Genomic DNA, 111807 nt, shown 5'->3' with positions numbered 1-111807 from the left:
CTTGAAGCGTTCGATGAACTTGATTTCCTTGGCCAGCATCGCCTGCTGGCGCTCGAACTGGGCTTGCTGCTGCTTTTCGTTCAGCGCGCGCTGCTGCTCGTAGAATTCGTAATTGCCGGAATAGGTCGAAAGCGTGCCGCCATCGATCTCGACCACCTTGTTGATGATGCGGTTGATGAACTCGCGGTCATGCGAGGTCATCAATAGTGCGCCTTCGTATCCCTTCAAAAACTGTTCCAGCCAGATCAGGCTCTCGAGATCGAGATGGTTGCTGGGCTCGTCCAGCAGCATCACGTCAGGCCGCATCAGCAGAATGCGCGCCAGCGCCACCCGCATCTTCCAGCCGCCCGAAAGCGCGCCGACGTCGCCCTCCATCATCTCCTGGCTGAAGCCCAAGCCCGACAACGCCTCGCGGGCCCGGCCGTCAAGCGCATAGCCGTCGAGCTCTTCGAAGCGGTGCTGCACCTCGCCGTAGCGCGCGATGATATCTTCCATCTCGTCGGCGCGATCCGGATCGGCCATCGCGGCCTCGAGCTCCCTGAGCTCGTTTGCCACGACGCTGACAGGCCCGGCGCCGTCCATCACCTCGGCCACGGCGCTGCGGCCCGACATCTCGCCGACGTCCTGGCTGAAATAGCCGATGGTAATCCCCCGATCGAGCGAGACCTGGCCCTCGTCGGGCAGCTCCTGGCCCGAGATCATCCGGAAAAGCGTGGTCTTGCCCGCGCCGTTCGGGCCGACCAGGCCGATCTTCTCGCCCTTCTGAAGGGCCGCGGAGGCTTCGATGAAGAGGATCTGGTGGCCGACTTGCTTGCTGACGTTATCGAGACGGATCATTGGGCCCTGAGGGAGGAAATCGTTTCGGCCGCTGCTTAGGACATCTGGAGGGCTGGTGGAAGCGGTTGCGAACCACCCTCCGGAAAGTAATCACGCAACCCTTAGGCGTTGATCAAGATGCCGGCAACCGCCTTCCCCCTGCACGCACGGCCGCAATCCTATCTGCACCTGTTGATCGAAGTCACACGGCCGCGGCAAAACCTGCAAGCGTTGCGAACCGATCCGTGCAAGCCTCGTTATTCCGTCATGTCCAATTGAACGACGGATCAGTTCCATGAGTGCAACAGGTCTCGAAGTGTTCGACAGAACCCTGCAAATCACCAACACCTGGTTGGACGAAATGATGGCAACGTTACCGCGCGATCGGAAGCTGGCATGGCATGTACTGGGCGCAGTGCTGCGAACCATTCGCGACCGGGTTCCGGTTAATCTCGCCGCACATCTTGGCGCGCAGCTCCCGCTGTTGGTGCGCGGCACCTACTATGACCAATGGCGCCCCAGTGAAACGCCGAAAGCATGGCGATCGGCAGACGAATTTCTCTCCATCGTTTCGGCTGAACTGAGTTCCGTGAAACCCGTCGGCGCCGATGATGCAGTGCGCGCGGTGTTTCGGGTGCTGAATCATCATGTCGATCCTCATCAGGTCGAAAAGGTCCGACACGCACTTCCTGAAGAGGTCCAGAGGTTGTGGCCCGCCGATAATCAGGTTTCCTCGGCTGCCTGATGCGGCATGTGATCGCGGTTCCGCAAATCGAGAAGAACCCTGGCGTTCACCGCGCGTTGTTTCTCAAAAGCAACAACGGAGACAGCCATGACCAAGCCTCCGCCTGTGCCGCCGGACAATCAAAGCCACAAGGGTACTGGTGATCCTAAAACCGGCAATGCGCATCAGGTCAAGAAAAGCCGCGGCCACATCGAAAATCCCCGAGAGCAGGGACAGCCCGGTAATACCGCGCAGAACACCACGCATCAGGGCTATCAGCAGGATCGCTAGTCAGGGAGCGGGGCCATGTCGACTTCAACAAAGACGCCGGCGAGCATTCGCCAGGGCGGCCCGGGCGCTTCCCACGAGAACGCCAGGGAGCCACTTCACATCAACAAACCGCCGGCCGATGATCCACAGCGCCGGCACAGCAAAGTGTCCGGCGGCGGCGGTGAACACGACACTCATCATACCCATCATCCGGACCGAAAAGGCGGCCAACGCCGGCACGGCGGTGGCAGCCATCCAGCTTCGAAGAGCGCGTCATGAGCACCAAGCATGTGAAACTGAACAGGCCGACCAACGTAGACCTCGCTCGCAACCCGCTGATCGGCGGGTCGAAGGGCGTGACGATGGCGGGAGTCTCGCCGGACGAGTTGGAGGAGTTCGAAGGCGCCAACACCTTCGAGGGCGATATCGAGAACGACACCAATCCGCAGGGCGGCATCAATAAGGCAGAAGTTCGCGACCGACGCCGCGGACCGCCGCAAAACGATCGGGACAGCGGCCCGCGGAAAATGGCGCTGCAGGGAAGGAAGACGCATGAGCAACAACTGCGCATCCTTGAAAGCAAGCCTGATGTTCCCGATGCGAGACAGATCGAGGAGGAGACTATACGCACGCAGCACGACGGTCCCGCAAAAATCGCCAAACGCGGTGGACGCCAATCGGAATTTCCGGTGAGCCGCGCCGGCCTCAATCAGGAAAGCCAGCACAACAAACACAATCATCCGGGGCAGCCGGGCCACAAGCCCCAAAAACCACAGGGATAAAAAACATGACACGTGGAGCACACGGAGACGGCAAGCATCTCGGGCCTGGAGCGAAGGGTAAAGGCGCAGGTACCGGCGCCATGACCGAAGCACAGGATAAGCTGATCGGCGAAAACATGGTGCTCTCAAACCGCGACAAGACCGAGCATTCGCGTGATCGAGGCCAGGACAGCAAGTGGATCCAAACCGAACAGTTGAAGGATCACGCTGCCAACAAGGGCCGCGGATAAGGCGAGATGCGGCTGGCGGGCGCGGCGTTACAAGTTGATCACGCCGCGTCGCGCGGCGTGCGCCACAGCGTCGGTGCGGCCGGTGGCGTCGAGCTTGTCGAGCAGTGATCCGACGTGGAATTTGGCCGTGTGAACGGATATTCCAAGTTGTCTCGCAATAGCCTTGTTCGAAGCGCCTTCGGCCATCAGCACCAGCACGTCGCGTTCGCGCGGCGTAAGTTCGATGTCAGCCGGCTCACGCGCGGTGTGCGCCTCACGTGACACGAGCGCGACCGCGGCTGCCTCCCCCGCTGTCGCCAGGCGGATGCCGCTAACGCCGCCGAGCAGCGACGCCAGCCGGTCCGCCAGCGCGGGATCGGAAATCTCGATGGCGACCACGACAACTTGTGAAGCCTCCTCGCTCACGCGTCCGCCCTTTCGCCGATCGTGAGCTTGACCCGCACCGGTTCGCCGCCGCGCCGAATCTCGACGTCAACGACCGAGCCGACGCTGTCCGGCCCGAGCGCTCTTAACAACGAACGCACACCGGAGATCTTCTCGCCGTTCCAGCCGACGATAATATCGCCTTGCCGGATGCCGGCGGCGGCCGACGGACCTGATTGATCGACACTCATCACCATCGCGCCGATACCATCATCGAGCTTGACGGGCTGCAGCCCAACTCCGAGATAGCCCCGCGCGATCCGGCCATGGGTTTCAAGCCTGCCCGCGACGCGGCCGATCGTCGCGCTCGGAATGACAAGAACACGCCGCACCCCCTGAACAGCCATGCCAATCGCGTCGCCGGAGGCAGTGAGCGCGAGGCCCCCCTCGTGGTTGTGTCGCAGCCGCACGCCGAGTTCGATCCGGGCGTCAATCTCGCCGCCGCGAAGGCTTCGCCAGCTTCCGCCAACCAGCGATACCGTGCCCAGCGCCGCGGTGGGAACGCCGTGCTCAGCGGCGACCACGACCGACAGCGAGCCGAGCTCCGGAACGACGGGTGAAAGCGCGACCGGGGCAGCATTCCCGGTATCGAACCGCAGCAGCGCGATGTCGGTGGTGTGATCGCGCCCCGCGATGCTGGCCGGCCCCACCGTTCCATCGGCAAGCTTGACCGAGACTTCGCCTTCGTCGGCCAATGCCTCGTCGGCCGTCACGATCAAACCGGGTTTCCAGATGAAGCCGGAGGCTCGCGAGCGGTGCGAGTGCACCGAGACGATCGCGGATTTTGTCCGGGCAACGATATCGGCAAGGGCGGCGGATAATGCGGGAAGGATGGCTGCGGTCGGGTCGGGCATGGCATGAACTCCTGGATCGGTTGAATCCAATCTGGGAGTTCTGATCGCGTTCGGGAACTAGCCTGATGGGGAGGCGGGAACCGATTATTGCCTATTGCTGTGTGGCCTCTGGGCCGTGCGTCAAACGGCATTGGCCAAATAAAGACCCCGCCGGTCAATCGCAATAACCGACGGGGCATTTTGAGCTGACGCCTTTGGTTGGTGTTTTCCTTCCTCAGCTATCAACTCAAATTATCAATGCCCGAGCAGAACGCTCGTTCCGAAATCCCGCAGCATTTTTTAAAACGAATTTTGCCCGCCATGGAGGAACCGACATTTCCGCATCAAAGGGACCAAGTTCACAAGCACCGCGCGTCGATACCGTAGAGAACAATCCATCGTACGCATTCCTGGAAACTTTCTAAGAGTGACTCTAAGAACCTTTCCATTAGAGGAATCAACGTCCCTCGCGTTATGCGTCCCACTGGGGTTGCGCTGCCAAGTTTTCCTGAAAGCGCGACAAGTGCTCGCAGGTTTGGGGTGACGCTTTGAAGTCTCGTGATTTTTTGGGGGTCGCCGCGTCGGCGACCGCGTCCGTATTGGTGTTGTGGCCGCAGGCGACATTCGCGCAGTCGAGTTCGGGCACCGCGTCGCAATCTCTCCCGTCAGTCGTTGTCACCTCGCCAGAGAAGCGCACCGCGGCCACGACGACGCAGCGCAGCCGGCGCCCGGCGCAAAGTGCGGCCGCTTCGCGAAGGCCCCAACCGAAACGCGAGGCACCGGCGGCCACCGTCGTCGAGAACCCGCGCGGCGCGGTCCAGGGTTACGTCGCCGGCCGCTCGATGGCGGGCACCAAAACCAACACGCCGATCATGGAGACGCCGCAGTCGCTCTCGGTCATCGGCAGCGAGCAAATTCGCGACCAGAAACCCGGCAAGTTTGACGAGATCCTGCGCTACACGCCGGGCGTTGTCGCCGGAACATTCGGCGCGGACAACCGCAACGATTGGTTCCTAATCCGCGGATTCAAGTCGGACGATGTCGGCCTGTTTCTCGATGGCCTGCAGCTCTTCTATACGTCCTATGCAAGCTGGAAGCTGCAGCCGTTCAACCTCGCCCGCGTCGAAGTGCTGCGCGGTCCCTCCGCCGTACTGTATGGCGGCTCCAGCCCCAGCGGCATCGTCAACGCGGTCAGCAAGACGCCCCCGGCGGAGCCGATCCGCTACCTTGAGACCGGCGTCAATAATTTCGGCAATGCCTATCTGGGATTTGATTTCGGCGGCCCCGTCGCAACCGCGCCTGAAAACGGCAAGCTGTTCTACCGTGTGGTCGGCCAGATCCAAAACGGCGGCACCCAGGTCGATTTCACGCCCAACAATAACTACTTCATCGCGCCGTCGCTGACCTGGAAGCCCGATGCCGATACGACATTCACCGTGCTGGCGTCGGCTTCGAAGTTAGAGACTCGCAGCGAGAACTTCCTGCCGTATATCGGCACCGTGGTTAACGCGCCTTTCGGCCGGATACCTACCAAGCTATTCGCCAGCGATCCCGGCGTCGATCGGTTCACGCGCGAGCAGGAAATGCTGGGCTACCAGTTCGAGCGCCACGTATCCGACGACGTGACCTTCCGGCAAAACGCCCGCTTCGCTCATGTCGACGTCACCCTCTCGACGCTGTTTGGTCTGGGTTACGACGGTGGGATGCCCGCTACAGCGTCTCTGTCGCGCGGCTACTTCCTCACCCATGGCATCGCCAATCAGGCCAATCTCGACAGTCAGCTCGAATACCGCTTCAACACCGGCATTCTGCGCCACACCGCGCTATTCGGCCTCGACCTCAAGCATTACAAGATCGACGACTGGCAGGGGTTTGGCGGTGCTCCCTCACTTAATCTGTTGAATCCGGTTTACGGCTTCAATGCGCCCTTCAGCGGCTCCACACTTACGGACGCGACGGTGACCCAGAAACAACTGGGTTTCTATTTGCAGGATCAGATCAAACTTGATCGCTTTACCCTGGTGCTGAGCGGCCGCAACGACTGGGTTGCAACCAACAACGACAACCACATTGGGACCGGCCAGAGCCGCGAAGACAGCCAGTTCAGTGGGCGTGCCGGACTGATCTACAATTTCGATTCTGGCCTTGCGCCCTACGTCTCCTACGCCACCAGCTACAATCCGGTCATCGGCCTCAATTCCGGTCAGCTACTGCTGCCGGAGACCGGCCAACAAACTGAAGTAGGCCTCAAATTCCAGCCAAACGGCTTCAATGGTCACTTTGGCTTTGCGTGGTTTGATTTGAAACGACAGAATGCACTGACGACCGATCCGAACAACGTGTTGCTACCGACCCAGAACGGCGAAGTCACGTCGCGCGGCTTCGAGCTCGAGGCCGTCGCCAATCCGATGCCTGGACTCAAGCTGGTGGGCGCGTTCACGACCTACGATATGTTCGTCAGCAAGGATCTGAATCCGGCGCTGATCGGCAAAGTCCCGACCGCCACGCCCCGGACACTCACCTCGGGCTGGGTTGACTACACCTTCCAGAGCGGTCCATTGACCGGGTTCGGCCTCGGTGGCGGCGTGCGCTATATCGGCGGTTCCTTTGCCGACAACATCAACACGATGCCGGTTCCCTCCGTCGTGCTCGGCGACATCACCGTCCACTACGAATGGCAGAAAAACTGGCGCGCGGCGCTCAATGTCATCAACGTCGCCGATACGATCTATGTGGCGAACTGTTCTTCGGCGAACGCCTGCTTCTATGGCGACCGGCGCCGGGCGACGGCGAGCCTGTCGTACAAATGGTAGCGCGGGCATAGTCGGCAGGAGGCAACACTGAAAGCCAGAACCGTTCGCATCTGGTCGGTGGTCCATACCTGGAGCAGCCTGATATCGACGCTGTTCCTGCTGCTGTTGTGCGTCACCGGCCTGCCGCTGATCTTCCATCATGAGATCGATGAACTGCTCGGCTACGATCCAAAGCCCGAGATCGCCCAGCCGGGCGCAGTGAAGCGGAGCATCGACGAGATCGCCCGCACGGCGCTGGCGAACGATCCCGGCCGCGTGCTGCAGTACATTTTGTGGGACAAGGACGAACCGAATACGGTGATCGCCTTCACCAACAACAAGGTCGATGGCGATCCGGATGCGGCGACGCTGCGGGCGTACGACGCCCACACCGCCAAGCCGCTCGGCTCGGTCGGCGGCGGCCCGATGCTGATCTTCTTAAAACTCCACGTCGATATGTTTGCGGGCCAGCCCGGCAAGCTGTTCCTCGGCGCGATGGGATTCCTGTTCCTGGTCGCGATCATCTCCGGCGTCGTACTGTACTGGCCGTTCACGCGCCGCCTGAGCTTTGGCACGCTGAGGGACAAGTCGCGCCGCATTGCCTGGTTCGACTGGCACAATCTCTTGGGCGCCATAACCATCGCCTGGGCGCTGGTGGTCGGCGCCACCGGCGTCATCAATACACTGGCCGAGGTAATGCTCGGCCAGTGGAAAGCCAATGAACTCGCAGACATGGTCAAGCCCTATGCCGGCAAGCCGCCGCCGGTACATCTCGCTTCGCTTGATGCAACGCTCGAGAAAGCACGCAAAGCCGCGCCCGACATGAATGTCTCGTTCGTCGCCTTTCCAGGCACGCCCTTTACGAGTTCGCATCACTTCGCTGTCTTCATGCGCGGCGACACGCCGCTGACGTCGCGGCTGCTCAAGCCGGTGCTGCTGGATGGCGAAACCGGAGAAGTATCCGATGCGCGCGACCTTCCCGTCTATCTCAAGGCGCTATTGGTTTCGCAGCCGCTGCATTTCGGCGACTATGGCGGCATGCCGCTGAAGATCATCTGGGCGCTGCTCGATATCATGACGATCGTCGTGATCGGCAGCGGGCTCTATCTGTGGATCGTCAAGCGCCGCAAGCATCGCAGCCACGCCATCGCGGGGCAGCCTTTGTTGCAGCCGTCCAAATGACTGCTGCACGCAAATCCCGATCGAGCGGCAATTGGTGGACCGTGTATGGTGGCCCGCTCCTGCTCGGCGTGCTCTCGATTGCGGGGCTATTGACGGCGCTGCTCTCCGAAGGCGCCGGCCGCTATTTTTCCTGGATCGCCGTTGGCGCACCCGTCGCCATTGCCGCGTGGTTTTTCGCGCGGCGAAAGCGCGCCTGAAATCTGCGCGCACGGCGTCAGCTTCCATCCCTTTTTCATCGGGACCATCTCTGGGCGTGCAACCGTTAGCCGCAACAAGCTCTGAGGGAGTTCCCAATGAACTGGAAAGGCAAGTGGCGCAATCAATACGGTTCAACCGTCGATATTACCGACGATGCCAACCACCGGATTGCCGGCACGTTCAAGACGGCGCTCAGGGACAGCGGCTTCTACGGGCAGGAAATCCCGGTCGTCGGTATTCACCAGGGCGATTGCATCAGCTTCGTCGCGGGCGGCAAGACGCCTGCGGGCGATGCCGCGGTCTCCTATACCGGACTCGTGCGAGACGGAAAAATGGAGACAATGTGGTTCGTGGTCGCGGATGCCGCGATCAAGGCGGCGGAGGAAGGCGCGCCCGGCAGAATCGAAAAGCTGAACTGGTGGCGCTCGATCATCACCAGTGCCGACACGTTCGAGCGTGTGGTACGATGACTTTTTTCGTGTCGTGATCCGCGCCGCTTCTCTCGCAGCCATCCTGGGCCTGGAAGATGCGCTACGCCGGCCGCATCAGTTTCAGCGTGGCGGCCAGCCGCAGGCTGCGCTTGCCTGCGAGTGCAATGGCTTCGAGTTCAGCACCCGCCTCGTTGCAGGTGCCGGTAAAGCCGATGCCGACCTCATGGCCGCCGAACACGGGGTTTTCGCCTTTCGCCGGCGTGTGCTCCTGGTTGAGGATCTCGCCCTTCCAGCGGCCGTCGGCCGAGGAATAGGCGCCGAGGTAATAGAAAAAAGCGTCGCCGCCGAGGATGCGGCCGTTCAGCAGCAGCATGACGCCCGACAAGCCGGCTTTGACTCCGTCGAGCGCGCGAAACTGGATGGAATAGAGCCCGTTGATAATGCCGCCCTGCCCGACCGCGCCGACCGGCGGCAGCGCCTCGTCGTCGAGCCGCGTCAGTTCGGCCCAGAACAAGGCGCCGGGCCGCGGCGCGGCGCTGCCTTCAAAACGAATCTTGTTGCCTTGCAGCCTGCCCCGCACGCTGATGGCGGCGACGTCGGTGTCCATCAGCGGCTTGTAGTAGGGATCGTCATTGTGGCGCTGGGTGATGACTTCGCCGACAATCTCCCCGCCGCTCTCCTGATAGGTGCCGAGATGGGCAAAGGCCGAATTGCCGCCCAGCAGCTTGCCATTGTGCATGCACATGATGCTGCGGCCGAACGCGTCGTTCACGCCATACTCGACCTTGTAGAGCCCGTTCAGCAACGAAGATGTCCCGCACTATGGAATTGTCTCGCGGGGCGGCATAGCACCGCCGGAAGCCCGGAACCAGCCGCGTTTTAACGCAGGTTCAATGCCGCTTGAAATACTGCACGGCGCGTTCGTGCTTTTCCGCCGCCGCGCGGGATTTGAAGGTTCCAAGGTTACGGCGCCTGCCCGTTTTCGGGTTTATTTTGCGGGAATAGAGCCGGTATTCGCCCGATTGCAGTTTTCGGATCATCGGATTCGTCCACTTGTTGACGAGCCCCTCCTGCCATAATTGGGCAGCACGCCCACTTGTTCCGGTCCGACTATTCGCGTTGTCTCTGACCTTGCGATGCCGGATCGCTCTGCCGGCGCAGAATGGATGGGGGCCCCGGTGCAACATTTCTTCCTCTATCTCCTCGCGCTCGGCGCGGGTGTCAGCGTCGTCACCCAACAGGCGCTCAACGGCAGCCTGCGCACGGCGCTGGGTTCGCCAGCCTGGGCGGGATTGGTCAGCTATGCTGGCGGCCTCATCACCATGATCGTTGCCGTGATCGCGCTCGGTGAACGCGTGCCCTCCTGGAAAACAATGGCCGATGCGCCCTGGTACGCTTGGTCCGGCGGCGTGTTCGGCGGCGCCTTCATCCTGCTGGCAATCCTGCTGCTACCCTCGCTCGGCGCGGCGACGCTGTTTGCGCTTGTCATCGCCGGCCAGGTGCTCGCCGCGGTTACGCTGGATCATTTCGGCGCGTTCGGCTTGACGCCGCATCCGATCGGCGCCGCGCGGCTGGCAGGCGCCGTGCTGCTGATTGCCGGCGTCGTCCTGATCAGGGATTGATCGTCGGGCGTCTCAGAAGCACAAATTCGTCACCACGTTGCCGCGCTTGTCCTTGATCGTGTAGGGACAGCGAAGCCGCTCGAGCGCTTTCTTCGCATCCTCATCGCCAAGGGCGGCGGCGCGCTGATAGTAGGCTTTGGCGGCGTCGGAATCCTTTGGTCCACCGCGGCCTTCCTGCGCGAACGCGCCCATCCGCTCCAGCGCGCCGGGATGATTTTGCCCCGCCGCTTTCTCGAACAGCGCGCGGGCCGCCGTGTCGTCCCTGGCCCCGCCATTGCCTTCGGCCAGCATCATGCCGAGTTGATACTGCGCCTCGGCATTGGTCTCGGCGGCCTTCGACAGCAGTTCGCGCCCACGCGCCGGATCGGAGGCTGCTCCGCCGCCGAGGGCAGCGAGGTTACTGACGCCGCGCGGATTGCCGGCCCGGGCCGCGCGTTCGAACAGTTTGCGCGCCTGCGCCTCGTCGCGCGTGACGCCCGCGCCGGTCCCATAGAGCACGCCGAGTTCGACCATGGCCGAGGTCGAGCCCTTGTCGGCCGCCTTGCGCCAGGCCGCCAGCGCTTCCGGCATCTGGCGATTGGCAGCATAGGCCCGCCCGAGTTGGTACATCGCCCGGCGCGACGAACTCGCCGCGCTCTTGCAGAACTTGATGGCGGTGGCGATGTCGGAGGCCGCGACATCGGCCACGCCCTTCGCGTCGGCCGGTTTGTCGGGGTCGGCGGGATCGGCCGCAACACGGTCGCACAGCACGAGATCGGCCGACTGCGCATGGGCCGGGCCCTGCGCCAGGGCCGCAGCGACGACGACGATCAGCAGGCCTTGGAGCGCCCTCTTCATAAAGCGCAGGTTGCGTCGAGACGCCCTGAAATTCAAGGTTCCAGCCCGCTCTCGCGCAACGCCGGCGCGGCCTCGGGCGAGGCGAGAAACCGCAGCAACCGGTCTGTCTCGGCCGGCCTGTGCGTCGCCGCCATTCGCCCCGCGGAGAATACCGCAGGCGTTTGCAGTTCGTATGGAATAGGCCCAACCACCTCGATCCCCCCAACCTGCTTCAACTCGCTGATCTGCTGGACCGCGAGATCGGCCTCGCCGCTGGCGAGCCGCTCGGCGGTAAATCCCTGTTGGATGATCTGCGCCTTTGCATTGATGTCGGCGGCAATGCCGAGGCGCTCGATCAGCTTTGCGAACAGAATGCCGCTGGCGCCGAGCCGCGAATAGGCCACGGAGCGGGCACCAAGCAGTGCCGCACACAACGCCGCCTCGGTTGAGATATCCGGATGGGTCGCGCCGACTCTCACGGCGATGCCAACCCAGGAGCGGGCCAGATCCACGCAACTTTCAGCGACCACCCGCCCGTCGCGGACGACCTCGTCCAACCCCTCGCGGGTCAGGATCACGACGTCGGCCGCCTCTCCGGTGCGCAACCGCTCCAACAGCGCCAATGTCGGAGCGAAATCGGCATCGATACGCGCGCCGCCGGCCGTTTGATACCGGCCAGCCAGGCCGTGCACGGCGCCCTTCAAAGCCAGCGTCGAGAGCACGCGCACGGTATCGCTCATCGTCGCTACACTTGGTGCATCAGCTTCAGCACCGCGGTCATGCGAAGGCTGCGCTTGCCGGCGAGCGCGGTCGCCTCAAGCATCGCGCCCTCCTTGTCGCAGGTGCCGGAAAAGCCGATGCCAACTTCGTGGCCGCCGAAGATGGGGTTATCTCCCATGGCCGGCGTGTGCTCCTGATTGAGGATCTGGCCCTTCCAGCGGCCATTCTCCGAGGTGTAGGTGCCGAGATAATAGAACGAGGCATCGCCGCCCAGGATGCGGCCTGCATTAAGCAACATGACGCCGGTCAGGCCGCCCTCGACACCGTCAAGCATGCGGGTGTGAATGGAATAGAGGCCGTTGACGATGCCATCCTTGCCGACGCCGCCGGCGATCGGTACGGCGTCCTGCTCGATCGGCGTCATCACCGAGTGAAACGCCACGCCGGGCAATTCCTTCAGGCCCCCTTCGAAACGATAGAGGTCTCCGTCAGCCCTGCCCTTCGCCAGCAGGGTGGCATCGTCGGTGCCGGCCATCGCGCGGTAATTCGGGTCCGGGTTGTGGCGGACGGTCTGGATCACGATGTCGACGCCATCGTCCCGCTTTTCGTACGTGCCAATATGAGCGAAGGCCGAATTGCCGCCCAGCATCCTGCCGTCGCGCGCATACATGACGCTGCGGCCGACCGCAGCGCCAAGCTGAAACCTGACTTTGTAAAATCCCTCAAACAATGCCGCATCCCCGGCAGGCCACGCCGCTGTCTAGCGCGCTTCACAACGCAGGGAAACGGTCTTGAATCGGCGTATTTGAATCAATCTCATCAAGACCCCGTGTCATCAAAACGCAATGATCCGCCAAGGCGGTTTCGCCTTGGCGGATCAGCTTTGCAGCCCGGGCACCCCGGGGGTCATATCGTGGATCGCTTAGGCCGCGGCTGCCTTGGCGTCGGTCGGGACTTCCGCGATGGTCTTCAGGATCTGGGACGCGATCTGGTAGGGGTCGCCCTGCGAATTCGGACGGCGGTCTTCCAGATAGCCCTTGTATCCGTTGTTGGCGAAGGAGTGCGGAACGCGGATCGAGGCGCCGCGGTCGGCAATGCCGTAGCTGAACTTGTTCCAGGGGGCGGTCTCGTGCTTGCCGGTCAGGCGCTTGTCGTTGTCCGGCCCGTAGACGGCAATGTGGTCCATGAGATTCTTGTCAAAGGCCGCCATCAGCTTCTCGAAGTACTCCTTGCCGCCGACTTCGCGCATATACTTGGTCGAGAAGTTGGCGTGCATGCCGGAGCCGTTCCAGTCGGTGTCGCCGAGCGGCTTGCAGTGGAATTCGATGTCGATGCCGTAAGCTTCGGTGAGGCGCAGCATCAGGTAGCGCGCCATCCACATTTCGTCAGCGGCCTTCTTGGAGCCCTTGCCGAAAATCTGGAATTCCCACTGGCCCTTCGCCACTTCGGCGTTGATGCCCTCGTGGTTGATGCCGGCGGCGAGACAGAGGTTGAGGTGCTCTTCCACGATCTTGCGCGCGACGCTGCCGACGTTCGAGTAACCGACGCCGGTGTAGTACGGGCCTTGCGGCGCAGGATAGCCATCCGACGGAAAACCGAGCGGACGGCCGTCCTTGTAGAAGAAATACTCCTGCTCGAAGCCGAACCAGGCGCCTTCGTCGTCGAGGATGGTCGCGCGCTTGTTCGAGGGGTGCGGGGTCTTGCCATCGGGCATCATGACTTCGCACATCACCAGCGCGCCGTTTTCCCGCGCAGCGTCCGGATAGACAGCGACCGGCTTCAGCACGCAATCGGAGCTGTGGCCTTCGGCCTGCATGGTCGACGAGCCGTCAAAGCCCCACAGCGGAAGCTGTTCCAGCGTCGGGAACTTGTCGAATTCCTTGATCTGCGTTTTGCCGCGCAGATTCGGCGTCGGCGTATAGCCGTCGAGCCAAATATACTCGAGCTTGTACTTGGTCATTGAGCCTCTCTTGAGTTGCTAGTGGAATGCGGAAGACCGAAGCCTTGAAATCTGGATTTTGACGCCCAGCCCCCTGGAGGTCTCCGCATACGTGTACCCGGCCACGTCAGGCCACGCCTTACTAAGCATTTAACGTGCCAGTCGCTGCACTGCGGCAAGACCTGTCCACAGGAGGCCGGGCACGCCAGCTCAAATAAAAGGTGCGACATAGAAGCGCGGCAGGCCTGCAAAACGAGCGGCTGAGCGACAGGTTTGAAGTTCGAAATCAGCTCATTTCTCCGGCATTTCCGCTTCCGGACCGTTCCGCGATTAAAGCTGCGGCACCCTTCCGAGGCACCCGCCCGGCACACAAGCCTCCCCGGGCAACCGTCCCGTCGGCTCATGCGTTGATCGTCCACGCGCTGCCTTGCAGGAAGCAGCGCCGGGAATGCCTACGAATTAGACACGATGTGACGCTCTCTTGGTCAGCTTGCATCCATCGAGGGCACGACCGATATCGCCCTTTGTAACCACTAGAGAACGAGTCGGGCGCACCATGGAGGCTAGCGCTTCGACAGAAGGAGAGACTGACATGATGAATACGGGTTTGAGTCAGGGGTCTGCCAAGATCTACCAATTCCCAGCCGGGGGCCGCGCGGCTCTCGGGGGACGTCGCTATGGCGAGACCAAGACGGCCGAGATGACCGCCCAGCCGGTCAACCTCGCGGACTGCAGCGGTAGCTGGTACCACGCCGCCGCCATCGCGGACGCCACCAACGAGCGTGATCACTGATGCCTGGAAGGTGTTTGGCAGAAGCGCGCCCAAGTGAGGCGCGGACGGTGAACTAAAAAAGGGTCGGAACAACGCCGTTTCGGCCCTTTTTCATGTCTGCTGCTCGCATGTGGTGGTCGGCCGCCTGGCATGCTTGAGCGTCGTGACCCCGGCCTTGGTGATCCTCAGGGTCACGCCCTTCGCCTGATAACGCGACCCCGACAGCGTCACGCGCTTGGGTAGAGTCAGCGCCTTGCCGTCGAGCTGCAGATGGGCGCGGGAATCGTACTGAAAGAACCCGACAATGAATTGCGCCCCGTCGGCGCAGCGATAGTTCCGGAAACTCGACTGCGCGAACGCGGCTGACGGTGCGCTTGCCACCGCCGCGGCGCATAGCGCAGCCCCAAAAATCGTATTCCTGCGACAATTCATATTTCGCCCCTTGCAGAGTTCAGTATAGACGAGACGGGAGCGGACGACATGCCCTTCCGTCGTTTGTCCAGGTGACGGACCCTACCGGCTCCAGAATGCGGGCGTCGCTTTGAACCGCCGCCATCTCTTGCGCAGCGTTCTTGCCGCAGCAATCTGATCGTGGGCTTGCCAACCGGCCACTGCGCCGATGGCGAGATGAAGCGCAGGCTGGTCTTCCTGCCTGATGGTGTCGAGCAGAACGCGGGTGCTTGCGATGTCGCGCACGCGTCCGAGACTGGTCTGGAGCCTGGCGAGCCGCCTCGCGTAACGCCTGGCGGGCGCCTGCGTGGCATAAAGCGGCAGAAAGAACTCCGCCGCATAACGCAGCTTCTTGAGGTCGATCCTGAGATCGTGCTGCGCATCGACGTTGAGCTGCCGGAAATGCGCGCCACGCCTGAGCGCCTTGCGATGCAGGCGCGCCAAAATCTTGTTCGCGAGCGTCGGCATCGGTAACGACAGCGCCGCCAGCGCTTCGCTGTCGATCTCGTTGCGCCAGCCGCGGCGTTCGACCAGCTGCCCCAGCGAGAGCAGGAAACGGCTGCAGCGGGGATCGGCGAGAACGGTCTGCAAGGCGGCGTAGCTCGATTTGCGTTGCCGTTCGACCGCCTCACGCAGGCCGCCGAAATCGACATCCGGAGCCGCCGCGACCAGGCGAGTAACGGTCGTCTCGGCGAAGACATCCCACTCCCGCGCCGGGCCGAGCTGCTGCATCAGCCACCGCGCTTCGCTGTTGACCGTCTGGAATGCAGGCGACGGAATATCGCGCCGGAACAGCGCACATATCGTGCGCAAGCGGCGCAAGGCGACGCGCATCTGATGCACGCCTTCAGGGTCCGATCCCGCCTCCGCCACGGCCTGATTTTTCAGAAGATGATGCCAGCAGGTCCCCAACAGGAGCGCGATGACGTCGTCGACCACCTGCTCTGCAGTGATGCTGAATGGCTCGGCTTTCGCCGCCGGCTGCACGACGTCGAACGCGAGCGCATAGCCGCGCTCCGCCTTGCTGCGCGTGCCGACCTGTAGCGGCGCAGCGTCGAGCAACTGCGTTCCGAGATCGAACAGGATGCCGGCATTGCCGCTCTTCAATTCAAGTTCGATTTCGGACAGGACTTCCTGGCGCCCGCCGGCCTCGATCATCCCCTCGTCGAATGCGATTTCAACGAAAGCATCGGGCAGATCGAGCTGCCGCGCGTGCCGGCGAATTCTCGTCGCGAAAACCGGCACCAGTCCGTCGTTGGTGAGCGTCGTCACGGGATCGCCGACCTCGTCGGCGGGAAGCCGCGCCAGATCGGGAGCGACGTTGTCAACCGGTGCTTCCCACTGCCGTCGGGTCAGAGGTTGTCCGGCATTGGGTAGAAGCTTGAGTGCCTGAATGAAGTGCTTGCCGCTGCGTCGCACGCGCAGCGACATGCCATGCCGGAACAGCAGGCGCTCCGGCGTATCGTAATACACCGTTTCCAGCCGGCGAAACGCGCCGCGGTTGCGTGCATGCTGCACGATGACAGGTATCTCGCGCAGTTGCTCGAGGGCGCCTTGCGGCGCGAGCAGCTTAAGTTCGATTTCCGCCTGTTCGGGCCGTCGCACAGCAATCGCCGCGCCGGAATCGCTCACGACTGGCTGCGGCGCGTTCAACGATGTCTCCATTGGGGCGGTGTATGAATGTTTTATGACAATGAAAAGGCGTATCCAAGTTATCCAGGGGAATGAGCCTACGAATTGAAGCGAGGATTACATAATAGGGTTTGCGCGACGCAGGCTTGCGCGTAGCGCGCAGCGCCGCAAGGCGGGGAACGCCTCTCTCAAACCAAGAGCAGGTTCAGCCTGATTCGCCGTGCCGGGTGAGGCTAGGGGTGGTTGACCCCGGGCACAGCAGTGCGGAACCGGGCTTGTTATTGGGCTTCAAACCAAGGCCGCCCTCGGGGTGGCGGCCCCGGCCTTTCGCAAGTTGTATGGTCACCGCCCTGCAAGGGTGATAATCTCTACTTCAAATCAACTAGCCGGAGGAGGTCCCGCCATGCTTGCGGAGAAATTCTTCCTGGTGCTGGAAACACTCAGGAGTTTTGCTTCGGACGGAAGCGCCAAGGTGGTTAGCACCACGCCACATATCCCGGTCAAGGTGCCGCCGCCACAGAAATAGCCCAGAGGCCGCCTCAGTAGGCGGCTTCTTCGCTTTCGGGTTTTCGCTTCCTTATCCCCTTCACGAACGCCAAGCGCCAAAAATCATAATCGTCCGACAATTGATGTTTCGCCCCATGACGGCTTCAGTGTAGACGAGACGGGGGCGAGCAGCGTGCCCTCCGTCGTTTGTCCGTAAGCCACGAGATCGTTCAAACCGCCGATGTCAGAATCCCCTGCCTCCCCCGCCCGCCATCTCAATCTCTCCGGCGCCAGCAATTTCCGCGATCTCGGCGGCTATCCCACCAGCGACGGCCGGACCGTGCGCTGGCGGCAGATCTTCCGTTCCAACCATCTCGGCCATCTCACCGACGACGATGCCTCCGTGCTGCGGGAGCTCGGCGTCCGCAGCGCGTTCGACTTTCGCGGCACCGAGGAACGCGCTGCCGCCCTGTGCGGCATGCCTGAAATCACCGTCCATTCGCTGCCGGTCGAACCCACCGTCGTCGCGGCGCTGCGCGCCATCGCGGCCGCCGGCACGCCGCTGTCGACGGACCACGCCGTTGAGGTGATGCGCGACTCCTACCGCAGCTATGTGCAGAAAAACACGCAGCACTTCCGCACGCTGTTTGCACATCTGCTGGAAGATCGCGCGCCGCTGGTGATCCACTGCACCGCCGGCAAGGACCGCACCGGTTTTGCGTGCGCGCTGATCCTGCATACGCTCGGCGTTGCCGACGACATCATCTCGGAAGACTATCTCCTGACCAATCGCTTCTACCGCAGGGATCCCAACTCAAGCATCGACCTGCCCGAGGAGGTCAAGCAGGTGCTCGGCTCGGTGCAGCAATCGTTTCTTGCCGCCGCGTTCGATGCCATCGACGCCGACTACGGCGATCTCGAAACCTATCTTCGCGATGGCCTCGGGCTCGGTATCGCCGAGCGCGCCAGCCTCGAAGCGCGCTACCTGCAAGGCTGATCCACAAGACTGACCTAATCCGACTTCACCCGCCGCACCGACACGACCAGCGCGGACGGCTTGTCGCCTGTCGTCCTGATATTGACCTGCACTTTATAGTCGTTGCTGGTTTCGCCCTTGGGCACATAGAGCATCGCGGTAAAGCGCAGGCGGCCGCGCGCATCGAGCGTCACCGGCAGATCCTCTCGCACACGAAAGGAATTTCCCTGTCGATTTCGCGGCGGCAGCCTGGCCGTCATGACAGGCTCGACCAGCGCGCGCAGATCGAGCCTGGTCGCCGTTGCACCGTCAATCCGATAATAGGCAAAGGAATCGCTGTCCCAGCGGCTGTTCGCGACCTCGATGACCGCCCGGCTATCCGGCGACCAGACCGCGAGCAAATCGTAGCGGTTCGCCCGCATTTCGCTGGTCGCCCAATACTCACCACCGAGCTTGGCGAGCACGGCGCCGTCAGCGATGCGGATCAGGAGATTTTCGACGCCGGCTGGCGGCCGATCGCGGCCGGATGGCAGGCCCTGCTTGCTGCGCCAGGCGAACGCGTAATTCTTCGATGGAGAAGTGGTGTCGGCGACGACACGCATGGCGGCCTTCCCTTCGCCGCACACGAGGCCGCCTTTTTGATCGGCAACACAGGCCTGCGCATGCGCAATAGCCGCTTGCTGCACGTAGAGCGCGGTAAGAACGAGTGGAAGAGCCAGAGCTCGGCGCATGCCGCGATCCTATCCGGCGCACGCAAACCGTAAAGTAGGCCGCAAACCAAACCTTGGACGGTTCGGAGGGCAGCGCGATATCGGCTCAGGCCGCCGCTTCCATTTCCATTTCGGCATCGAGATCGGCGATGACGTCCTCGAACGCTGAGATCGCCTGCTGGATCGCAGCGATCTGCATCAATTCCCAGCTCGAGACCGGACCGCTGCGATTCTGCAGCGCTACGACCAGGTCGCGCCGCTGCTCCTTAAGCTGAACAAGCGGTAAACCGTGATCCGGCAAACCCATGACAAATCCCCCTGCCTTTTTGTTGGTATCCGGTTGTACCGAACGGATTCTGAAAACGGCTTACAGAACTCCGGCAAATTTTATCGATTCCGCCCCATCCCGTAGTCCCACGTAATTCGCTTCCTCCGGATGGGCGCGGCTCGCGGCAATTTGGGCGCGTGAGATAGATCGTTCCAATGCAGAATTCGCCGCATCCCAGTGAAAAACTCCTGATATGGTGCGCTCCCGTTTCCCGGCAGCCGGAGGCCCTTCATGGACGGAAAAGTCATTGTCGTGACCGGCGCGCTGGGTGGGCTCGGCCGGGTGGTGGTGGACGAAGCGCTGGCGCGGGGCGCCCGGATTGCAAGCGTCGATCATGCGCCGACGCAAGTGCCGGCCACGGCTGATCTGTTCGAGCTCGGCGGTGTCGACCTCACCGATGCAGCCCAGGCCGGCAAGGCGATCGCGGCCGCTGCGGCGCATTTCGGCAAGCTCGACGCGCTGATCAATATCGCCGGCGGCTTCGCATTCGAGACAGTCACCGACGGCGATCCCAAAACGTGGCAGCGGATGTACGCGCTCAACGTCATGACCGCGCTGAACGCATCGCGCGCGGCAATCCCGCATCTCATCGCGTCGGGCGCCGGGCGCATCGTCAATATCGGCGCGATGGGCGCGCTGCAGGCCGGCAGTGGCATGGGCGCCTACGCCGCCTCCAAGGCCGGCGTGCACCGCCTCACCGAGGCGCTTGCCGCCGAACTCAAGGGCAAGATCACGGTCAACGCCGTGCTGCCGTCGATCATCGACACCGCGGCCAACCGCGCCAGCATGCCCAAAGCCGATTTCGCCAAATGGGTGACGCCGCAGGAATTGGCCGACGTGATCCTGTTCCTCGCCAGCGACGCCGCCAGCGCCGTCACCGGCGCGCTGCTGCCGGTGAACGGGAGAGTTTAGCCTTCAATCTCCACCAGCTTTCGCAGCACCGCCTTGAAGCGGATGCTGCGCTTGCCGGCGAGCGCGGTGGCTTCGCCTTCGGCGCCATCGGCGTCGTAGGTGCCGGAAAAACCGATGCCGACCTCATGGCCGCCAAACACCGGCCGCTCGCCCTTTGCCGCCGTATGCTCGCGGTTGACGAGTTCGCCCTTCCATCTCCCGCTCGCCGCCGTGTAGGCCCCGGTATAGTCGAAGAACGCATCGCCGCCCCTGATGCGTCCGTCATGCAGCATCATGACACCGGTGTTGCCGGCGTCGATGCCGTCGAGCATCCGGATGTGGATGGAGTAGAGCCCGTTGCCGATCCCGTCGGGGCCGACCGCACCGGGCGGCGGCGCGTCGGAATCGTTGATCGGGGTCAGCACGGTCGTGAACCGGACTCCCGGCAAGGCCGCGCTGCCGCCCTCGAAATGAACTTCCTCCCCGCGGCGCACGCCGGTGAAATGCATCGCGATAATCGGGACATATCCGGGATCGTGGTAGTGGCGCGACATCACGCATTCGGCGGAGACGACGCCGTCGGCCTCGACAAAATGGCCGACGAAGGAAGAGCCGGAATCGCCGCCATAGAGCCGGCCGCCCGCGGTGGCGAACATCACGCCGGAACCTTCGCCGCGCTCCGTCGTGAAACGGAATTTGTACAACCCCTTCAGCACGCCCTGCTCACTCCGAAAATCGGCAAAGGTCTATGCCCCGCGAACGATCGATCGCGGGGTTCCCTCAATTGCCGTTGGCCTTGTCCCCGGCCCCAGATTAGCCGCTGAGATGCTGCCCGATCAAACGCTTTGCCGGAATTCGGCTAGAGTCCGGACGTTGAGTCGCGGCCCACGCGCCGCCGGAGCAAATCTTGGAAACCGCGCTTTATCTTCCCGTCAAACGCTTCCTGGAAAAGCTCGGCTTCACCGTCAAGGGCGAGGTCGGGGGCTGCGATCTGGTGGCGTTGAGCGGCGACGATCCGCCGGTCGTGGTGATCGGCGAACTGAAGCTTTCCTTCAACCTGGAACTGATCCTGCAGGCGGTGGATCGCGCGGGCGCTGCCGACGAGGTCTGGCTCGCGGCCAAATTATCGGCCCGCGGCAAGGGCCGCGAGAGCGACGCCCGCTATCGCAATCTCTGCCGCCGCTTGGGCTTCGGCATGCTGGCGGTCACCAACACGGGCGATGTCGAGGTGATCGTCCAGCCTGCGACGGCAGCCCCTCGCCGCAACCCAAAAAAGCGGTCACGGCTGGTCGCCGAGCATCAGAAGCGCAAGGGCGATCCTGCCATGGGCGGTTCGACGCGCGCGCCGATCATGACGGCCTATCGCCAGCAGGCGCTGGCCTGCGCCTCGGCGCTGTCAGGCGGGCCGCGGCGTGTGAAGGATTTGCGAATCGAAATTCCCGACGCCGGAAAAATCCTGTTGCATAACGTCTATGGCTGGTTCGATCGCGCCGAGCGCGGCATCTATGTGTTGACCGATGCCGGACATGCCGCGCTGAAGCGCTGGCCGCAGCAGCCGCTGGACCTGAGCGCCGCCGGCGATTCCGCGCCGTGAGAGCTGCGACAAAAACGGGAGGACAACATGATCGTGGTGACCGGCAGCGTGACCGCGCGCGCGGACAGCTTTGACGAGGTGCGCAAATTGAGTCTCAAACACGTCCGTCGCTCGCGCACCGAGCCCGGCTGCATCTCCCACGCCGTCCATGTCGACTGCGAGAATCCGCTGCGGCTGGTGTTTTTCGAGCAATGGGCCGATCGCGCCGTTCTATTGGCCCATTTTGCGGTCCCCGCCTCGCGCGATTTCGTCCGCGCACTGCAATCGCTCGCGGATCAGGCCACCAGCATCGAACTGTATGAGGCTACCAGACTTGAGAGATTGTAGACGCATGGCTGTATTGCCATGCGAAATTGATATTGCAATGCAACATGCGGGCACCTAGGTATCTCCGCAATCAGATTGCGAGGCCCCGATGAGCGAAGACTGGAACACGAAATACGGCACACGGCGCGTGCGGCGGGATCCGCCGACGCTGGAGGAGGCAATCTTCGCCGCGGTAGGGATCACCGACGATCAGCAGCAGCAGGCGGAAATCGCCGCCGCGCTGATGGGCCTGCCCTACGAGGAAGTGCTGGCTGAAGTGAAAAAGACCGGCCGCGCGGTAGCGCGATCGGCCACCCGCATCATCGCGGGCGAGCAAGGCGCCCAGCGCGCCGTCGTGGTCGAGCGCCGTGTCATCAGGCGATTCGGCAACGACAAGCGGACCGGTACCTGAAGCCCATAGCGTTTTTGAAAAGACCAGAGCCCGGTTCTGATTCAATCAGAACCGGGCTCTAAAAGTTCTGGGCAATTCGCTGGATCCAACATCAGCGAATTGCCCTGATTGAACGCGCCGCTCAGGCGGCGCGGCCCCAGCCATACATCCGCAGCAGCATCCGCCAATAGGCGCGGTTGAAATTCGCGACCGTGCGCACGGCGTTCAGCGTGCTGTCCGCCCAGGTGGTCGCAAGCTCTGTGTGATCCTGTTTCGTCAGGTCGATGGTGCCGGTGGATTCGCCGTGGCGGAACACCAGTTGCGCGCCGAACTTGTTGGCGAGCGCCCGCATCGGCTCGTTCTGCGCGCCGGTGGTGATCCGCAGGCTCTTGTAGCCCTTGGCGCGCGCCACCGTGATCAGCTTGCGGAACAGGATGCTGCCGACGCCCCGCCGACGCACCGACGCTTCGACGCTGAACGCGATCTCGGGCAGCGAATCCGGTGATTGGTCCGGCGGATGCAGCTCCGCTGCGCCCCGAACCACGCCGTTTTCAAAGAAGGCGATGATGGTCGTGCCGTCATTGGCGCATTTCTCGGCGTAGCGCTCGATGAAGCTGTCGTCCATGAAGCCATGGAAACGGTCGCGGCGGCTGGTGCGGTCGAGCCGCAGCAGGTGATCGCGCAACAGCGGCAATTCTTCCTGCTGGCTCAGCGTGCGCACGCTGCTATTGGCAAGCGCGGCCGCGATGTGGGTGAGGTACATATCTTAAACTCCTCTGAGAGAAGCCCTCGAGGAGGCGTCGAATCCCTAGACCAACTATATTGTGCATCGCAGCATGAAATTCAAGCCCGGATTGTCCGTATACTGCCTTAAATAATGGCAATCATTCCAGCGGCTTAGGGACATCACTATTAACCAATTGTGAAGGCTGGGCACCCGGCGCAGACTGGGCACGGGGATTGCTTATTTCTGAACGCTGCAGGCTTTAAACAACACCCGGATGGTTCGTGGGGGTCCGTCGTGGCTGTCGTGCTCGACACGAGTTCGTGCCTTCCGGAGCGCCGGCTCGCGGTGTGGCAGGACATCGTCTGCGACACCTTCGTCGGCCTCGACTGCAAATCGGACATGCGCGGCGCGTTCTGGGGCGCGGTGTCGCAATGCAGAATCGGACCGGTCGCGCTTACGCAGGTCGATTCCACCGCCCAGCGGGTATTCCGTACGCCGTCGCGAATAGCCCGCGCCAGCGAAGATTACGTGCTGATGGCGCTGGGCAACAATGGCGTGAACGGCGTCTTCCAGGACGGCCGCGAGGCGATCGTTTCCGCGGGACAATTCGCCATTTACGACACCACCCGCCCCTACGAGCTGCGCTTCGACGACAGTTTTTCGCAGACCATCTTCCAGATGCCGCGCAAGCTGCTGCAACAGCGCGTCGGCTCGTTCGATGGTTTGACCGCGACCACGTTCGCCGGCGATCGTCCGCTCGAACGGCTGACCTATGATTTCGCGCGCAATGTGAGCCGGACGATCGAGCAGGTCGATGCCGCGGCCGCAAGCCGCCTGCTCGACCAGACGCTCGACCTGCTCGCGATGACGCTTGCCGACAGGCTGCACGCGCGCCTGCCGGACCAGTCGGTCCACCGGTCAGCGCTGCTCTATCGCCTCAAGAATCATATCCTGACGCATCTCGCCGATCCCGAACTATCGCTGCCGCGCGCCGCGGCGACGACAGGAATCTCGCCGCGTTACGCCAGCGATCTGATGGCCGCCGAACAGACCTCGTTCCGCGGCTACGTGCAGACGCAGCGGCTGGAGCGCTGCAAGCGCGACCTCGCCGATCCTGCGTATCAGGCCCGGCACATCGGCGAGATCGCCTTCGCATGGGGCTTTAACGACCTCGCCCATTTCAGCCGCACCTTCAAGCAGCGGTTCGGCGTCTCGCCGCGCGAATGGCGCGAGCAGCTGCGCCATTGACCGCGCCGCATCCTCCTTCCTGCCACGCCACAGCCATCCGGCGTCCATCTGCCGGTTAAGACAAGTTTTCGTGCCGCTGCGGACAAGCGGCGTGCGTCGCCATGGCTGTAGGCTTGCGACCCAGCGAATATCGGTCGCGAATGCGAAAGGATGGTGCGATGGGTCTGGTTCATCAGAAATACAAGGTGGCGGTGGTTCAGGCGGCGCCGGTTTTTCTCGATCTCGATGCCACCGTCGACAAGACCATTACGCTGATCGAGGAAGCTGCCGCGCAAGGCGCCAAGCTGATCGCGTTTCCCGAGACCTTCATTCCCGGATATCCGTGGCAGATCTGGCTCGGCGCGCCCGCCTGGGCGATCGGCCGCGGCTTTGTGCAGCGCTACTTCGACAATTCTCTCGCCTTCAACAGCCCGCAGGCGGAAAAAATCCGCAACGCCGTGAAGCGCGCCAAGCTGACCGCGGTGCTCGGACTATCCGAGCGCGACGGCGGCAGTCTCTATATCGCGCAATGGCTGATCGGCCCCGACGGCGAGACCATCGCCAAGCGCCGAAAGCTGCGTCCTACCCATGCCGAACGCACCGTGTTCGGCGAAGGCGACGGCAGCGACCTCGCGGTCCACGATCGCGCCGACGTCGGACGGCTCGGCGCGCTGTGCTGCTGGGAGCATCTGCAGCCATTGTCGAAATACGCGATGTACGCCCAGAACGAACAGGTGCATGTCGGCGCCTGGCCGAGTTTTTCGCTGTACGATCCGTTCGCGCATGCGCTCGGCCATGAGGTCAACAACGCCGCCAGCAAGGTCTATGCGGTCGAAGGGTCGTGCTTCTTCCTCGGCCCCTGCGCTGTGGTCTCGCAGGCGATGATCGACGAGCTCTGCGACAGCCCCGAGAAACACGCCTTCCTGCATACCGGCGGCGGCCACGCCGTGATCTACGGACCGGACGGCAGTTCGCTGGCCGAGAAACTGCCGCCCGACCAGGAAGGCATTTTGTATGCCGATATCGATCTCGGCATGATTGGGGTAGCGAAGAACGCCGCCGATCCGGCCGGGCATTATTCGCGGCCCGACGTCACGCGGCTGTTGCTCAACACCACGCGTGCCAACCGCGTCGAGCATTTCTCGCTACCTGTCGATGCCGAGGTCATGAGCGAAATCAGGCTGCAGGCCTGAGACGCTTCAATTCCGACAAGGAGCAGGCCGATGGAATCCGCGATCCCCGAGCATCTGCAAACTGCACGTACGCGCCACCGCCGGGTCGGCGACGATTATGCGCCGCCCTACCCGTCCTTCGTGGCACGGCACAAGCCAAGTGTGACGCGGGTGGTGATGGCCTATTTCGGCCTCCAGTCCCGCGGCGCGCCGCCGGCCGCCGCCGAGCAGGCGTTGGCCCGGCTCGCGTCGGATTTCGCAACGGCCGATGGCCCATCGCATTGGGACCGCGCGAGCTATGTCGACGAGGCCGGCTTCACCAACGTCGTCACAGTGGCGTACTGGGACGACCGGCAAATATTCGATCGCTGGTTTCCGGCCGCGCGCGAGCGCTGGACCGGCGAGCAGCGGACCAACAACGGGTTCGGTACCTTCATCGAAGCGCTTTATCCCTCCGTGGAGGGCTATGAGACGCTGTTGTCCTCCCTTGGAAGGCCCGAAGGCGTCGCCGTTCTCGCCGACGGCATGAGCGGCGAGGTTTTGGAGCACGCTTATTGGGGCGGTATGCGCGACCGCATCCCGTTGTCGCAAACCAGCGAGATGGCGCCGTCAGGCGCGCCCCGCGCGATCCGCGACGGCGCGCGCATCCGGATCGTCCCGCATGACAACCTCTGCCTGATCCGATCGGGTCAGGATTGGGGCGACACCGAAGCCGCCGAACGCAAGATGTATCTCGGCGATGTCGAGCCGGTGCTGCGGGAAGGCATGGATTTCTTGCGCGACCAGGGACGTTCGATCGGCTGCTACGCCAACCGTTACATGGCCGTCGTCGGCCGCGACGGCACAACGACCGAAAAATCCTACGGCATGAGCTGGTGGAAAAGCCTGTCGGCGCTGGAACGCTGGGCTGAATCGCACCCGACCCATGTCAGGATTTTCGGCGCCGCCATGAAATATCTGTCGACGCTGGGACCGGCCGCAAAACTGCGGCTCTACCACGAAGTCACCGTCGCCCGCGCCGACGAACAGCTTTTCGAATATGTGGATTGTCATCCGCAAACCGGAATGCTCAACGCCGTGCAGACGGTGGAGGCGGCCTGAAGCTACAGCACCATCTGCGTTTGCGTGACGACCGCTACCAGCTTGCCGTCCTCGGTCTCCAGCCGGGTCTGCCAGACCTGCGTGCGGCGCCCCCGATGCACCGGGGTTGCAGTGGCGATCACCGTCTGCCCCTCCTTGGCGCCGCCGATGAAGTTGGTCTTGCTCTCGATCGTCGTGGTGCCCTTGGCGTCCTCAGGCAGGTTGATGACGGTCGCCGCAGCGCCAACCGAATCCGCGAACGCCATCACCGCGCCGCCGTGAATCGTGTTGCGCAGCGTACAGAGATCGGGCCGCACCAGCATACGCGCGACCACGCGATCCTTTTCGACTTCAGTGAATTTCACGCCCTTCAGCTCCGCGAACGGCATCTTCATCGCATTGACTTTGTCGAGCAGCGACATGTTCCGGCAGTCCTCCCGTTTCTTGCAAGGTACTTCTGATACGCGGGATCGAGTGCCCGATCCATCGATCCCGATCGAAGCATGGACGGCGCACGTAAGCCAGGCAATGACTTCCCAGGTAATGGCTGCCGTGACAATGCCCTGTTAATTCGGCATATCGTCCGTATGCGCCAGTTCCCACCCCGCCGGATCGTTTGCCTCACCGAAGAGACCGTCGAGACGCTGTACCTGCTCGGCGAGCAGGACCGCATCGTCGGCGTCTCCGGCTATGCGGTGAGGCCGCCGGGAGTGCGCCGCGAAAAGCCGCGGGTTTCCGCCTTCATCTCCGCGGACATTCCGAAGATTCTGGCGCTGGAGCCGGATCTCGTGCTGGCCTTCTCCGACCTGCAGGCGAATATCGTTGCCGACCTGGTGCGCGCGGGCGTCGCCATCCACGTCTTCAACCAGCGCGACATCGCGGGCATTTTCGCGATGATCCGCACGCTTGGCGCCATTGTCGGGGCAGCGGAACGTGCCGATCAACTTGCTAGTGATCTTGAACAGCGTCTTGCGCGGATCGCCGCGACGCCCCGGCCATCGCCCAAGCCAAAAGTCTATTTCGAGGAGTGGGACGATCCGCTGATCTCCGGCATCGGCTGGGTATCCGAACTGATTGAGATCGCCGGCGGCGAGGACGCGTTGCCAAAACTGCGGTTTCAGCAGGCGGCCAAGGACCGGATCATTGCGCCTGATGTGGTGCGCGAGGCCGCACCCGATGTGATCCTCGCCTCCTGGTGCGGCAAGAAGGTCGTGCCGGATCGCATCCGGCAGCGTCCGGGCTGGGGAGATATCCCGGCGGTGAAGAACAACCGCATCGTCGAGATAAAGTCGACGATCATCCTGCAGCCGGGGCCAGCGGCGCTGACGGACGGGCTGGATGCGATCGTGAAGGCGTTGTGGCCGGAAGCTTCGTAGGGTGGGCAAAGGCGCGTAGCGACGTGCCCACCATTCTTTAATCCGGCGTAAGCGATGGTGGGCACGCTTTGCTTTGCCCACCCTACGGCAGCGCGGCTGCTACACCCTTTCCACCCCGCACCATTCCGCGATGAACAGCGCGGTCGCCTTCGTCGATTTCCGCAGCGACTCCAGTTCGACATATTCGTTGAAGCCGTGCATCGCCGCACCCGTCGCGCCGAAGCACAGGCTCGGGATGTTGTAGTTCAACCCGTAGAACCGGGTATCGGTCAGCGCGGTGAAGGCACGGTCCGGCACCGTGCCGCCGTAGACGGTGCCAAACGCTTTTGCGAATGCGGCTTCCGGCGCGGCGGAATTCGTCAGTTCATAGCCCTCCGACAGGAAGCCCGACCATTCCACCTGCGGCGGATTGTTGGACAAGAAGCGATGGTCCCTCGCCGCCGCCGACACGCAGGCCAAAATCTCCTTCTGGCATTCCGCAATCGACCAACCCGGCAGCACCGCGATCCGGCAATCGACGTCGCACCAGGCGGGCACGCTGGAGGCCCAGTCGCCCCCCTTGATGATGCCGGGGTTGAAGTTGAGCGGATGGGCGACCGCCTTGAAGTGATGATCCTTCTTGGCGCGCTCGTTCCACTCTTCTTCGAGCTTCTGCAGCGAATGAATCAGATGATACGCCGCCATGATGGCGTTGGCGCCCGCGCCGGCCTCGAACACATGCACGGGAAAACCGCGCACTTTCAGGCGAAACCAGATCACGCCGACCTGCGAGCGCACCATGGTCTCGCCGGTCGGCTCCGGGATGAAGCAGGCGTCCGCGCGGTAGCCGCGCTGCAAGGTCGAGAGCGCGCCGACGCCGGTGGACTCTTCTTCGATCACGGACTGGAAGTGAACGCGCCCGGTCGGCTTCAGCCCTGCGGCCTTGATCGCATCCAGCGCATAGAGCGCGCCGATGGTGCCGGATTTCATGTCGCAGGCGCCGCGGCCGTACATCCGGCCGTCCTTGATGACCGGCGAGAACGGTGGCGTCTCCCACATGTCGAGGGGGCCTGTCGGAACGACGTCGCAGTGGCCCTGCAGGATCAGCGATTTGCCGACATTGTTCGCCGGCCGGTAGGTGCCGACAACCGAGCGCGCCCTGGAGAAATCATGCTCGATCGGACCGAAGCCGCGCAGATCCTTCAAATCCCCGACGTCGATATGCCAGTCGTCGACCTCATAGCCGCGCTGGCGCAGGAGATCGCCGATCATGTCCTGGCACGGCCCTTCGGCGCCGCGGGTCGAGGGGATAGCAACGAAATCCCTTGTCGTCGCCAGTTGCGCATCAAAGCCGGCGTCAACGGCGTCGAGGATTTTTTGTTGCGTATCGGTCGTCATGCGGCGGCTCCAGTCGAGAATTCAAGGAGATCGGGAGCGCGCACCCTACCCCGATCTCAGCCGCCGGCGTAATGCGCAAAATGCGCATCCCGCAATGCATCTTCGAGCAGGCGGCCCTCCGAATAGCCGCGCAGCGACGCCGGGCGCTCGACGCCGTCGAGCAGCCGCGGGCACGGTTCGGGCGCGCCCAGCACGGTACGCACCGGAATGCGCTCGGCATAGATCGGCAGCTCGTAGTCCTCGTCGTCGTCGGCGACGCCCTTCGACCTGATCTTGGCCGACGCCTGCTCGATTTCCATCGCTATCACCGACGTCGCCTTGATCTCCTGCACCGTGCTTTGTCTTAAGGTCGCGGTCCGATCGGGGAAGAAGCGGTCGACCATCGCGACCAGCGCACGCTCCTTCTCGGCCGCATCGGTGACGAGGTAGGCAGTGCCGAACGCCATCACCGCACGGTAATCCGCCGAATGATTGAAGCCGCATCTGGCCAGCACCAGGCTGTCGAGATGGGCGACGGTGAGACACGCCCTCTGGCCGTCGGACTGGTTCCGCAACATGCGGCTGGCGCTGCTGCCGTGCCAGTACAGATTGTTTTCCTCCCGCCAGAAGAATGTTGGCGTGCAGTAGGGTTGGCCGTCGACCACGTAGGAAACGTGGCAGAGCATCGAGGCATCGAGCAGGCCGTGAATTGTCGCTTTGTCGTAAGAGCCGCGCTCGTGCAGGCGCTTGACCCGGTTGCGTGGTGACAACGGGTAGGAAGTGGTGGTCTCGCCTTCGGTTATCACGTCAGCTCCTCTCGGGATTGGCCCAGTCGAAGAAGTTGTACCGGCCAATTTGGTCTGCGATAGTGCCAATTCCATGCGAAAAATTCCGACCAATTCTCCGGCGACCCGGCGCAAGGCCGAGCTTCCGCTCGACCTTGACGGGCCCCATGTAACGCAAGACGCCTCCTCGCAGCACCGGCTCTACCAGGCGCTCTGCCACGCCATCACAGGCGGGATCGCCAAACCGGGAGAGCCGCTGCCGCCGCAGCGAACGCTGGCAAAGCAGACCGGCTTTCGCCGCAACGCCGTCACGTCGACCTATGAGCGGCTGATCGCGGACGGCTTTGCGGTAGCCACCACAGGCTCCGGCACGTTCGTCGCCGCCCGCATTCCCGCCCGCGTCAACGACGCACGCAAGACCAGGATCGCGGTCGAGGCGCCGCAGCAAGGCGCGCTCGCGCTCGGCTGCACGCATATCGATGAAAGGGCGCTGCAGCGCTTCAGGTCGTTTGCCGGTCGGCGCATGCGCGCCTTCGGCAACGAGCACCTGCAGTACGGCGACCCCAGGGGCAGCCGCGAACTGCGCGCCGCGATTGCCGATCATTTGTTGGCGGCGCGAGGGCTGCGCTGCGATCCGGACCAGATCATGTTGGCGTCGGGAACGCAGCACGCCTTGCGGATCGTGCTGGGCGCAATCCTCAAGCCCGGCGATCAAATCTGGTGCGAGGATCCCGGCTATCCCGCCGCGCGAAGAGCGATCGGGCATTGCGGCCTGCGCCCCGTCGCTGTCCCAGTCGATGCATCAGGCATGATCGTGGCCAAAGGCCGGGCGCTGGCGCCATCGGCGGGCGCGGCCTATGTGACGCCGTCGCACCAGTTTCCGCTCGGCGTGCAGATGTCGATGCCGCGGCGGCTGGAACTGCTCGACTGGGCAAGGGAGACGAGCGCCTTCGTGATCGAGGACGATTACGACAGCGAGTTTCGATACGACGGTGCGCCATTGCTGTCGCTCGCCGGCATCGATCATCTCTCGCGCGTCATCTATATGGGCACGTTTGCAAAGACGCTGTTTCCCGGATTGCGCATCGGCTACTGCGCGCTGCCGGAGCGGCTGGTTGGGCCGGTGACGACGGCCCGCGCCGCGCTCGACCGCTTTCCGGGCACGCTGCTGGAGGGCGCGGTGGCGGATATGCTCAATTCCGGCGCGTTCGCGGCAAATCTGCGCAAGGTGCGCGGGATCTATCGCGAAGCGCGTGACGTCCTGGCTTCAACCTTGTCGGCGGCATCGGACGGGCTTCTCACGGTGCCGGTGCCCTCGCAGGGCCTGCATCTGGTCGCGCGGTTCGATCCATCGACCGATCCGCTGGTGGCCGCCAAGGCCAAGGCGGAGGCCGGCGTCGCGGGCTGGCTGCTGGCGGAAACCTATTTTCGTGCGCGTCCCCTTCCAGGTTTCGTCCTCGGCTTTGCCGGCCATCCCCTGCCGCAATTGATCGCGTCGGCCGAACGGCTGGCGAAGTCATCGCTCGCTGCCTTTCAAATAAGTCGCAAGCCGAACAAGGGTGGAACCGGCAAGGTCAACCGGAAGGCCGCGATCTGACGCGCAGGCGTCGGCCGTCGCCCTATCAGAATCGCCGCCGCGTCACTAAGCTCGACGCCTGATTCAATATCACGGCGGAAACACCGGATGCCCGGCAATCGCAACGTTCTGTATCTCGTCATCGGCGTGTTGATCGTCGCGGTCGGCGTGCTCAGCTACAATCTCTACAAAGCCAAGCAGGAACCCGAAGGCCTGCAGATCAATGTCGGGCCCGATGGGCTGAAGATCAAGACCAAGTGAGCGAGGCCGGAATGATGACGACAAAAGCTGCCCGATCGCTTGCTCTCCCCGCGGGCGTCGCGCTGTGGCTCCTTGCGAGTCCCGCCGTCGCGCAGGTAGCCTCGCGCGAGCAGGACATTATCGACCTGCGGCTCGGTCAGCGCGTCCTCGTCGACGACGGATCGTGCCCGGCAGGACAAATCAAGGAAGTCCAGGGCTCGCAGATGACGACTTCAGGCGTGCTACGCACCCGCAAATGCATTCAGCGGCTGGGAACGAAGAAGCGATAGCGGCAATCTTGTAGCGCTAGAACATGCCGTTGCTATTGGCGGCCTTCTCCGGGATCTCCTGCACGACGTCCCAGTGCTCGACGATCTTGCCGTTCTCGAGCCTGAAAATGTCAACGATGGCGCGGCCGCGCGTGCCCTTCTCGCGCACGCTGTGAACGTGCAGGATCACGTAGTCGCCGTCGGCGAAGGCGCGCTTGATCTCGCTCCGGGAGTCCGGAAATTTTTCGCGCAGGAAGCCGAGGAAGGCCTTGAAGCCTTCGATGCCATCCGGGGCCGTCGGGTTGTGCTGGATGTAGTGTGGTCCGAAGAACTTCGCGGCGGCGTCGAAATCCTTGCGGTTGAGTGCCGCATCGTAGAATTCGAGCACGGCTTTCTTGTTGGCTTCCTGTGTCGCTGCGTCAGCGGCGAAGGCCGGAGATACCGAGAACGACAACGCGCCGACGAGGGCGATAACAAGCGATCGCATGGCAGCTCCTTTATGCGGCCTGTCCCGAGGCCGAACCTATCCTACCAGCTTCCGTATCGGCCGACGACTCGCGCCACAGCGCGTCGCGCAGATCGTCAGCCGGTCCATTGCTTACAATGGCCGTGACCGGTGTGTCAGGCCTGTGGGGACGTGGAGCCAAGCCGCGCCAGCCTTACTGGTTCGTTGCCGGCTCGAACATGCATTGCAATGTCGGCTTGGCGATCTTGGTGAAGGTCGGGCCGATTTCGGACTGCTTCGACACCGGCACCCACGCGGTCTCGATCGTCGGCACCCCGGTCTCGCTGATGCCGCGCAGCAGCGCTTCGCGCAGGTCGGCATCTTCCACGGTCGCGGCGGCATAGTCGTGCAGGCAGCCGCAAACGCTTTCGGGATGCGCCCAGCGTCCGACCATATGCGGCGCGCAAAGCCGCACGAACTCGCCGCGCGGATCGGGCACCTTGAACAGGGAGCGGAACGAAGTCTGTGGCGGCTGAAACTGGAGCTGGACTTGAGCTTGCGCCGAGCCGCTGAGAAGGAGGAACGACAGAGTTACAGCGGAGCAGATGCGTACGAACATGTAGGGCCTTTACCGGCGATCTTTTTTGCTATCGGCGACCTTTTGCAAAAGGACTGCTTTTGCAAAAGTTCCGCCACGCTCAGTTGGCGGCCACGACCATCGGTTGGGACGCAGGCGTCGCAACCGGCGAGCCATGATAGGCGAAGGTACCGACACCCGGCAGTTGCTGGTCGGAAGAACCAGCCATCGAGGGACCAGCCAGAATGAAGGCGAAGGCGAGGATGAAGCTGGTGGTCCGCATCTGACTGTCTCCGGTAGTCGGTGGCCGGCAGTGCCCGCCGTCTCGTTGGCCACGTGATAATCATCGGCTGTTTCCGGACATCTGCGCCAAAAACGGAAAATGGTTTCGTCGCACAGGAGAATTGTTTCGTCGGCTCGATCGGACGAAACAATAGCCGGAAAAATTCAATGAATTCAGCCGCGACGCTCGCACTTGAGAGGATCAGGCTGAACACTGGAAGCCCGCCATCGAAGCCGCTTTGGCCCTCCTCGCATGGATGAGGACGGCCTCGTTCACCGGCCGATCGGATGAACCCAAGCCCCAGTCCGGCCGACTCAACGCCGTGCAACTTTCCGTGTGCTTGTGCGTTGTGACCCCTTCCTCAACAAAGGATAGCCGTCGTGGGTAATGGCAACATCGATGTTGGCAGTGCAACCCCGACCCGCAAACCCGGCCAGCCGGTGGAGCGCCAGGGAAAGAACTCGGAAGGAAAAACCTCAGAGCATCCTGTGAGCCTTTGTGGCGCGATGTCGCAGCAAGGCGGCGAATTTCGCGGCAATGTTTCGGCGCCGCAAAAACTCGTGCAGCTGGTCGGTTGTCGCGACCGCAAGGCCGGGCCCGGCCCGGGGGCCCGCCAATATTCCAATCCGGTCAAACGGTAAGCCCGAAGCCCTCATGCCGGATCCGTTCTCGGACCCGGGATCTTGGCTGGCATCAGACTTACTGGATGAATTCACCGCATTTCTGAACCGCGGCGTCGGCGGCCCCCCAGGGCATGATCGGCACCGAGGACGTCGAGTTTTTGGGGGAACCCTCGATCAGTCTGTCCGAATAGACCATATAGACCAGCACGTTGCGCTTGGCGTCGCAGCCGCGAACGATCTGCATCTTCTTGAAGAACAGCGAGCGGCGCTGCCGGAACATGTCGTCGCCCTGCTCAAGCTTGTGCTTGAAGTGGATCGGGGCGATCTGGCGGCACGCCAGCGAAATGTCCGAGACCTCCTCGGCAAGGCCGAGCCAGCCCTTGAAGCCGCCCTTTTCCGGCACCGTGAAGTGACAGGCTACGCCATCGACCTCGGGGTCGTCGACCGCGTAGGTCGCGAGCTTGTCGTTCGGGCTCAGCCACTTGAACACGGTCGAGCGGCGAAAAATCAGGTCGGGCTCGTCGGCGGCCGACGCTGGGCCAGCCTGCCAAAGCAACAGCGCCAACACCCCCAAGGCCAGACTTCTCCACTTCTTGTTCCACTTAACGATGGCCTTGGATGTCATTGATATCTCCGCTGAAGGGCTCGCCGCCTATGTAGTGGCCGGAAAGCCGCACAGGAAGGCCGCCGCCCGGAGGTGCCCAACCGACCGCCGTTTAACGGATTGTGAGGCTTTTTTGCTACGATCGGGGCGAAAATCGCTGAAATTAGAAGGCCTACGCTGGTGAACGCGTTTTGCCTCTGCAACAACAAATAATTATCGGAAGAGTGGATTCGAGTAACCGGATTTGAGGATCAAGCGCGTGAGCGGGCATCGAGTTTTCAGTGCGGGTATTGCGGGCGCAGCTAATTCAAAACGGCGATTTTGCAGACGGCGATTTTGGCAACTGGCGATGTTGACGGCGGCCGGCACCTTGGTTGCCGTTCACCAGGCAGATGCTGCTGCCCTGTTCTACTGGCAGGACTCCGATCCCAACTACTACCGACCGGCGCCGGTGGCGCAGCCGCGCAAGCCGAAGGCCCGCCGCCCCTCCGCCAAGACCGAGGCGGCGATCAAGGAAACCAACGCCAAGCCGCAGGGGCCGCTGATCATTGCGGTGTCGATCGAGCAGCAGAAGGTCCGCGTCTACGACGCCAACGGCCTGTTCGCCGAAAGCCCGGTCTCGACGGGCATGAAGGGTCATTCGACCCCGATGGGCGTGTTCAGCGTCATCCAGAAGCACAGGATGCACCGCTCCAACATCTACAGCGGCGCGCCGATGCCTTACATGCAGCGCATCACCTGGTCGGGCGTTGCGATGCATGCCGGCGTATTGCCCGGCTATCCGGCGTCGCACGGCTGCATCCGCATGCCGACGGCCTTTGCCGTGAAGATGTGGAACTGGACCAGGATGGGCGCGCGCGTCATCATCACGCCGGGCCAGATCACGCCTGCCAGTTTCTCGCATCCATTGCTGGTGGCGCAGAAGGTCGTGCCGCAGCCCCTCATCGCCAACGATCCGGCGAACGACGCGCCCGCGGTGAAGAGCGACAAGGGCGCGGATGCTGGCCATGCGAACAAGCTGGCGAATTCGGAGGCGGGCCTGGATCTCCGATCGACCGTCGGTCACGCGGCACCGTTGCGCGAACAGACCCACACGGCGGATGCCCGCGGCGCGATGCCGGCAATCAATGTCATCGTATCAGATGCAACCTCGTCTGCAGCCGGAGTCCAGCCTGCCAGCGATACGTCGAACGCGGAGGCCAAAGCGGACCCACAGAAATCCGAGCCGGCAGCCAACGCGGCCGATACCAGCGCGCTCACAAAGACCGAAGTCTCCGCAAGCGAGAGCGTGAAGCCCGAGGACGAGCCCAGCGAGGCGAAAGCCGAAGTCAGTTCGGAAACAAAAATCGAGGCTCCCACGGCAGCGGTTGCGAATACGGAGCCCACCAGGACTGAAACGCCGAAGGTCGAGGCAGCCGAAAGGCCCGCCGAGCCCGTCAAGTCGGTCGCCGATACGCCGGCGGTTGCACCCGACGTGAAGAAGGATACGGCGCGGCCGCCCGGCGCGGCTGCCAAGGCCGAGCCGCCCAGGCGTCCCGGCCAGATCGCGGTATTCGTGAGCCGCAAGGATTCCAAGCTGTACGTCCGCGAGAACTTCAAGCCGCAGTTCGACGTTCCGATCACCATCGCGCCGAGCGACCGGCCGCTGGGTACGCATGTCTTCACCGCCGAGGCCGACAAAAAGGATCCCAACCTGTTGCGCTGGTCGGTGGTCTCGCTGCCGGTCACGGCCCGCAATGCGGCCCGGACCGACGAGGACGACCGCGCGGCACGGCGCCGCAAGGTGGTCGGCGGATCGCTTGCCGAGGCCAGGCCGCTGCCGATGCCGAACAGCCCCGCCGAGGCGCTGGACCGCATCACCGTTGCTCCCGAAGCCATGGCGCGGATCGCCGAGGTGCTGACCACCGGCAGCTCGATCGTGGTGTCCGATCACGGCATCAACCAGGGCGGCGAAACCGGCGAAGGCACCGACTTCATCGTCCCGCTGCGCTAATCTCTTCTTCTGACGCGTTTTCTTTACGCGAACCGGTACCCACTTCGCTCGAAAACGCTATGGTTTCCCATAACGGCTTGTTGAGCGGCAGCGTCCCGCGCGTTGCGCTATCCTTCGTCAGTTGAACCGCTGTCGAGGCTTTCCATGATGGACCGCAGGAGCGTGATATCAGCGGCGCTGGCCGCGATCGCAGCCGTCAGTTCGAACAGGCAATCCCTGGCGCAGGCCGGCATGAGCCGGATCACGGCTTACGCGTTTTCATTTCCGGGATTGGCCGGCGGCGATATCAGGCTTTCCGAATTTGCCGGCCGGCCGATCCTGATCGTCAACACCGCTTCGCTCTGTGGCTTCACCCCGCAATATGGCGGGCTGCAGGAATTGTGGACCGAGTTTGGCGACCGCGGCCTGATGATTGTCGGCGTCCCCTCCAACGATTTCGGCGGCCAGGAACCGGGCGGCGCGGCCGAAATCACCGCGACCGCGCAGAGCCACCACGTCGCTTTTCCGATCGCCGCGAAGGCCGTCGTCAGGGGACCGAGCGCGCATCCGTTCTATAAATGGGCGGCGGAGGCGCGACCGAAGGATGTTCCACGTTGGAACTTCCACAAATACCTGATCGGCCGCGACGGCTACATCGCCGACGTTTTTCCGGAGTCTGTCAACCCCGTGGATACACGGGTGAAGACCGCCATCGCTCGGGCCCTGGCCGCTTCCTGAATTAACCTGTCCGCTGACAAATCGGCTGGGCGTAACCGCAGCGGTTGCGTTGGCGCGGCTGCCCCAACTAGGCTACTATGTGCTTCGGGGAATGGAGGCAGACCGGACGACGGCAGCGCGGCGACCGGGTGCGGGATTCAAATTTAGGGAAAACAAGATGCGTATTGCGGCAGGGACGATCTTTGCAGGCGCGGTTTCGCTATTGGCATCAAGCGCGGCGTGGGCACAGACGCCGTCCGCTAAGGGCGCTCCCACTGCCCCGCAGGCAGCCGCCGCCCCTGCTCCGGCGGCAGCGCCTGTCTCGACCCGTCCGCCCTGCAACAATCCCAACGCGCTCGGCATCGGCCGCACCGTCGAGATCGACACCACGGGCGGGCCCGGTTTCGGCTTCGAGCATTTCAAGGAGCTCGACTTCCTGCGCGACAAGGAAGTTGTTCTGACGTTTGACGATGGTCCGTGGCCGGTGAACACGCCTGCGGTCCTGAAGGCGCTGGCGGAGGAATGCACCACCGGCATCTTCTTCCCGATCGGCAAGCACGCCACCTATTATCCCGAAATCCTCAAGCAGGTGATGGCGGCCGGCCATTCCATCGGGTCGCACACCTGGTCGCATGCCGCCCTCGTCAACAAGAAGCTGAACGAACAGCAGCGCAAGGATGAAATCGAAAAAGGCTTCAGCGCCGTGAAATGGGCGCTCGGCGGCAAGGCGCCGGCGCCGTTTTTCCGTTTCCCTGCACTGCAACACCCGCCGGAGATGGTGACCTATCTCGGCGCCCGCAACATCGGCATCTTCTCCTGCGACCTCGATTCCTTCGACTTCAAGGCGAGCAAGGCGCAAACCATCATCGACAACGTGATGCGCAAGGTCGAAAAGAACGGCAAGGGCATCATCCTGATGCATGACTTCCAGAAGCATACCGCGGAAGCCCTGCCCGAGCTCCTGAAGAAGCTGAAGGCCGGCGGCTACAAGGTGGTTGCGATGCGCGCCAAGACGCCGGTGCAGACCATCGCCCAATATGACGAAGACATCGTCAAGGACCTGAAGCTGCCGACCGTGAGCTCGCGTCCGGTGTCCAGCGTCGTGCAGACGATCTCGGAATAACGCTAAGCGACACGCCCCTGTGCCGGCGCTGCGTATCGAAGGCTATGTCATCGTCTCGGCGGACGGCATGCTCGCCGACGCGCGCAATGTCATGCCCGACGAATTGAAGTTCGAGGGCGACAAGGCGTTTTTCACCGCCGCCCTCGACCGCGCCGACCTGATCCTGCACGGCCGTAACTCCTACGAGGACCAGCCGAACTCGCCGCGGCGCAGGCGCGTCATCCTGACGCGGACGGTCGAGGCGATTGCGCCCGATCCGTCCAATCCGAACGCCACGCTGTGGAATCCCGCGGGTGCGACCTTCGAAGCTGCCTGCGCGCAGGCAGGCGTGCGTGACGGCACTGTTGCGATCATCGGCGGTCCCGGCGTGTTCGGCATGTTCATGGACCGCTACGACGTGTTCTGGCTCTCGGTCGCGCCGCATGTTCGCCTGCCCGGCGGCGAGCCTTGCTTTCCCGGCGTCCCTGCCCGTACGCCGCAGCAAATCCTCGCCGCGCATGGGCTACGTGCCGGTGACGTGCGGACGCTTGATGCAGTGCATGATGTCACCGTCACGCCGTGGCGGCGCAGCGCTTAGAGCGTCATCCTTTCGTACAATCAGCCTCGCCGAAGCCAGCCGCGGTCAGAGATCGCTTGACAGTACGCAGGCGCGGTTCCACCCTGAAAAGAAAAAACATACATATCATCATCGGGAGGGACCACAACATGTTGAGGTACGCTTCAACTATGCTTGCAGCGGTGACTCTTGGAATCGTCACCATCTTTGCTCAGCCGGTTCACGCTCAAACCACTGAAAAGCCGTTAGTGCTGAAGGGTCAGTCGACCCACCCCGCATCCTCGAACTTCCATCTCATCTTCAAGCTGTGGGCGGAGACCGTCGAAAAGATGACGGCCGGACGCCTCAAGATCGAGACGCTTCCGGCGGGAGCGATCGTGCCGCCGTTCGAGGTGTTCGACGCCACCTCCAAGAACGTTCTCGATGTCGGCATGGGACCGTTCGGCTACATCCTCGGCCGCAACACCGCGACGATACCGATGTCGCATGGCCCGCTGTACGGCATGGACGGCTCGGACTACTGGGCCTGGTACTATGACGGCGGCGGCATGAAGCTGCTGGATGAGTTCTACCGCGACGTCCTCAAGCTGAACGTCGTCGGCTTCCCGATCCCAACGGACTACCCGCAGGGCATGGGCTGGTTCAAGAAAGAGATCAACAGCCTCGCCGATCTCAAGGGCATGAAGTACCGGATCTACGGCATCGGTGCGGAAACCTACGGCCGGCTCGGCGTGTCGGTCGTCACCATTCCCGGTGGCGAGATCGTGCCGGCGATGGAGCGCGGCGTGATCGAGGGCGCCGAGTGGATCAACTGCGAGGAAGACAAGAAACTCGGTCTGCACCAGGTTGCCAAGCACTACTACACGCCGGGCATGCACGAGCCGGTCACCGGTGGCCAGTTGATGATCAATGGTGACGTCTGGAAGAAGCTCACGCCGGACCTGCAGGAGATCATCAAGGTGGCGAGCGTTTACGCCACGACGCAGCGCAACTTCGCCTTCAACCGCGAGACGGCGCACGCTTGCCAGGAACTGATCAAGATGGGCGTGCAGATGCATCGTACGCCCGACGAGATCCTGAAAAACTTCCTCGACGAGTGGGAGAAGATCCAGACCGAGCACGCGGCCAAGAACCCCTTCTACAGGAAAGTCATCGACAGCCAGAAGGCCTACGCCGAACAGATCGTGCCGTTCAAGCTCTCCTGGTTCCCGCCGTACAACTTTGCCGGCGAGTACTACTGGAAGAACAAGATCTATCTGACCAAGAAGTGATCTCTCTGTAACGGAGCTGCTGGCGTCCGAACCGCCGGACGCCAGCACTGCCTGAAGAGGAGCGATCATGTCCGCGGACCCCAGCAGTGCTTCGGTCGCCAGCAATCCGGGCGGCGAATTCCCGCGCGCTTTTTACTCGATCATACGGGCGATCGACCGCTTCACTGATGTGACCGGCAAACTCATCGCCCTGTCGATGTTGTTTCTGGTGGTGACGATCTCCTACGAGGTCGTCATGCGTTACGGGTTCGGCGCGCCAACCGTTTGGGTCTACGAATCCAGCTTCATGGTCAACGGCGCGGCCTTCATGCTTGGATCGGGATACGCGCTGTTGAAGGGCGCGCATGTTCGCACCGACATCTATTGGGAGAATTACTCGGAGCGGAAGAAGGGTATCGTCGACCTGATTTCCTATCTGTTGTTCTTCTATCCGGCCATGATCACGTTCATGCTGATCAGCTATGACGATGCGTTGCACTCCTATGACACCGGTGAACGGTCGCAGGAAAGCGTGTGGCGCGCGATCATGTGGCCCTTCCGGGCAACGGTCCCGCTGGCTGCCCTTCTTCTCATGATCCAGGGCGTGTCCGAGGTCCTGAAGTGCTGGTACCAGGTCCAGTTCGGGCGCGAGTTCGAGCACAAGGAAAAGATCGAGATATGATGGGCCTCGAACTCCTCGGACTTGTCATGCTCCTCGTGATGCTGGGGGCGATCTTCATCGGCCTGCCGATTAGCTTCACGCTGCTGTTCCTGGCGCTGTCGTTCGGCTACGTCGGCATGGGCGAGCGCGTCTTCAACCTCGCCTACCTGCAGACCATCGGCCTGATGAAGCAGGACGAACTCGTCGCGGTGCCGATGTTCATCCTGATGGGGTTCATCTGCGACCAGGCCGGACTCATGGAGCGGCTGTTCAGGGCGTTCCGCGACCTGTTTGCGCCAATCAATGGCGCGCTCTACGTGGTCGTCATTCTCACCGCGACCTTGTTCGGCATAGCTGCTGGAACCGTCGGCGCAACCGTCGCGCTGCTCGGCATCATGGCCGGTCCGATGATGATACGCTCGGGCTATGATGTGCGGATGTCTGCCGGCTCCATCGCCGCGGGAGGCACGCTCGGCATCCTGATCCCGCCGTCCGTGATGCTGGTGGTGATGGCGCCGGTGCTCGATATCTCGATCATCGATCTCTATGCGGCAGCCTTCGGCCCGGGCTTCCTGCTGTCCGCGATGTTCATCGCCTACACCCTGATCCGCTGCCACTTCAATCCCAAGCTCGGCCCGCCGGTGCCGATCGAGGAGCGGCCCGATTCGATGCGGATCGTGCTGTGGGAATGCCTGGTCGGCCTCGTGCCGGTGACCGTGCTGACGATCGTGACACTCGGCGCCATCCTCGCCGGAATCACGACGGCCGCGGAGGCGGCGGCGTTCGGCGCCTTGGGGGCGATCCTCCTTGTCATTGCCTACGGCCGGTTCTCATGGAAAGGCCTGCTGGACGCCTGCTACTCCACGCTGGCAACGACCAGCATGGTGCTGCTCCTCGCGGTGGCCTCCAACGTGTTCGGCGCCGTGTTCGCATGGCTCGGCACGGCGACCTGGATGACCAACGCCCTGCTCGCTTCGCCGCTGCCGCCCTGGGGCACGATGTCCTTGCTCCTGACCCTGATCTTCCTGCTCGGCTGGCCATTCGAATGGCCGGCCATCGTCTTCATCTTCCTGCCGATGCTGGCGCCCGTGGCCAAGGGCCTCGGCTATGACATGGTCTGGTTCGGCTGCATCGTCGCGGTCGTGCTGCAAACCGCCTTCCTGTCTCCGCCAGTCGCCATGTCGGCCTACTATCTCAAGCAGGTCGTCAAGGAATGGAACCTGAGGCTGATCTATCGCGGCATGGCCGACTTCATGGTGTTGCAGGTCGCTTGCGTGGCGCTGGTGCTGATCTTCCCGGCCATCGCTATGTGGTTCCCGCAATGGCTGCAGGCGCGCAGGGTGGCGGCGCGCACCGCGCAGATCGAACAGATCGTGCCGACGCAGAACGTCGTCGTGACCCCCGATGGTCCACGCGTGGCAATCCGGAATTTCTGACTTGGTCTGGAGCCGCCACTACCGGCTTCAGACGTCCCCGTAGGCCGGTTCATTCGGCCGCGGCCCGCGGCCGTAGCCCGCGATCATGAACAACGCGCCGATGATCGACAGGTTCTTCAGGGCCTCGATCAGCGTCTTGGCATTTTCAGGCGCCGGCTGGTTCCAGAAATCGTGGAAGTAGAAGGTCGTCGCGATGACGAAGATGATCAGCAGGAACGCGAAGAAGCGCGCACCGAAATTCACCGCGATCATCAGGCCGGCCAGGATCTCGAAGCCGCCGACGCCGACCGCCAGCAATTGAGGCATCGGCATGCCCGCCATGGTTTCGAGCTGCGAGGTATAGGGCGCAAGCATCGCGGGAATGGTCACCTTGGTCGCGATGAAGTCTGCCGTCGGCTGAATCGCGAAGAGCTTGGTCGCCCCCGTGTACATGAAGAGGACGGCGAACAGGACTCGCCCGAAGGTAACTAACGCTGGCATGGGATCGGCCTCACTAATGGCATGCAAAGGGTGCAGGCGGCGCGAAACGATTATGGGCGTTTCGTCACCGCTTTTCAAACGCTCAAATCGAAACCATCCGCGCAGGAGCCTGCGCGGGCTATAAACAAACCTTTTGATAGAAGCAGAACCAAGGCCCTTTTTTGGCCATGGCGTTTTCGAGACACATTCCGCGCAGAGAAAACGCGTCAAAACAAAATACTAGAGCGGGATGACGTTTCTTCGAATCGCCATCCCACTCCATCTCTTTGGCTTGAGCATGATCTCCGCGCAAACGCGTTCCGCGTTTGTCGCGAGGGAAAACCGGTGTCCACTTTTCCGGATCATGCTCTAAGCGGGGGTTCTGTTTCCATCAGAACCCTCTATCCAAACAACGTCGGCTGCTGGCGGCCGGCACGCTCCTGGGCTTCGACGGCGGCAACCGCGGTCATGTTGAGCACGCCGCGCGCCGTCACCCCCGGAGTGAGGATATGCGCCGGACGCGCCGGCCCGATCAGGATCGGCCCGACCGGCAGCGCATCCGCCAGCGTCTTGATCATCTGGTAGGCGACGTTGGCGGTGTCGAGGTTCGGCATGATCAGGATGTTGGCATCGCCTTCCAGGTTGGAATGCGGCAGCACCAGCTTGCGCGCCGCGGCCGAGAGCGCGGTATCGCCCTGCATTTCGCCATCGGCCTCGATCTCCGGATGCTTTTCCTTCAGCAGCGCGGTGGCGCGGCGCATCTTGCGCGAGGAGTCGGTGTCATAGCTGCCGAAGTCGGAATGTGACACGAAGGCGACGCGCGGCTTCATGTTGAACCGCTGCACATGGCTTGCCGCCAGCGACGCCACCTCCGCGAGTTCCTCGGCGCTCGGGTTCGGCCGCACCTGGGTGTCGGCGATGAAATAGGAACCCTTGCTGGTGATCATCATCGACAGCGCCGCGAAATCGCTGACACCGGGCAGGAACCCGACGATCTCCCGGACATGGCGCAGATGGCTCATGTAGCGGCCTTCGACGCCGCAGATCATGGCATCGGCCTCGCCGCGGACCACGGCAAGTGCTGCGATCACGGTGTTGTTGGTGCGGACCACGGTACGTGCGGCTTCGGGCGTGACACCGCGCCGGCCGGCGACGTCGATATAGGTCTGCACATAGGAGCGATAGCGCGGATCGTCCTCGGGATTGACGAGATCGAAATCCTGCCCGGCCTTGATCGAGAGGCCGAACCGCTTGAGCCTTGCCTCGACGACGGAGGGGCGGCCGACCAGGATCGGCCGCGCCAGTTTTTCCTCAAGCACGACCTGCGTGGCGCGCAGCACGCGCTCGTCCTCGCCCTCGGCATAGATCACGCGGACCGGCTGCGTCTTGGCCTTGGCAAACACCGGCTTCATGACGAGGCCGGAGCGGAAGGCAAACCGCTCCAGCAGCGCGGTATATTCGTCGAAATTCTTGATCGGGCGCGTCGCAACGCCGGATTCCATCGCGGCCTTCGCCACCGCCGGTGCGATGCGCAGGATCAGCCGCGGATCGAACGGGCTCGGAATCAGCGAGCCCGGACCGAAGCCTTGCGTCTCGCCGCTGTCGAAGCCGCGGGCCACCGCGTCCGACGGCGGATCGCGCGCGAGCTGCGCGATCGCCTCAACGGCGGCATGCTTCATTTCCTCGTTGATCCCGGTGGCGCCGACGTCGAGCGCGCCGCGGAAGATGAACGGGAAACATAGGACGTTGTTGACCTGGTTCGGGAAGTCGGAACGCCCGGTGCAGATCATCGCGTCGGGGCGGGCCTTGCGCGCCTCGTCCGGCATGATTTCCGGGTTCGGATTGGCCAGCGCCATCACCAGCGGCTGGTCCGCCATCGACTGGACCATCTCGGCCTTCAGCACGTTGGGCGCGGACACCCCTAAGAAAATATCCGCGCCGCCGATCACATCCGCCAGCACGCGCGCGTTGGTCTTCTGCGCATAGACCGCCTTCCAGCGGTCCATCAGCGTGTTGCGGCCCTCATGCACGACGCCATCGATGTCGCAGACCCAGATGTTCTTGCGCTGCGCACCGAGCGAGACCAGAAGATTCAGGCACGCGATTGCGGCCGCGCCTGCACCTGAGCACACGATCTTGACGTCGGCCAGCTTCTTGCCGTTCAGCAGCAGCGCGTTGGTGATCGCGGCCCCGACGATGATGGCGGTGCCATGTTGGTCGTCGTGGAACACCGGGATCTTCATGCGCTCCTTGAGCTGCGCCTCGATCTCAAAACACTCCGGTCCCTTGATGTCCTCGAGATTGATGCCGCCGAAGGTCGGTTCCAGCGCCGCCACTGTCTCGACCACGCGCTCGATGGTGTCGGCCGCGATTTCGATGTCGAAGACGTCGATCCCGGCGAATTTCTTGAACAGGACCGCCTTGCCTTCCATGACGGGCTTGGAGGCCAGGGGGCCGATATTGCCGAGCCCCAACACCGCGGTACCGTTGGAGACCACGGCGACCAGGTTGGCCCGGGAGGTCAGCGACGCCGCTTCGGCCGGATTGTTGGCGATTTCGGTGCAGGCTGCGGCGACACCCGGCGAATAGGCCAGCGCGAGGTCGCGCTGGTTGGCGAGCGGCTTGGTCGCCTGGATCTCAAGTTTACCCGGGCGCGGCAGCCGGTGATACGCAAGCGCCGCGGAGCGGAGATCTTCAGAATAGGACGACATACACTCCCCCACGGGCTTTCTCGACCCCGAATTACGTGCCGAGGCCGGTCTTCATTCGAACCGTTAGCTTTGCGGCAGATTTAGCCGGATGTGAAGCACGGGCCGCCACCTGGATGCAACATTCGAAAGCGCCGCCGTCAACAGGGGCTGATCGACGGGAAACGACAAATCCGGTAGCATATTCGCCTCCCTACCCCATCCCCTTGACCGACAATATGGCAAATTTGCCTCCCGCAATGTCGGCGTCCGGAGCACAACTAATGGTAAAGATACTGATGGGCCTGGCCGCTGCGGTCGTGATCGCGGTGGGTGGCTTCCTTGGCTTCGAGTTTTATACGCAGCACCGGATCGCCAGCGAAGTAGAGACAGCGTTCGAGCAGATTCGCGCGGGCGGCGGCAAGGTAAGCCACGGCAAGGTGTCGTTCGACCTGCGCAGCCGCACGGTCAGGATCGCCGATATTGCCGGCGAATCGGCGACGCAGCCCCCTGTGAACATCAAGATTGCCGGCCTGACGGCTTCCGGCGTCGGCCAACCCGACGCGGCGAAATTCTCGGCTGACAATATCGAAGGGACTGACCTGGAAGTCAGCGTTGGTATCGCAGGCCCGACAGGCGGGCGCGTCACCTACAAGGCGCCGCAAATCTTCATGAAAGACTATTCGGGCCCCGCCAGCCTGCCGGTACGGCCCGCTTCAGCCTCCATCGCCGAGGCGTATCGGTCCGCGCTGGAGCAGTTTGCTGCCGTCTCCGCATCTTCAATTACGGTGCCCACCATGGTGGGCACCATCAATAACTTCGGCACGGTTACGTCGGCTGATTTCACCTATACGGGCATAGGGCTGCGGGAGATCAGGAACGGCAAGATCGGGTCCATGCAGATCGAGCGCAACGCTTTCACCGCCAGTACCCAACAACCGGCGGGCAAGACCGACAAATTGAGCGGCGAAATCGTCAATTTCGCTTCGCGTGATTTCGATGCCGCCGCCATTGCCGCCATCCTCGATCCACAAAAGGCGAACGACGACAAATACTACCGCGTCTACGGTCAAACGACGGCTGGGCCCTACACCATTACGTCGGGGCAAGGCTTGCGCATGCGCATCGACGGGATGACCGTCGACGATATCAGCGTGCGGCCATCGCGCCTGCAACTCCCGGCGCTGCTCGCGCTGATACCGGCGGCCGGCGCAACTCCGACGCCGGCACAGGCGCGCGAGATGATGGACAAGATGGCGAATATCTATGAGGGCATGCGGGTCGGAACAGCCGAGATGCGCGGCCTCTCGGCGGACACGCCAGAGGGCCCGTTCAAGCTCGCCGCGGTCAGGTTCAATCTGGAAAACGGCAAGGTCGGTGAATTCGCGGTCGAAGGACTCGATGGACGCTCTCCGAAGGGGCCCGTCAAGGTCGGACGCTTCGCGCTCAAATCCCTCGATATTGCGGGTCTGCTGCGAATCGCGGCGCAATTCTCGAACCCGGGACAACAGCCGTCACCCGACCAGTTTCTCGCAATGTTTCCGCTGCTAGCAGGCATTGATGTGAAAGGCGTCGCGGTGCCGTTCAAGAACACCGGCAAGCCGCTCAATGTCGATCTCGTCAACCTGGACTGGGGCCAGTTCGTCGGACCAATCCCGAGCAAGGTGCGGCTGGTTGCGAAGTTCTCCGGTCCCCTCGACGGGACCCATCCCGGACAGCAAATGCTTTTCGCCGCCGGCATGGACAAGATGGCGATCGACTTCGATCTTGGTACGGCCTGGGACGAGGCGTCGCGCTCGCTCATGCTGGAGCCAGGCGCGTTCGAAGTCGGCGGCCTCGTAAAACTGTCCGCGCGCGTTTCGCTTGCCAACGTGCCGCGGCAGATATTTTCCTTCAACCCGCAGCAGGCAGCCACCATGGCGGCGCAAGTCGAGGCCGGCGCAATCGAACTCACGCTACGCGATCTCGGCGTCATCGATGTCGCGGTCGCCGAATATGCCCGCACCCAGAATGTCAGTCGCGACGCTGCCCGGCAGGCCGTCATCCAGGACATCAGGAACAACGCGACAACGGCGGCCAACAGTCCCGACGCGCTGGCGGCCGTGGAGGCGCTGGTCCGCTTTGTCGAAACTCCGCGGACCACGCTAACGCTGAAACTTACGCCACTCGGGAAGGTGCCGGCGGTGCAGCTCTTCCGGTTGCTTCAGAGCGACCCTCTGGCCGTCTTGGCGCAATTCCGAATCGAGGCTTCGACGGGGCTGTGAGCTATCCCGAGCCTAGGTCTTGTCCGGCAGGTTAAGCCGGATGTGAAGCTCGCGGAGCTGCTTGGTCGTGACTTCCGATGGCGCACCCATCAGCAGGTCCACGGCCTGCTGGTTCATCGGGAACAGCGAGATTTCACGCAGGTTCGTGGTGCCGCATAGCAGCATCACGATGCGGTCGACGCCGGCCGCCATGCCGCCATGCGGCGGCGCGCCATACTGGAACGCGCGGTACATGCCGCCAAAACGCTCGACGACATCCTTCTCGCCATAGCCCGCGATCTCGAACGCCTTCACCATCGCCTCGGGGCGGTGGTTGCGGATGCCGCCGGAGGCGATCTCGTAGCCGTTGCAGGTGATGTCGTACTGGAACGCCTTGATGGTCAGCGGGTCCTGCGTCTGCAACGCATCGAGGCCGCCCTGCGGCATCGAGAACGGGTTGTGCGAGAAATCGACCTTCTTGTCTTCCTCGTTGTACTCGTACATCGGGAAGTCGACGATCCAGGCGAGTTCGAACCGGTCCTTGTCGATCAGGTTCAGTTCCTCAGCCACCTTGGTGCGGGCGAGGCCTGAAAACTTCCAGAATTTCTCCGGGTCGCCGGCGACGAAGAAGGCAGCATCGCCCTCCTTCAAACCGAGTTGCGCACGGATCGCGGCCGTCCGTTCCGCGCCGATGTTGTTGGCGAGCGGACCCGCGCCCTCGCCGCCCTCGCGCCACATGATGTAGCCGAGGCCGGGCTGGCCTTCGCCCTGCGCCCACGAGTTCATGCGGTCGCAGAACGCGCGAGAGCCGCCGCCCGTGCCGGGGATCGCCCAGACCTGGTTCTTGGGGTCTTCCAGCATCCGCGCAAACACTTTGAAGCCGGAGCCACGGAAGTGCTCGGAGACGTCCTGCATCTCGATCGGGTTGCGCAGGTCCGGTTTGTCGGTGCCGTATTTGCGCAAGGACTCCGCAAAAGGAATCCGCCGCCAGCCCTTGGTCACGGGCTTGCCCTTGGCGAAATCCTCGAACACGCCTGTGATGACTGGCTCCATCGCCGCAAAAACATCTTCTTGCGTGACAAAGCTCATCTCGACGTCGAGCTGATAAAACTCGCCCGGCAGGCGGTCGGCGCGGGGATCCTCGTCGCGGAAGCATGGCGCGATCTGGAAGTAGCGATCGAAACCAGACATCATCAAGAGCTGCTTGTACTGCTGCGGCGCCTGCGGCAGCGCGTAGAATTTTCCGGGGTGAATGCGTGACGGCACCAGAAAATCCCGCGCGCCTTCCGGCGAGGACGCCGTCAGGATCGGGGTCTGGAACTCGAAGAAGCCCTGCTCCTTCATCCGCTTGCGCATCGAATCCACGATGGCGCCGCGGGTCATGATGTTCTGGTGCAGCTTCTCGCGACGAAGGTCGAGGAAGCGGTACTTAAGCCTGATGTCTTCAGGATATTCCTGCTCGCCGAACACTGGCAGCGGCAGCTCGGCCGCAGGCCCGAGCACCTCGATCTCGCTGACATAGACTTCGACCATGCCGGTCGGCAGTTCCGGATTGTCGGTGCCGTCGGGACGGCGGCGAAGCTTGCCGTCGATCCGCACCACCCATTCCGAGCGGAACTTTTCCACTTCCTTGAACGCCGGCGAGTCCGGGTCGGCCACGCATTGGGTCAGCCCGTAATGATCGCGCAGATCGATGAACAGCACGCCGCCATGGTCGCGGATACGATGGCACCAGCCGGAAAGGCGGACGGTTTGGCCGATGTCGCTCTCGCGGAGCGCGCCGCATGTGTGTGACCGGTAGCGATGCATGGAATTCCCAAAATCAGATGTCGGAGGTCAGAATCGGGGGCCAAAGGCCGCGCGAATTGCGGGAGGGTTTACCCGACACCGCGCAGGGCGGCAACCAAAGGCGGGGCTTGTTTTGGGCCCGAAACGCGAGATTTCCGCCTGCACCAGCCCGAAGCGTTTGCCTATTCCGTGCCCGCGCCTATCTTTAGGTCATGACCGTCCATTTCCCGTTCCAAAACACCTATTCGGCGCTGCCGGCGAACTTTTTCGCCCGCGTGGCCCCGACGCCAGTCGCCGCCCCCCGGCTGATCAAGCTGAACCGGACCCTGGCCGTCCATCTCGGCCTCGATCCTGACGTGCTGGACAGCCCGGAAGGGGCCGAAATCCTCGCCGGAAAGCGCCTGCCCGACGGCGCCGACCCGATCGCGATGGCCTATGCCGGCCACCAGTTCGGCCAGTTCGTGCCCCAGCTCGGCGACGGCCGGGCCATCCTGCTCGGCGAAGTCATCGACAAGGACGGCGTCCGCCGCGACATCCAGCTCAAGGGAAGCGGTCCTACGCCATTCTCGCGCCGGGGCGACGGCCGCGCCGCGCTCGGCCCGGTCCTGCGCGAATACATCGTCAGCGAGGCGATGTTCGCCTTGGGCATCCCCACCACCCGCTCGCTCGCCGCCGTGACCTCGGGCGAGAGCGTGATGCGCGAGACCATGCTGCCCGGCGCGGTGCTGACCCGCGTGGCCGCAAGCCACATCCGCGTCGGCACCTTCCAGTTCTTCGCCGCGCGCGGCGACACCGATGGCGTGCGCCAGCTCGCCGACCATGTCATCGCGAGGCACTACCCCGACGTGGCAAAAGCCGAGCGGCCCTATCACGCGCTGCTCGAAGGCGTCGTAGCCCGCCAGGCCGATCTGCTCGCGCGGTGGCTTTTGGTCGGCTTCATCCACGGCGTCATGAACACCGACAACACGTCGATCTCGGGCGAGACCATCGACTACGGCCCCTGCGCGTTCATGGACGAATACAACCCGGCGCAGGTGTTCTCCTCGATCGACGAGATGGGCCGCTACGCCTACGCCAACCAGCCGCGCATCGCGCTGTGGAATTTGACGCGGCTCGCCGAGTGCCTGCTGACGCTGTTCTCCGACGAACAGGACAAGGCGATCGAACAAGCGCAGTTCATCCTCGGCGAATTCGCCGACAAGTTCACCGCCGCCTATCAGGCCGGACTGCGCAGAAAGATTGGCCTGTTCACGTCACGCGACGGCGACGAAGCGCTGGTGCAGGATCTGCTCGACGCGATGGCCAAGAACCAGGCCGACTTCACCCTCACCTTCCGCCGCCTGAGCGATGCCGCTGGAGACGCTGACAACGACAGCGTCAGGGCCCAGTTCACCGATCCCACAGCCTTCGACGAATGGGCGGCGCGATGGCGCGAGCGCCTCGCGGACGAGCCGCAATCCGCCGCCGAGCGGCAAGCCGCAATGCGCGCGGTCAATCCGGCCTTCATCCCCCGCAACCACCGCGTCGAAGCCGTGATCGCGGCGGCCGTGAACAACGACTACGCGCCGTTCGAGGAATTGCTGACGGTGCTGTCAAAGCCGTTCGAGGATCAGCCGACGTTCGCGGCCTATACAGAGCCGCCGCTGCCCGAGCAGCGCGTGCTGCAGACGTTCTGCGGGACGTGAGGCGGAGTCTTTCACCACGCCCATCCTGTACCCTTTTGAGCGTTCGGCACTAGTCTGGAGATGTAGACTGGTCGCACGGGCCGATCCGCCGGGAGCCGCCTGACCCATCTGTGCCATGAGCACCTGCGTAGGACCCGCGCCCCGGTGGAGCGGCTGCGATCGAGATCCACTAGGAGGTTTGCGCCAAGAGCGCCAGTACAGGGATCGATCGGGATCGCAGTGGCCCGCTTCGCAAGCGAGGAGGTCGAGCAATGGTCGAGGATGTGCATTGGTTTGTCGGGATCGACTGGGCAACGCAGAACCATCGCGTTTGCCTGTTGGATGCCGAAGGAAGACGCGTGGGCGAGCGGGAGTTCGTCCATGGCGGAGCCGGCTTGACGGAGCTGCGAGACTGGCTGCTTGAGAAGACCAAGGCCGCGCCGGGGCGGATCGCCGTCGCGATCGAGATGCCGCACGGTCCCGTGGTGGAGATGCTGCTCGAGCACGGGTTTACGGTCTTTGCCATCAATCCCAAGCAACTCGATCGCTTCCGTGATCGCTTCACGGTCGCAGGCGCCAAGGATGACAGCCGTGACGCTCTTGTCCTCGGCGACTCGTTGCGCACCGATCGGAAAGCCTTCCGGCAGCTTGCCACCGACGATCCGACGGTGATCGAACTGCGCGAGTGGTCGCGCCTTATGGATGAACTGCTGCAGGAACGGACGCGTCTGGCCAATCGCCTGCGCCAGCAGCTATGGCGTTATTATCCGCAAGCGGCCGAACTGACCGACGATGTCGCAGATGATTGGTTCCTGGCGCTGTGGCAGAAGGTGCCGACCCCCGCTGCGGCCGCCAAGGTATCGGAGAAGGCGATTGCGCGCATCCTCAAGGAGCATCGCATCCGCCGTCTCGACGCCACCACCGTGCTGCAGACCTTGCGCAAGGCGGCCTTGTTCGTCGCACCAGGTACCAGGGAGGCCGCGTGCGTCCATATCCGCAGTCTTGTGGCGCGCATGCACCTGATCAATCAGCAGATCAAGGAAGCCGGCGCCGCCCTGGACGGCCTTTGCGACAGCCTCGCAGCACAGGATGAGGAGAACTCGTCGGGGCAGAGCCATGAGCAGTGTGACGTGGCAATCCTGCGCTCCTGGCCGGGAATCGGCAGGATTGTTCTCGCCACACTGCTCACCGAAGCAGCGCAACCGCTGCAGGCACGAGATTATCACGCCTTGCGTGCTCTGGCAGGGGTTGCTCCGGTAACACGGCAAAGCGGCAAGCAACGCTTCGTGATCCGGCGCCTCGCCTGCAACAAGCGGCTGCAGACTGCGGTCCATCACTGGTCACGCGTCGCCATCCAGCGCGACGCAGCCGCTCGGCGACGCTACGACGCCTTGCGGCAGCGCGGCCATGGCCATGCGCGTGCTTTGCGTGGTGTGGCTGATCGCTTGCTTTCCGCCCTGTGCGCGACGCTCACCCACCGGACCCTGTATGAGGCAGACCAGAGGAGTGCTCAGACCGTCGCCACGCCGTAAAGCCTCATTCCTTTGTTCGGCCGCTTGCGACCATTCCTTCGTCCCGACCTGCCGAACCCAACAGCGCCGCGCACAGCCGCTGTCCAGGATGCCATCGGCACCGGCGTAGCCGGCGCGAAGCGTCCTGGACGGCGGCGAGCACGGCGCTACGCTTGTCACCCAAAGAACGAAAGCCCCTTGACCAAGCCCTAGGAGGTCCTACGCACTGTGAGGCAGGCTACCCGCGTTAACCGCAATCCTTAAGCGCGCGTCCACCATCCGCGCATGCGCGCCTCCCCCAGTTCCACGAATTAAGAAACGGTCAACGCGCTCCCCGCAATTCTATTGGCTTACTCGTGGAGAATTGCCGTGGACGCCTTTGCCTTCGAATTCATGGGAATGGTGATGATTGGGCTCTGTCTCATCGTGCTCGCGATCCCGTCGGGCCGTCGACGGTCGCGGCGCGTCCGGTACGAGTAGCGTCTGGAATTTCCCTGACTTCGAATATTCCCTCGGCTGGCCGATTCGCCGTGGCGATATAGATTTGCTTTGTGGCCCTCAGATATATGTATTATACGTATTAATTGAAATCCTAGGTTTCAATGAGGGATATCGCAATGGTCAAGACCACTGCCCTGGAGTTCCAGCGCAAGTTCGGTGAATTCCAGCATCAGGCCCAGCGTGAGCCCGTGGAGATCACCCGGCACGGCCGGCGCGAATTCGTGCTGATGTCGGCCGAACAGTATGATTGGCTTACGGCCGCCGCCAAGCACACGCATCGGACAACTGACGCAACGTCGGTGGTGATCGACGCCGTGGAGCGGGCCGAGATGGATGTCGAACACACCGCGCTCGACGAACTGCTGAAGTAAAAACAGACCGTGGCGTTTCCCGATCCGAAGCCCGGACTCATCGTCCGCTATGATTATCTGTGGTCTCATGAGGCTGCAGAGGGCCGCGATCAGGGAAAGGACCGGCCGACTTGCCTCGTGGCCGCAAGCGATAGCCTGGCGCAGTCACAGTATGTCGTGCTGCTGCCGATCACGCATTCGCCGCCGAATGCGGGCACGGAGGGCGTCGAAATACCGGCGAAGGTCAAGCAGGCCTTGGGATTGGACGACGCGCCGAGTTGGGTCATCGTTTCAGAGCACAACGTCGACGAATGGCCGAACGCCGGCGTGTCGCCTATCCCCGGCAGGCCAGGCGTATTCAGCTATGGGTTCATCCCACCGGGCCTGTTCGCGCAGATCAAAGCCCGATTTCTCGAACTGGCTCGACAGCGCAAAAGCCGCAGCGTGCGGCGCTGATCAAATTCCGGGGCGGAACGATAACGTCCTATCATCCGGCCCCCAAGCCGACGCAAAAAAGCCGTGCTCAGGCTCAAATGCAGGGCTCAAATCCTGCCCAACACCCTTGACATATCAGCGTTTTCGGCAGAACGCCTGTCGGAAGCGTCATGGATAGTTCATGGATCTGATTACCACCACTTCCGACCTCGCCGCCGCCTGCTCCCGGCTCGCCCAGCACAAGGTCATCACCGTCGACACCGAGTTCCTGCGGGAGACGACCTACTATCCCTTGCTCTGCGTCGTGCAGATGGCGAGCGCGGACGAGGCCGTCGTGATCGACACGCTGGCCCCCGGCATCGACCTCAAGCCGTTTTTCGAACTGATGGGGAACGAGGCGGTGCTGAAGGTGTTTCACGCCGCCCGCCAGGACATCGAAATCGTCTGGCACCAGTCCGGCACCATTCCGCACCCGATCTTCGATACGCAGGTCGCGGCCATGGTGCTGGGTTATGGCGACAGCATCGCCTATGACCAGCTCGTCGAGCGCGTCACCGGCCACCGGCCGGACAAGACCCACCGCTTCACCGATTGGTCGCGCCGGCCGCTGACGCCCGAGCAGATGCATTATGCGGTCTCCGACGTCACCCATTTGCGCGACGTCTTCGCAGCGCTTGATGCCGACTTGAAGAAGCGCGCCCGCAGCGACTGGGTCAGCGAGGAGATGGAAGTCCTGACCTCGCCCAGGACCTACGATTTCCACCCCGAGCGCGCCTGGGAGCGGCTCAAGACGCGGGTGCGCAAGCCGAAGGAACTGGCGGTGCTGATGGAAGTCGCGGCCTGGCGCGAGCAGGAGGCGCAAAGCCGCGACGTGCCGCGTTCGCGCGTGCTGAAGGACGATGCGGTCGGCGACATTGCCACTCACGCCCCGACCTCACTGGAGCGCCTCGCCAGCCTGCGCTCGCTGCCGAAAGGTTTTGACCGCTCCAAATGGGGCACCGATATCATCGCCGCCGTGCAGCGCGGCCTCGCCCGCGATCCCCACACGCTGCCGAAGATCGAAAAGCCGCGCGGCAATTCCAATGGGGCTGCGACCGTCGAGCTCCTGAAGGTGCTGCTGCGGATGACGTCGGAACGCCACGCCGTCGCCAGCAAGGTCATTGCCACCGTCGACGATCTCGACCAGATCGCCGCCGACGACCAAGCTGACGTCGCCGCGCTCCATGGCTGGCGGCGCGAATTGTTCGGCGAAGCGGCGCTGGCGCTGAAACACGGCAGGCTGGCGCTGGCGATCGAAAAAGGCCGCGTCGTCAGGGTCGACCGGGCGTAAGCTTCGCTCGCTTACCTCTCCCCGCAAGCGCGGGGCAAGGGAGCAAACCAAACTACCACTTCAACTCCAGCCCGAGCGTGCCCTGATGCGACTGCATCGCGGCGCGTAATTTTGCGTCGTAATTGACGTAGAGCCGCGCGGTGTTGGTCAGGCTCAGCGATGCCGAGGCGCCGGCATCGGCGCCATACCGGCTTTCGCCGATACCCTGGAACGTAATGCTCTGCACACCCTGGCTGACGGTGATGTCGGAGAAATTCTGCACGACATTGTCGACGAACTTGCCGTAGCCCGACAGGTCGAAAATCTTGCCGTCGAATATCCAGGAGTGACCGATCTCCGCACCGATCAATAGCCGCCCGCGCTGCACGGTGGCGCCGGTCGCCATCACCGGATCAAGGCCGCCGATCTCCTGCAGCGGGCCGGTCTGGGCGCGGACATATTCGAACGCGGCCTTGGGCACGATGCGGCCCTGGTCCCTGGTCCAGTAGTAGCTGATCTCGCTCAGGACGCCGTCGAGCTTCGCATGGTATCCGGCGGTCGCAATCCCGATGCCGGTGTCGCGGCGCGAATTGATGTGGCCAAAACCGTGGACCACCGCGCTGGCCCAGGTCCATGGCCCGCTGTCGACGGAAGCCGTAAAACCGATCTGGGTCAGGTCGATCGTCGCCGATTGCAGCGCCAGCGGAATGTCGATCGCGGAGCGGCTCTGGTCGATCGACAATCCGATATTGATGCCCGGCGCCACCCGCGCGCCGATTCCCGCCACCCCGCCCCAGGTCTTTCTGGTGTCGCCGACGAAATCGCCGATCGCGCCGTTCTTCGTGTAGTTCCCGTAGCCTTCGAACCAGGTCCGGTAGCGCGGCGCTTCCGCGCTCTCGGAGGCACCGCCGCCGCCGGGATTGGTCCGCTGCAGGCGGTTGAAGCCGTTGCTCGACTGATTGGCCAGCCGTTCCAGAAAATTGCTGCCGAGATTGGTCACCGCCGCACCCGACGACACCGTCGAATTGATCACCGTCGGCGTCGGACTGGGTGTCGGTGAGGGCGTAGGGGTTGGGGTTGGAGTCGGCGTCGGTGTTGGCGATTGCGCATAGGCGAACGACAGCGTGCCGGTCGCGAGGATGAACACAATCGCCAGTCGCATGAGCGCGCGACCGGTCCCGATTTTTCGTGCCCGCGAAAGCCGCGATGAGCAGCGCATGCAATCCATTCCCAAAGGCAAAAGCGCCGGCACGAAAAATGCGCAAAACCCAATCAACCGGAGCGATTTGCCCCCAATTCGCCGGAAGGGTCAATCGGTTAGCCCCCAGGCCGGCCGCCGAATACGCATCATTGTTGTTCGGCTGCCACAGCTCGCGCGGCACGGCGACGACGTCTCCGGCAGTCGCCAAACCTTGCGAACGCCCTGCCCCAGCATTCAGGCTGCGGCCTGGCAGCCCGCGATCTCCTGGAGTTCTGGATAGAATCGCGCGGTCATCCGGCCGACATACCGCCGCAAATTGGCATGGCTTGCGGCCGCCCGCTGCAAATCCGATTCGAACAGCGGACAAATCGCGCTGACCGCGAAGGCAAACATCGTCGCGTCGATGCCGGCAGGCTCACTGCCCATGAAGAACGGCTTGTCGCCGAGATAGGCCGCCATCGCATCGATCGAGCGGATTCCGATCGCGGTAATCTCGTCGGCGGAGTGACGGCCGATTCCCTGGCCGTGCAACGTCTTGCGCAGGCGGCGGCGGATCATCGAGGCGACAACGGGCCGGACCGGCGCAGGCACGCCCTTGAAGAAATTGACCGGCCCCTTGCGGAAATTGTCATCGATCATCCAGCGGAAATAGACGCTGGCCCAATATAGATTGTCCTCCGCCATTTTCTCGAACGCCCAGGCGATGGCAAGCTGCTCGGCGCTGAGGCCCTGGTCGAAATCGATCCCGTATTTCTTTTCGAGGTGCCAGCGGATCAGCGTGGAGTCGCCGAGCAACTGGCCGTCGTCCTCGATGTAGGGGATCTTGCCCTTGGGCGCCTTCGTAAAGCTCATCAGCGCCTTTTCGAACGGGAGTTTCGACATCCGTAACAAGGTCTCGGCCTTGGTCACGAACGGGCTTGCGTCGGGAAGGCCGAAATTGGGCCCGGAGCCATAGAGCGTGATCATGGAACCTCGATGATTTGCAGAGCGCGGTTTTACGGCGCGCACCGGCAGATAATATCAGATCGTCCGCGGCGAAATCAGGGTGCCGTCGCGGTCGGCGCTGTCGGCGAACCTGCAAATATCGCCTTCGAGGCGAAGCTTGCCGCTCGCGAGCAAGCGCAGCGCCTCCGGATAGATCCGATGCTCGATGCCGAGAATGCGCTGCGACAAAGTCTCCGCCGTGTCGTCATCGGCCACCGTCACCGCACCCTGCATCACGATCGGGCCGGCGTCGGTTTCGGGGATCACGAAGTGCACGGTCGCGCCCGAGATCTTGACCCCGGCCCGTAACGCTTGGCCGTGCGGATCGAGACCGGGGAACGACGGCAGCAACGCGGGATGGATGTTGAGCATCCTGCCGTACCAGCGCTGCACGAATTCGGCGGTGAACAGCCGCATGAACCCGCCGAGGCAGATCAGCTCGACCTTCTTTTCTTCCAACGCCGGCTGCAGGACGGCTTCGAAGCCCGCGCGATCCTTGCCGAACGGCTTGCTCTCAATGACGATCGTCGGGATGCCACTTGCGGCTGCCCGCTCGAGCCCCAAGGCGTCGCTCCGGTTGGAAATGACGGCAACGATCTCGGCCGGAAAATCCGCAGCCTTGGCCGCATCGATCAGCGCGGCCATGTTCGAGCCGCGCCCGGAAATCAGGATGGCGACACGGCGCTTCATTGCGAAAGATCGAGGTGACCGTTGTAGACCACGCGATGTTCGCCCGTAGCCGGGATCACTTCGCCGAGCAAGGCGACGGTCTCGCCGCTTGCGGTCAAAATTTCCGTCACCTTCTCGATCGCATCCGGCCTGACGATGGCGATCATGCCGATGCCGCAGTTGAAGGTGCGCAGCAATTCGAGTTCGGCGATGCCGCCCTGCTCCGCCAGCCATTTGAACACCGGCAGCACCGGCAGCCGCGCCAGATCGATGCCGACGCCGAGATGCTTCGGCAGCACGCGCGGAATGTTGTCAGTGAAGCCGCCGCCGGTGATGTGGGCGAGCCCCTTGATCGCGCCGGTCTCGCGAATCGCACGCAGGCAGGATTTCACATAGAGCCGCGTCGGCGCCAGTAGCGCGCCGCCGAGCGTCATGACCGGCGAGAACGGCGCCGGCGCGTCGAAAGCCACGCGGGATTGCTCGACGATCTTGCGGACCAGCGAAAAGCCGTTGGAGTGCACCCCCGACGAGGCCAATCCGATCACCGCGTCGCCCACGGCGATATCCCCGCTGGGCAGCAGCGTGCCGCGCTCGGCGGCTCCCACCGCAAAGCCCGCGAGATCGTAATCGCCGTCCTTGTAGAGCCCAGGCATCTCAGCGGTCTCGCCGCCGATCAGGGCGCAGCCGGATTCCCGACACCCCTCGGCGACGCCGGCCACGATGGCTGCGGCCGCCTCGGGGTCGAGCTTGCCGCAGGCAAAATAGTCGAGGAAGAACAGCGGTTCCGCGCCCTGCACCACGAGGTCGTTGACCGACATCGCCACCAGGTCGATGCCGATGCCGCCATGCAGGCCGGTCTCGATCGCGATCTTGACCTTGGTGCCCACGCCGTCGGTCGCCGCCACCAGGACGGGATCCTTGAAACCCGCCGCCTTGAGGTCGAACAGGCCGCCGAATCCGCCGATTTCGGCGTCCGCGCCCGCCCGCGCGGTGGCGCGGACCATCGGCTTGATGAGATCGACCAGGCGGTTCCCCGCATCGATATCAACGCCCGAATCGGCGTAAGTGAGCCCGTTTTTGCGGTCGATCATGCCCAAATTCCAGTATGATGACGGCTGGTTACGAGGAATTCCGCGATCCTGCAATGGCTCGCAAGCGCTTGACGCATATACTATGTAGATAAGAACCGGCAGAACCCGCCAGGGGCCGGATTTAGGCCGGGAGCCGGGAAGCGACCGAGTTGAGTATTCCGAATATCATTACGCTGGGCCGCATCATTCTGGTGCCGGTCATCGTCTGGGCGATCGTTTCCAGCCAGATGGAGATTGCGTTCGCAATCTTCGTCATTGCCGGCGTCAGCGACGCCGTCGACGGCTTTCTCGCCAAGCGGTTCAACATGCAGAGCGAACTGGGCGCCCTGCTCGATCCGCTCGCCGACAAGGCGCTGCTGGTGTCGATCTATGTCGCGCTCGGCATCTGGGGCGCGGTTCCGCGCTGGATCGTCATCCTCGTGGTGTCACGGGACATCATGATCGTCACGGCCGTGATCGTGTCGTGGCTGTTCGACAAGCCGATCCCGATGAAACCGCTGATGGTGTCGAAGCTCAACACGGTGGCGCAGGTGGCGTTCGCGGCACTGGTGCTGGCGTCGCTCGGTTTCAATTTCAAACCGGCGCCTTATGACGTGATCCTGATGGGTTTTGTTACGGTCTTTACTTTGGTTTCGGTCTCGCTCTATCTCGTCGAGTGGGTGCGGCACATGAGCACGATCGAAGCGCGGTAACCGTCCTTTTTGTTTTGACGCGCTTTCTTCACGCGAACCGGTGCCCACTTCGCTAGAAAACGCTATGAAGGCCGTAAGATCCCGGCCTGGAGACTTGCGTGGCAGTCCGCGTTCAACCTCGTCAGCTAGCCCTTGCGCTGCCGCATGCGGAGAGCCTGACCCGCGACAATTTCCTCGAAGGGCCGGCCAACGAAGCCGCTCTCGCGCTGATCGAAAGCTGGCCGGACTGGCCGAACCGCATCATGCTGCTGGTGGGACCGGAGGGCTCCGGCAAAAGCCATCTCGCCGCGATCTGGGCCGAACAGGCCGGCGCGCGCGCGATATCGGCGCACGCGCTTAACCCCGCCGCCGTCCCCGGCGCACTCGCCACAGGCGCCCTGGTGGTCGACGACCTCAAGCCCGGCGATTTCGACGAACGCGCGATGTTTCACCTTCTGAACCTCGCGCGCGAGGACGAGGCCTTTGTCCTGATCACGGGGCGCGTCCCGCCTGTCGCATTCGAGGTCGAACTGCGCGATCTCAGGTCGCGGCTGCGCGCCGCGCCCGTCGTGTCGCTTTTGCCGCCCGACGACCTGCTGTTTCGCGGCCTGATCGTCAAATTCTGCGCGGACCGCCAATTGAGCATCGACGAGACGGTCGTGAGCTACCTCGTCACCCGGATCGAGCGCTCCTATGCCGCCGCCCGCCAGGCGGTCGACCTGCTGGATACCGAGGCGCTGCGGCTCGGCCGGCCGGTGACCCGGGCACTGGCTGTGGAACTGCTGCGCAACGCCTGATTGGCAAGGCGCATGCTGCGTCCTGCCGCCTTGACGGCGGCTGTCGGCGGAACATCAATGTCATTGAAACGTCATCGGCGTATCACATGCTGTGAGCTGCATTCCCCTTAAACTAGCCCTACGCCTCTCCCGAGATGGATCAAAGCCTTATGGAATCGGCGCAAGTTATTGAAATAAAAGAAAAAGAACCAGTTGTCGAGGCTCCACCCTCTATTGCCACGAGCCCGGAACGATTCATCAATCGGGAACTATCCTGGCTGCATTTCAACCGCCGGGTGCTCGAGGAATCGGTCAATCCCGGCCATCCCGTGCTGGAACGGGTCCGGTTCCTGTCGATTTCCGCCAATAACCTTGATGAGTTCTTCATGGTCCGCGTCGCCGGCATCAAGGCGCAGGTCCGTGAAGGCATTGCCGAGCGCAGCCCCGACGGCCTGACGCCGTTGGAGCAGCTCGTACTCATCAACAAGAACGTTTCGGAACTCGCCTCCGACCAGCAGGCCATCTGGCGCGATCTGCGCACCACCCTGTCGGAGGCCAGCATCGTGCTCGTCGACGGCCACGACTTCACCAAGGCGGAGCGAAGCTGGCTCGAGGATCACTTCCTCCGCAACATCTTCCCGCTGCTGACGCCGCTTGCCATCGATCCGGCGCACCCGTTCCCGTTCATCCCGAGCCTCGGCTTCACCATCGCGCTGCAGTTGTCGCGGGTATCCGACGGCAAGGCGATGAATGCGCTGATCCGCATGCCCGGCAAGATCGACCGGTTCATCCGCATGCCCGCCGGCAAGGATGGCGCGGTGCACCTGATCCCGCTGGAGCAGGCCACGGGCCTGTTCATCGGCCGTCTGTTCCCCGGCTACACCGTCAAGGGCCAGGGCGCCTTCCGCATCATCCGGGACTCCGAACTCGAAATCGAGGAAGAGGCCGAAGATCTGGTCCGCCTGTTTGAGAGTGCGCTGAAGCGACGGCGCCGGGGATCGGTGATCCGCCTCGAGATGGAAGCCAAGATGCCGGAAGCGCTGCGGGGCTTCGTGCAGCAGGCGCTTGCCGCCGACGACGATGAGGTATTTCTGGTCGACGGCGTGCTGGCGATGAACGAACTCTCGCAGCTCACGCGGCTCGACCGGCCCGACCTCGAATTCATGCCCTACGTGCCGCGCCATCCCGAGCGGGTGCGCGACCATGGTGGCGACATCTTCGCCGCGATCCGGCAGAAGGACCTGATCGTCCATCACCCTTACGAATCCTTCGACGTCGTCGTGCAGTTCCTGCAACAGGCGGCACGCGACCCCGACGTGGTCGCCATCAAGCAGACGCTCTACCGCACTTCGAACAATTCGCCGATCGTGCGCGCGCTCGCCGAGGCTGCGGAAGCCGGCAAATCGGTAACCGCCCTGATCGAGTTGAAGGCGCGGTTCGACGAGGAAGCCAATATCCGCTGGGCGCGCGACCTCGAACGCGCCGGCGTGCAAGTGGTGTACGGCTTTCTCGAACTGAAGACCCACGCCAAGCTGTCGATGGTGGTGCGGCGCGAGGGCGGCAACCTGACGACCTACGTCCATACCGGCACCGGCAACTACCATCCGGTGACGGCGCGCATCTATACCGATCTTTCCTACTTCACTTCGGACCCGATCATCGGCCGCGATGCGGCACGCGTGTTCAACTACATCACCGGCTATGCCGAGCCGAGCGACATCGAGCGGATGGCGGTGTCGCCGCTGACGCTACGCAAGCGCATCATCGAACATATCAAGGGCGAGGCCAATCACGCCAGGCACGGCAAGCCGGGCGTGATCTGGATGAAGATGAACTCGCTGGTCGACCCTGATGTCATCGACGCGCTGTACGAGGCCTCGCAAGCGGGCGTGTCGATCGAACTGGTGGTGCGCGGCATCTGCTGTCTGCGGCCGGGCATTCCAGGACTTTCCGAGAACATCCGGGTCAAATCCATCATCGGCCGATTCCTGGAGCATGGCCGAATCTACTGCTTTGGTATGGGGCAAGGCCTGCCCGGCCCGAAGGCGGCTGTGTATATCTCGTCCGCCGACATGATGCCGCGGAACCTCGACCGCCGCGTTGAAATCCTCTGTCCATTGCAAAATCCCACGGTGCATCAGCAGGTTCTCGAACAGATCATGGTCGCGAACCTGAAGGATACCGAGCAGAGCTGGCAGTTGTTGCCGGACGGGTCGTCAACGCGTATGAAGGCCGCGAAAGGCGAAGAGCCGTTCAATCTACACAACTATTTCATGACGAATCCGAGTCTGTCAGGCCGTGGAAAGTCTCTCAAGGAATCTTCGCCGCGCCGCCTTACGCGCCGTAACGAACGCCAGCAATCCCCATAAGGAGTTCCGGCTGTGAAGCGACCGCGCAAGCGCGCTTCCAGCGTCGCCGTCATCGACATCGGTTCGAACTCGGTTCGTCTCGTCGTCTATGAGACGATGGCGCGCAGCCTCGTCACCATCTTCAACGAAAAGGCGCTGTGCGGGCTCGGCCGCGAGGTGCAGAGCACCGGCCTTTTGGCCGAGGACGCGGTTGCCAAGGCGCTGACGGCGCTGCGGCGATTCCGGGCGCTGTGCCGCATCCAGCAGGTGGGACGCGTCTTCGCCATCGCCACTGCGGCCTGCCGCGACGCCAAGAACGGTCCCGACTTCATCGCCAAGGCCGAGCGCATCTGCGGCGCCAGCATTGAAATCCTGTCGGGGCCGCGCGAGGCAAAACTTTCCGCACTCGGCGTCGTCTCCGGCATCCACAATCCCGACGGCATCGTCGGCGATCTCGGCGGCGGCTCGCTCGAACTGATCGACGTGCAGAAAAACCGCGTCCACAGCGGCGTCACGCTGCCGCTGGGAAGCCTGGCGCTGCAGGACCTGTCGGACAAATCGCTGAAGCGCGCCGAACGCATTGTCAGCAGCAATCTGTCCGACGTGGCCCAGCTCAAGGCCGGCAGTGGCCGCACCTTCTACGCCGTCGGCGGCACCTGGCGCGCGCTGGCGCGCATCCACATCGTCCAGAGCGGCTATCCGCTGCGGGTGATGCACGGCTATGAGTTGCCGGCCGCCGACGCGCTGGATTTCGCGCGGCGCCTGCGCCGGCTCGCGGCGGCCAACATGCTCGCCGATATCGAAGTGGTCGCCGACGCCCGGCGTCCGCTCCTCACCTATGCGGCGCTGGTGCTCGAATACATCATCCGCGTCGGCAAGCCGAAGACAATCGTGTTTTCGACCTTCGGCGTGCGCGAAGGCCTGCTCTACGAGATGCTGCCGCCGCAGGAGCGTGCCAAGGACGGATTCATCTGCGCCGCGCAAACCCTCAACGGGCTACTTTCGCGCTCCGCGCGCCACGCCGAGGAACTGGTGGCCTGGACCGACCGGCTGGTGCGAGTCGTGAAGTTGCGGGAGACCGAGGAAGACCGCCGCCTGCGCCACGCCGCCTGCCTGCTCTCCGACATCGGATGGCGGGTGCATCCCGACCATCGCGGCGAGGAAACGCTGAGCCTGATCACCAACGGCAATTTCGGCTCGATCAGCCACCAGGGCCGCGCCTTTGTCGCGCTGTCGGTGTTTTATCGCTACGCCGGCTTGAGCGAGGAAAACGAGCCGCCGACCCAGGTCCGCGAACTGGTGCCGCCCGCCATGAACGAGCGCGCGCGCGTGCTCGGCGCGGCGTTCCGCGTCGCCCATCTGATCTCGGCGGCGCGCACCGGCGTGCTGCCGGCGACGCATTTCCGCAGCGGCAGCCGCAAGCTGATGCTGGTGTTCGAGCATCGCATGGTCGATCTCGTCGCCGACCGCGTCGGCAGCCGCTTCAAGCAACTGGCGCGGCTGGTCGGCCGCACCGGCTCGATCGTGCGGAACTGACGGGCTGAACGGCGCCGGCTAGGTAAGTCGAGATTGATTGATGTGGCTTACTCGACGTCCGCCATGCCCCGACAGCGACCAAATTCTGCATCGCCGGCACCATTGGACCGCCTCATCCAGAAGATTGGCGCTCCAGAAGACACACCCGTCCCTCACCAAGGGATGTAGGCCCCAAGGTCCTCGTGCTCGGTCTAGCGGCTGGATGGCCGTCCGCGCTCCTGGGGCGGCTGCGACGGCTATCCAGCCGCTGGCGCCGAGATCGCCGCTAAAGTAACATTCCACCGGATCGCTCGACGGGGACTGATTGGTCGCACTGGTTGGTGCGGCCCGTTTTCACGGGGTCCACGACGGGGCTGCCTCTGAGGGTCAGCTGATGGCCACTGCAATGACCAGCGTCTCGTCTCCGCCAAGGCCGACGCCGCCCCGGGCGTATTTGGCCGTTATCCGCACCATCGACAAGTTCACGGAGTGGACCGGCCACCTCTTCGTGCTTCTGCTGATTCCCCTGATCTTCGCAAACGTGATCGAAGTTTTTGCCCGATACGTGCTCAGCGACCCAACGATCTGGGCCCTCGATATAACGACGATGTCGTACGCGGCCCTCTTCATGTTGGGGTCCGCATTGGCGCTCCTGAAGGGCGCTCACGTCCGCACCGACATGTTGTGGGCAGCGTTCTCGGACCGAACCAAGGGCATGATCGACAGCCTGGCGTTTCTGCTGTTCTTCCTGCCGACGATGGCCGTGTTGTTCGTCATCTCGATTGACGACTTCCTGTACTCGGTTTCGATCGACGAGCGCTCGAGCTCCGGTGCGTGGACGCCGATCTTGTGGCCGCTGCGCGGCATTATTCCGCTGGCTGCCTTCATGCTGCTCTTGCAGGGCATCTCGGAGCTCATGAAGAGCCTCTGGGCCTGGCGAACCGGCGAGTTCTTGACCAGGCACGAGAAGATCGAGGTGTGAAGCATGAGCTTTACCGAGACCCTCGGACTCATCATGCTCGTCGGCATGGTCGCGGTCATCTTCATCGGTTTCCCGATCTCCTTCACGCTGCTATTTCTCGCCCTCGTCTTCGGTGGGCTCGGGCTGGGGTGGGAGCAGACGTTCAATCTGGCCTATCTGCAGATCTGGGGCACGATGAAGGACGAGATCTTTCCTGCCGTGCCGCTGTTCATCTTCATGGGCTATATGACCGAGCAGGCCGGGCTCATGGAGCGGCTCTTCGGAGCGCTGCGCAGCCTTCTCGCGTCGGTGCGCGGCTCGCTTTATCTGGCGGTGATCCTGACGGCGACGATCTTCGCCATGGCGACAGGCATCGTCGGCGCCGCCGTGACCGTGCTCGGCGTCATGGCCGCCCCGATGATGATCAAGGCCGGCTATGATGCCCGACTATCGTCCGGTGCTATCGCCGCCGGAGGTACGCTTGGCATTCTGATCCCGCCCAGCGTGATGTTGGTGGTAATGGGCCCGACCATGGGCGTGCCCGTCAATCTGCTCTATTCGGCAGCGTTCGGTCCCGGCTTCCTGCTCGCCGGCTGTTATGTTGCCTACACGCTCACCCGTAGTTTCATCAATCCGAAGCTCGGTCCACCAATGACGATGGAGGAACGCCGATCCGCTCACGACCAGATGACCACGGAAAAGGTCGGCGCGCCTGTGGTGGGATTGGGTCTCGTCTGCTTGGTGGCGATCACCTATTTGCTCCTGGACTGGATGCTGGGTCGAGCAGATGCCCCGCGTCTTCGCGTCAGCATTGGTCCATCGGGTGTTTCGGCCGTGGCATTGGTACTGGCGTTGTTGACGACGTTTCCCTATGTCCGAAGCGCCTATTTCCGCGCCATCGTCCTCGGTATAGCGCCGCTGAGTGCGCTGATCGGCTTTACCTTGGGAACCATCGTCGGTGGCTTGGCGACGCCGACCGAGGCCGCCTCGTGTGGCGCCTTCGGTGCCGCCTTGCTGGCGCTGCTCTACGGTCGACTCAGCATGAGGTCGATCATCAACGCGGGTACTAACACCATGGTGACCTCGGCCATGGTGCTGTTTCTGGCCGTGGCCTCGACGGTGTTCGGCGCCGTCTTCACGAAGCTTGGCTCGGCGAATTTGATCACAAACTCGCTATTGGCCATTCCTCTGGGAGACGGGTGGAAGCTGGCGCTGATCATGTTCATCTTTTTCGTGCTGGGATGGCCATTCGAGTGGCCTGTAATCATCCTGGTCTTTATGCCGATCGTTCTGCCGGTGGTGGAAAAGCTCCAGTTCGGCCTGAACAAGCTCGACTTGCTGCTCTGGTTCGGGGCCCTGACCGCCGTGAACATTCAGACTGCGTTCTTGAGCCCGCCTGTTGCCATGTCAGCCTACTACCTGCGCAATGTCGTTCCGCAGTGGAGTCTGGCGACGATCTACAAGGGCATGGCCGACTACATGGTAATCCAGGTAATCGTCCTGATCCTGCTGCTGTTGTTCCCGCAGATCGCTCTGTGGCCGCCGAGCCTGTTGAGGTAGGATCTGCTTTTCCTCGCTCAGGGCCCCGCGGCGAGGAGCTGGAAGGCTTGCTTGTAGGTTTGGTCGAGCGTCGGCGATGACCCCCAACACAAATCGGGAAGCCACACTGGCTCGTGTTGGGGGCACGCTTCGCTTGACCGAACCTCCGGAGCAAGAAGGGCGGCTAAGGCCGCCATTCCATCTATCCTCTTGTCCCGAAATATCCGTCAACGCCATATCATTGCGTTTTCGCGGGCCAATAGTGGTCGGCCTGCAATGCGTAGGGCGGAAACATGAAGCGCTTGGCCGGCACCACCTTTGAGGCATAGGCCCGCTGGGACTCGTAGACCTTCTTGAAGAACGGATTCTTCGCGGATTCCGCCGCCGCGAACTCGTCCCAGGTTTTCAGGAACGCCGTGTTGACCTCCGGCGGCGTCGTCAGGAGCTTCACGCCGTGCTTGGTCGTAAACTCCGCAATGGCCTCCGCGTTCATCCTCTGAAACGTCGCCCACCAGCGCAGGAAGGTCTCCGATGAGGCCGACTTGATCGCTTCCTTGTTCTGATCCGGCAGGCTGTCCCAGACATCTTTGTTGATCGCGAGTTCGGCGACCGAGGCGCTCTCGTGCATGCCGGGCGTGTAATGGTACTTCCAAACCGTATGCAAGCCGAGGCGCAGGTCCTCGACTCCACCAACCCATTCCGCACAATCGATAGTGCCACGCTCGGCAGCAGGCAGAATCTCACCCCCCGGCATATTGACGACAGCCATGCCCATCTTGGCATAGAGCTGGGAGACGATACCGGTCTGGCGGCACTTCATGCCCTTGAAGTCGGGGAGGTCCTTGATTGGCCGCTTGAACCAGCCGAGCGCCTGCGGACTGGGCGGGATGCTCGGGAATGCGACCAGATTGAGCTTCAGCTCCTTCTGATAGAACTCGTTCCACAGCTCGAGGCCGCCCCCGTCGTAGACCCAGCCGATGAAGTCGATTGCATCCATGCCGGCAATGCCGGCCGGAGTGTTCGCGAACAGCGTTGCGGCATTGTTCTTGCCGACCCACCAGTAGGAGATGCCGTAAGCACCATCGATCACCTTCTTGTGCGTGGCATCCAGGATCTCGAAAGGCGGCACGACCGCGCCGCCTGGCAGCGCGTCGATCTTGAGGTTGCCGCCGGTCAGCTTGTCGACCCGCTCGGCGAAGAACTTCAACGCGTCCTGCGTGGTGGTCGACGCGGGCACCGCCGACTGGATCTTGAGGATTCGAGGCTGCTGGGCATGCGCCGTGACGGCGGACGCCAATGTGGCAGAGACTGCCGCGACCAGAGCCGTCCTCGTAAGCGAACTGATTTTCATTGGTTTTACCTCCCTCCGTTCTTCGTTGTACCTCCCTTTAACAGCGTGCAGGCGAGCCATCGGGTTTCCGCCCGCGAACAATCCTACCGCGGATGAGGTGCTTCAGCCAGAGCGACCCGCCGGAGCGGGCTTACTTGCCAATGAGACGAATTTCCCTGCGAAATGCCTGCCGGGCGACCGGGCCGTTAGGGTCATTCGCGACCGGGTCAAGCCAGCAGCAAGTCGGGCCATGTCCGCTATGCCGCTAGTTTGGTCGCGCGCTGCCCTCGTACATGAACGTCATCGCCTTGGGTCCGGGCATATAGCCGGTCTCCACCCGATCAATCCTGAAGCCCGCACTTTCGATCATCGTGCTGATGGGTCGATTGAGATGACAGCCGCCACTGATGCGTTTCCAGGCAGGCGTCAGCCAGTCCTGCCATCGCCGCACATTCCTGTCCGGCGCCATGCCATGCTCCACGAACAAGAGCTTGCCACTCGGCCGAAGCACGCGCCGCATTTCGGTGAGCGCCATGGCGGCATCTGGAATGCTGCACAAGGTCCAGGTGGTCACGACGGTATCGACGCTTTGATCGTCGAGTGGAATGGCTTCTGCCGACGCTTCGATGAAGCGGACCGGCATGCCCGGATGCAGAGCACCACGGGCCATCGCCGTGAGCTGGGGAGATGGCTCCAGCGCCAGTACCTCCTTCACCGGGGACCGATAGAGAGGCAAATTCCGACCCGAGCCGACCCCGATCTCGATGACCAGCCCTTCCGCCGCGCCGATCACCCGCTCGCGATAGGGACGAAGTTGAGCGTTGCGCATCGCGAGATCGCAAACCCTTGGAAGGATAATGTCGTTGTAGAAGCCCATGGCTCATTTCCTTCGGGCGCAACCTTGTCACTTTTCGAGCCGAGCGGCAACGACGGTAACAAAGTCCACCGCGGCCTCCCCGCATTTGCCGCTCACATCAGCGACATCACGCGCGCCACGAGCGCCGGCTCGCGCAGCGCGGCCTGCGGCTTGAGCAGTTGCGAGACTTCCACGGTCAACCGGTGAACCTCGGGATCCGCAGCGGCGAGCCTGGTCAAGGCCATACCGTATTGCAAGCGCTGCGCGAGGTCGGCGGGCCGAACGCCGCGCGTGGCGGGGTAGACGAAATCGGAGACGGCAACGCCCCACGGCGTTGCGATGGTGTCCTGGATGGCAGCAAAGAAGTCTCGCGCCAGCCGCTCCTTGGGAACACCTTCCGCCAGCAACTGCTCCAGGATCACGGCCTCCTGTGCCGCCACACTCATGCCCTGGCCGAACACTGGATTAAAGCGGCAGAGGGCATCGCCGATCACGAGCAGCCCTGCCGGGAACGCCTCAAGGCGCTCGAAATGCCGCCGCGTGCTGCAAGGCAGCTGGTAGCGGACGATATCAGTCAGCGGCCGCGCATCCCTGACCGCGTCATAGATGGTCGGGGTGCGCAGGCTCCTGACGAAATCCATGAATCCTGCGCGGTCGCCCGGAGGCGCATCGCCATGATTGGCTCCGACGGAAAGCAGCCACCGCTGCTTCTCGATCGGAAACAGGAACGCTCCGCGGCTGCTGGCGGGTGCTGACGGCAGGATGATATTGCCGAGCCAGTCAGCATTGTGATCGATTGGCCGCTCGACAATGGTGCTCGCGTAAGCCTGATCAATGCCGATCTCGGTTTCTTCGGGCTTCGGCAGAGAAAGCTCTTCGAGCAGCTTCAGCGTCAGGCCGCAGCGGCCGGAAGCTTCGACAACCAGGTCGGCTCCCAAGGTAACGGCAGGCCCATCTTCGCTATCGTAACGGACCGCCTCGATCCGCGTTGCGTCACGGGACGGGACGAGCCCCGTCACGCGAGAGCGCACGCAAATGTTGATGTTGGCCGTCTGCTGAACGCGTCGTCGCGTAACGGCTTCGAGCAGCGGGCGCGACATGCAGAAAGTGTCGATGCCGAGATCGCGAATCGGGAAAGGATCAAACCCGGGACGCTCAAACCTTATATCCTTACCCGTGCGGATCTTCACGGCGCCCGCTTCCGCCAGATCGTTCTCAAATCCCGGAAACAGGGTCTGCAGCGCCTTCAGCCCGCCTGCGAGCAGTATATGGGCATGCTGGGCCTGCGGCGTGCCGTTTCGGGGCGCGGCCCCGGCGGGAAGCATGTCCCGCTCGATGATCGTGACTTTCCCGAAATGCCCTGAGATCGCCTGAGCGGCCGTAAGGCCAGCCATGCCGGCGCCAATGACCACGGCATGACTTCTTGCAAGATCTGGCATCGTCTTCCTCCTGGAAAGGAGTGTGTCAAACAGGATCGAAAATGGATCAACGGACACGTACGCCCGACGCAGCAGCTCCAGGTAACCCAAGCTTATCTGATCCTTTTCGGGGCGATGGTGAACGGCGTCACAAGTTTTGGTTCGGAGCCCACGCTCTTCCGATCCCCGCGGCCGCGAGCTGATGCTGGTGTTCCAGCACCGCATGGTCTCTCGTCGCCGATCGCGTCGGCAGCCGCTTCGAGCAACTGGCGCGGCTGATCGGCCGCGCCAGCTCGATCGTGCGAAGCTGAGATGATTGCCCCCACGCCCATGCCAGCGATCTCGTCTGCGTCTGCAACTTTAGGGACGCGGCCTGTCCGAACAAATATCAGAAAATGTCGAAAGGGCTTTGAAAACAGAACCTTGGCACTACAGCTTGGCGCCACGGTTAGCGGGTTGGTAACGGCCGGCTGGTAGTAGCGAAGAGGCCGTGATCAGGGGCCCGCCACCGGAAGGTATTCCCCATGCATTCGAAGCGCGAGGCCCGTTCGGGCGCCCTCACCGTCAAGACCACCCTCGCCCTCATCGTCGGAGTGCTCGCGGCACTGGTCCTGATCTCCTGCGCCATTGCCGGCACAGACGCCTGGCGCAGCTACGCTGCCGCCGTCCGCGTTGCCGAGGTGAATGCAAACGCCGATCAACTGCTCAAGGGACTGGAGAACATTCAGCTCGAACGCGGCCAGACCAATACCGCCCTGCAGGCCCCTGCCCCGACAAGCGCGGAGACGCGCGAGTTGATCCAGAAGCGCCGTTCGCAGGGCGATGCCGTGCTGGCTCCGGCGCTCCGGCAGATTGCCGCCACCGCGACGCCGGAAGGCAAGAAGCTGATTGCCGAACTCGAACAGGCCTATGAGCGCGTAAAGCAGCTCCGCCGCAGCGCGGATTCCGCCCTTCAGTCTCCGAAGGAGCAGCGCGATGCCGAACTGCTGAAATCGTGGTACCCGGCGGTCTCGGATCTCCTGACGCGGGTTCAATCGCTCTGGACCACAGCCTCGCGCGAGATCAGCAAGGAAGACGCCATCGTCGGCGAGCTGACGATGATCAAGCAGGGCGCGTTCCTGATGCGCGAATATGCCGGCCGCGAACGCGCCGTTCATGCCGGCAACATCTCGGCGAGCCGCGCGCTATCGACCGAGCAGCAGCGCGACATCGCCGGCTGGCGGGGGCATGTGCAATCGAACTGGCAGACGATACGCGATCTAACCGCCGGTGCGGCGCCGCCGCTGACATCCGCGGTTGCCGCCGCCGAGCAAAACTTCCTCGGCAATTTCAAAGTGCAAACCGATACGATCTACAAGGCCGGCGCGGCCGGCGGCAGCTATCCGATGACGGTTCAGCAATGGTACGACGCGTCGAACCCTGCGCTGGAATTCATCGTTCGTATCAAGGATGCCGCGGTCGAAGTCACCAACGTCCACGCGGCGGCCAAGGCTGCAGCGGCACGGGCGCAGCTCGTTCTGGTCGCCCTCGTCATGTTGCTCGGTATCGGTGTCAGCATGGCGTCGATCTGGATTCTGTCTCGCCGCGTCATCCGCCCCGTGACGGCCATGACGGCTGCCATGCAACGCCTCGCCGGCGGCGACATGTCGATCGACATTCCGGCGCTCGCGCGGGCCGACGAGGTCGGCGAGATGGCGCGGTCAGTCGCGGTTTTTCGCGACAACGCCATCAGAGCGAACGATCTCGCTGTCGAACAGCAAGCGGAACAGCAGAAGAAGGAGCATCGCCAGCAGATGATGGAGACGCTGACGCAGGGCTTCGACCAGAATGCCACCCACGTGCTCGATGCCGTCGCCACATCGATTGTCGAGATGCGCGCCACCGCCGAAAAGATGGCGGCCGTCGCGACCGAGAATACCAACAAGGCGTCCGCCGTGGCGTCGGGCGCGCAGGAAACGTCGAGTAACGTCCAGACCGTGGCGACCGCCACGGAAGAATTGTCCGCATCCGTCACCGAGATCAGCCGGCAGGTCACCCAATCGGCGGCGATCGCGGCAAAGGCCGTGCAGGAAGCGCAGGGGACCAACACCGAGATTCAGGGTCTCGCAGCCATGGCCCAGCGGATCGGCGATATCGTCAAGCTGATCAACAACATCGCTTCGCAGACCAACCTGCTGGCGCTCAACGCAACCATCGAAGCAGCGCGTGCCGGCGACAGCGGCAGGGGCTTTGCCGTGGTCGCGGCCGAGGTGAAGAACCTGGCCGAGCAGACGTCGAAGGCCACCGAGGAAATAGCCTCCCAGATCACCGCGATTCAGGGCGCCACGCAGAAATCCGTCGTCTCGATCGAGGCGATCGGCAAAACCATCGGCGAAATCAGCGAGATCGCAACGACTATTGCGTCCGCCATCGAGCAGCAGGGCGCAGCGACGCAGGAGATTGCGCGCAATGTGCAGCAGGCCGCGGCCGGCACCCAGGAAGTATCCGCCAATGTCGGCGGCGTGACCGAGGGCGCCGCAGCTACCGGCATCGCGGCAAACCAGGTCGAGACCGCCGCAAGCAATCTGTCGCGGCAATCGCAGCAATTGCGCGAGCAGGTCGACGCGTTTCTCAGTCAGGTGCGCGCGGCGTAGCGCAAGGGCCCGAACGGAAACTTAGCCGGCCGGCTAGCCTGGCCGCGCGCCTAGCGCCGAACGATCTGCAGTTCCAGCAATGCCAACCTTTGCAGGATTTGCGGGTCGCGCTCGCCCTTGTCGGCTGCGCGCAGGATCGCCTCGGCGATACATTGAACGTGCGTGGAATGGACGGGCTCGGGAAGCGAAGCCACCGCCGCATCAAGCGCCTCCTCCATCACCGAGATCACCTCGGGCGGGAAGGACGCGTTGGCGAAATTCTTCATGGCGGTGGCGACAAACAACGGCTGCCAATGAGCCTTACGGGCGGGACCGCATCGGCAGCCGCTTGAGTTTAATGTGTCCATCCCTTGGACAATTGCATAATTTTCCCGAGAAAGAATCGTTCCACGGGATCGACAAATTCGCGCACATCGCCATTGATCCACGCGCAGTCGGCGGCCGGCACCCTCAAACCTTTCCAAGGTTTCCGCTCGAGACGCGGCTTCAGAGCGTTGGACTTTGATGAAGATAACGGTCGTCGAACTGCGCCAATTGCGCAAGTTTCGCTTCGTTCAGCACCACCACGCGCCCCCGGCTGATATCGACGATTTTCGCCTCGCGCAGTTGCCTGATGACGCGATTGGCGTGGACCGGCGTGATCCCCAGCGCCTCTGCAATCTGTTCCTGCGTAAGCGGCATTTCAAATGTTTCACCCGCCGTACGGTCGACGACGGCAAGGCGGTAGCGAAGCTCCATAACGACGTGAGCGAGCCGGCTATCCGCTGGCCGCTGGCCGACATTGACGATCCATTGCCGGAATATCGCCGCATCGATCAGCGTGTCGCGCCAGAACTTTTCGGCGACGTTCGGCCGGGTGCGCGTCAAGGCACGCAACGAGGCGTGACTGATCATGCCAAGCGTGGACGGGACCACCGGGATGAGATCGTGATCCATCCTGTGTAGATGCAGACTCTGGAGATCCGGGATATCACCGGGGATATGAATTGAAAGAATTTGCCGCTGACCGCTGAAGGTCGTCTTGGCGCGCACGCAGAATCCCTCGATCACGAGACTGCATTCCGTCGGACGATCGCCGTCGGATACGACGGGACGTCCAGCCTCCCATTGCCGCACGATGATCGGCAACGCGCGGATGGCAGCAATGTCCGCCTCATCCAATCCTGTAACGGTGTTGAGCCGCCGCAACATAGCCGCCAACACCAGCTCCCGCTCCAAAGCCGCGTCCCCTTCCGTTCGATGACTTGTTGACCTGAATGAAACACGCGGACCCGAGGCCTGTTCCCAACAAAGGTTAAGGATGCGCCTGCCGCAAAATGAAAGGATCAGGCCAGCAAGGAGGTCCACTATGAAGAAAAAGCGCAATCGCAGCCGCCCGGCGCTTCCGCTCCAGGAACGGCTCAACCAAATTGCCGTTCACGCCCGCGAAAAGGCAGCTCGCCTGCCGCCGGGCCGCGAGCGAGAGCGTCTCATGGAGGTGGCGGTTGCAAACGAAGCCGCGGCCGTCATTGACCGCTGGCTCTCATCGCCGGCTTTGCGTACCCCCAAATAGGCCGACGAACCGTCTACCGGTCCCGGCCCGGCCTTGTGGCCGGGACCGCGGCTTTATCTGACCCGGTCGGCGACGATGTGGACGACGTAGAGCGGATTTGCGAATTCGTCAGTTACTTCCAGCCGCCAGTCCTGGCCCGGGCGCAACCTGCCGTCGAGGTCCTGGATGATCTGCCCTGCGGTTACCGTAGCTTCACGCCACGCAGCAGTCCGGCCATGATACGCAGGTCGCGGGGATAGCGCACGTTTACGCTAACGCGCTGGTGGCTCCTTGCTCCCGGTGCGAAGGTACTTGATCAGTGCCGCGGCCGCGAGGATCAAGACGATCACGACCAACAACCAGACAAACCCCATACCCCACATCATTCCTGGCATCATATTGTCCATCATTGGCTCACTCCGTCGCCCCGCGGATCAACTGCCACCTGAGGCTGCCTGCAACTCACTCGCTTCATGCACATGAGCATCATGAACGTGCACGGCAGCGACGCCATGATGCGAAATATCTCGGCGCCTGTTAGCCAATTCCAATTCCAGACGACACTCAAGGAAACCGCCGCTGCAAAGACAAGATACAGCGCCATCCGATAGCGGACGAAATAACTGCCCAAAGTGGTGATCAGTGAGGTCCCGCCCATAGGGGTGTCGTTGTCCCGACTTAAGGTCATTGGAACGCCTCTGCTGCGATGAAAGGGAATGTGACGGGTTGCGGGAGTAGACGATCTACCGCAACCCCTCTTGCTCCAGATCGCGCGGCCCATGCATCTCGGCCGACGACCTTCGACTGCGATATAGCGCCCGTGAGTATCAACGCCCCTTCGGCCCGCCCTGGTAGCGGAACCCCGATCCGCCGCCGGCGGTGGCGGGCGCCAAACGTGATGCCGCTCGATCATAGGCGAACGCTGAATACGGACCAGTTTGCGAGACAGCACCGATCGGCGTGCTCCGCCTGGCCTCATTCGGCCAATAGCTCTTGTCGGTAATGGTCGAGCCCGCCTGTGCAGTCGCGGAGACCGCCACGAGCGGCAACAAGAGGGACATCGTGAGAAGATGTTTGGTTGACATGTTCCGGCTCCATGATTGGAAGCGCCGTCATGTGCGCCTCTAATCATGAGTTCGGAGCTAAATGCCAGTCGGTTACAAGCTCACGCCGACGTGAAAACCGCCATCGCCGCAACAAGTCTTGGGCTCAATGCTGCGCCCGCGAAGGTGCGAAACACAATTGCGCAATCTGGCCCACTCCCGAAGTCAACCGAACGATCAATGCACGTCGTTGATGGCCTTCTTCCATCCTCGGAAGCGGTAACCATGGCCCGTCACGGTTTCGATGGAAGCTGCGAAGGGGCCGAGCTTCTTCCGCAGTGATCCGACTACGGCGTCCACCTTGTTCGAGCCCGCGAAGGGGGTGTTCCAGATTTCGGCAAGCATCTCGTCTCGGGTGATGACGCGTCCACTTGCCTGGATCAGGGTGAGTATCACAGCGTACTCCAGCCGCGTCGTTGGGCGACGTTGACCGTCCAGGACGATCTCACGATTGGCCTCGTCGAGCCGGCATCCAGATAACGGTGCTGAGGCAGCCGCGCGTACCTCATCGCCGGCAAGGAACGAATGGACCGCGTCGGCAATCGCGTCGCCATCGATCCATGGCAGGTGTATGTCGCCGTCCAGTGTTATGAGCCGCGCGCGAGGTAATTCGGCAGCGAGCTTTTGGCCAGCTTCAAGGGGGATCGCGCGGTCCTTGCGCCGGTGTATGACCAGCGCCTCGGCCTGGACGCGTGAAAGGACATCTGCCGCGACATTCATCTCACAGCTCAGGCGCAGCAATTGCGCTGCCTGCGGTGCATTCGCCCAGTCCTGCTGGTTTCGGGAGAAATTTTCCGAATCCTGTATCGAGGCGCCGGGAAGGAATAGCGCTGTAAGCGCGACCGATCCAAGGCCCCAATGCGCACTCACAAGATCGGTGATCGCGTCCCGCAGATCCGGCGTCGCGATATCGGCCCCCCTCGCATACGAGCCATAGAAACACAAGCGGCGGACGCGTTCCTGGTGCGCAGCCGCATACGTGAGCGCAACCGGTCCCGCGCAAGACACCGCGAACAATGAGAACTGGCGGTCGCCGAGTTCATCGGCGAGTGTTGCGAGCAGTTGCACTTCGTCCGCTTGCGTTCGCGGTGGAACGTCGCGATCGCTCAGACCGGTGCCCGGTCGGTCGTAGCGGACGACGCGAAAGCCCTCCGCCAGGCGACCGAAGAAGCGCCGAAATCCCGGATGCTCCCAATCCCGCTCGACGTGACTGACCCACCACGCGGGGCAGAGGATGAGCCGGCCTTCGCCGACCGTGGCATAGGCGATCCGGGCTCCGTTTGCGTCCCGAATGAATCGAATGACCTGCACCGCCGGTATCGATCCTCCCAAGGCTCTCATTCGATTCTCACAACAATTTCATCGCCTTTTCAAGCCCTGTCCCGCCGCCGCCCGATAGATTCAATAGAGTCGCGGCCGCTTCATCCTGGCTATCCTTCGCTATCTTCGATTTGCAGATGTTGGAGACAATTCATGACCATGGACATGACCACGATGGGCTCCGGCGCGTTGGTGGCAATGGGGGTTTATCACCTCGCCATTTTCGTCTTCGCCTTGCTTGGGATCGCGGCGTCGATCAAATATCTGCGCTCCTGATTTGTCAGGCGGCCTTGACGTTCGGGCACTCATCGCGCCGGGGGGTGAACGACATGTTCGCGATTGACGCCGCACGACGCATTGCCGCTGTCGCGATCACCGCCGTTCAGACGCTGTCGAGCAAGCGAGTCTCGTCCGGCACGTTCCTTCTGGGTCTGCTGGCCGGTGCGGGACTGACCGCGCAAGTACACAAATGGTGGACCTCGTCCTTCGGACTCTGCTTGTCCTCCTCCGCTGGACTTGATCAAATCAACGACACGCAACCCGATTTGGTGCTTGCGTTTACGTTGTATCCGGTCACTACGTCGGCCGGACAACTCGCAGTGCTCACTGTCGCGGTTGCCGTGCTCATTGGGTTTCTGCTTTGGACCAAGCGAGCGACCTCGGCTTCCTTCTTCTTGGGCGTGCTCGCGGGCACCGGCTTCGTCTTGAGCTTCGATATCGTCTGGGTCCACTGGATCTTTGGCCTCCATCACCTGACGAATACACAAATGGACCTCGTCCTTGAGCCCCTGTTCGTCCTCCTCGGACTCGCTTTCTTGTGGTTTGCGATCACGCGAGAGCGCCGCCAAGCTACTTAACTGCTCATCGTGGAGTACCGGCTTGCCTGAGGCGCTCCGGCGCACTGTCCCGGCCGCTACCACGAGAGTTGACCATGCACGTCAGTCTCGGAGGCGACAATGATGGATCTACCGAATTCCTATGCTGCATTAGCAATCGAGAGCATTGTGGTGGGCAGCATTGCGACACTAGTGGCGGACCTCTGGCTTCGCCTGCTCCAGGCCGTTGTTGGCATCCCGCCGGCAAATTGGGGATTGGTCGGACGCTGGGTGGCCGGATTCTCGCGCGGGGCATTCGTTCATCGCCCGATCACAGCAACACCGGCGGTTCGCGGCGAACTCGCGATCGGCTGGACATTCCACTATGCGGTCGGGATCGCCTATGCGGCGCTCTACCTTGTGAGCTTGAGATCGATCTTCGGCTCGGAACCAAGTCTCCTTTCGGCTGTGGCGTTCGGATTGATCGTTCTCGTTGCGCCCTGGTTTGTCATGCAGCCGGCGCTCGGTCTCGGCTTCATGGCGGCGCATACGCCGAAGCCCACAGCCGTTCGCACCCTCAATATTTCTGTACACACGTGGTTCGGCGTCGGGCTCTATCTCGGTGCCACGGCTTGGCTAATGGGCATGAGGTCAATCACAAACGCGATCTGAACTGCGACGGTCACCAGCGTAGAAGGCGCGGCCCGAGCAAGGCGCCTGCTAGAGTGCACAGCACAATCGTTCCGCCGTACCAGACGGCAATAAACGGCAGCGAATCGTCCGTACAATGGAGTGCATAAGCCATTGCGCTGACGCCTCCCGCGATGAGGCCTGCGAACGCGCCGGCTCGCGAAAGATTGGTGGGAGCACCTTTTCGCACGGCCCAAATTGAAACGGCGAAGGGGACAATCGCAATGATCGGAATAGAGAGAAGGCATTCCAACCATTCATCGCCGACGATCATGCTTTCCCAATGCGACCGGGGTGCGGATCCAAGGCTGATGGCGGCAAGAACCATAATGATGAGAAACGGCACAGCGACAAGCAAGGCGGAGGAGATTTTCCGCTCCCCACCCGGCCGTGCCAGTCTCGACAGGTAAAGCAGCGCGAGGCCGACGATCCCGATTGCAAAGGCAAGCTTTATGGCGAGAAACATCAGTGCACGGGCTGTCATCAGGTCGGCCCGGAAGCCTAAGCCAACAACGGCGACGCCGAACGCCACAATAGACCCCGCAGCAATTGCCACATAAAGCGTGCGCACGACCGAATTGCGGTCGACCGGCTCAAGGTTAGTACTCAGGAGCGCAACGAGTTCATCCGTCTTCATGTTCGCGTTTCCCGGGCAATCAGTGCAGACAGCGCCTTGAGCCCACGGTGGACATTTACCTTTACGCCCGACTCGGAAAGACCGCATCTTCTCGCGGCTTCGGCTACGCTCAGTCCGTCAAGCTTCACAGCCTGGATCGAACATTGCATGCCTTCCGGCAGCCGTTCCATCAGTCGCCTGATATCATATGTGCTTTCGGCGCCCGTATGGTCGTCATCCGCCATGACCTCATCGGCTTCGTCGATCGGCACGTCGGCGAGCGAAGCGCGGTTGCGACGCAGAAAATCGATCAATTTGTAGCGCGCGATGGCGTGCACCCAAGGCGTCAATGGCTCTCCCGGGTCGTAGGTATGCCGCTTGATATGGATTGCCAATACAGCTTCTTGAACCAGATCTTCAGCCTCCGATGTACCTCTGCCGAGCGCTGCGAACTTAGTCTTGTAATAAGCGCGCAAGCGGCGGCTCAACTGATCGAGCAACGAGCGGTACGACGCCGCGTTACCGTCCAGGCTCGCAAGCATCAGGGCCTTGAGTTCGATTTCCAGGGTCGTCATGCCTGCTATCTCGTGAGTTCGCTGGCCCGACTGGTTTGGTTACAGTCTACTGCCACGACGACGAAAAAAATCGAGGATGGCATGGCGAGCATCCGGACCCGACCCACGTCTGCGCGAACTGCCATGGTGCCGCTCCCTTCAGCATCGCGCCTCGATCGCCTTGCTGATTTCTTCCGGCGCGGCAAAAATCACGTCTGCCCGGTCACCCATCATTCCCGCGGGCACGAGGGCTGGTGCGCCGCTTTGCGGACCATCCTTTCCGGAATCGGTCTTCAGGCGCAGATTGCGCTCCCAAAAGGCGCGCGTCTTGCCATCAGTCGTGGTCACCCGATAGGTGTCGTGACAGTAGGTGATCGTCTTCACCTGCATGTTCGATTCCAGACTTTTCAGGTTGGGAACGCGGCCGCCGCCCATCATCCCGCCCATGCCTTCCATCGGTCCTTGAGCGCGCATTTGCGGCGCGGCTCCAGGCTTGGTTGCTTCCTTCAGAAAGGCAAGCAGGTCTGCGCGGTGCTGCGGGTCCCTGATGCCGTTAAACGGCATTTCATTGTCCGGTACCATGCGATCGGGATCGGTCAACCAGGCGTCCAGCGAACGGTCGTCCCATATGATGCCGGACGATTTGAGAGCATCGGAGTAGCGTTCGAAGCTCGGTAACGATCCGGCCCTCCGTTCCCACAGACCGGCAAGACTGGGCCCCGTCATGTTTCGGTCCGCCTCAAGCGAATGGCATGGCGCGCAAATGCGGAAACCCCGCAGGCCCCGCGCGGCGTCGCCCGGCTCGGCAACAGCGGAAGACAACCATGCGACCATCGAAAGCGCGATCACAAAGAATCTGTTCATTGCCAACCTCCTCGCTTCCATCTGCTCCGAAAAATTCCCGTGCTCCTCATTGGACCGGCTCCAGAATGCCTTTCTTCCGCCGGCTGGAGGGCGCCGTCGAATGCGGAGCCCCTGCAGCGGAATCGTCGTCGGTCTTCAGCCCAAATCCCTTCACCAGGCCGAAGATCGCCGGGATCACGATCAGCGTCAGCAAGGTCGAGGAAATCATGCCGCCTATCATCGGCACGGCGATGCGCTGCATGATCTCGGAGCCGGTGCCGCTGCTCCACATGATCGGGAGCAGCCCGGCCATGATGGCCACCACCGTCATCATCTTCGGCCGCACGCGCTCCACCGCGCCCTCCATGATGGCGTCGTAGAGATCGCGCTTCGTCAGCGGCCGGTTTTCGGCGTCGCGGCGGGCCCTGATCTCGGCGAGCGCCTGGTTCAGGTAGATCAGCATTACCACGCCGGTCTCGGCAGCAACGCCCGCGAGCGCGATGAAGCCGACCGCGACCGCAACCGAAAGATTGAAGCCGAGCCACCACATCAGCCAGAGCCCGCCGACCAGTGCGAACGGCAGCGACAGCATCACGATCATCGTTTCGGTGACGGACCGGAAGTTGAGATACAACAGCAGGAAGATGATCAGCAGTGTTGCGGGAACGACGATTCTGAGCCTCGCGGTGGCGCGCTCGAGGTATTCGTACTGGCCGCTCCACATCACGTAATATCCAGGCGGAAACTGGATGCTGGCTTGCACGGCGCGCTGCGCCTCGGCGACATAGCCGCCGAGGTCGCGGTCGCGGATGTCGACATAGATGTAGGTCGCCAACTGGCCGTTCTCGGTGCGGATCGAGGACGGCCCGCGCGCGGGAGCGATCTTTGCGACTTCGCCGAGCGGAACAGCGCCGCCGGCCGGCATCGGCACCAGCACGTCGCTTGCAATCGCCTTTGGATTGTCGCGCAAATCCCGGGGGTAGCGCATGTTGACGGAGAAGCGCTGGCGTCCCTCGACTGTCGTCGTGACCGTCTGCCCGCCAAGCGCCGTTGCAATGGTATCCTGGACGTCCTGGACCATGATGCCGTAGCGCGCCATCGCTTCGCGGTCCGGCGTGATCTCCAGATAATAGCCGCCGATGCCGCGCTCGGCGTAGGCGGACGAGGTGCCCGGGACCGCCTTCAGAACCTGCTCGATTTGCTTGGCGAGCTTGTCGATCTCGACCAGATCGGTGCCGATCACCTTGACCCCGACCGGGGTGCGGATGCCGGTCGACAGCATGTCGATGCGAGCCTTGATCGGCATGGTCCAGGCGTTGGAGACGCCGGGAAACTGTAGCGCCTTGTCCATCTCCGCGATCAGGCTGTCGATCGTCACGCCGGCCCGCCACTCCTGCTTTGGCTTGAGATTGACGACGGTCTCGTACATTTCCGACGGCGCCGGATCGGTTGCCGTCGCGGCGCGGCCTGCCTTGCCGTAGACGGATTCGACTTCCGGAAAAGACCGGATGATCCGATCCTGTGTCTGCATCAGTTCAGCGGACTTGGTGACAGAGATGCCCGGCAATGTTGTCGGCATGTAGAGCAGCGTGCCCTCGTTCAAATTGGGCATGAACTCGGTGCCGAGCTGCCGAGCTGGCCACACCGTCACGGCCAGAACGGCGAGCGCGATCAGGATCACCAATATTTTGGCGCGCATCACCGCCTTGATGACCGGCCGGTAGATCCAGATCAGGAAACGGTTGATCGGGTTCTTGTGCTCCGGAACGATCTTTCCACGCACGAACACAACCATCAGTGCCGGCACCAGCGTGACGGACAACAGCGCCGCCGCCGCCATCGCGAACGTCTTGGTGAAGGCGAGCGGGCTAAATAGCCGGCCCTCCTGCCCCTCCAGCGTGAAGATCGGCATGAACGATACGGTGATGATCAACAGGCTGAAGAACAGTGCCGGGCCGACCTGGGCTGCCGCCTCGATCAGAATCGCGATCCGCGACTGTCCAGGCTCCGCCCGTTCGAGATGCTTGTGGGCATTCTCGATCATGACGATCGCCGCATCCACCATCGCGCCGATCGCGATTGCAATCCCGCCGAGGCTCATGATGTTGGAGCCTATGCCGAGCAGCTTCATCGCGCCGAACGCCATCAGCACGCCGACCGGCAGCATCAGGATGGCGACCAGCGCGCTGCGGACGTGCAGCAGGAACACGATGCACACCAGCGCAACCACGACACTCTCCTCGAACAGCGTGTGCTTGAGCGTGTCGATGGCCGCGTAGATCAGGTTCGAGCGGTCGTAGACCGGCACGATCTCGACCGATTTCGGCAGGCTGCTGGCAATTTCCTTGAAACGCTTCTTGACGTTCTCGATGACGTCGAGCGCGTTGACGCCAAAGCGCTGCAGCACGATGCCGCTCGCGACCTCGCCCTCCCCGTTCAGTTCGGTGATGCCGCGCCGCTCGTCGGGGCCGAGCTCGACCCGGGCGACGTCGCGCAGCAGTACGGGCGTGCCATTGCTCACCTTCAGAACGACGTTGCCGAGGTCGTTGATGCCCTTCAGGTAGCCCTTGCCGCGGATCACGTATTCGAATTCGGATAGTTCTACGGTGCGGCCGCCGACGTCGGCGTTGCTGGCACGGATCGCCTCGCGCATCTTCTGCATGGTGATGCCGCGGTCGCGCATGCGCTGCGGATCGAGGATCACGTTGTACTGCTTGACGAAGCCGCCGACGCTCGCCACTTCCGCGACACCTTCGGCCTTGGCGAGCGCGAACTTCAGATTCCAGTCCTGGATGGCGCGCGTGTCGGAAAGGTTCAGCTCTTTCGACATGATAGCGTATTGGTAAACCCAGCCGACGCCGGTCGCATCCGGGCCGATGGTCGGCGTCACGCCGGCGGGAATACGCGAGGTCGCGGCGTTCAGGAATTCGAGCACGCGCGAGCGCGCCCAATAAATGTCGGTACCGTCCTCGAAGATGACGTAGACGAACGAGACGCCGAAGAACGAGAAACCGCGAACGACTTTCGATTTCGGTACCGTCAGCATCGCCGTCGTCAAGGGATAGGTGACCTGGTCCTCGATGACCTGCGGCGCCTGACCGGGATACTCCGTGTAAACGATGACCTGCGTGTCGGAGAGATCGGGAATGGCGTCCAGGGGCAGATGGATGAGTGCATAGAGGCCAGCCGCGGCAGCGAAGCCGGTGCCGAACAGCACCAGCAGCAGGTTACGGGCCGACCAAGCGATCAAGCGGGCAATCATTGCTGCGCTCCCTCGGCAAAGCCCTTGAGAGCCGCCTTCAGGTTACTCTCCGCATCAATCAGAAAATTGGCGGCAACGACGACGGGCTCTCCGTCCTTCACCCCGCTGCGGATTTCGATTAGTCCGCCGCCCCGGCGGCCGATCTTGACGTCACGGGGTTCGAACCGGCCCTCGCCCTTATCGACCAGAACGACCTGCCGAGAGCCCGTATCGAGCACCGAACTGTCGGGAACCGCCAGAACGGGCTCCGAGCCGCCAATCTCGATGTCGGCATCGACGTACATGTCCGGCAGTAACGCCAGATCTGAATTGTCGAGTTCGATCCGAACGCGGGCTGTCCGTGTCTCGCGGTTGACCTGGGGGTAGACGACCGCGATTTTTCCGGAGAAGTCCCGCGCCGGGAAGCTGCGCGCCCGGACGGTTACGGGCTGTCCGACCGCAAGCGAGCCGAGGTCGCGCTCGGCCACGTCGATCAATGCCCAGACAACCGAGGTGTCGGCGACGCGGAAGAGCACGTCGCCCGGTTGAGCTCTCATGCCCTGGACCGCGTTGCGTTCCAGTACGATGCCATCGCGCGGGGCCGACCACTCGACGGTCACGGGAACGACCCGCGTCCGTTCGATCGCGGTGATCACCGCGTCGGGCACGTCGAGGTTCATCAACCGCTGCCGCGAGCCGCGTCCGTAGGAGGGCTCGCCCGCGGTAGTCCTGGACGTTATTGTCGTCACATACTCGGCGGCCGCACTGGAAACTGCAGGACTGTAGACCTGCATCAAAGCCTGTCCCTTCTTGACGAAGGTGCCGGTCGTGACGTCGGCGACCGATTGCAGGTAGGTTTCCGCGCGCATCGCGATGACTGAGACTCGGCGCTCGTCTAGCTGAATCGTGCCTGGTGCGCGCACCACCGTCCGGATCGGTCGGAGGGCGGCCGGCTCGGATTTGACGCCGGTGCGCTGGATCTTTCCGGGCGAGACCTTGACCGATCCGTCGTCGCTGTCGTCGCCCTCGTAGACGGGGATGTAATCCATCCCCATCGAGTCCTTCTTCGGCGTCGGCGAAACATCCGGCAGGCCCATCGGGTTGCGGTAGTATTTGATCTTGCGGTCGGCAGGCGGCGCAGCCGCCACTTCCGCCGGATCGTCGAAACTGATGTCGGCGCCCGCGGGGACGGCGCGGTAGTCACGGCCGTCAGGTGTCTTTTTCGGCGTCAGCGAATAGAGGGGCTTGCCGTCCGGATCCTGGTAGTAGATCGCAGCGGAAGCCGGTTCGGCTTGCGCGATGACATGGGCGTGCTTGGTATCTCCACTCGACAAGACGAACGGACGCGAGATGATGACGGCCACCGTCGCAGCCCCAATGGCAGCGGCTGCCACGACTAGCAGGATCGACCGTTTCATTGGTCGGCCTGGATGACGAGTTTGTTTTCGACCGTGCCGGTTTCACCCTGCACCTTCGCGCCGAGCGACAATTGCCACCGGCCAGCCATGCCAAAGGTGGCCTTGAATCGGTAGGTGCCCGGCTCCGATCCCGGGAGCGGGGTGACCTTGGTGACCATCTCCTGCATGGCATCCGGAGCCATGTCGAGGCGCGTGGCGAAGATGACCGCGTCCGGAACAGGCTTGCCCGTCGCGTTGTCGGAGAGCTTCACGGTGATGGTCTTGTCGGGGCCGGCCTTCACGGTCGGTTCGACAAGCCTGAACTCGTAGTTCTTGATGTCGGCAAGCGCGACGGAGGCGGCGCAGGTCATGACAGCGCCGGTCAGCGCAACCCAAAGGGTGCGCGAAAACTGATTGGCCTTCATAGTGATAATCCTCAGGTCTCGTGGTCAGCCGCGATGGCGGCATGGGCGCGGACGCCGCAAGAGCGCCGCGTACTCCGGCGAGCTACGCCGAAAGGACCAGGGACCGGGGAGGTTTTGGAGGGGGTGAGTATCCAATGCTTTCCACGTCGGGATCGCTGCCGGGAAGCAGCATCCGAAGCGTAACGGGCTGGATTTCAGCGACACCAGCCGGCAGCGGCGCCTGCAACGTCGTCGACACGCAGAGCGCCATCAACGGGCACTGGTCGCAATCCACAGGCGACGATTTGTCCGGGCAGCACGGCATATCGTCGGATATGGCGGTCATGTCATCGGACATCGACGTCATCGCCATCGATGCCGTCGCGCCCGCATTCGCCCGCGCCGTGAGCGGGGCGATGACGAGGCCGACGATCACAAGGACCGCCAGCAGCCGGCAAAGGTGGATCGAGCGTTTCACGGGGCCAGTTTCGCACAACCCGACCCATGATGGGAAGCAAAGTTCCATCACGAAATCGCGGGTTTCGTTAACATATCCCGGTCGAGAATGATCGCATTGCGACGAATCAAATCCATCCGCACCCGGCAGGGCCAGGTTCGTATTGCCGGAGAGCCAGAACATTTTTCTGGGCCGCGACTTAAGGTAACAGCCGCCCGGTGGCGGTCTGCCCTCCAGCCAGGAGCACCACCATGCACGCCCGCGAAATGATCGGCACCCACCCGGCCGTCCAGGGCCAGATCAACGACACTCTGATCCGCTGCATCGAGGAATGTTATTCCTGCGCCCAGACCTGCACCTCCTGTGGCGACGCCTGCCTGTCAGAGCGCATGGTGCAGGAGCTGACCCAGTGCATCTGCCTGGATCTGGATTGCGCCGACATCTGCAACATCACCGGCCGCATCATGACCCGCAGGACAGGTTCCGATGACGAAGTGATGCGCCGCATGCTCAGCGTCTGCGCCGCCGCCTGCCGGCTTTGCGCGGAGGAGTGCCAGAAGCACGCTTCCATGCATGAGCATTGCCGCATCTGCGCGGAAAGCTGCCGCCGCTGCATGGAGGCCTGCCAGGAATTGGCACGCGGCATGGCGCACTAGCTAGGTTGGATCGACATTCAGGATTCTCAAACCTCGCCGTTGCGATGATCTGGCTGCGTTGAATGTCATCAAACCTAGTCCAACCCGATCTTGCCCTGCGCCCAATAGGCCTTGGTCTTCACCCGCGATGATACGACGCCGACTGCTTTCAGGGCCCGGCTTACGCGCTGGATCGACGATGCCTTGCCCGTAAGAACGAAATGCGCGCCGCTAGCGGCAAGGCGCAACACCTTGGCTTCGGCTGCGGCGAGATGGGCGTCGTCGGCGAGGCGCTCGATCAAGATCGCTTGGCCGAGGCCGATCGCCTCCAGCACCGGCCGCGACTCCACGACATCCGAGACCTCGAACACATGGGAGACCTCGAACACATGGGTTGCGCTTGCACCCTGCGGACTATCGCGGAGTGCCGCCGCCAGGCCGAACGAGGTTTCATCGCCGAACAGAACCACCGGCGATTCAAGGCCGGATAGATCGAGCGAGCGGCGCGGACCGAAGAACTGGCAAGTGTCGCCTTCGCGCAGGCCGCTTGCCCATCGGCTGCCGGGACCGTCGCCATGCGCGAAGGTGAGCATTCGTGTCCTGCCGCTTTCGGCGTCCCACGATATCGGTGTATAGGTCCGCGCGCTAAGGCCCGAGCCGATCGAAACCTGGACCTTTTGGCCAGCCGTCCAGGCGACGTTCCTGAGCGCTTCGCCTTCCAGGTCGGCCAGCCGGAAGCGGGGCGAGAGCGTCTCGACTGCCGCGACGCGCGCGGGACGCATGAACCATCGCAGCAACGTCCGTGTGACTCGACCCGGCGGAGTGAGCAGCGGCGCAGAATTTTGCGGTTCGTCGGCGCGTTGGGTCAAAGGTTCGCTCGCTCCTCACTGACATTTCGACGTCGTGGCCCATGCGGATCACCTCGTCTTGACCGTGAATTCGTTGCCGCGCCCCGGATCGAACGACAGCGGCAGTGAGAGATAACCGTTCTGCGGATCGCGGACATACTCGATGTAGCCGCCCGCCTCCGTGAACGCATTCTCGCCGATGATTATCGCGCCGGGCTTCAGATGGGGCTCCAGCAGCGTGAGGATGGGAAGATAGAGGGTGAAGGCTCCATCGAGCATCGCCATGTCGATGTCGCCGCCGACGCCGGCTTTGAGGGTTTCCCGCGCATCGCCGATCCGAAACTCGACAAGATCGGCCAGCCCGGCGGCCCTGAGGTTCGCCTGCGCCCGCTCGGCCTTGCTGGATTCAATCTCGGTGCCGATCAGGACGCCGCCGCCCATGTCACGCAGCGCCGCCGCCATATAGATGGCGGAAATCCCCATCGAAGAGCCGAACTCGACGATGCGCTTAGCCTTGCAGCTACGGGCGCACATGTAGAGAAAGCGCCCAAACTCCGGGGAGACGCTCAGGAAATTATCGGCGTAACCGTGATACAGTCCCGTCAAATCCTTGTTCTCGGCCTCGACAACTTGTTTCATCGCCTGCTCGACATTGGTTATCTCGCTCGCGTAGGCCTGCATCAGCGGTGCATCGGCCGCATCCGCTTCCTGATGAAGGCGTTGGAGAACGTCCGCGACGAGACCGCTGCTGACTGAATCCATGTTTTCCGGCTCCTTGGGACGCGCCAGTGCGTAAGCGTCAGAGCCAGAAATACGAGATCGGCCGCCTGACCACATTCCGCAAATACGACAATATATTGCGATTTCTGGTCAGCATCCGCGAAGGAGCATGTCCGAAGACGGACGGAGGTCACGCGGCGATGCGACGTTCCGCCAGATACCGGGCGGGGGGCTTGCCCAGCGCCTTACGGAACATGGTGACGAAGGCGCTCGCGCCCTCATAGCCGAGATCGAGCGCCACCGTCTGGACTGACGCTCCTTGCGCGAGACGCTGCAACGCTATGAGGATATGGAGCTGCTGGCGCCAGCGGCCGAAGCTCATGCCGGTCTCGCGTTTCAGGGCGCGGGTCAAGGTCCGCGGGGCAACGGCCATGCGCCGGCCCCACTCGTCTATCGTCGCGCGGTCGGCGGGATCGGCCATCATCGCGATGGCGATCTTGCGCAGCTTGGCGTCGACCGGCATCGGGAAGTTCAGCTTCTCGACGGGCGCCAGAGACAGTTGGTCGAGCAGCACCGTGGCGACCCGGCCGTCGGCGCCATCGACATCGTACAGGACCGGCATCTGGGCGACGTGCAGCAGCAAACGCTCCAGCAACGGCGAGATCGACAGTGTGCAGCATTGACTGGGCAGCGCCGGCGCCGCATCCGGTTCGACGAACAGGAGATAGACCTCGACATTTCCGGCGGCGGTCACGCTGTGGGGAAGATTGCCGGGAATCCACACCGCACAGCGCGGCGGCACAATCCAGACGCTTTGGTCGGCTTCGCACCTGACGACGCCACGCAAGGTCAGGATAAGCTGGGCCTTCCGATGCTCGTGAATAGGTATCTCCACGCCCTTGGTGAACATGTCGATTCCGACGGCGGCGATGGCGCGGGGCACGTCCGCGGGATCGAAATCATCATCAGGCCGAAGATCGTCTTCGTTGGGTCGGTAGAAGGGCATGGCGAGCGTCAATCTATCCGAATGCGATTGACTAGATAAGACAATATTAGTCCGCGATTGCGATTTTCAACACAGGAGGGGCCGTGTCAGCGGACGGCTGCTCCACCGCTCACGCATTCACAATGAATATAGAATGTCGATCAGTTCTGGCGCGCGCGGCGGGCGCGAGTTAGTCCTCGCGCCTGAATACGCTGAACTGGAAGATCTGCCGGGAGTCCCACGGGGTCACGTGTTCGTGGCGCTGCGTATGCACCAGCTTGAACATGCTGCCGAGCGTCTGCCCGAGACTTGCGCTGTCATAGCGGGCGACCGGCAAGCCGCTGCATTTTTCGGGGCCGTCGAGCGCGAAGGTGGCAATGATGGCGTGCCCACCGACTTTCAGGCCACGTTCGAGGCGGGCGATGTAGGCGGCGCGATCGCTCGCGTCGGTGAGAAAGTGAAACGCCGCCCGGTCGTGCCAGATATCGTAGGGCCTGGCCGGCTCCCAGGTTGTCGCGTCCGCGACGATCCAGCGAACCCGATTGGCACTAGCGCCAAGGCGGCTCTCAAGGCGGCTCTCAAGGCGGCTTTTGGCGGCAGCCAGCGCCGCGCCTGACAGATCGAGCACGGTGACATCCTCAAACCCCTGCTCGATGAGATTGTCGACCAGCCGCGAAGCGCCGCCGCCAATGTCGATGATGGCCGAATTGCTGACAGCGCCTGCCTGCACGATCAAGTCGAGCGAAGGCGCCGGGCTTTGCTGAAACCAGCTGACCTCGTTCTCGCGCTTCGTCGTGTAGACGTTTTCCCAATGAGCCTGACGGCCGGCATCTTCCATGAGCCTCACCTCCCTGTCCGTACATGGTCATGCGGCCCGTCTTCGACAACGAGCCAACGACCAGGCTCTGCTGCGCGGATGGCATCCGGAAATGCATAACCAACGGGATATATTAAGCTCAGGAGCCAGCGGTTCCCTTAATGAGGCCTGCCGTTGCGCTTCGAATTCCCACTTGACCAGCCCATATCTCCGCGGTTATGCATCAATCAATAACCCATAGGTTATCGATCCCAGATGCTGAACGCCCACGACGTGCTCTTCCGAACTCTAGCCGATCCTTCCCGTCGGGCGATCTTCGAGCGGCTGTGCCGCGAAGGAGAGCAGACGGTGGGAGCCCTGACGGCGCGGGCCGGGATCTCGCAACCGGCGGTCTCGAAACATCTCGGCGTTCTCAAGCAGGCCGGGCTGGTGCGCGACCGCCATCAAGGTCGGCAGACGCACTACAGCGCGCATCTCGGCGCCCTGGCCCCGCTGATCGACTGGACGAGCGAGATGGCGGGGTTCTGGCAGAGGAAATTCGACGATCTCGAAGATCTGCTCAAACGGATGGACCAATGACCAACACCACGACCGAAACCCGCTCCGTCGTCGTCGAACGCGAGATGCCGCATGCCCCGGAAAAGCTCTGGCGTGCGCTTACGCAACCGCACCTGATGGAGGAATGGCTGATGAAGAACGACTTCAAGCCAGCCGTGGGCCACCGTTTCAATCTTCGCGGCGACTGGGGCGGCGTGCTGGACTGCGAGGTCCTCGCCATCGAGCCGAACAAGGCGCTGTCCTACACCTGGAATTTCAAGCACGAGGATGCGGCCTTCAATCTGCAGAGCGTGGTGACGTTTACGCTCACGCCGACGCGCACGGGGACCTTGCTGCGCATGGAGCAGACGGGCTTCCGGCCGGATCAGAAGCAGGCCTACGGCGGCGCCCACGCCGGATGGAAGCAGTTCTTCGCGAAACTGGAAGAGGTCGTGGCGCGAACGGACTGAAACCGCCGCGTTGCGCTTCGGCTCGTCTTCAAAGGGAGGCCTCATTGAACTGGAATATTTCTATTCGGCAAATCCACCGCTGGTTGTCCATTGCCTTCACGGTGGCCGTCATCGTCAACGTCATCGCCATGGTGCAGGAGAAGCAAGCCGTCTGGGTCGGCCTGCTCGCGCTGTTCCCGCTCGTCCTGCTCTTGCTCACCGGCCTCTACATGTTCGCGCTGCCCTATGCCGCCAAATGGCGCGGCGCGCGAGGCATCAGCGGATAGGAGTGAACAATGGCCGGCAAGACGTCCGCGAAGTCGGCGAAGGTCACAAAGGAGGCCGCCGCAAAAAAGCCTGTCCTGCTCTCAGGCGGCAATCCTCAGATCGCGAAGGGGGACGGCGACGCCCCCGTCCAAGCCTACATCGCGGCCATGCCGGGCTGGAAACGCGACGTCGGGCGCCACCTCGATGCGCTCATCGTGCGCACCGTCCCCGGTGTGCGAAAGGCCGTCAAATGGAACACGCCCTTCTATGGCGTCGAGGATCAGGGCGGCTGGTTCATCGCCTTTCACTGTTTCACGAAGTACGTCAAAGTGACGTTCTTCCGCGGCACGTCCCTGCGCCCTGTCCCGCCCGGCGAGTCCAAGCACAAGGAAGTGCGCTACCTCGACATTCGCGAGGACGAGCAGCCCGACGAAGCTCAGCTTGTCGCCTGGGTGAAGCAAGCCAGCCAATTGCCCGGCGAACGAATGTGAGCGGCGGTTGCGAGGTGCATGCGTGGCGGGAGCGGACATCGAGACGATGCCAGGCTAACATGTTCGTCAATGATCGGGACCGAAGATGACTGAGACCGTCAGCGTGCGTCTGGTGGGCGGTTCGGACGGTGAGCGTGCGACCTTCGAGGTCAGCGATGAGGAAAATCGTTGCCTTCTGACCTGCCGATACCGTGACAAGACAATCTCTTCCGAGGCCGCAGACTTCTTCGACGCGCTGGTTTCAATTCGCCGGCAGCTTCAACATGATGGTCTGATTCCCTACTGCTACGGTGCAAGCCTGAACGTGTTTCCCTCAACGATGGCCCGAGACATGGGGCGAGGCTTGAAAGCCTACAAACTGGCCCCCGGCAAGCATTCCAATCGCGCCGATTTGGTCGGCATATTCGATGAAGGCACCGATGTCGTTCCCGCCGATGTCGATGCACAAGAACAATTCTTCCGAGATTGGATCGAATCGCCGCGCAGCTAGAGGATGCCGACAACAACCATGAAGAAAGCGACAGCAACCATGAAGAGCAAGAGCGGCTCAAAGGAAGCAAAAGCAGGAGACTCTCCCTCCCGGCACATCGATGCAAGAATCAAGGAGCTGGGCGATTGGCGCGGCGAGACGCTCGCGCGGGTCCGCAGCATCATCAAGCAGGCCGTCCCCGAAGTGGTCGAGGAGTGGAAGTGGCGGGGCGTTCCGGTGTGGGAGCATGACGGCATCATCTGCACCGGCGAGACCTACAAGGCTGTCGTGAAGATGACCTTCGCCAAGGGCGCCGCGCTGGACGACCCGTCAGGCCTCTTCAACTCCAGCCTCGAAGGCAACGTCAGGCGCGCCATCGATATCCGCGAGGGCGACAAGATCAATGAAAAGGCATTGAAGGCGCTCATTCGCGCGGCCGCGGAACTGAACACGTCAGCGCGAGCTGCCCGCTCCCGGAAGAAAAAGAGCGCTTGAGGCGACGGCCGGAGGAGCAAGCGCGCCACCACCTAGCGCCTCCGATCAGAGCCGGCCTTAGTATGGCATCCGGCGACACTTAACCAGGCGGCATGCGCTCGAATTTCTGCAGCGAGGAATCCATCGTATCCCAGGCATGGCCGCGGATCCCGTATGTGACCAGTTGCGGATTGAACCGGCTGGGGTCGTCAAGGCTGGTCGCGTGGACCGCTATCAGTTCCGGCATGGCGACGAATGTCACGTAGACCGGCGTTCCGCAGGTCGGGCAGAAGGCGTGGAGCTTTTCGTTCCCGCTGTCGCCCGCTACCCGCCAGTCTTTCGCTTCACCCGCGATGGTCACGTCGGCTCGCCGGGAGAAGACCAGATAGGATCCATGCCCCGTGCCGCTTCGCTTCTGGCAATCGCGGCATTGGCAGTGGGTCTCGACGACGGGTTTGCTGCTCGTCTCATAATGGATCGCGCCGCACGCACATCCGCCGGTATATTTCGTCATGGTCATTCTCCCGCTTCTGATTGATACGGCGGCGATCAAGCCGATTTCGGCTTGGCGAAAACGTCGAGGCCCTGGCCGGTTTCCAGCAAGGATTTCAGGCTGGCGAGGACGACCGGCCACCCCTTCTTGATGCCGTTCGCCATCGCGCTGCCGGCGGCGAGTTCGTCATGGGTGACGGTCAGCCGGACCATGTCCTCGTATTCCTCGATCTCGAACGTCACCCGGCTGGAGGCGGAAGGATCGGAGGCCTGCGACGGATTCGCCCAGGTGATGACGAGACGGGTCGGCGGCGAGACCTCGATGACCTTGCCGACGATTTGGACGGTCCGCTCTTCATTGGCGCGGACGTGCTCCCATTTCGATCCCGGTTTCCAGTCAGAGACGTTCTCGTGGCCCCAGTAACGCCTTGCGATCTCCGGTTTCGTGATCGCCGCGAACACCTTGTCCGGCGTCGAGCGAATATAGGTCACGTAGACAAAACTGGTCGTCTCTTTGGTCATCGTCATTCTCCTTCGAGTTCTTTCTTCAGATCGTGCAGCAGGCTGAGCCGCTGCCGTTCGAATTTCCGCACCCACCGTTCGTAGACCTCGTGAAGCGGCACGGGGTTGATGAAATGCAGCTTTTCCCGGCCACGCCGGACCGAGCTCACGAGATTGGCCGCCTCCAGGATTTCGAGGTGCTGCGTGGCCGATTGCCGGGCCATGTCCAGGTTTTCGCAAAGCTGGCCGAGCGTCTGCCCGTTCTTCTCACAAAGAAGGTCAAGCAGCTTTCTGCGTGTCGGGTCGCCCAGCGCTTTGAAAACCTTGTCGGCCTGCATCGGTCTCGCTCTTAATCGAGAACATAATATGCAGGTAAATACCTGCATGTCAAGCAACAGCAATCAAGCTCGCGATCAGGTGATCGTCACCTTTCGGATCAGGACTGACGATTGGGATTGGCGACGGGTCACGTCCGGATGCGGCTATTGGCCCACGCCTTGATGGGCGCCTCGCAACAACCGTCGTCGGCTGGCAGTGGCTTTCAGGCCTGGCTGGGTATCCGTCGTTGGGACTATTGAGCGGCGGACGTCGTGTCGGCGCGCTGACGCGGTCGCGCATCTGCCGCCCGGATCGCATGCCAGATGCGGGCGGGCGTTGCGGGCATGTCGAGATGCCGCACGCCGAGCGGCGTCAGCGCGTTCATCACGGCGTTCATGATGGTGCCTGGGGCTGCGATAGCGCCGGCCTGACCGCTTCCCTTCACACCGAGCCGGTTGGCGCGGCTTGGAAAGTCTGATGTCAAACTGCCCTCGAACGCCGGGAGATCGTTGGCGCGCGGTAGTGCATAATCCATCAGCGAGCCCGAGAGGATCTGGCCGGTGTCGGCATCGAACAGCGCCTGCTCGAACAACGCCTGCCCGATGCCCTGCGCGACGCCGCCATGCACTTGCCCCAGCGTCAGGCGAGGATCGAGCAGCCGGCCGTAGTCGTCAAAGATGACGTAGCGGTCGAGCCTGACCTCACCGGTCTCGGGATCGATCTCGACTTCGGCGACATGGCATCCGTTGGGAAAGGTGTAGCGGTCGCACAGGTGCGTCGCCTTGTGCGCCAAACCAGGCGCGACATCGTCGCCGGGCGTCTGATGGGAGGCGCGCGCCACCTCCTCGAGGCTGATCTCCTGCCCGGTCGCGGCCACGCGCAGCATGCCGGCTTCGTAGTGAACCGCATCCATACTGGCTTGCAGCAGGCGCGCGGCAAGCCGCCTCGCATTCTCGATCACACCTTCGGCCGCCATCAGCAGTGCGGTGCCGCCCTGATGCATCGAGCGCGCCCCACCATGCCCGCCGCCGGCGTCGAGATCATCTGTATCGCCCTGCCGAAACCGGAAGCGCTCGAGCGCCAGGCCGAACGCATCGGCCGCGATCTGGGCAAACGTCGTCTCATGGCCCTGGCCGTTGGAATGCGTGCCGACCATCAGATCGATCCGGCCGTCGTCACCGACGCGCACTTTCGCCACTTCATTGGGCTGGCCGCGCGACGTTTCGAGAAAGCAGGCGTAGCCCAGGCCACGCAGCCTGCCCCGCCTGCGCGAACTTCGCCGGCGCGCATCGAATCCCGCGGCGGCCTTGACCGCGTGATCGATCGCGTGGGCAAAGCTGCCCTGCTCGACCGTAAGCCCCATCGCGCTTGCATGGGGAAAGCGGCGAAAGATGTTCTTGCGCCGCAGCTTCAGCGCATCCATCCCGAGTTCGGCGGCAGCAATATCGATGCAGCGCTCGATCAGATAGTTCGCCTCGGGCTTGCCGGCGCCGCGATAGGCATCGACCGGCGTCGTGTTGGTGAACACACCGCGGGTTTGAAAGGCGATCAGCGGAATGTCGTAGACGCCGCCCATGGCGCTCGCCATCGCCATGGTCGGCACGGCCGGCGCCACCGTCGAGACATGGGCGCCCAGATTGGCGAAGACTTTTGTGTCGAGCGCGAGGAAGCGGCCATCGCGGTCGAGCGCCAGGCGAGCCCGGATCAGGCTGTCGCGGCCATGGGCGGAGCCGGTGAAATCCTCGCTGCGATCCCCGATCCACGTGACCGGGCGACCGAGGCGGCGCGCCGCCCACAGCACCAGCACCCATTCCGGATAGAGCACGTTCTTCATCCCGAAGCCGCCGCCGACGTCGGGAATGCTGACGCGAAGCTTTTCCCTGCCGATGCGAAACACACCGTCGGCGAGCAGGTCACGGATCGCGTGTGCGCCGGCGGCCGAGGCGGTCAGGTGCAGACGACCGCTCGCGGCATCGAACTCCCCCAGCGCACCGCGCGTCTCCATCGGAGCGGCGACGACGCGGTTGTTGACCAGCTCGCATTCCACGACATGGGCGGCGTCGCGGATCACAGCTTCCACCGGGCCGATCTCGCCCCGGTTGAACTGGAACGCGATGTTGCCCCGCGCCTCCGGCCAGATCGACGGAGCGTCCGGCAGAATGGCATCCGCGATCGAGACCACCGGCGGCAGCGGCGCATAGTCGACGATGACGGCCTCGGCGGCATCGCGCGCGGCCTCAGTGCTTTCCGCAACCACGAACGCGACCGGCTCGCCGACATAACGAACGACGTCGCGCGCCAGTGCGTGACAGGGCGGCACCACGAGCGGCGTGGTCATCGGGATACTGGTCACCGCGCACGGCAGCGGGCCAATATTGTCGGCGGCCAATTCGGCTCCCGTGAGCACGGCCGCAACGCCGGGCATCTGGCGTGCCGCATCGACGCTGATCGCTGTGATGCGCGCATGCGCATGCGGCGAGCGAACGACGACGCCATGAAGTGCGTTTGGCGCCACGAGATCAGCGATGTAGCGCCCGCGTCCCCGCACGAAGCGCTCGTCTTCGAGGCGATCGATGCTGCGCCCCAATTGCGGCTCGGTCATGTGAAGCTGTATGGAACCGGAGGGCTTCGAACGCAAGTAGCACCACAGTCAAGGCCGGACGGACGTACGACCGCAGGTCGGCTCACCATATCGGCCTCTGACTACAGACGCCCCGCAAATGTGGAGCTTCCGCTAGCCACCTTCCGTCGGGCCGGCAGTTTTAATCGCTACGCCGTGGCGGAATGCTCGACGCCCTGCAGCTTGCGCTTTCGCCAGATCGCCCCAGCGACGAGCACGATGATGATGCCGATGATTCCAAGGATCACCTCGCCGCCATGCCCGCCATTGGCGAACTGCGGCGCCATGCCGAGCGACTTGAGGACACCATCGAGGCCGACACCGACCGGACCGTTGAAGAACGCATGCAACGGCGGCTGCACCACGGGATCCGTCGCCATCACCTCGCCGGCGATCCAGCCGAGCAAGCCCGCACCGGCCCACACCAGCGCCGGCAGGCGCGTCAGCAACGCCATGATCAGCGCGGCACCAGCGACGATCAGGGGAACGCTGATGGCGAGCCCGATAACAAGCAGGGGAATGCTGCCATTGGCGGCCGCGGCAACTGCAATGACGTTGTCGAGGCTCATCACGATGTCGGCGATCGCGACGATCTGCACGGCTGCCCACAGATGCGCAGCCGCGTCCACGCCGCCCTCGTCCTCGTGTTCAGGCACCAGGAGCTTCGCTGCGATGAAGAGCAACGCAAGACCGCCGACCAGCTTGAGGAATGGCAGCCCCATCAAGGTCACGACGATGCCGGTGAAGATGATGCGCAGCAGAACGGCGACGCCGGCGCCAAGGACCATGCCCCAGAACCGCTGGCGTGGCGGCAGCCCGCGGCACGCCATCGCGATGACAAGCGCGTTGTCACCTGACAGCAGGATGTTGATCCACATGATCTTGCCGAGCGCTACCCAGAATGCCGGCTGCTGCATCTCGGCCTGAAACTGGGTGAAGAACGCCGAGATCGTCGCAGGATCTAAAATTTGCCACAGCCAGTTCACAGCGTCTCCCCCTCGGCTCTTTCAGCCGTTGCGCGCGGCGACTATTGCCGCTGTCCTAATAAATCAGCCGACGATTTCGTTGCCCGAAAAGAACTGCGCGATTTCGATCGCGGCGGTCTCCGGTGCATCCGAACCGTGCACCGAGTTCTCGCCGATCGACTTCGCGTGGACCTGACGGATCGTGCCGTCCGCCGCCTTCGACGGATCGGTGGCGCCCATCACGTCGCGATATTTCAGTACGGCGCCCTCGCCTTCCAGCACCTGCACCACGACCGGCCCCGAGGTCATGAAGTCGACCAGTTCGCCGAAGAACGGACGCGCCTTGTGAACGGCGTAGAAGGTTTCCGCCTGTTCGCGGGTCATGCGAATGCGCTTCTGGGCCACGATACGGAGCCCGGCCTTCTCGATCAGCGCGTTGACGGCGCCAGTCAGATTGCGCTCGGTCGCGTCCGGTTTGATGATCGAGAAAGTGCGTTCAATCGCCATTGTTTACGTCCTTGCAAAACGCTGATTGGAGAGTTGCGGGGCTTATATCGGCGCCATCTCACGACGGCAAGCGACCGTGTGACGCGCCTGCCACCCCTTTTTGGCGTGTTTTCGTGCCGCGCACGCGCCTGAGGGGGCAAAGATTACAGCAATTTCACGGAGGTGAACCCTGTCTGAAGCCGCCGTGCCGTCTTCATTCAGCTTCGCGTCCGTAGACTTACGGATGATCGAACGCAGGGCACGCGCATCCGCCGGGTCCTAAGGCGTCACGGGACCCGATCTCACTGGTGGTGCCAGCTGGCACCGAAACTTTGAGGAGACGATTATGTTACGCAAACTCTCGCTCGTTGCAGTGGCGGCAGCTTCGCTGGGTGCGGCCGCGCTGGCGCCGACAGCGGCCTCGGCCGGCGGCTGGCACCATGGCGGCTGGCACCGCCATCATCATCATGGCTGGGGCGGCCCGCGCGTCTTCATCGGCGGCCCGGCCTATTACAGCGGCGGATATGGCGGCTGTTACGCGCGGCGCCTGGTTCCGACCCCTTGGGGTCCGCGCTGGCGGCTGGTGAACCGCTGCTACTGACCTGATTGAGCTTCCCCCTGACTGAGCCCCGGCCGCCGCGCCGGGGCTTTTTTTGTGCCGTGGAACCGGATGCCGAACGTGCTTCGACCACTTGCAGGCGAACGTATATCGCCTTGCACGGAAACCAATTTCGCCGCTGTGACTTGACCCATCAATAATAATCAAAGCCTCGCGATTGCTGCTAGGTGGAACTCGTAGAGACCGCTCATGGATGGCCGAACCAACAACGATTTCGAACAGATGGATCACAAGACATGCGTGTCGATCTGCGACGCCATCGGCGAACGGCTGCAGCGTAGCCTGTGCCCCGAAACCGAGCTGTCCCCGCGTTTGCGCGAGCTCCTCGATGAGCTGCGCCGCCGCGACAACGAGTTGCATTGAGCGCCACCGGATGTCGGCTTCTGCTGATAGGTTTTGCCGATACGCCGATAGATTTTACCAATAATGAGTTGCGTTTGGGGTTGCGTTTGCCGGGCACTCCGGTGACAACGCCGCATGCTCTCAATAACGGATATTTCGGTCCGCATCGCCGGGCGGCTTTTGATCGACAGCAGCACGGTGCAGATCGTGCCCGGCGCACGCGTCGGCTTCGTCGGCCGCAACGGCGTCGGCAAGTCGACGCTGTTTCATGCGATCCGCGGCGACCTGCCGACCGAATCCGGCAGCATCACGCTGCCGCCCCGCTGGCGCATCGGTAGCCTGGCGCAGGAAGCGCCCGATGGGCCGGAAAGCCTGATCAACGTCGTGCTCAAGGCCGACCTGGAGCGCGACGCGCTGCTCCATGAAGCCGAAACCGCCGACGATCCGCACCGGATCGCCGAAATCCAGACCCGGCTGGTCGACATCGATGCGCATTCCGCGCCGGCGCGTGCGGCGGCGATCTTAAGCGGCCTCGGATTTTCCACCGCCGACCAGGCGCGGCCGTGTTCGGAATTCTCCGGCGGCTGGCGCATGCGGGTGGCGCTGGCGGCGACGCTGTTCTCTGCGCCGGACCTTCTGCTGCTGGACGAACCGACCAACTATCTCGATCTCGAAGGCACGCTGTGGCTGGAAGACCATCTGGCCAACTATCCGCGCACCGTGATCGTCATCAGCCACGACCGCGATCTGCTCGACACCTCGGTCGACCAGATCCTGCACCTCGATCGCGGCAAGCTGACGCTCTACAAGGGCAGCTATTCCTCGTTCGAGGAACAGCGCGCCACGCGCGAGATGCTGGACGCCAAGCACGCCAAGCGCCAGGCCGACGAGCGCAAGCGGCTGCAGGCCTTCGTCGATCGCTTCAAGGCCAAGGCTTCCAAGGCCCGCCAGGCGCAGTCCCGCGTGAAAATGCTGGAGCGGATGAAGCCGGTCACCGCGCTGGTGACGCAGGATGTGCGTGAAATCACGTTCCCGACGCCGGAGAAGATGCTGTCGCCGCCGATCATCGCCGTCGATGACGTCTCGGTCGGCTACGATCCGAAAAAGCCGGTGCTCAATCGCGTCACGCTGCGCATCGACACCGAGGACCGCATCGCCCTGCTCGGCTCCAACGGCAACGGCAAATCGACGCTGGTCAAGCTATTGGCCAACAAGCTGGCGCCTTTCTCCGGCCGGATCACACGGGCGGAAAAACTCTCGGTCGGCTATTTCGCGCAGCATCAGGTCGACGAACTCAATCTCGACGGCTCGCCCTACGACCACGTCCGCCGGCTGATGCCCGATGCGCCGGAAACCAAGGTGCGCGGCCGCACCGGCGCGATCGGGTTTTCCGGCAAGGCCGGCGATACCCTGGTCAAGAGCCTGTCCGGCGGCGAGAAGGCGCGGCTGTTGCTCGGGCTCGCCACATTCTTCGGCCCGAACATGATCATCCTCGACGAGCCGACCAACCATCTGGACATCGACAGCCGTGCGGCGCTGGCCGAAGCGATCAACGATTTTCCCGGCGCCGTCATCATGGTCTCGCACGACCGCTACTTGATCGAAGCCTGCGCCGATCAATTGTGGGTCGTCGCCAATCAGACGGTGACGACCTACGACGGTGACCTCGACGACTACAGGCGCATGGTGTTGTCGATCGGCGACGCACGCAGCGGTTCGCGCGAGCGGTCCAAAGAGACTGCAAGGCCGGAGCGCGGGAAGAGCGAAAGGCGATCGCCGCTCAAGCAGCGGATCGCCGTGGCCGAGGCCGAAATCGAGCGCATCAACGGCATCATCGCCAAGATCGACACCGCGCTTGCCTTGCCGGATCTGTTCACGCGCGATCCCAAGCAGGCCGCCCAGCTCAGCAAGGCGCGCGCCGGTGCTGAAAGCGCGCTACGGCGTGCCGAGGAAGTCTGGCTTGAGGCCAGTTCGGAATTTGACGAAGCGACAGGCTGAAACTGATCGCCGTTGCCGGGTCTATGCAGCCGGCTTCTTCTTCGGCTTTGCGCCCTTTGCCGGCGCCGCCTCCGGTGCCCGCTCGATCGACGTCAGGCGTCCCGCGGTAAAAGTGTAGATGCCGGCACGCTGGCCACGTGAATAGTTGACGACCGCCACGCGGTCGCCGCGGGCATTGTTGGAAAAATTGACGTTGTCGGGTGCACCAATGCCACGCACAACGTCGCATTCGGTGTGCCCAAGCGCCACCCTTCCCGTCGTCGAGGGAGGCGGGCTGCCTGCAGCGCCGTCCGCCAGCGCGTTTGCACCAGCCCCCGGCGCCGCCATTCCGGGACAGCCGCCATCGGCGCTGACGAGTTCATCCGGCGTCACAGGCTTGTCCGGACTGAGCGGAGGCGTTTCGATCGACACGTTTCGGATGAACACGCGGCCGGTGCGCGAAAACCAGTCCGCATCCTTCGACATAAGGTCGGTCGCGCCGGAACAGCCTGCAAGCGCAGGCCCGAGCAGCAACAACGTCAGCAGTGGTTTTCGATCGATTGTTCCGCGTCGCACGCTAGACCCCGGCTCCCCAGCCTTACTGTAACCATTTGTCCGACCATCACTTTGCGGCACGACCATGGCTGCCCGCAAGGTCCGGCTCAGAATCCGCAGATTATCATTAATTCCTATAGATTCGCTATTGCCGCCGCTGCCACCGGCCCCGCTCATCGGCCTGCCAATAAGTCAGTTCGAACCCCCGCGCCTTGCAATCGGCCCAAGCCCCGCGCGCCGCGGTCAGCGCGTCATCATCGTCGCCGTTGAAGACCAGCACCACCCTTTCGTAGCTGTCGCAATCGGCCGGCAACGCCGCATTGTCGATCAGGAACCTGACATTGGCCCGGTTCGGGTTGCCGTCCTCGATCGAGAGAATGATGGGCTGGTCCTGCGCATCGCCGGCGCGCCATGTCGCGTGCGGCAGGAACGAATCGTCGCTGTAGGTCCACAAATGCGCATCGAGCGCCTCGGTGCGCTCCGGCGAAGTCGATTGCACGACCACGCGCCAGCCGCGCTCGAGCGATTTTTCCAGGAGCGGCGGCAATACGCTTTCGAGCGACATGCCCTGCAAATGATAGAACAGGATTTCCGTCATCCACCTGCAACCGAACTACTTCGTGGCTTCGTAATATTCCGCGACCAATCGGTCCAAAAGACGAACGCCGTAACCCGAACCCCAACTGTGGTTGATGTCGGTCTTCGGCGCACCCATCGCGGTTCCCGCGACGTCGAGATGCGCCCACGGCGTGTCGTCGACGAAACGCTGCAGGAACTGCGCGGCGGTGATCGAACCGCCATGGCGCCCGCCGGTATTCTTCATGTCGGCAAACTGCGAATCGATCTGCTTGTCGTATTCGGGACCAAGCGGCATGCGCCAGACGCGTTCGCCGGTTTCGGTTCCGATCTTGCTCAGCCGTTCCGCCAGCTCGTCGTTATTGGAGAACATGCCGGCATATTCGGTTCCGAGCGCGACCATAATCGCGCCGGTGAGTGTCGCAAGATCGACCATGAATTTAGGTTTGAACTTCTTCGCCACATACCAGAGCACATCGGCCAGCACGAGCCGGCCTTCGGCGTCGGTGTTGATGATTTCGATGGTCTGCCCCGACATCGAGGTGACGATATCGCCGGGACGCTGGGCGTTGCCGTCGGGCATGTTCTCGACCAGGCCGATGGCGCCGACCGCGTTGACCTTTGCCTTGCGCGCCGCCAGCGCATGCATCAACCCGACCACGCAGGCCGCGCCGCCCATGTCGCCTTTCATGTCTTCCATGCTGGCGGCGCCCTTGATGGAGATACCGCCGGTATCGAAGCAAACGCCTTTGCCAATGAAAGCAACGGGTTGATCGCCCTTCTTGCCACCATTCCAGCGCATGATCACGGTGCGGCCGGGCTGCGTCGAGCCCTGCGCGACGCCGAGCAAGGCGCCCATGCCGAGCTTCTTCATCGCCTTGACGTCGAGCACTTCGACTTCGACGCCGAGCTTCTTGAGCTGGCTCGCGCGGCGCGCGAATTCCACGGGATAGAGAACGTTCGGCGGCTCGTTGACGAGTTCGCGTGCGATGATCACGCCGTCTACGATATGGGATGCGGGCGCAAGCGCCTTGCGCGCGGCGGCGACATCCGAAACGGCGATCGAAATGTCAGCGCGAAGCGCGCCGTTCTCGCCGTCTTTCTTCTTGGTCTTGTAGCGGTCGAATTTGTACGCGCGCAGCCGGATGCCCGACGCGATGGCAGCGGCGGCATCGCCCTGCATCGCCGCCTCGGGCAGTTCGGCGATCACGGTGACCGATTCGCTGGCGGCGTTGAGCTTGCCCGCCGTCACGCCGCCGAATTTGAGAAAATCCTTCTCCTTGATATCGGCCGTCTTGCCGACACCGACCACGATCAGGCGCTCCGCCTTGATTCCGTCCGGCGCCGGGATATCGAGCGTCGACCCGCTCTTGCCCTTGAACTGGTTGGCGGCCGCCGCCCGCTTGACGGTATCGGCCGCCTTCCCCAGCGCCTTGCGCGTCGCCTCGCCGAACTTCAATGCGTCATCGCAAAACACCACGAGAACGCCACGAGGCGCGGCGGAAAAAGTGACAAAGCCGACCTTGACGGCGTCGGACATGGGTAAATCCTCCAGAATTCAGGGCTGTCTTGCGGGTCCGGAATCGGCCCGTACTATGGAATATTCTCTTCGGTAACGGCCCAAATGGCTCCGGACCTGATGCTTTCGGCACTATGACCCGTTAGCCGCCGCACTGCCAAGGGCCGCAGTGACCGGAAGGCCACATAAGTGAATTATTGGTCATATTGGAAGCGCGCCACGGCTCGGCCATTTTGTTGACGGATCAAAGGGATGGTAGTGGGAATGCAGACGGCTGACGATTGGCGGCCCGACCAAAGGGGACCCTCAAACAGGGGTTGGTCGGAAGCCGCTCTTTGGGCGTGCAAGGTGGGATCGTACGGTAACGATGGGGTCGATCGACAGGTACATTTTCCGCACGACGCTCGCGTCGTTTGCGCTGGTCCTGGTCAGCCTCACCGGCGTGATCTGGATTACGCAGGCGTTGCGCGGCATCGACCTGATGACGAGCCAGGGCCAGACCATCATCACCTTTCTCGGCATCACCAGCCTGGTGATTCCGGCGCTGGTTTTGATCATCGCGCCGATCGCGCTGATGATCGCGATCTCCCACACGCTGAACAAGCTCGCCACCGATTCCGAAATCATCGTGATGAATGCCGCCGGCTTTTCCCCGTACCGGCTGTTCCGTCCGTTTTTCTTCGCCACGTGTGTCGTGGCGATGCTGGTCACCTTCATCGGCGCCTATCTCGCTCCCGACGGCCTGCGCCGGATCAAGCAATGGGACGCCGAGATCACGGCCGACGTGCTGACCAACATCCTGCAGCCCGGACGTTTCGCTCAGCTCGACCAGAACCTGACGATTCGCATCCGGGAACGGCAGCCGGGTGGCGTGCTCGCCGGCATCTTCGTCGACGACCGCCGCGATCCCAAGGAGCGCGTCACCATCATTGCCGACCATGGCACGGTGCTGAAGAACGAGAGCGGCTCTTATCTGGTGCTGGAGGACGGTAACCTCGAACGTTTCGAGGCAGGAAAGCGCGATCCGGCGCTGGTGGCCTTCGCCCGCTATGCCTTCGACATGTCGAAATTCTCCAATCGCGGCCGCGACGTCGCGCTGGGAATTCGCGAACGCTATCTCTGGGAACTGGTTTCGCCCCCGGAGGACGATCCGATCTTCAAGCAACTGTCCGGGCAGTTTCTCGCCGAGCTGCATGACCGCTTCATGTCGCCGATTTATCCATTCGCGTTCGCGGTCCTGACCTTTGCCTTCCTCGGCACGCCGCGCACAACGCGCCAGAGCCGCAATTTTTCGATCGGCGGATCGATCTTTGCGGTGTTTGGGCTGCGCATGGCGGGATTCGCCTGTTCGGTGATGACGGTGAAGACGCCGGGCATGGCGCTCGTTCAATACGCGATGCTGTTCGCATCAATCGGCATCGGGCTGTGGATGATCATCGCCGGCATCGTGGTGGAGCCGCCGGCCGCGCTGATGGAAGCCATCAACAGGTCGAATGCGCGCCTTGCGCGGCTCTTTGGACGGCCCGCCACAGCATGAGCATGATGACCAATACGCTCGGGCGATATTTTGCCGGCCGCTTCCTGGTCGCGGCGGTGGGCGTGTTTGCGAGCATTTTCGTCCTGCTCGTGCTGGTCGACTACATCGAAATGGTCCGCAAGACTTCCGGGCTGGCGTCGGCATCCGCGATCACGGTGGCTCAGACGTCGCTTTACCGGGTGCCGCAACTGCTCGAAAAGCTGATGCCGTTCTGCGTCCTGATCGGCGCCATGACCTGCTATCTCGCGCTGTCGCGGCGGCTCGAACTGGTGGTCGCACGTGCGGCCGGCGTATCCGCCTGGCAGTTCATCTCGCCGGCGCTGGCAAGTGCGATCATCCTCGGCACCGTGGCAACCGTTGCCTACAACCCGATGTCGGCGAACTTACGCGAACTCTCCAAGCGGATGGAGGCCGAACTGTTCGGCTCGGCCCCAGGCGGCGGCATCCAGGATGCATCCGGCTTCTGGCTCAATCAGATCAACAGCGACGGCCAGTCGATCATCAATGCGGCGCGCAGCGAGCAGCAGGGTGTCCGGTTGACCGGACTGACCGTGTTCCGGTTCGATCCTGATCTGCAGTTCAAGGAGCGAATCGAAGCGCGCGAAGCCGCCCTCGAAGAAGGCCGCTGGGCCTTCAAATCGGTACGACGATACTCCCTGGATAAACCTCCGGTTGATCAGGAGAACTATTACCTCTCGACCACCCTCACCCCGGCCCAGGTTCGCAACAGTTTCTCCACCCCCGAAACCGTGTCCTTTTGGCAACTGCCCGGCTATATCCGCTCTTCGGAAAGCTCGGGCTTCGCGACCGCAGGCTATCGTCTGCAGTACCATAAGCTCATCGCACAGCCATTTTTGCTGGCTGCAATGGTGATGTTGGCGGCTTCCGTCAGCCTTCGCTTCTTCCGGATGGGCGGCGTGCAAAAGATGGTTTTGAGTGGCGTGGGCGCAGGCTTTCTGCTCTACGTTCTATCGAAAGTTACTGAGGATTTGAGCAAGGCTGAGTTGATGCATCCGATCGCTGCGGCGTGGTTGCCCGTCTGTGTGGGTGGCCTCACCGGCTTTTTGGCCTTGTTGTACCAGGAGGACGGGTAGTGGCCGTTGTCGCCGCCCGCCAATTGAGGTCGCCTGCGTTCAGGCGGCGCACCGATGTGCACCGCTATCGAACTCGCATGGCTGCCTTTGGCGTTTCTATGTTTGCCCTGCTCGCCGGATTCGTTTTCGCGGGCTCGATCGAGCTTGCCCTGACGGTGCCGGCCTCGGCGCAAAGCTTCACCTACAATCCGCGGCCGCCCAAGCCGCCGCCACGGCCTGCCAACAACGACGGCAAGATGCTCGTGCAAGCGGTCGAGGTGGACTACGATTACAACAACCAGCGCGTGTCGGCGGTCGGCAACGTGCAGATGTTCTACAACGGCACCAGCGTAGAGGCCGACAAGGTCGTCTATGACCAGAAGACCAAGCGGCTGCATGCGGAAGGCAACATCCGCCTGACCGACGCGGAAGGCAAAGTCACCTACGCCAATATCATGGACCTGAGCGACGACTACCGTGACGGATTCGTCGATTCGCTGCGCGTCGACACCGAGGACGCGACGCGGATGGCGGCGACGCGCGCCGACCGTTCTGCCGGCAATTACACCGTGTTCGAAAACGGCGTGTATACCGCCTGCGCGCCCTGCAAGGACAATCCGAAGAAGCCGCCGCTGTGGCAGGTCAAGGGTGCGCGCATCATCCACGACCAGACCGACAAGATGCTCTACTTCGAAAACGCGCAGCTCGAGTTCTTCGGCGTGCCGATGGCGTATCTGCCGTATTTCTCGACGCCCGATCCGACCGTCAAGCGCAAGACCGGCTTCCTGATGCCGGCCTACTCGACGGTTACCGGCTATGGCTACGGCGTGGAAACCCCGTTCTACTGGGCGATCGCGCCGGACTATGACGCGACCTTCAATCCGCGCTTCACCACGCGGCAAGGCGTGCTGTTCCAGGGCGAATTCCGCCAGCGCCTGATCAACGGCTCCTACCAGATCCGCGCCTACGGCATTGATCAGCTCGACCAGGGCGCCTACGCCGGCCAGCCCGGCGACCGCCAGTTCCGCGGCGGCCTCGACACCAAGGGCCAGTTCGCGCTCAACGACAAATGGGTTTGGGGCTGGGACGGCGTTCTGCTGTCGGATTACTACTTCTTCTCGGACTACCGGCTTGCCCAGTACAAGGACCCGCTGGGCTCGTTCCTGAGCCTGCCGACGGAAGCGATCTCGCAGCTCTACCTGACCGGCGTCGGCAACCGCAGCTTCTTCGATGCGCGCACGATCTACTACCTCTCGTTCTCCGGCAACCAGAATCAGGTTCCGGTGATCTATCCAGTTATCGACTACAACAACGTGATCAACAGCCCGATCTTTGGCGGCGAAGTCAGCTACAGGACCAACTTCACCAACCTCTCGCGTGACACGGCGGCCTTCGACCCGATCACGACATTGGCCAACACCGCCAGCCTGTGCACAACGACGTCCGCCGATCCACTGGCGCGGACGCCGTCGCAATGCCTGTTGCGCGGCTTCCCCGGCACTTACACGCGCCTGACGGCCGAAGCGCAATGGCGGAAGTCGTACACCGATCCGTTCGGTCAAATCTGGACGCCGTTTGCGATTCTGCGCGCCGACGCCATCAATTCCTCGGTTTCGAACCAGCCGGGTGTTTCGAATTTCCTTCCTGTCGGCGACACCCAGGCACTGCGCCCGATGCCGGCCGTCGGCCTCGAATATCGCTACCCCTTCATCAACGTTCAGCCGTGGGGCACCACCACGATCGAGCCGATTGCGCAGATCATTGCTCGTCCCAACGAGACCTTTGCCGGCAGGCTGCCCAACGAAGACGCCCAGAGCATGGTGTTCGACGCCAGCAACCTGTTCGCAGTCGACAAGTTCTCGGGCTACGACCGCGTCGAAGGCGGCGGCCGCGCCAATGTCGGCGTCCAGGCGACCACGCAGTTCGACCGCGGCGGCAGCGTCAACGTGCTGTTCGGACAATCTTACCAGTTGTTCGGCCTGAACTCGTACGCCGTGGCCGACGCGACCAATACCGGGCTCGAATCCGGCCTGCAGAACACCCGGTCCGACTACGTCGCCCGCGTCAACTATTCGCCGAACCGCACATATACGTTCAGCGTGCGCTCGCGCATTGATGAGGCAACGACGAACGTCAATCGCTTCGAGGCCGAGGGACGCGCCGCGTTCGATCGCTGGTCGGTCAGCATGATGTACGGCAATTATGCCGCGCAGCCGGAACTCGGCTATCTGACCCGGCGCGAGGGCCTGCTCGGCACCGCATCGATCAAGTTAGCATCGAACTGGGTCGTGTCGGGCTCGGCGCGGTGGGACCTTGAAGCCAACAAGCTGAACCAGTACATCGTCGGTGCCGGTTATGTGGATGACTGCTTCGTGCTGGCGGCCAATTACGTTACGTCCTACAGCTACTCCGCGGGGGCGACACCGCCGGTGCTCAGCCACGCGTTCATGCTGCAGATCGGCCTGCGGACCATTGCGAACTCGTCCTCATCCGCCGGCAGCACCGGCATTCAGTAGCGTGAGGCCTGACCTTGCCGGAGAGTACCCAGCACAACGCGGTACGAGTTGGTTGATACGGCTGACATGACCATGACGACCATCAAGCTCCTTTCCCGCCGGCCTTGGACTCGGTCACTTGCCGCCGGCTCCGCCGTCGCGCTTGTGATGCTGGCCGGCAGCGCTTCACCGTTGCCGGCGCAGTCTGTTGCCTGCATGGTCGGCGGCGAGCCCATCACCAGTCTCGATATCGAGCAGCGTACCAAGCTCATCTTCCTGACCACGCGCAAACCGGCGCCCAAGCAGGAAGTGATCGATGAGCTGATCAACGAAAAGGTGAAGATCAAGGAAGCCAAGAGGTTCGGTGTCGATCCTACCGCGAGCGATATCGACCAGGCCTATTCGGGAATGAGCCAGCGGATGCGGCTGACGCCCGATCAACTCACCAAGTCCCTGGAGAGCCAGGGTGTCCGGCCGGAAACGCTCAAAGCCCGCCTCAGGGCCGACATGGTCTGGGGCAGCCTGGTGCGCGGCCGCTTCAAGGAGAGCCTCCAGGTCGGAGAAAAAGACGTTGACGCCGCCGCCCAGCAAGGCGGCGAAGCGACCCAGACCGAAGCATTCGAATACAAGCTGCAGCCGATCGTGCTGATCGTGCCGCGCGGCTCGGCGCAAAGTGCAATCGACCTGCGGCGCAAGGAGGCGGAATCCCTGCGCGAGCGCGTCCAGACTTGCGAGCAGGCCAACTCATACTTCAAGTCGATGCAGAACGCTGCGATCCGCGACACGGTCACCAAGACCTCGGCCGACATCCCCGGCCCGCTTCGTGAGCTCCTGAACAAGACGCCGATCGGTCACTTGACCCCGCCCGAGATCACCAAGCAGGGCGTGGAGATGGTGGCGTTGTGCGAGCGGAAGCCGACCAAGGTCGACACGCCGAAGAAGCGGGAAATCCGGGAAAAGATGTACGCCCAGAAATACGAGGCGAAGTCGAAAGCCTATCTGGCCGACATCCGCAAAGCCGCGATGATCGAATGTCGTTGATGGCCAAGGATCCGACGTCCAAGGATCTGATGTCCAAGGCTCTGATGTCCAAGCCTCCAAAAATCAAGGCACTCGCGCTGACATCCGGCGAACCCGCGGGCATCGGCCCCGACATCGCCCTCGCCGCCTGGCTGCGGCGCAAAGAGCTGGACCTGCCGCCGTTCTATCTGCTCGGCGATCGCGCCTTCTTCGCTGGTCGGGCGAAACTCCTGGGCTTGCAGGTCGAGCTCGCCGATGCTGTCCCTGAGGAAGCGAGCGCGGCATTTGCGAAAGCATTGCCCGTGGTGGCGACGGGCGAAATCGCCACCGCGCGCCCCGGACAACCCGACGATACCAGCGCGACCGCCGCGCTGGCCTCCATCCGCCAGGCGGTCGACCATGTCAGGCGAGGACGAGCCGGCGCCGTCGTCACCAACCCGATCGCCAAGAGCGTGCTGTACCGCGCCGGATTCCGCCATCCCGGCCACACCGAGTTTCTCGCCGAGCTTGCCGCCAATGGCGGGCGTTCACCGCAGCCGGTGATGATGTTGTGGTCGCCGGCGCTCGCCGTCGTTCCCGTCACCATCCATCTTTCGCTGCGTGAGGCGCTGGAGCAGCTCACGAGCGAGCTGATCGTGACGACGGCCCGCATTGCGGTCGCGGATCTGAAAGCGCATTTCGGGCTGGCCCGTCCGCGCCTTGCGGTGTCGGGCCTCAATCCGCATGCCGGCGAAGACGGCTCGCTCGGCAGCGAAGACGTCGACATCGTCGCACCCGCTATCGAAACGCTGCGCACTGAGGGCATCGACGCCAGGGGCCCGTTGCCGGCGGACACCATGTTCCACGCCGCGGCGCGCCACAGCTACGACTGCGCCATCTGCATGTATCACGACCAGGCGCTGATCCCGATCAAGACGATTGCGTTCGAGGATGCCGTCAACGTGACGCTGGGATTGCCGTTCATCCGCACCTCGCCGGACCACGGCACCGCCTTCGACATCGCCGGCACCGGCAAGGCCAATCCTTCGAGTCTCGCCGCAGCGTTGCGTCTTGCCGCGCGCATGGCGACGACCAAGCCTTCATGAGCGCGATCGACGATCTGCCGCCACTGCGCGACGTCATTCGCGAACATTCCCTGTCGGCGCGCAAATCGCTCGGCCAGAATTTCCTGCTCGACCTCAACCTCACCGCGCGGATTGCGCGCGCCGCGGGTCCGCTCGAAGGCGCCACCATCATCGAGGTCGGCCCCGGCCCCGGCGGGCTGACGCGCGCGCTGCTGGCGCTGGGCGCAAAGCGCGTCATCGCTGTCGAACGCGACGAGCGCGCACTGGCCCCGCTCGACTACATCGCCAGGCGCTATCCCGGCCGGCTCGAGATCGTGCACGCTGACGCGCAGCGCTTCGATCCCCGCCCGATGCTCGGCGGCGAGCCGGCAAAGATCGTCGCCAACCTGCCCTACAATATCGCGACCGCGCTCTTGGTGGACTGGCTCTCGATCGAGCCATGGCCGCCCTGGTACGACATGATGGTGCTGATGTTTCAGCGCGAGGTCGCCGAGCGCATCGTCGCCAAAGAGAATGACGAGGCCTATGGCCGGCTCGCGGTGCTCGCCAACTGGCGCGCCGAGACCAAGATCCTGTTCGACATTTCCCCGGCCGCCTTCGTGCCGCAGCCCAAGGTGACCTCCTCGGTGGTGCGGCTGGTGCCGCGCGTGGCACCCGAGCCGTGCGACCGTCGCGCC

Annotated in this window: 122 protein-coding genes and 1 pseudogene (2 of these 123 running past the window's edge); 65 read left to right on the top strand and 58 right to left on the bottom strand. The window is 62.9% G+C overall.

Annotated elements, in window-relative coordinates; translation table 11 throughout:
- On the bottom strand, positions 1–837 hold the 5' portion of the coding sequence (locus tag V1286_RS13715; protein ID WP_334480287.1) for an ABC-F family ATP-binding cassette domain-containing protein. The gene continues 786 nt to the left of window position 1, outside the view; only the first 837 of its 1623 coding nucleotides appear in the window; its start codon is at positions 835–837; the stop codon falls past the left edge of the window.
- A gap of 274 nt (positions 838–1111) precedes the next feature.
- On the opposite strand from V1286_RS13715, the gene V1286_RS13710 reads away from it, so the two are divergent.
- From V1286_RS13710 to V1286_RS13690, 5 genes are all read left to right on the top strand, one after another.
- Positions 1112–1561, top strand: a complete 450-nt coding sequence (locus tag V1286_RS13710) for a DUF2267 domain-containing protein (RefSeq protein WP_334480285.1) — start codon at positions 1112–1114, stop codon at positions 1559–1561.
- 87 nt (positions 1562–1648) lie between these two features.
- A complete protein-coding gene (locus tag V1286_RS13705; RefSeq protein WP_334480284.1) occupies positions 1649–1831 on the top strand; it encodes a hypothetical protein in 183 nt (60 codons plus the stop codon).
- A 15-nt stretch (positions 1832–1846) separates the two neighbouring features.
- Positions 1847–2089 carry a hypothetical protein gene (locus V1286_RS13700; protein ID WP_108519231.1) on the top strand — a complete coding sequence of 81 codons (243 nt, stop codon included), beginning with the start codon at positions 1847–1849 and terminating at the stop codon, positions 2087–2089.
- Complete coding sequence (locus V1286_RS13695; protein ID WP_334480282.1) at positions 2086–2592, top strand: hypothetical protein; 507 nt, start codon at positions 2086–2088, stop codon at positions 2590–2592. Before V1286_RS13700 ends, V1286_RS13695 begins: the two co-directional genes overlap by 4 nt.
- 5 nt (positions 2593–2597) lie before the next feature.
- Complete coding sequence (locus V1286_RS13690; RefSeq protein ID WP_334480280.1) at positions 2598–2822, top strand: hypothetical protein; 225 nt, start codon at positions 2598–2600, stop codon at positions 2820–2822.
- Between the two features lie 27 nt (positions 2823–2849).
- Here V1286_RS13690 and V1286_RS13685 read toward each other — a convergent pair whose 3' ends face one another.
- Positions 2850–3227, bottom strand: a complete 378-nt coding sequence (locus tag V1286_RS13685) for a response regulator transcription factor (RefSeq protein ID WP_334480279.1) — start codon at positions 3225–3227, stop codon at positions 2850–2852.
- Complete coding sequence (locus tag V1286_RS13680; protein WP_334480277.1) at positions 3224–4099, bottom strand: S1C family serine protease; 876 nt, start codon at positions 4097–4099, stop codon at positions 3224–3226. The genes V1286_RS13685 and V1286_RS13680 overlap by 4 nt, the downstream gene beginning before the upstream one ends.
- A 527-nt stretch (positions 4100–4626) precedes the next feature.
- Between V1286_RS13680 and V1286_RS13675 the strand changes: the two genes are divergently transcribed.
- From V1286_RS13675 to V1286_RS13660, 4 genes are all read left to right on the top strand, one after another.
- Positions 4627–6891, top strand: a complete 2265-nt coding sequence (locus V1286_RS13675; protein WP_334480275.1) for a TonB-dependent siderophore receptor — start codon at positions 4627–4629, stop codon at positions 6889–6891.
- 57 nt (positions 6892–6948) lie between these two features.
- Positions 6949–8052, top strand: coding sequence for a PepSY-associated TM helix domain-containing protein (locus V1286_RS13670; RefSeq protein ID WP_334480273.1), 1104 nt, complete (start codon positions 6949–6951; stop codon positions 8050–8052).
- The gene (locus V1286_RS13665) at positions 8049–8249 is read left to right on the top strand and encodes a hypothetical protein (RefSeq protein ID WP_145963683.1); all 201 of its coding nucleotides are present in this window, start codon (positions 8049–8051) and stop codon (positions 8247–8249) included. Before V1286_RS13670 ends, V1286_RS13665 begins: the two co-directional genes overlap by 4 nt.
- A gap of 96 nt (positions 8250–8345) precedes the next feature.
- Complete coding sequence (locus tag V1286_RS13660; RefSeq protein WP_108519237.1) at positions 8346–8720, top strand: avidin/streptavidin family protein; 375 nt, start codon at positions 8346–8348, stop codon at positions 8718–8720.
- Positions 8721–8781: 61 nt separating this feature from the next.
- Here the strand turns inward: V1286_RS13660 and V1286_RS13655 are convergent, their stop codons facing one another.
- Both V1286_RS13655 and V1286_RS13650 read right to left on the bottom strand, forming a co-directional pair.
- Complete coding sequence (locus tag V1286_RS13655; RefSeq protein WP_334480272.1) at positions 8782–9486, bottom strand: GrlR family regulatory protein; 705 nt, start codon at positions 9484–9486, stop codon at positions 8782–8784.
- 85 nt (positions 9487–9571) lie between these two features.
- Complete coding sequence (locus V1286_RS13650) at positions 9572–9868, bottom strand: hypothetical protein (protein WP_334490259.1); 297 nt, start codon at positions 9866–9868, stop codon at positions 9572–9574.
- Between V1286_RS13650 and V1286_RS13645 the strand changes: the two genes are divergently transcribed.
- On the top strand, positions 9860–10303 hold the full coding sequence (locus V1286_RS13645) for a DMT family transporter (protein ID WP_334480271.1): 444 nt from the start codon (positions 9860–9862) through the stop codon (positions 10301–10303). The two genes, V1286_RS13650 and V1286_RS13645, sit on opposite strands and share 9 nt — an antisense overlap.
- Positions 10304–10315: 12 nt before the next feature.
- On the opposite strand, the gene V1286_RS13640 is transcribed toward V1286_RS13645, so the two are convergent.
- The 4 genes from V1286_RS13640 to V1286_RS13625 all read right to left on the bottom strand — a co-directional run bounded on the left by V1286_RS13640 (position 10316) and on the right by V1286_RS13625 (position 13799).
- Complete coding sequence (locus tag V1286_RS13640; RefSeq protein ID WP_334480270.1) at positions 10316–11140, bottom strand: tetratricopeptide repeat protein; 825 nt, start codon at positions 11138–11140, stop codon at positions 10316–10318.
- 32 nt (positions 11141–11172) lie between these two features.
- On the bottom strand, positions 11173–11859 hold the full coding sequence (locus V1286_RS13635; protein ID WP_334480268.1) for a substrate-binding domain-containing protein: 687 nt from the start codon (positions 11857–11859) through the stop codon (positions 11173–11175).
- A 5-nt stretch (positions 11860–11864) separates the two neighbouring features.
- Positions 11865–12569 (bottom strand): GrlR family regulatory protein, encoded by a 705-nt coding sequence (locus tag V1286_RS13630; RefSeq protein WP_334480266.1) that lies wholly within the window; start codon positions 12567–12569, stop codon positions 11865–11867.
- A 192-nt stretch (positions 12570–12761) separates the two neighbouring features.
- On the bottom strand, positions 12762–13799 hold the full coding sequence (locus V1286_RS13625; RefSeq protein ID WP_334480264.1) for a glutamine synthetase beta-grasp domain-containing protein: 1038 nt from the start codon (positions 13797–13799) through the stop codon (positions 12762–12764).
- A gap of 571 nt (positions 13800–14370) precedes the next feature.
- Between V1286_RS13625 and V1286_RS13620 the strand changes: the two genes are divergently transcribed.
- Positions 14371–14571 carry a DUF2735 domain-containing protein gene (locus V1286_RS13620; protein ID WP_334480263.1) on the top strand — a complete coding sequence of 67 codons (201 nt, stop codon included), beginning with the start codon at positions 14371–14373 and terminating at the stop codon, positions 14569–14571.
- 90 nt (positions 14572–14661) lie between these two features.
- Here the strand turns inward: V1286_RS13620 and V1286_RS13615 are convergent, their stop codons facing one another.
- Positions 14662–14982 carry an MliC family protein gene (locus V1286_RS13615; RefSeq protein ID WP_334480261.1) on the bottom strand — a complete coding sequence of 107 codons (321 nt, stop codon included), beginning with the start codon at positions 14980–14982 and terminating at the stop codon, positions 14662–14664.
- A gap of 81 nt (positions 14983–15063) precedes the next feature.
- Positions 15064–16653 carry a CYTH and CHAD domain-containing protein gene (locus V1286_RS13610; protein WP_334480260.1) on the bottom strand — a complete coding sequence of 530 codons (1590 nt, stop codon included), beginning with the start codon at positions 16651–16653 and terminating at the stop codon, positions 15064–15066.
- Between the two features lie 382 nt (positions 16654–17035).
- On the opposite strand from V1286_RS13610, the gene V1286_RS13605 reads away from it, so the two are divergent.
- Positions 17036–17158, top strand: coding sequence for a hypothetical protein (locus tag V1286_RS13605; RefSeq protein WP_256474405.1), 123 nt, complete (start codon positions 17036–17038; stop codon positions 17156–17158).
- Between the two features lie 201 nt (positions 17159–17359).
- Positions 17360–18115: a tyrosine-protein phosphatase gene (locus V1286_RS13600; protein ID WP_334480258.1), complete on the top strand. Its 756-nt coding sequence runs from the start codon at positions 17360–17362 to the stop codon at positions 18113–18115.
- A 14-nt stretch (positions 18116–18129) separates the two neighbouring features.
- Here V1286_RS13600 and V1286_RS13595 read toward each other — a convergent pair whose 3' ends face one another.
- Positions 18130–18825 (bottom strand): hypothetical protein, encoded by a 696-nt coding sequence (locus V1286_RS13595; protein WP_334480255.1) that lies wholly within the window; start codon positions 18823–18825, stop codon positions 18130–18132.
- An 85-nt stretch (positions 18826–18910) separates the two neighbouring features.
- Positions 18911–19111 (bottom strand): hypothetical protein, encoded by a 201-nt coding sequence (locus V1286_RS13590; protein WP_057839937.1) that lies wholly within the window; start codon positions 19109–19111, stop codon positions 18911–18913.
- A 252-nt stretch (positions 19112–19363) separates the two neighbouring features.
- Here V1286_RS13590 and fabG point away from each other — a divergent pair, with 252 nt between their 5' ends.
- A complete protein-coding gene (gene fabG, locus V1286_RS13585) occupies positions 19364–20044 on the top strand; it encodes a 3-oxoacyl-ACP reductase FabG (RefSeq protein WP_334480254.1) in 681 nt (226 codons plus the stop codon).
- Here fabG and V1286_RS13580 read toward each other — a convergent pair.
- Entirely contained in the window at positions 20041–20739 is a 699-nt protein-coding gene (locus tag V1286_RS13580) for a GrlR family regulatory protein (RefSeq protein WP_334480252.1), read from the bottom strand. The genes fabG and V1286_RS13580 overlap by 4 nt on opposite strands.
- Before the next feature lie 191 nt (positions 20740–20930).
- Here V1286_RS13580 and V1286_RS13575 point away from each other — a divergent pair, with 191 nt between their 5' ends.
- From V1286_RS13575 to V1286_RS13565, 3 genes are all read left to right on the top strand, one after another.
- A complete protein-coding gene (locus V1286_RS13575; RefSeq protein WP_334480250.1) occupies positions 20931–21617 on the top strand; it encodes a DUF2161 domain-containing phosphodiesterase in 687 nt (228 codons plus the stop codon).
- A 27-nt stretch (positions 21618–21644) separates the two neighbouring features.
- A complete protein-coding gene (locus V1286_RS13570; RefSeq protein ID WP_334480249.1) occupies positions 21645–21944 on the top strand; it encodes a putative quinol monooxygenase in 300 nt (99 codons plus the stop codon).
- An 88-nt stretch (positions 21945–22032) separates the two neighbouring features.
- Positions 22033–22335, top strand: a complete 303-nt coding sequence (locus V1286_RS13565; protein WP_108519253.1) for a hypothetical protein — start codon at positions 22033–22035, stop codon at positions 22333–22335.
- A 121-nt stretch (positions 22336–22456) separates the two neighbouring features.
- On the opposite strand, the gene V1286_RS13560 is transcribed toward V1286_RS13565, so the two are convergent.
- Positions 22457–23077, bottom strand: coding sequence for a GNAT family N-acetyltransferase (locus tag V1286_RS13560; RefSeq protein WP_334480247.1), 621 nt, complete (start codon positions 23075–23077; stop codon positions 22457–22459).
- Between the two features lie 258 nt (positions 23078–23335).
- Between V1286_RS13560 and V1286_RS13555 the strand changes: the two genes are divergently transcribed.
- The 3 genes from V1286_RS13555 (at position 23336) to V1286_RS13545 (ending at position 26541) form a co-directional block, all read left to right on the top strand.
- The gene (locus V1286_RS13555) at positions 23336–24289 is read left to right on the top strand and encodes an AraC-like ligand-binding domain-containing protein (RefSeq protein ID WP_334480245.1); all 954 of its coding nucleotides are present in this window, start codon (positions 23336–23338) and stop codon (positions 24287–24289) included.
- A gap of 158 nt (positions 24290–24447) precedes the next feature.
- Positions 24448–25461, top strand: coding sequence for a carbon-nitrogen hydrolase family protein (locus V1286_RS13550; protein WP_334480244.1), 1014 nt, complete (start codon positions 24448–24450; stop codon positions 25459–25461).
- Between the two features lie 30 nt (positions 25462–25491).
- On the top strand, positions 25492–26541 hold the full coding sequence (locus V1286_RS13545; RefSeq protein ID WP_334480243.1) for a phenylacetaldoxime dehydratase family protein: 1050 nt from the start codon (positions 25492–25494) through the stop codon (positions 26539–26541).
- 2 nt (positions 26542–26543) lie between these two features.
- Here V1286_RS13545 and V1286_RS13540 read toward each other — a convergent pair whose 3' ends face one another.
- Positions 26544–26942 carry a PaaI family thioesterase gene (locus V1286_RS13540; protein ID WP_334480241.1) on the bottom strand — a complete coding sequence of 133 codons (399 nt, stop codon included), beginning with the start codon at positions 26940–26942 and terminating at the stop codon, positions 26544–26546.
- A 165-nt stretch (positions 26943–27107) separates the two neighbouring features.
- On the opposite strand from V1286_RS13540, the gene V1286_RS13535 reads away from it, so the two are divergent.
- Positions 27108–27896, top strand: coding sequence for a cobalamin-binding protein (locus tag V1286_RS13535; RefSeq protein ID WP_334480240.1), 789 nt, complete (start codon positions 27108–27110; stop codon positions 27894–27896).
- A gap of 99 nt (positions 27897–27995) precedes the next feature.
- Here the strand turns inward: V1286_RS13535 and V1286_RS13530 are convergent, their stop codons facing one another.
- Together V1286_RS13530 and V1286_RS13525 are read right to left on the bottom strand one after the other, a co-directional pair.
- Positions 27996–29273, bottom strand: coding sequence for an ArgE/DapE family deacylase (locus V1286_RS13530; protein WP_334480238.1), 1278 nt, complete (start codon positions 29271–29273; stop codon positions 27996–27998).
- A gap of 56 nt (positions 29274–29329) precedes the next feature.
- Complete coding sequence (locus V1286_RS13525) at positions 29330–30055, bottom strand: pyridoxamine 5'-phosphate oxidase family protein (RefSeq protein WP_334489657.1); 726 nt, start codon at positions 30053–30055, stop codon at positions 29330–29332.
- 76 nt (positions 30056–30131) lie between these two features.
- On the opposite strand from V1286_RS13525, the gene pdxR reads away from it, so the two are divergent.
- The 3 genes from pdxR (at position 30132) to V1286_RS13510 (ending at position 32143) form a co-directional block, all read left to right on the top strand.
- Positions 30132–31634 (top strand): MocR-like pyridoxine biosynthesis transcription factor PdxR, encoded by a 1503-nt coding sequence (pdxR, locus tag V1286_RS13520; protein WP_334480236.1) that lies wholly within the window; start codon positions 30132–30134, stop codon positions 31632–31634.
- Between the two features lie 87 nt (positions 31635–31721).
- Positions 31722–31874, top strand: coding sequence for a hypothetical protein (locus V1286_RS13515; protein WP_190241957.1), 153 nt, complete (start codon positions 31722–31724; stop codon positions 31872–31874).
- Between the two features lie 11 nt (positions 31875–31885).
- Complete coding sequence (locus V1286_RS13510; RefSeq protein ID WP_334480234.1) at positions 31886–32143, top strand: DUF6719 family protein; 258 nt, start codon at positions 31886–31888, stop codon at positions 32141–32143.
- A 16-nt stretch (positions 32144–32159) separates the two neighbouring features.
- Here the strand turns inward: V1286_RS13510 and V1286_RS13505 are convergent, their stop codons facing one another.
- The 3 genes from V1286_RS13505 to V1286_RS13495 all read right to left on the bottom strand — a co-directional run bounded on the left by V1286_RS13505 (position 32160) and on the right by V1286_RS13495 (position 33427).
- Positions 32160–32609 (bottom strand): nuclear transport factor 2 family protein, encoded by a 450-nt coding sequence (locus tag V1286_RS13505; RefSeq protein ID WP_334480233.1) that lies wholly within the window; start codon positions 32607–32609, stop codon positions 32160–32162.
- Between the two features lie 172 nt (positions 32610–32781).
- Positions 32782–33186 carry a hypothetical protein gene (locus V1286_RS13500; RefSeq protein ID WP_334480232.1) on the bottom strand — a complete coding sequence of 135 codons (405 nt, stop codon included), beginning with the start codon at positions 33184–33186 and terminating at the stop codon, positions 32782–32784.
- Positions 33187–33265: 79 nt separating this feature from the next.
- Positions 33266–33427, bottom strand: a complete 162-nt coding sequence (locus V1286_RS13495; protein ID WP_334480231.1) for a hypothetical protein — start codon at positions 33425–33427, stop codon at positions 33266–33268.
- Positions 33428–33807: 380 nt separating this feature from the next.
- Here V1286_RS13495 and V1286_RS13490 point away from each other — a divergent pair, with 380 nt between their 5' ends.
- Positions 33808–34068, top strand: coding sequence for a hypothetical protein (locus V1286_RS13490; RefSeq protein WP_334480230.1), 261 nt, complete (start codon positions 33808–33810; stop codon positions 34066–34068).
- Between the two features lie 58 nt (positions 34069–34126).
- Here the strand turns inward: V1286_RS13490 and V1286_RS13485 are convergent, their stop codons facing one another.
- Positions 34127–34675 (bottom strand): CreA family protein, encoded by a 549-nt coding sequence (locus V1286_RS13485; protein ID WP_108519265.1) that lies wholly within the window; start codon positions 34673–34675, stop codon positions 34127–34129.
- Positions 34676–35003: 328 nt separating this feature from the next.
- Between V1286_RS13485 and V1286_RS13480 the strand changes: the two genes are divergently transcribed.
- The 7 genes from V1286_RS13480 to V1286_RS13450 all read left to right on the top strand — a co-directional run bounded on the left by V1286_RS13480 (position 35004) and on the right by V1286_RS13450 (position 42369).
- Positions 35004–36647 (top strand): L,D-transpeptidase, encoded by a 1644-nt coding sequence (locus V1286_RS13480; RefSeq protein WP_334480228.1) that lies wholly within the window; start codon positions 35004–35006, stop codon positions 36645–36647.
- Positions 36648–36791: 144 nt separating this feature from the next.
- Positions 36792–37364 carry a glutathione peroxidase gene (locus tag V1286_RS13475; protein WP_334480226.1) on the top strand — a complete coding sequence of 191 codons (573 nt, stop codon included), beginning with the start codon at positions 36792–36794 and terminating at the stop codon, positions 37362–37364.
- 157 nt (positions 37365–37521) lie between these two features.
- Entirely contained in the window at positions 37522–38466 is a 945-nt protein-coding gene (locus tag V1286_RS13470) for a polysaccharide deacetylase family protein (protein WP_334480225.1), read from the top strand.
- 67 nt (positions 38467–38533) lie between these two features.
- Positions 38534–39043: a dihydrofolate reductase gene (locus V1286_RS13465; RefSeq protein ID WP_108519362.1), complete on the top strand. Its 510-nt coding sequence runs from the start codon at positions 38534–38536 to the stop codon at positions 39041–39043.
- A gap of 227 nt (positions 39044–39270) precedes the next feature.
- On the top strand, positions 39271–40293 hold the full coding sequence (locus V1286_RS13460) for a TRAP transporter substrate-binding protein (RefSeq protein WP_334480223.1): 1023 nt from the start codon (positions 39271–39273) through the stop codon (positions 40291–40293).
- A gap of 67 nt (positions 40294–40360) precedes the next feature.
- A complete protein-coding gene (locus V1286_RS13455) occupies positions 40361–40954 on the top strand; it encodes a TRAP transporter small permease subunit (protein WP_334480222.1) in 594 nt (197 codons plus the stop codon).
- Complete coding sequence (locus V1286_RS13450; RefSeq protein ID WP_334480221.1) at positions 40954–42369, top strand: TRAP transporter large permease; 1416 nt, start codon at positions 40954–40956, stop codon at positions 42367–42369. The genes V1286_RS13455 and V1286_RS13450 overlap by 1 nt, the downstream gene beginning before the upstream one ends.
- 27 nt (positions 42370–42396) lie before the next feature.
- Here the strand turns inward: V1286_RS13450 and V1286_RS13445 are convergent, their stop codons facing one another.
- Both V1286_RS13445 and V1286_RS13440 read right to left on the bottom strand, forming a co-directional pair.
- Positions 42397–42849: a DoxX family protein gene (locus tag V1286_RS13445; RefSeq protein ID WP_334480220.1), complete on the bottom strand. Its 453-nt coding sequence runs from the start codon at positions 42847–42849 to the stop codon at positions 42397–42399.
- 380 nt (positions 42850–43229) lie between these two features.
- Entirely contained in the window at positions 43230–45539 is a 2310-nt protein-coding gene (locus V1286_RS13440) for an NADP-dependent malic enzyme (protein ID WP_334480219.1), read from the bottom strand.
- Positions 45540–45799: 260 nt separating this feature from the next.
- Between V1286_RS13440 and V1286_RS13435 the strand changes: the two genes are divergently transcribed.
- Positions 45800–47779, top strand: coding sequence for a hypothetical protein (locus V1286_RS13435; protein ID WP_334480217.1), 1980 nt, complete (start codon positions 45800–45802; stop codon positions 47777–47779).
- 12 nt (positions 47780–47791) lie between these two features.
- Here the strand turns inward: V1286_RS13435 and aspS are convergent, their stop codons facing one another.
- Positions 47792–49567, bottom strand: coding sequence for an aspartate--tRNA ligase (aspS, locus tag V1286_RS13430; RefSeq protein ID WP_334480216.1), 1776 nt, complete (start codon positions 49565–49567; stop codon positions 47792–47794).
- Between the two features lie 191 nt (positions 49568–49758).
- On the opposite strand from aspS, the gene V1286_RS13425 reads away from it, so the two are divergent.
- The 5 genes from V1286_RS13425 (at position 49759) to rnd (ending at position 55337) form a co-directional block, all read left to right on the top strand.
- Entirely contained in the window at positions 49759–51231 is a 1473-nt protein-coding gene (locus V1286_RS13425) for a protein adenylyltransferase SelO (protein ID WP_334480214.1), read from the top strand.
- A 251-nt stretch (positions 51232–51482) separates the two neighbouring features.
- The gene (locus V1286_RS13420) at positions 51483–52742 is read left to right on the top strand and encodes an IS110 family RNA-guided transposase (protein WP_334477866.1); all 1260 of its coding nucleotides are present in this window, start codon (positions 51483–51485) and stop codon (positions 52740–52742) included.
- Positions 52743–53338: 596 nt separating this feature from the next.
- The gene (locus tag V1286_RS13415; RefSeq protein ID WP_334480213.1) at positions 53339–53593 is read left to right on the top strand and encodes a type II toxin-antitoxin system prevent-host-death family antitoxin; all 255 of its coding nucleotides are present in this window, start codon (positions 53339–53341) and stop codon (positions 53591–53593) included.
- Between the two features lie 9 nt (positions 53594–53602).
- Positions 53603–54028, top strand: coding sequence for a hypothetical protein (locus V1286_RS13410; RefSeq protein ID WP_334480211.1), 426 nt, complete (start codon positions 53603–53605; stop codon positions 54026–54028).
- Between the two features lie 160 nt (positions 54029–54188).
- On the top strand, positions 54189–55337 hold the full coding sequence (gene rnd / locus V1286_RS13405) for a ribonuclease D (RefSeq protein WP_334480210.1): 1149 nt from the start codon (positions 54189–54191) through the stop codon (positions 55335–55337).
- Between the two features lie 52 nt (positions 55338–55389).
- Here the strand turns inward: rnd and V1286_RS13400 are convergent, their stop codons facing one another.
- The 4 genes from V1286_RS13400 to purM all read right to left on the bottom strand — a co-directional run bounded on the left by V1286_RS13400 (position 55390) and on the right by purM (position 59261).
- Positions 55390–56535, bottom strand: coding sequence for an autotransporter outer membrane beta-barrel domain-containing protein (locus tag V1286_RS13400; RefSeq protein WP_417021136.1), 1146 nt, complete (start codon positions 56533–56535; stop codon positions 55390–55392).
- Between the two features lie 216 nt (positions 56536–56751).
- The gene (locus V1286_RS13395) at positions 56752–57483 is read right to left on the bottom strand and encodes a glutathione S-transferase family protein (RefSeq protein ID WP_334480207.1); all 732 of its coding nucleotides are present in this window, start codon (positions 57481–57483) and stop codon (positions 56752–56754) included.
- A gap of 54 nt (positions 57484–57537) precedes the next feature.
- Positions 57538–58191, bottom strand: a complete 654-nt coding sequence (gene purN / locus V1286_RS13390) for a phosphoribosylglycinamide formyltransferase (RefSeq protein ID WP_334480206.1) — start codon at positions 58189–58191, stop codon at positions 57538–57540.
- Positions 58188–59261, bottom strand: a complete 1074-nt coding sequence (purM, locus tag V1286_RS13385; protein ID WP_334480204.1) for a phosphoribosylformylglycinamidine cyclo-ligase — start codon at positions 59259–59261, stop codon at positions 58188–58190. The genes purN and purM overlap by 4 nt, the downstream gene beginning before the upstream one ends.
- A 149-nt stretch (positions 59262–59410) precedes the next feature.
- Between purM and V1286_RS13380 the strand changes: the two genes are divergently transcribed.
- The 6 genes from V1286_RS13380 to V1286_RS13355 all read left to right on the top strand — a co-directional run bounded on the left by V1286_RS13380 (position 59411) and on the right by V1286_RS13355 (position 67092).
- Positions 59411–59953 (top strand): CDP-alcohol phosphatidyltransferase family protein, encoded by a 543-nt coding sequence (locus V1286_RS13380; RefSeq protein ID WP_108519281.1) that lies wholly within the window; start codon positions 59411–59413, stop codon positions 59951–59953.
- A 98-nt stretch (positions 59954–60051) separates the two neighbouring features.
- The gene (locus V1286_RS13375) at positions 60052–60729 is read left to right on the top strand and encodes a P-loop NTPase family protein (protein ID WP_334480202.1); all 678 of its coding nucleotides are present in this window, start codon (positions 60052–60054) and stop codon (positions 60727–60729) included.
- Positions 60730–60878: 149 nt separating this feature from the next.
- A complete protein-coding gene (locus tag V1286_RS13370; protein WP_334480201.1) occupies positions 60879–63077 on the top strand; it encodes an RNA degradosome polyphosphate kinase in 2199 nt (732 codons plus the stop codon).
- 12 nt (positions 63078–63089) lie between these two features.
- On the top strand, positions 63090–64592 hold the full coding sequence (ppx, locus tag V1286_RS13365; RefSeq protein ID WP_334480199.1) for an exopolyphosphatase: 1503 nt from the start codon (positions 63090–63092) through the stop codon (positions 64590–64592).
- A gap of 373 nt (positions 64593–64965) precedes the next feature.
- On the top strand, positions 64966–65553 hold the full coding sequence (locus tag V1286_RS13360) for a TRAP transporter small permease subunit (RefSeq protein ID WP_334480198.1): 588 nt from the start codon (positions 64966–64968) through the stop codon (positions 65551–65553).
- A gap of 3 nt (positions 65554–65556) precedes the next feature.
- The gene (locus tag V1286_RS13355) at positions 65557–67092 is read left to right on the top strand and encodes a TRAP transporter large permease (protein WP_334480196.1); all 1536 of its coding nucleotides are present in this window, start codon (positions 65557–65559) and stop codon (positions 67090–67092) included.
- 217 nt (positions 67093–67309) lie between these two features.
- Here V1286_RS13355 and V1286_RS13350 read toward each other — a convergent pair whose 3' ends face one another.
- The 3 genes from V1286_RS13350 to V1286_RS13340 form a co-directional block, all read right to left on the bottom strand.
- Entirely contained in the window at positions 67310–68422 is a 1113-nt protein-coding gene (locus tag V1286_RS13350) for a TRAP transporter substrate-binding protein (RefSeq protein WP_334480195.1), read from the bottom strand.
- 244 nt (positions 68423–68666) lie between these two features.
- Positions 68667–69278: a class I SAM-dependent methyltransferase gene (locus V1286_RS13345; RefSeq protein WP_334480194.1), complete on the bottom strand. Its 612-nt coding sequence runs from the start codon at positions 69276–69278 to the stop codon at positions 68667–68669.
- Between the two features lie 92 nt (positions 69279–69370).
- The gene (locus V1286_RS13340; RefSeq protein WP_334480192.1) at positions 69371–70696 is read right to left on the bottom strand and encodes an NAD(P)/FAD-dependent oxidoreductase; all 1326 of its coding nucleotides are present in this window, start codon (positions 70694–70696) and stop codon (positions 69371–69373) included.
- Positions 70697–71199: 503 nt separating this feature from the next.
- Here V1286_RS13340 and V1286_RS13335 point away from each other — a divergent pair.
- Positions 71200–73308 carry a methyl-accepting chemotaxis protein gene (locus V1286_RS13335; protein ID WP_334480190.1) on the top strand — a complete coding sequence of 703 codons (2109 nt, stop codon included), beginning with the start codon at positions 71200–71202 and terminating at the stop codon, positions 73306–73308.
- Positions 73309–73358: 50 nt separating this feature from the next.
- On the opposite strand, the gene V1286_RS13330 is transcribed toward V1286_RS13335, so the two are convergent.
- Together V1286_RS13330 and V1286_RS13325 are read right to left on the bottom strand one after the other, a co-directional pair.
- The gene (locus V1286_RS13330; protein ID WP_334480189.1) at positions 73359–73574 is read right to left on the bottom strand and encodes a hypothetical protein; all 216 of its coding nucleotides are present in this window, start codon (positions 73572–73574) and stop codon (positions 73359–73361) included.
- A gap of 220 nt (positions 73575–73794) precedes the next feature.
- Complete coding sequence (locus V1286_RS13325; protein WP_334480187.1) at positions 73795–74526, bottom strand: Crp/Fnr family transcriptional regulator; 732 nt, start codon at positions 74524–74526, stop codon at positions 73795–73797.
- A gap of 130 nt (positions 74527–74656) precedes the next feature.
- On the opposite strand from V1286_RS13325, the gene V1286_RS13320 reads away from it, so the two are divergent.
- Entirely contained in the window at positions 74657–74860 is a 204-nt protein-coding gene (locus tag V1286_RS13320) for a hypothetical protein (protein ID WP_334480185.1), read from the top strand.
- Positions 74861–74913: 53 nt separating this feature from the next.
- Here V1286_RS13320 and V1286_RS38895 read toward each other — a convergent pair.
- From V1286_RS38895 to V1286_RS13305, 4 genes and pseudogenes are all read right to left on the bottom strand, one after another.
- Positions 74914–75060 (bottom strand): annotated as a pseudogene (locus tag V1286_RS38895) (DUF6894 family protein); the annotation flags it as partial.
- A 51-nt stretch (positions 75061–75111) separates the two neighbouring features.
- Complete coding sequence (locus V1286_RS13315; protein ID WP_334480183.1) at positions 75112–75249, bottom strand: hypothetical protein; 138 nt, start codon at positions 75247–75249, stop codon at positions 75112–75114.
- Positions 75250–75666: 417 nt separating this feature from the next.
- A complete protein-coding gene (locus V1286_RS13310; protein WP_334480181.1) occupies positions 75667–75924 on the bottom strand; it encodes a hypothetical protein in 258 nt (85 codons plus the stop codon).
- 195 nt (positions 75925–76119) lie between these two features.
- A complete protein-coding gene (locus V1286_RS13305; protein WP_334480179.1) occupies positions 76120–77253 on the bottom strand; it encodes an alpha/beta fold hydrolase in 1134 nt (377 codons plus the stop codon).
- A 162-nt stretch (positions 77254–77415) separates the two neighbouring features.
- On the opposite strand from V1286_RS13305, the gene V1286_RS13300 reads away from it, so the two are divergent.
- The 3 genes from V1286_RS13300 (at position 77416) to V1286_RS13290 (ending at position 78749) form a co-directional block, all read left to right on the top strand.
- Positions 77416–77538, top strand: a complete 123-nt coding sequence (locus V1286_RS13300; protein WP_334480177.1) for a hypothetical protein — start codon at positions 77416–77418, stop codon at positions 77536–77538.
- A gap of 53 nt (positions 77539–77591) precedes the next feature.
- On the top strand, positions 77592–78119 hold the full coding sequence (locus V1286_RS13295) for a hypothetical protein (protein WP_334480175.1): 528 nt from the start codon (positions 77592–77594) through the stop codon (positions 78117–78119).
- Positions 78120–78218: 99 nt separating this feature from the next.
- Entirely contained in the window at positions 78219–78749 is a 531-nt protein-coding gene (locus tag V1286_RS13290) for a DUF2938 family protein (RefSeq protein WP_334480173.1), read from the top strand.
- A 10-nt stretch (positions 78750–78759) separates the two neighbouring features.
- On the opposite strand, the gene V1286_RS13285 is transcribed toward V1286_RS13290, so the two are convergent.
- The 7 genes from V1286_RS13285 to V1286_RS13255 all read right to left on the bottom strand — a co-directional run bounded on the left by V1286_RS13285 (position 78760) and on the right by V1286_RS13255 (position 86462).
- Positions 78760–79404, bottom strand: coding sequence for a DUF1109 domain-containing protein (locus V1286_RS13285; RefSeq protein ID WP_334480171.1), 645 nt, complete (start codon positions 79402–79404; stop codon positions 78760–78762).
- Positions 79401–79958, bottom strand: coding sequence for a sigma-70 family RNA polymerase sigma factor (locus tag V1286_RS13280; RefSeq protein WP_334480169.1), 558 nt, complete (start codon positions 79956–79958; stop codon positions 79401–79403). Before V1286_RS13280 ends, V1286_RS13285 begins: the two co-directional genes overlap by 4 nt.
- Before the next feature lie 138 nt (positions 79959–80096).
- Positions 80097–80786, bottom strand: coding sequence for a c-type cytochrome (locus V1286_RS13275; protein ID WP_334480167.1), 690 nt, complete (start codon positions 80784–80786; stop codon positions 80097–80099).
- Between the two features lie 61 nt (positions 80787–80847).
- Positions 80848–84042, bottom strand: a complete 3195-nt coding sequence (locus tag V1286_RS13270) for an efflux RND transporter permease subunit (RefSeq protein ID WP_334480165.1) — start codon at positions 84040–84042, stop codon at positions 80848–80850.
- Complete coding sequence (locus V1286_RS13265) at positions 84039–85439, bottom strand: efflux RND transporter periplasmic adaptor subunit (RefSeq protein ID WP_334480163.1); 1401 nt, start codon at positions 85437–85439, stop codon at positions 84039–84041. The genes V1286_RS13270 and V1286_RS13265 overlap by 4 nt, the downstream gene beginning before the upstream one ends.
- Complete coding sequence (locus V1286_RS13260) at positions 85436–85789, bottom strand: FixH family protein (RefSeq protein ID WP_334489655.1); 354 nt, start codon at positions 85787–85789, stop codon at positions 85436–85438. Before V1286_RS13260 ends, V1286_RS13265 begins: the two co-directional genes overlap by 4 nt.
- A 136-nt stretch (positions 85790–85925) precedes the next feature.
- Positions 85926–86462 (bottom strand): hypothetical protein, encoded by a 537-nt coding sequence (locus V1286_RS13255; protein ID WP_334480161.1) that lies wholly within the window; start codon positions 86460–86462, stop codon positions 85926–85928.
- Positions 86463–86530: 68 nt separating this feature from the next.
- Here V1286_RS13255 and V1286_RS13250 point away from each other — a divergent pair, with 68 nt between their 5' ends.
- A complete protein-coding gene (locus tag V1286_RS13250) occupies positions 86531–86935 on the top strand; it encodes a four-helix bundle copper-binding protein (RefSeq protein ID WP_334480159.1) in 405 nt (134 codons plus the stop codon).
- Positions 86936–87009: 74 nt separating this feature from the next.
- On the opposite strand, the gene V1286_RS13245 is transcribed toward V1286_RS13250, so the two are convergent.
- The 4 genes from V1286_RS13245 to V1286_RS13230 all read right to left on the bottom strand — a co-directional run bounded on the left by V1286_RS13245 (position 87010) and on the right by V1286_RS13230 (position 90305).
- The gene (locus V1286_RS13245; RefSeq protein ID WP_334480157.1) at positions 87010–87696 is read right to left on the bottom strand and encodes a siderophore-interacting protein; all 687 of its coding nucleotides are present in this window, start codon (positions 87694–87696) and stop codon (positions 87010–87012) included.
- 135 nt (positions 87697–87831) lie between these two features.
- Entirely contained in the window at positions 87832–88524 is a 693-nt protein-coding gene (locus V1286_RS13240; protein ID WP_334489654.1) for an O-methyltransferase, read from the bottom strand.
- Positions 88525–88672: 148 nt separating this feature from the next.
- Positions 88673–89488: an AraC family transcriptional regulator gene (locus V1286_RS13235; protein WP_334480155.1), complete on the bottom strand. Its 816-nt coding sequence runs from the start codon at positions 89486–89488 to the stop codon at positions 88673–88675.
- A 169-nt stretch (positions 89489–89657) separates the two neighbouring features.
- A complete protein-coding gene (locus V1286_RS13230; protein WP_334480153.1) occupies positions 89658–90305 on the bottom strand; it encodes a class I SAM-dependent methyltransferase in 648 nt (215 codons plus the stop codon).
- Positions 90306–90539: 234 nt separating this feature from the next.
- Here V1286_RS13230 and V1286_RS13225 point away from each other — a divergent pair, with 234 nt between their 5' ends.
- From V1286_RS13225 to V1286_RS13200, 6 genes are all read left to right on the top strand, one after another.
- Positions 90540–90863: an ArsR/SmtB family transcription factor gene (locus tag V1286_RS13225; RefSeq protein WP_334480151.1), complete on the top strand. Its 324-nt coding sequence runs from the start codon at positions 90540–90542 to the stop codon at positions 90861–90863.
- Positions 90860–91291, top strand: coding sequence for an SRPBCC family protein (locus V1286_RS13220; protein ID WP_334480149.1), 432 nt, complete (start codon positions 90860–90862; stop codon positions 91289–91291). The genes V1286_RS13225 and V1286_RS13220 overlap by 4 nt, the downstream gene beginning before the upstream one ends.
- A 44-nt stretch (positions 91292–91335) precedes the next feature.
- Positions 91336–91557, top strand: coding sequence for a hypothetical protein (locus V1286_RS13215; RefSeq protein WP_334480148.1), 222 nt, complete (start codon positions 91336–91338; stop codon positions 91555–91557).
- Between the two features lie 9 nt (positions 91558–91566).
- Complete coding sequence (locus V1286_RS13210) at positions 91567–92028, top strand: DUF1801 domain-containing protein (protein ID WP_334480146.1); 462 nt, start codon at positions 91567–91569, stop codon at positions 92026–92028.
- Between the two features lie 85 nt (positions 92029–92113).
- Complete coding sequence (locus V1286_RS13205; RefSeq protein WP_334480144.1) at positions 92114–92518, top strand: hypothetical protein; 405 nt, start codon at positions 92114–92116, stop codon at positions 92516–92518.
- An 18-nt stretch (positions 92519–92536) separates the two neighbouring features.
- The gene (locus V1286_RS13200) at positions 92537–92992 is read left to right on the top strand and encodes a DUF1801 domain-containing protein (RefSeq protein WP_334480143.1); all 456 of its coding nucleotides are present in this window, start codon (positions 92537–92539) and stop codon (positions 92990–92992) included.
- Between the two features lie 79 nt (positions 92993–93071).
- Here the strand turns inward: V1286_RS13200 and V1286_RS13195 are convergent, their stop codons facing one another.
- From V1286_RS13195 to ndk, 6 genes are all read right to left on the bottom strand, one after another.
- Positions 93072–93485, bottom strand: coding sequence for a GFA family protein (locus V1286_RS13195; protein WP_334480142.1), 414 nt, complete (start codon positions 93483–93485; stop codon positions 93072–93074).
- A 35-nt stretch (positions 93486–93520) separates the two neighbouring features.
- The gene (locus V1286_RS13190; RefSeq protein WP_334480140.1) at positions 93521–93985 is read right to left on the bottom strand and encodes an SRPBCC family protein; all 465 of its coding nucleotides are present in this window, start codon (positions 93983–93985) and stop codon (positions 93521–93523) included.
- 2 nt (positions 93986–93987) lie between these two features.
- Entirely contained in the window at positions 93988–94302 is a 315-nt protein-coding gene (locus V1286_RS13185) for an ArsR/SmtB family transcription factor (protein WP_334480139.1), read from the bottom strand.
- Between the two features lie 233 nt (positions 94303–94535).
- Positions 94536–96884, bottom strand: coding sequence for a xanthine dehydrogenase family protein molybdopterin-binding subunit (locus V1286_RS13180; protein WP_334480137.1), 2349 nt, complete (start codon positions 96882–96884; stop codon positions 94536–94538).
- Positions 96885–97051: 167 nt separating this feature from the next.
- Entirely contained in the window at positions 97052–97888 is an 837-nt protein-coding gene (locus V1286_RS13175) for a TerC family protein (protein WP_334480135.1), read from the bottom strand.
- Between the two features lie 63 nt (positions 97889–97951).
- Positions 97952–98374, bottom strand: a complete 423-nt coding sequence (gene ndk / locus V1286_RS13170) for a nucleoside-diphosphate kinase (protein ID WP_334480133.1) — start codon at positions 98372–98374, stop codon at positions 97952–97954.
- Positions 98375–98699: 325 nt separating this feature from the next.
- Here ndk and V1286_RS13165 point away from each other — a divergent pair, with 325 nt between their 5' ends.
- The 3 genes from V1286_RS13165 to V1286_RS13155 all read left to right on the top strand — a co-directional run bounded on the left by V1286_RS13165 (position 98700) and on the right by V1286_RS13155 (position 101312).
- On the top strand, positions 98700–98954 hold the full coding sequence (locus V1286_RS13165; protein WP_334480132.1) for a sulfur globule protein precursor: 255 nt from the start codon (positions 98700–98702) through the stop codon (positions 98952–98954).
- Between the two features lie 207 nt (positions 98955–99161).
- Positions 99162–99335 carry a hypothetical protein gene (locus V1286_RS13160; protein ID WP_334480131.1) on the top strand — a complete coding sequence of 58 codons (174 nt, stop codon included), beginning with the start codon at positions 99162–99164 and terminating at the stop codon, positions 99333–99335.
- Between the two features lie 114 nt (positions 99336–99449).
- Positions 99450–101312 (top strand): ABC-F family ATP-binding cassette domain-containing protein, encoded by a 1863-nt coding sequence (locus tag V1286_RS13155; protein ID WP_334480129.1) that lies wholly within the window; start codon positions 99450–99452, stop codon positions 101310–101312.
- A 21-nt stretch (positions 101313–101333) separates the two neighbouring features.
- On the opposite strand, the gene V1286_RS13150 is transcribed toward V1286_RS13155, so the two are convergent.
- The 3 genes from V1286_RS13150 to V1286_RS13140 form a co-directional block, all read right to left on the bottom strand.
- The gene (locus tag V1286_RS13150) at positions 101334–101822 is read right to left on the bottom strand and encodes a hypothetical protein (RefSeq protein WP_108519366.1); all 489 of its coding nucleotides are present in this window, start codon (positions 101820–101822) and stop codon (positions 101334–101336) included.
- 169 nt (positions 101823–101991) lie between these two features.
- The gene (locus V1286_RS13145) at positions 101992–102444 is read right to left on the bottom strand and encodes a DNA polymerase III subunit chi (RefSeq protein WP_108519320.1); all 453 of its coding nucleotides are present in this window, start codon (positions 102442–102444) and stop codon (positions 101992–101994) included.
- 15 nt (positions 102445–102459) lie between these two features.
- Positions 102460–103962 (bottom strand): leucyl aminopeptidase, encoded by a 1503-nt coding sequence (locus tag V1286_RS13140; protein ID WP_334480127.1) that lies wholly within the window; start codon positions 103960–103962, stop codon positions 102460–102462.
- Positions 103963–104308: 346 nt separating this feature from the next.
- Here V1286_RS13140 and lptF point away from each other — a divergent pair, with 346 nt between their 5' ends.
- The 6 genes from lptF to rsmA form a co-directional block, all read left to right on the top strand.
- Positions 104309–105478, top strand: coding sequence for an LPS export ABC transporter permease LptF (gene lptF, locus V1286_RS13135; RefSeq protein WP_334480125.1), 1170 nt, complete (start codon positions 104309–104311; stop codon positions 105476–105478).
- Entirely contained in the window at positions 105475–106572 is a 1098-nt protein-coding gene (lptG, locus tag V1286_RS13130; protein WP_334480124.1) for an LPS export ABC transporter permease LptG, read from the top strand. The genes lptF and lptG overlap by 4 nt, the downstream gene beginning before the upstream one ends.
- A 98-nt stretch (positions 106573–106670) precedes the next feature.
- The gene (locus V1286_RS13125) at positions 106671–109067 is read left to right on the top strand and encodes an LPS-assembly protein LptD (protein WP_417021254.1); all 2397 of its coding nucleotides are present in this window, start codon (positions 106671–106673) and stop codon (positions 109065–109067) included.
- 72 nt (positions 109068–109139) lie between these two features.
- A complete protein-coding gene (locus V1286_RS13120) occupies positions 109140–110087 on the top strand; it encodes a peptidylprolyl isomerase family protein (RefSeq protein ID WP_417021253.1) in 948 nt (315 codons plus the stop codon).
- Between the two features lie 44 nt (positions 110088–110131).
- Complete coding sequence (gene pdxA / locus V1286_RS13115) at positions 110132–111151, top strand: 4-hydroxythreonine-4-phosphate dehydrogenase PdxA (RefSeq protein WP_334489651.1); 1020 nt, start codon at positions 110132–110134, stop codon at positions 111149–111151.
- A protein-coding gene (rsmA, locus tag V1286_RS13110; protein WP_334480119.1) for a 16S rRNA (adenine(1518)-N(6)/adenine(1519)-N(6))-dimethyltransferase RsmA crosses the window boundary here: on the top strand, positions 111148–111807 show its 5' portion. Its footprint extends 207 nt past the window's final position; 660 of the gene's 867 nt are visible here — the first part of the coding sequence; its start codon is at positions 111148–111150; the stop codon falls past the right edge of the window. The genes pdxA and rsmA overlap by 4 nt, the downstream gene beginning before the upstream one ends.

Source organism: Bradyrhizobium algeriense, assembly GCF_036924595.1.
GTDB classification, from domain to species: domain Bacteria; phylum Pseudomonadota; class Alphaproteobacteria; order Rhizobiales; family Xanthobacteraceae; genus Bradyrhizobium; species Bradyrhizobium algeriense.
The sequence above is the reverse complement of the archived record's forward strand: the minus strand, read 5'-3'. Positions and strand labels throughout refer to the sequence as shown.

Coding starts and splice junctions, on each gene's coding strand:
- V1286_RS13160 (WP_334480131.1), top strand. CDS start 99,162: ATGGATGGCCGAACCAACAACGATTTCGAACAGATGGATCACAAGACA.
- V1286_RS13540 (WP_334480241.1), bottom strand. CDS start 26,942: ATGTCGCTGCTCGACAAAGTCAATGCGATGAAGATGCCGTTCGCGGAG.
- V1286_RS13315 (WP_334480183.1), bottom strand. CDS start 75,249: ATGATGGACAATATGATGCCAGGAATGATGTGGGGTATGGGGTTTGTC.
- V1286_RS13250 (WP_334480159.1), top strand. CDS start 86,531: ATGCACGCCCGCGAAATGATCGGCACCCACCCGGCCGTCCAGGGCCAG.
- V1286_RS13560 (WP_334480247.1), bottom strand. CDS start 23,077: ATGTACCTCACCCACATCGCGGCCGCGCTTGCCAATAGCAGCGTGCGC.
- V1286_RS13165 (WP_334480132.1), top strand. CDS start 98,700: ATGTTACGCAAACTCTCGCTCGTTGCAGTGGCGGCAGCTTCGCTGGGT.
- V1286_RS13340 (WP_334480192.1), bottom strand. CDS start 70,696: ATGCCAGATCTTGCAAGAAGTCATGCCGTGGTCATTGGCGCCGGCATG.
- V1286_RS13225 (WP_334480151.1), top strand. CDS start 90,540: ATGCTGAACGCCCACGACGTGCTCTTCCGAACTCTAGCCGATCCTTCC.
- V1286_RS13495 (WP_334480231.1), bottom strand. CDS start 33,427: ATGCGGACCACCAGCTTCATCCTCGCCTTCGCCTTCATTCTGGCTGGT.
- V1286_RS13235 (WP_334480155.1), bottom strand. CDS start 89,488: ATGCCCTTCTACCGACCCAACGAAGACGATCTTCGGCCTGATGATGAT.
- purM (WP_334480204.1), bottom strand. CDS start 59,261: ATGATCGACCGCAAAAACGGGCTCACTTACGCCGATTCGGGCGTTGAT.
- V1286_RS13255 (WP_334480161.1), bottom strand. CDS start 86,462: ATGTTCTGGCTCTCCGGCAATACGAACCTGGCCCTGCCGGGTGCGGAT.
- V1286_RS13285 (WP_334480171.1), bottom strand. CDS start 79,404: ATGAAGACGGATGAACTCGTTGCGCTCCTGAGTACTAACCTTGAGCCG.
- V1286_RS13695 (WP_334480282.1), top strand. CDS start 2,086: ATGAGCACCAAGCATGTGAAACTGAACAGGCCGACCAACGTAGACCTC.
- V1286_RS13465 (WP_108519362.1), top strand. CDS start 38,534: ATGCTCGCCGACGCGCGCAATGTCATGCCCGACGAATTGAAGTTCGAG.
- V1286_RS13180 (WP_334480137.1), bottom strand. CDS start 96,884: ATGACCGAGCCGCAATTGGGGCGCAGCATCGATCGCCTCGAAGACGAG.
- V1286_RS13190 (WP_334480140.1), bottom strand. CDS start 93,985: ATGACCAAAGAGACGACCAGTTTTGTCTACGTGACCTATATTCGCTCG.
- V1286_RS13565 (WP_108519253.1), top strand. CDS start 22,033: ATGAGCGAAGACTGGAACACGAAATACGGCACACGGCGCGTGCGGCGG.
- V1286_RS13550 (WP_334480244.1), top strand. CDS start 24,448: ATGGGTCTGGTTCATCAGAAATACAAGGTGGCGGTGGTTCAGGCGGCG.
- V1286_RS13195 (WP_334480142.1), bottom strand. CDS start 93,485: ATGACGAAATATACCGGCGGATGTGCGTGCGGCGCGATCCATTATGAG.
- V1286_RS13680 (WP_334480277.1), bottom strand. CDS start 4,099: ATGCCCGACCCGACCGCAGCCATCCTTCCCGCATTATCCGCCGCCCTT.
- V1286_RS13530 (WP_334480238.1), bottom strand. CDS start 29,273: ATGACGACCGATACGCAACAAAAAATCCTCGACGCCGTTGACGCCGGC.
- V1286_RS13145 (WP_108519320.1), bottom strand. CDS start 102,444: ATGACGGAAATCCTGTTCTATCATTTGCAGGGCATGTCGCTCGAAAGC.
- V1286_RS13620 (WP_334480263.1), top strand. CDS start 14,371: ATGATGAATACGGGTTTGAGTCAGGGGTCTGCCAAGATCTACCAATTC.
- V1286_RS13125 (WP_417021254.1), top strand. CDS start 106,671: ATGTTTGCCCTGCTCGCCGGATTCGTTTTCGCGGGCTCGATCGAGCTT.
- V1286_RS13185 (WP_334480139.1), bottom strand. CDS start 94,302: ATGCAGGCCGACAAGGTTTTCAAAGCGCTGGGCGACCCGACACGCAGA.
- V1286_RS13435 (WP_334480217.1), top strand. CDS start 45,800: ATGGTAAAGATACTGATGGGCCTGGCCGCTGCGGTCGTGATCGCGGTG.
- pdxA (WP_334489651.1), top strand. CDS start 110,132: ATGTCCAAGCCTCCAAAAATCAAGGCACTCGCGCTGACATCCGGCGAA.
- V1286_RS13440 (WP_334480219.1), bottom strand. CDS start 45,539: ATGTCGTCCTATTCTGAAGATCTCCGCTCCGCGGCGCTTGCGTATCAC.
- pdxR (WP_334480236.1), top strand. CDS start 30,132: ATGCGAAAAATTCCGACCAATTCTCCGGCGACCCGGCGCAAGGCCGAG.
- aspS (WP_334480216.1), bottom strand. CDS start 49,567: ATGCATCGCTACCGGTCACACACATGCGGCGCGCTCCGCGAGAGCGAC.
- V1286_RS13595 (WP_334480255.1), bottom strand. CDS start 18,825: ATGCGCCGAGCTCTGGCTCTTCCACTCGTTCTTACCGCGCTCTACGTG.
- V1286_RS13615 (WP_334480261.1), bottom strand. CDS start 14,982: ATGAATTGTCGCAGGAATACGATTTTTGGGGCTGCGCTATGCGCCGCG.
- V1286_RS13545 (WP_334480243.1), top strand. CDS start 25,492: ATGGAATCCGCGATCCCCGAGCATCTGCAAACTGCACGTACGCGCCAC.
- V1286_RS13710 (WP_334480285.1), top strand. CDS start 1,112: ATGAGTGCAACAGGTCTCGAAGTGTTCGACAGAACCCTGCAAATCACC.
- V1286_RS13570 (WP_334480249.1), top strand. CDS start 21,645: ATGATCGTGGTGACCGGCAGCGTGACCGCGCGCGCGGACAGCTTTGAC.
- V1286_RS13310 (WP_334480181.1), bottom strand. CDS start 75,924: ATGTCAACCAAACATCTTCTCACGATGTCCCTCTTGTTGCCGCTCGTG.
- V1286_RS13605 (WP_256474405.1), top strand. CDS start 17,036: ATGCTTGCGGAGAAATTCTTCCTGGTGCTGGAAACACTCAGGAGTTTT.
- V1286_RS13500 (WP_334480232.1), bottom strand. CDS start 33,186: ATGTTCGTACGCATCTGCTCCGCTGTAACTCTGTCGTTCCTCCTTCTC.
- V1286_RS13240 (WP_334489654.1), bottom strand. CDS start 88,524: ATGGATTCAGTCAGCAGCGGTCTCGTCGCGGACGTTCTCCAACGCCTT.
- V1286_RS13290 (WP_334480173.1), top strand. CDS start 78,219: ATGATGGATCTACCGAATTCCTATGCTGCATTAGCAATCGAGAGCATT.
- rnd (WP_334480210.1), top strand. CDS start 54,189: ATGGATCTGATTACCACCACTTCCGACCTCGCCGCCGCCTGCTCCCGG.
- V1286_RS13295 (WP_334480175.1), top strand. CDS start 77,592: ATGTTCGCGATTGACGCCGCACGACGCATTGCCGCTGTCGCGATCACC.
- V1286_RS13665 (WP_145963683.1), top strand. CDS start 8,049: ATGACTGCTGCACGCAAATCCCGATCGAGCGGCAATTGGTGGACCGTG.
- V1286_RS13330 (WP_334480189.1), bottom strand. CDS start 73,574: ATGAAGAATTTCGCCAACGCGTCCTTCCCGCCCGAGGTGATCTCGGTG.
- lptG (WP_334480124.1), top strand. CDS start 105,475: ATGAGCATGATGACCAATACGCTCGGGCGATATTTTGCCGGCCGCTTC.
- V1286_RS13335 (WP_334480190.1), top strand. CDS start 71,200: ATGCATTCGAAGCGCGAGGCCCGTTCGGGCGCCCTCACCGTCAAGACC.
- V1286_RS13705 (WP_334480284.1), top strand. CDS start 1,649: ATGACCAAGCCTCCGCCTGTGCCGCCGGACAATCAAAGCCACAAGGGT.
- V1286_RS13300 (WP_334480177.1), top strand. CDS start 77,416: ATGACCATGGACATGACCACGATGGGCTCCGGCGCGTTGGTGGCAATG.
- V1286_RS13470 (WP_334480225.1), top strand. CDS start 37,522: ATGCGTATTGCGGCAGGGACGATCTTTGCAGGCGCGGTTTCGCTATTG.
- V1286_RS13280 (WP_334480169.1), bottom strand. CDS start 79,958: ATGACGACCCTGGAAATCGAACTCAAGGCCCTGATGCTTGCGAGCCTG.
- V1286_RS13155 (WP_334480129.1), top strand. CDS start 99,450: ATGCTCTCAATAACGGATATTTCGGTCCGCATCGCCGGGCGGCTTTTG.
- V1286_RS13445 (WP_334480220.1), bottom strand. CDS start 42,849: ATGCCAGCGTTAGTTACCTTCGGGCGAGTCCTGTTCGCCGTCCTCTTC.
- V1286_RS13600 (WP_334480258.1), top strand. CDS start 17,360: ATGTCAGAATCCCCTGCCTCCCCCGCCCGCCATCTCAATCTCTCCGGC.
- V1286_RS13220 (WP_334480149.1), top strand. CDS start 90,860: ATGACCAACACCACGACCGAAACCCGCTCCGTCGTCGTCGAACGCGAG.
- V1286_RS13505 (WP_334480233.1), bottom strand. CDS start 32,609: ATGCGATCGCTTGTTATCGCCCTCGTCGGCGCGTTGTCGTTCTCGGTA.
- V1286_RS13515 (WP_190241957.1), top strand. CDS start 31,722: ATGCCCGGCAATCGCAACGTTCTGTATCTCGTCATCGGCGTGTTGATC.
- V1286_RS13510 (WP_334480234.1), top strand. CDS start 31,886: ATGATGACGACAAAAGCTGCCCGATCGCTTGCTCTCCCCGCGGGCGTC.
- V1286_RS13480 (WP_334480228.1), top strand. CDS start 35,004: ATGTTGACGGCGGCCGGCACCTTGGTTGCCGTTCACCAGGCAGATGCT.
- ndk (WP_334480133.1), bottom strand. CDS start 98,374: ATGGCGATTGAACGCACTTTCTCGATCATCAAACCGGACGCGACCGAG.
- V1286_RS13650 (WP_334490259.1), bottom strand. CDS start 9,868: ATGTTGCACCGGGGCCCCCATCCATTCTGCGCCGGCAGAGCGATCCGG.
- V1286_RS13395 (WP_334480207.1), bottom strand. CDS start 57,483: ATGATCACGCTCTATGGCTCCGGGCCCAATTTCGGCCTTCCCGACGCA.
- V1286_RS13625 (WP_334480264.1), bottom strand. CDS start 13,799: ATGACCAAGTACAAGCTCGAGTATATTTGGCTCGACGGCTATACGCCG.
- V1286_RS13230 (WP_334480153.1), bottom strand. CDS start 90,305: ATGGAAGATGCCGGCCGTCAGGCTCATTGGGAAAACGTCTACACGACG.
- lptF (WP_334480125.1), top strand. CDS start 104,309: ATGGGGTCGATCGACAGGTACATTTTCCGCACGACGCTCGCGTCGTTT.
- V1286_RS13260 (WP_334489655.1), bottom strand. CDS start 85,789: ATGACCTGCGCCGCCTCCGTCGCGCTTGCCGACATCAAGAACTACGAG.
- V1286_RS13590 (WP_057839937.1), bottom strand. CDS start 19,111: ATGGGTTTGCCGGATCACGGTTTACCGCTTGTTCAGCTTAAGGAGCAG.
- V1286_RS13415 (WP_334480213.1), top strand. CDS start 53,339: ATGGTCAAGACCACTGCCCTGGAGTTCCAGCGCAAGTTCGGTGAATTC.
- V1286_RS13475 (WP_334480226.1), top strand. CDS start 36,792: ATGATGGACCGCAGGAGCGTGATATCAGCGGCGCTGGCCGCGATCGCA.
- V1286_RS13425 (WP_334480214.1), top strand. CDS start 49,759: ATGACCGTCCATTTCCCGTTCCAAAACACCTATTCGGCGCTGCCGGCG.
- V1286_RS13350 (WP_334480195.1), bottom strand. CDS start 68,422: ATGAAAATCAGTTCGCTTACGAGGACGGCTCTGGTCGCGGCAGTCTCT.
- V1286_RS13420 (WP_334477866.1), top strand. CDS start 51,483: ATGGTCGAGGATGTGCATTGGTTTGTCGGGATCGACTGGGCAACGCAG.
- V1286_RS13535 (WP_334480240.1), top strand. CDS start 27,108: ATGCGCCAGTTCCCACCCCGCCGGATCGTTTGCCTCACCGAAGAGACC.
- V1286_RS13345 (WP_334480194.1), bottom strand. CDS start 69,278: ATGGGCTTCTACAACGACATTATCCTTCCAAGGGTTTGCGATCTCGCG.
- V1286_RS13355 (WP_334480196.1), top strand. CDS start 65,557: ATGAGCTTTACCGAGACCCTCGGACTCATCATGCTCGTCGGCATGGTC.
- V1286_RS13360 (WP_334480198.1), top strand. CDS start 64,966: ATGGCCACTGCAATGACCAGCGTCTCGTCTCCGCCAAGGCCGACGCCG.
- V1286_RS13245 (WP_334480157.1), bottom strand. CDS start 87,696: ATGCGTCCCGCGCGCGTCGCGGCAGTCGAGACGCTCTCGCCCCGCTTC.
- V1286_RS13270 (WP_334480165.1), bottom strand. CDS start 84,042: ATGATTGCCCGCTTGATCGCTTGGTCGGCCCGTAACCTGCTGCTGGTG.
- V1286_RS13640 (WP_334480270.1), bottom strand. CDS start 11,140: ATGAAGAGGGCGCTCCAAGGCCTGCTGATCGTCGTCGTCGCTGCGGCC.
- V1286_RS13140 (WP_334480127.1), bottom strand. CDS start 103,962: ATGTCCGACGCCGTCAAGGTCGGCTTTGTCACTTTTTCCGCCGCGCCT.
- V1286_RS13200 (WP_334480143.1), top strand. CDS start 92,537: ATGAAGAAAGCGACAGCAACCATGAAGAGCAAGAGCGGCTCAAAGGAA.
- V1286_RS13660 (WP_108519237.1), top strand. CDS start 8,346: ATGAACTGGAAAGGCAAGTGGCGCAATCAATACGGTTCAACCGTCGAT.
- purN (WP_334480206.1), bottom strand. CDS start 58,191: ATGAAGCGCCGTGTCGCCATCCTGATTTCCGGGCGCGGCTCGAACATG.
- V1286_RS13210 (WP_334480146.1), top strand. CDS start 91,567: ATGGCCGGCAAGACGTCCGCGAAGTCGGCGAAGGTCACAAAGGAGGCC.
- V1286_RS13450 (WP_334480221.1), top strand. CDS start 40,954: ATGGGCCTCGAACTCCTCGGACTTGTCATGCTCCTCGTGATGCTGGGG.
- V1286_RS13120 (WP_417021253.1), top strand. CDS start 109,140: ATGACGACCATCAAGCTCCTTTCCCGCCGGCCTTGGACTCGGTCACTT.
- fabG (WP_334480254.1), top strand. CDS start 19,364: ATGGACGGAAAAGTCATTGTCGTGACCGGCGCGCTGGGTGGGCTCGGC.
- V1286_RS13700 (WP_108519231.1), top strand. CDS start 1,847: ATGTCGACTTCAACAAAGACGCCGGCGAGCATTCGCCAGGGCGGCCCG.
- V1286_RS13485 (WP_108519265.1), bottom strand. CDS start 34,675: ATGACATCCAAGGCCATCGTTAAGTGGAACAAGAAGTGGAGAAGTCTG.
- V1286_RS13320 (WP_334480185.1), top strand. CDS start 74,657: ATGAAGAAAAAGCGCAATCGCAGCCGCCCGGCGCTTCCGCTCCAGGAA.
- V1286_RS13265 (WP_334480163.1), bottom strand. CDS start 85,439: ATGAAACGGTCGATCCTGCTAGTCGTGGCAGCCGCTGCCATTGGGGCT.
- V1286_RS13205 (WP_334480144.1), top strand. CDS start 92,114: ATGACTGAGACCGTCAGCGTGCGTCTGGTGGGCGGTTCGGACGGTGAG.
- V1286_RS13635 (WP_334480268.1), bottom strand. CDS start 11,859: ATGAGCGATACCGTGCGCGTGCTCTCGACGCTGGCTTTGAAGGGCGCC.
- V1286_RS13400 (WP_417021136.1), bottom strand. CDS start 56,535: ATGCGCTGCTCATCGCGGCTTTCGCGGGCACGAAAAATCGGGACCGGT.
- V1286_RS13370 (WP_334480201.1), top strand. CDS start 60,879: ATGGAATCGGCGCAAGTTATTGAAATAAAAGAAAAAGAACCAGTTGTC.
- V1286_RS13455 (WP_334480222.1), top strand. CDS start 40,361: ATGTCCGCGGACCCCAGCAGTGCTTCGGTCGCCAGCAATCCGGGCGGC.
- V1286_RS13690 (WP_334480280.1), top strand. CDS start 2,598: ATGACACGTGGAGCACACGGAGACGGCAAGCATCTCGGGCCTGGAGCG.